This window comes from Pseudomonas retamae, assembly GCF_043496865.1.
Taxonomy (GTDB): domain Bacteria; phylum Pseudomonadota; class Gammaproteobacteria; order Pseudomonadales; family Pseudomonadaceae; genus Aquipseudomonas; species Aquipseudomonas retamae.
Genome location: NZ_JBIEIL010000002.1, coordinates 171,278 through 283,641 on the forward strand (window position 1 = coordinate 171,278; position 112,364 = coordinate 283,641).

Consider the following 112,364-nt stretch of genomic DNA (forward strand, 5'->3'; position numbering starts at 1 on the left):
CGAGGACGGCGCCGGGGCGCCGGAGTTGCTCGCGCGCAAGATCGAACTGGCGCGCCAGATCGCTGCCCGGCGCGACGTGAAACTGTTCATCAATGCGCGGACCGACGTTTACCTCAAAGGTCTGGTCCCGGCCGAAGCGCGTGTCGCCGAAACCTTGCGTCGCGCAGCGCTGTATCAAGCCGCCGGTGCTGATGGTTTGTTTGCCGCCGGGGTCAGTGCCGTTGATGAAATCGAGGCGATCTGCCAAGGCATCGCACTGCCGGTCAACGTGCTGGGCGTCGCCGGCCTGCCTTCGCCCGTCGAATTGCAAGCGTTGGGTGTGCGGCGTTTGAGCGCTGGCTCCGGTATCGCCGAGTTTCTATACGGCGCGATGGGCGGGCTTGTGAAAAGCTTTCTCGCCCATGGCCAGTTCGATACGCAGGCGCTCAAGGCGGCCACCTATGGCGAAGTCAACGGCCTGCTGAAATAACGTGGCGGATGATTACCAAGCGGCAAGCGATTTTCTCGCCGCACTCGATGCCGACTGGCAGCGCCATATCGCCGCCATCGGCCCGTGCCTGCATCGCCCGCATCCGGCGCGTGATCCGTACGAGTCGCTGGTGCGGGCGATCGCTTATCAGCAACTGCACGCCAAGGCCGGCGACGCGATTCTTGGGCGTTTGCTGGGGTTGTTTGCCGGGCAGACGTTTCCGCGGCCGGAGCAACTTCTCGCCACCGACGTCGAGCGCCTGCGCGGCTGCGGGTTTTCCGCGAGCAAGATCGCCACGATTCAGGGCATCGCTCAGGCGACGCTCGATGGCGTGGTGCCGGATTACGCCACAGCGCTGGCGATGGACGATGAGGCGCTGATCGAGCGACTCGTCAGCTTGCGCGGGGTCGGACGCTGGACGGTGGAGATGTTGTTGATCTACAGCCTGGAGCGCATGGATATTTTGCCGGCGGATGACTTTGGTGTGCGCGAGGGTTATCGGCGGTTGAAGGGGCTGGAGGTGCAGCCGACGCGCAGGCAGATGGTCGAGATCGGGTTGGCGTGGCGGCCTTATCGGACGGTGGCGGCCTGGTATTTGTGGCGGGTGCCGAAACCGCTGCCCTCACCCTAGCCCTCTCCCGGAGGTAGAGGGGACTGATTGGGGGATATTGGCGTAATGCGCCGACTTGAACGGTTAGCGCTGAATCCATAATCGCCAAGCCACTGGAAGTTGACTCCATCCTGGCCGCACCTCGGCAGAGCCATAATCGACTCGGTGTCTCAGGCCGATGCACAGCGCAAAACCCCGCGGTCGGCCCCCTCTCCCTCTGGGAGAGGGCTGGGCGGGCGGCGTTCCGATGAGGGTATGGGCCCAACGCGGTTTGAATGCTTGTACCCCTTTGTATCCAGCCCCCGCCCAGACACACCCAACCAACAATTCCCCACCCCAACGACACACCGCCGATACACCTCACCGTTCAAATGCACCGGTCGATTTCACTCTGATAAACCACCGGAGCCCAGCATGAGCAAAACACTCTCCAACACCGTCCAGCACCTGCACCTGAATCTCGATCGCGCCGGCGCGTGGCTGGCGCCGTTGACCTTGCGCCTGTTCATCGCCTGGGAATTCTTCGAATCCGGGCTGGAGAAATTCAACGGGCAGAACTGGTTCGAAGACATACAGGAGCGCTTCCCCTTCCCCTTCGACCGACTGCCGGCCACGCTGAACTGGGAGCTGTCGATGTGGGCCGAGCTGATCTGCGCCGTGGCGATCCTGATCGGTTTCGGCACGCGCTTTTCGGCGCTGGTATTGATGGTGGTGACGGTGGTCGCCACAGCCGCTGTACATTGGCCCGCCGACTGGTCGTCGCTCAGCGAACTGGCGCAGGGTTATGCGATCACCAACAAAGGCTTCGGCAACTTCAAGCTGCCGGCGATTTACCTGGCGGCGTTGGTGCCGCTGCTGTTCGCCGGGGCCGGCAAGTTGAGTGTCGATGCCTGGCTGGCGCGTTCTTCACAGCCATAGACACAGATTTTTTTTATGGGTGAAACTCGAACACGAAAAGTACTATCGCACTAGCTTGGCAATGAGGAGCGCTAAAAGCATAAAAGATAATCGACAGCTAGATGGCATTTTGATAGCTTTCCACCTAGCGTAATGCCACTCACTGAAAACTCGACGTATCAATTAGAGGGAAAAAATTGGAACGCAAGGTCAATGGAATCGGAGAGTTGATAGCTGCAATTCGCGAAGTTAAGGCGACCTGCAATGGCGAAATTTGGTATCGAGGCCAAGCTAAAGCAGAGTGGTCTTTGCTTCCAGGGATTCTTCGACAGCAAAGAGCAATATCAGAAACCACTCTCCTTAGCCGCTTCAAGCAGAGTGCGGCCATGCTGACAGAGTCGCGACCAACCTCTTCATTTGATTGGATTTTTTTAATGCAACACTACGGTGTTCCGACGCGATTACTAGACTGGTCGGAAAACCCTTTAGTGGCACTATACTTCGCGGTTTGCAACTCTCACCTTCACACAGAAGATGATGCTGCGGTTTGGCTACTTCTACCGAGCGAACTGAATAAGAACGCAAACATTGTAGATAAAAGCGAAGGTGACTATATCCCGTCGTTTGACGATGATGAAGTCTCAGGCTATTCAACCGAAAGTGTAAGACAATCGCAGAGGTTACAGCTTTTTCCAATCGCGACCATTGCAACAAGAAACAATGCACGCATTCAAGCGCAAATGGGCACATTCACAATCCATCACAACAAATCAATTCCGATTGAAACGGTCGGCGACGGAACGCATATTCGAAAATTTATCATCCCCAAAGAGTCTCGAGACACGATTCTTTCCGAACTTTCATTGTTAGGGGTGAACAAATTTTCCTTATTTCCAGAAATGGAAAGCATAGGCAATATTTTAAAGGAGATGATGAGATGAGCTTTGTTGAAACTTCTGCACTGAAGAATGCGACCATTATGCTTCTTCACGCTGAACGCGACGAAATCAATCTAAATCCAGATTACCAACGGATGGGGGGGGTATGGACCATTGCCAAAAAGCGCCTCTTAATTGACTCGATCATAAATGACTATGACATTCCCAAATTATATTTTCATGTGTTAAGTCAAGAAGAATACAGAAAAAACGGTCATAGGTACGCAGTAATAGATGGCAGGCAGCGTCTGGAAACAATATGGTCATTTATGGATGGACAGTTCACCCTTTCAACTGAGTTCGATTATCAGAGAGATCCTAATATCAGCCTAGCGGGACTCAGCTATGAAGACATTGCGAAGCAGTATCCGAAAATTCGGATAAAATTTGACTCTTTCGTACTTCCCGTTGTAACAGTTGAAACCGCCGAGGATGACCTAGACCTCATAGAGGATATGTTTTCCAGACTGAATGAAGCAGTTCCGCTCAATGCTGCAGAAAAAAGAAATGCTCTAGGCGGCGAATTAGTAAGCGCAATAAACCAAATATCGGGACATGAATACTTTAAAAATAACGTTAAATTTAATAATTCACGATATAAACATCGAGAGGTCGCAGCGCGATTCTTGTTATTAGAGGAATCATTAACAAACGGCAAAGCATTGATCGATACTAAGAGAGAGTACCTAGATGCCATCGCGCGCCGCTACCACGACGGCCCGACGGATCAGGTCCGAAAACTTCAAAACAATGTCACAAAAACTCTAAAACAGATGGCTTTAGAGTTTACATTCAAAGACGACCTATTAAGCGCGCAGGGAATTCAAACGGTTTATTATTTGATTTTTCGAACCGCCTTGAAAAACGGGGAATTATCTTTCGTCACCAGATCATCTCTTATAAACTTCAGAAAAGCTTTAGCCGAAAATAGAAACAGGGCAGCAAATGACTATGAAGACGCCTCTTTTGAATTACTGGAATTTGATCGCTTAAGCCAACAAGGAACAAACGACGCAAGCGGACTTAAAGAGCGCTACTCAACCTTATGCAACTATCTTGGAATCACATTAGACCCGATTGTCGTCAGGACTAATGAGTCTCTAAATTCATAGGTTCTATATACATAGTTTGGGCTGAAAGCAGCCCAAGCTATTAGATACTCACTTGCAACGAATTCATTCAAGCCTCAATGCGCGCGATCCAACCCGGCCAGTAACGCGCTGTCGCGGCTGTAGATGTCCGGCGCGTAGCGCAGCTGGCCGTTGCCGTCGACTTGCGCGGTCCAGTAGGTCATCAGGATCGGCACCGGCGCCGACAAGCGAAATTCGTGGGTGGTGCCGGTCGCCAGCAGGGTTTCGGTGCGGGCCTTCTCCGCCGGGGTGAGCAGCAGGTCGCGCAGTTGCATCGGATGTTCGACGCGTACGCAACCGGAGCTGAAGGCGCGCGGGCCTTTGTCGAACAGCGCCTTGCTCGGCGTGTCGTGCAGGTACACCGAAAACGGGTTGGGGAAACGGATGACCATTTGCCCCAACGGATTGCGCGGTCCGGCGTCCTGGCGCAGGAGGATGTTGCCGGGGTTTTCCCAGTCGATGTCCGCTGCCGCCAAAGGCAGGCCGTTGGCGTCGAGCACTTGCAGGTTGTGACGGCTGAGGAAGGTCTGGTCCTTGCGGATTTCCGGCAGTTTGTCTTCCTTCCAGATGGTCGGCGGCACGGTCCAGGTCGGGTTCAGGGTCAAGCGGGTTACGCGCGATTTCAGCAGCGGCGTCTGCCGGTCGGCGCGGCCGACCTGGGTGCGCGTCTGCCACACGGGCGCGCCGCCCTGATACAGCGTCAGTTCGGCGGCGGCGACGTTGATCAGTAGCGTATTGGGCTCCATGTCCTGAGACATCCAGCGGAAACGTTCGAGATTGACCCGCAACTGTTCGCGGCGCGTCAATGGGCTGATGTTCAGTTCGGCAATCGTTCCCGGCCCGACCACCCCGTCGGCCTGTAACGAATGGTTGGCCTGAAAACTCTTCACCGCATCGACCAGTGCGCCTTCATAAGCATTACCGGACATGCCGACGGCGTGGCTCAGATAGCCTTCGCTGTAGAGCCGCTGAGCCAGTTCCGGCACGCGCTTGTCCTCCATCGCCGGGCGCAACAGCGGCCCGCTGCCGACCGGCTGCCATTGCGGCAGGGCCTGCAGGCGTTGCGCGGCGTAGAGCTGACGCAAGTCCTGATATTGCGCCAGGCGCGGCCGTGCCAGATCGAACGCTGCAGGGATGTCGTGCAGACCGGGAACGGCGATCGCCAATAATTCCGCCTGACGGTCACGTGGAGTGTCGTCGGCATGCCACAGCGGTTCGAAGTGCGATTGCAGCAGGCGCCCGAAATGCAGGTCTTGCAACGCTTGCAGGTAGTAACGGCTGATCTCGATATCGGCGCACAACTCGCCGTCCTGCGGTGCCATGGTCGCGACCGGGTAGCGCGCCGGATTGAGCCCATCGTCGGCCAACAAGCGCAGCTGCGCCTGCAACGCCGGCAAACGTGCGGATTCGCTGGTCCACACCGGCAGCCAGTCCTGCTGTTGGTAGAAGGCTTGCAACTGGCTCAGCGCCGCGCCATCAAGTCGCGTCATAATCGCCGGGCAGGACTGGCGCAAATTGATCAATACCGCCTGTAGCGGGCTTTGCGGTTCGACCGGCATTTCGGCCGCTGGCACCGGCAGGGTCGGCAACGGCGGCAGCGCCTCCTCGGCGCAAGCGACAAACGGCGCAGCGAGCAAACAAATGCTCAAGTAGCATGCGTACTTTTTGAACAACTGCTTTACTCCAATCCATGGCCGTCTCGATGACGGTCAACCTTACATCAGGTGCGCTGAACAGTCAGGCTTGATCATCGAGCCTGCAGGTATCGACTGGACGTCAGGAACCAAAGTGCCCGATAAGTAGCAAGTGAGGACACTTCATCAATGTTGACGTTTCTGCGCCGACTTTTGCTGAGCACCGCGACCCTTGTCGCTGTGACCAGCCCCGCTTTCGCCGCCGGCAAGCCATCGCCGGTTCTGTTTACCAGCCTCGCGCACGCCGCGCCAGAACTCAATCCCCAAGCGCTGAAAGGTGCGCTGAGCGCCATGCAGTGCGCGGTCAGCAACGGTGCGAAACCGTCGCGGCATCTGGCGATCATCGACTACTCGCAACCGTCGACCGAACGCCGGTTGTGGATCTTCGACCTGAGCAAAAAGAAGCTGGTGCTGCGCGACCTCGTTGCCCACGGCTCCAACTCCGGGGAAAACTTCGCCACCCAGTTCTCCAATCGCGAAGGCAGTTTCCAGTCCAGTCTCGGTCTGTTCCGCACCCAGGAAAGTTACAGCGGCACCCACGGCTACTCGTTGCGCATGGACGGTCTGGAGCCGGGCTTCAATGACATGGCGCGCGACCGGGCGATCGTCATTCATGCCGCCGATTACGTGAACCCGCTGTGGAGCAAGCGTCAGGGCCGCATCGGCCGCAGCCAGGGCTGCCCGGCCGTGCGCCCGCAGATCGCCAAACAAGTGATCGATCGCTTGAAGAACGGCCAGTTCATGTTCTCCTGGTACCCCGATCAGCGCTGGCTGAAATCCTCGCCGTACCTCAACTGCCAGCCGCAGCAGATTGCGAGTGTTCTCAGTACCCACGCGAGCTGAAAAAAACACCTTCAGCACCAATCCCTGTGGGAGCGAGCCTGCTCGCGAATGCGCAGTGTCAGTCACTAGATATAGTGGCTGTGCCGACGTCTTCGCGAGCAGGCTCGCTCCCACGGGGGTCCGTATCTAGTCAGACAGACTGTCTTCTAACTCCCCGTTTCATTACAACTTTGTCATTCAGTTGTCGGTTTGCCGTGCGGATCGCTCGGTAGCCTGAAGTTGTTCCGGCGCCACTGCCGATCCACTTCACCCACTGAGTGACTGACCATGAAAACCCTCCTGATCGCCTTCACCGCCCTCCTCGCCACCGGCAGCGTGTTTGCTGCCAACATGCCCGACAGCGGCGTGATCCATGACAAAACCGGTTTCTACGTACATCTGGATATCGACAAAGTGCTGTCCAGCACCGATATTTCACAGGCGTGCGGGGTGATTCCGGCGCGCTTGAACTACCTCGACCATCAGGGCCGCGAACATGTGCTGGACTATCAGGTTCAAGGCAGCGGCTGCACCAACGACCATTGAGACTGACCGATGAATATTCTGGTTGTCGAAGACGAACCCAAGGCTGGCAATTACCTGCTCAACGGTTTGCAGGAATTGGGCTACAGCGTCAGCCTGGCCCGCGACGGTGCCGATGGGTTGCACCTGGCGCTGGAGCACAGCTTCGACGTGATCGTGCTGGACGTGATGATGCCGAAAATGGATGGCTGGGAAGTGCTGCGCCGGCTGCGCAAGGAAGCTGACACGCCGGTGTTGTTCCTGACCGCCCGTGATGACATCGCCGACCGCGTCAAAGGCCTTGAGCTCGGCGCCGACGATTACCTGATCAAGCCGTTTTCCTTCGCCGAACTGGTGGCGCGCCTGCGCACCCTGACCCGGCGCGGGCCGATTCATGAAGACGAGCAACTGCAAGTCGCCGATCTACAGATCGACGTGCTCAAGCGCCGCGTGACTCGCGCCGGTACCCGCATCACCCTGACCAACAAGGAGTTCGCCCTGCTGCAACTGTTCGCCAGCCACACCGGGCAAGTGCTCGCGCGTTCGCTGATCGCCTCGCGGGTCTGGGACATGAATTTCGACAGCGACACCAATGTCGTCGACGTCGCCGTGCGGCGCCTGCGCGCGAAGATCGATGACCCGTTCCAGCTCAAGCTGATTCACAGCGTGCGCGGTATCGGCTATCGCTTCGACACCCAGCCATGAGCCGCCCTCGCGCGTATTCGCTGACCCTGCGCCTGGCGCTGTTGTTCGCCCTGCTCGCCTTCGCTTCGCTGGCCGGCCTCGGTGCCGCGCTGTACAACGAGCTGGAGCAGCAACTGATCCGCCGCGACGACACGGCGCTGGTCAGTCGCGTCGATCAACTGCGCAGTTTCCTCAACGACAGCAACACCCTGGAATTGATCAAACACAAACCGGCGCTGTTTCAGAACATGCTCGGCAATCGCGAAGCGTTGTTGACCATCGGCGCGCCCGGCGAGCCGCCGCTGCTGGTGGTCAATCCGGGCAACCTCACCGCGCCGGATTTACCCGCCGTGCCGATCGACCACCCAATGACCCTGCGCGATGTGCAGCATCTGCCGAGCGTCAACGGCGTGCCGTTTTCGGCGGTGGCGGCGACCATTGATTCCGGCGATCTGGGCAATCTGCAAGTTACCACCGGGCGCCTGATGAGCGAGCGCACGGCGATGCTCGAAAGCTACCGTTTGAGCGTTTACGGCCTGGCATCGCTGGCGGCGTTGCTGCTGGCACTGGTCGGTTGCCTGCTGGTGTATCGCGGCCTGCTGCCAGTGCGGCGCCTGGCCCGGCATGCCCACGGCATCGGCGTCGGCAACCTCAACGAACGCCTCGACAGCCACGGCGCGCCGCGCGAAATGCAGCCGATGATCGAAGCGTTCAATGCGATGCTCGACCGGCTCGCTAAAGGCTTTGCGCAATTAAGCCAGGTGTCCACCGACATGGCCCACGAGTTGCGCACGCCGATCAACAATCTGCTTGGCGAAACCCAGGTCGCCCTGCAGCAGCACCGCAGTGTCGAGGCCTATCAGCAATTGCTCGCCTCCAATGTCGAGGAGCTGGAACGCCTGACACGCATGCTCGACAACATGCTGTTTCTGGCCCGCACCGACCCGGCCAGTGCCTTGAGCCAACGCCAGGAACTGGACGCGGCAGAGGAAATGCAGCGCATCGCCGATTACTTCGAGGGGTTGGCGGCGGATGTCGGCATGACCATCGAGGCCCGCGGCGACGGTGTGATCTGGGCCGAACCGATGTTGTTGCGCCGCGCCCTGGCCAACCTCTGCGCGAATGCGATCAAGTATGGCGCTGCGGATTCGTCGCTGCAGGTCGAGGCAATTGCCGAGGCGGATGGCAGTTATCTGCGCGTGCGCAATCAGGGTACGACCATCGCACCGGAGCATCTGGCGCGACTGTTCGAACGCTTCTATCGGGTTGACCAGTCGCGCGAGCGTTCGGCGCAATCCAACGGTTTGGGCCTGTCGATTGTGGCGACGATCATGCAGCTGCATCAGGGACGGTACAGCGTCAGCAGCGAGCATGGCGTGACCTGTTTCGAGCTGTTTTTTCCGGCGCGCCAACCCGCGGAATAACAGTCGCCCCAAATCCCATGTGGGAGCGAGCCTGCTCGCGAAAGCGGTGTGTCAGTCACCTATCCGTCTGCTGATACACCGCTTTCGCGAGCAGGCTCCCTCCCACAGAGACCTCCATAAGACCGGAGGGTGGCGGTGGGCCTAACGCGCATCCCCGCCCGCCGGCTTATAAAACTGAAACTTGCCGATCTGCGCCGTGCGGCGGTATTCGTTGGCCCAGCCCGGATGCACCCTGCGATCGTGGAAATACATGGCGCCGTGGGTGCGATCCTTGAGCTGGCGGTTCAGCGCCTTGCCGGCGATTTCCTTGGCCAGTGCATATTCGGCGTCTTCCTTGACCTGATCGGGTTTGCCGTCGCACCACCAGGAAAACTGGCAGCTTTTGCTTTCCGAGCCCTGTTTGACCACCGCGCACACCGTATCGGGAAAACCGTCGTGGCCGAGACGGTTCATCACCACGCTGGCCACGGCTTCCATTTCCGGGGTGTCCTTGCCTTTGGCTTCCCAATAGATGCTGCGCGCCAGGCAGGTCAGCGGATCGTCCAGCGGCGCCGCGCCGGCCGGGTCAACCGCTTGTGCCTCGGTCGGGGTGATCGCTTCGGATTTCGGCGCCGGGGCGCTGCTGACCTTGTCCGCCGCTTTCTCCTCCAGCACCTGCGCTTTCTCTTCGGCCTTGACCTCGATCGGGGCCTGCCCGGTGGCCCATGCCGCGCCTGCCCAAAGAGTGAATACCAGACAACCCGCCAAGCGTTTCAATCCCATGTCAGTTCTTCCGGCAGCGCCCGTTTCGGGCGGGATGTTTCGTCGGTGAGACGCCCGGTTTTCGGGGTCTGCGCAGAGTGTAGCCGGACAAGCCGGGAGAAACATCCCGGATAAAAAAACCGCCGAATGCCGAAAAAAGACATTGCACCCACCGGGGGCCTTTCGCGCATCATGGGCGCATTCAGCTCCAGGGAGATTTCCATGCGCTTCATGCCATCCGTTTTGCGTCTTGCCGGGTTATCGCTGGGCATTGTCTTCGCTGCCTCGGCAGTTGCTGCCGATGAGTTGCAATTGATCGAGTCGATCAACAGCTACCGCAGCCAGCCGCAGCGTTGCGGGACGCAGGCCTCAAACGAATTGCCGCCATTGTCCGCCGATCCACGCCTGCGCCTGCCGGCCAGCGGCGCGGTCGATTTGCAGCAAGCCATGGCCAGTGCCCGCTACCCGATGGTCAACGTCCAGGCGATCACCCTCAACGGCCCGCGCGACGCGGCGTCGGCGATGCAAGCCATTCAGGAGAGTTTCTGCCAGGTGGTGCTCGACCCGCAGTTCGTCGATATCGGCGTGAACCGCGTCGATCGCGACTGGCGCATCGTGCTCGCTCGGCCGCTGCTTTCGGCCAAGCTCGGCGACGGGCAAAGCGAAGGGCAGAAACTGCTCGCCCAACTCAACACCGCCCGCAGCCAGCCGCGCCAATGCGGCGGCCAGGCTTTCGCCGCTGCCGCACCGCTGGCGTGGAACGCGACGCTGGGCACGGTGGCCCAGGATCACAGCCGCGACATGGCCAACAACAATTACCTCGACCACAAAGACCGCGATGGCCGTACCCCCGGCGACCGCGCCGAACTCGCCGGTTACAGCGGGCAACTGGTCGGCGAAAACATTGCCGCCGGGCAAGATACGGTCGGCAAAGTCGTCGACGGCTGGCTCGCCAGCCCCGGGCACTGCGCCAACCTGATGAACCCGCAATACAAGGAACTCGGCGCGGCTTACGCGACCGATCCGAAAAGCAATGCCGGCATCTACTGGACGGCGATGTTCGGTGCGCAATGATTCCATCATCGACCGGGTCAATCAGCCGGTCAGCCAGAGTGATTGGACGGCGATGGATGCGGACTTTAACCTGCGCAACTGCGCCATTTGGCCGCACCTGATATCCACGAGGCGAAACCATGACAGAGCGTGAATTGATCGATGGTCACAACCGCCGCGTGGATTATTTGCGCCTGTCGGTCACCGATCGCTGCGACTTCCGCTGCGTCTATTGCATGGCCGAAGACATGCAGTTCCTGCCACGTCAGCAGATCCTCACGCTCGAAGAGTTGTTTCAGGTCGCGCAAAGCTTCGTCGCCCTCGGCACACGCAAGATCCGTCTCACCGGTGGCGAACCGCTGATCCGCCCCGGCGTGGTCAAGCTCTGCGAGCAGATCGCCGCCCTGCCCGGCCTGCGCGAGCTGTGCCTGACCACCAACGGCTCGCAACTGGGCAAACTCGCCGCGCCGCTGTTCGACGCCGGGGTCAAGCGCCTGAACATCAGCCTCGACAGCCTCGACGCGCAGCGCTTCAAGGAACTGACCCGCACCGGTGATCTGGCCCAGGTGATCGAAGGTATCGACGCCGCACGCAAGGCCGGTTTCACCCGCACCAAACTCAATTGCGTGGTGATGCAGGGGCGCAACGATCATGAGATCAACGACCTGGTGAGCTTCGCCATCGAGCGGCAGCTCGACATTTCCTTCATCGAAGAAATGCCGCTGGGCACCATCAGCGAACACAGCCGCGCCGAGTCGTTTTTCTCCAGCGCCCAGGTGCGCGAGAAAATCGCCGAACGCTATACGCTGATCGACTCCGCCGAATCGACCCAAGGCCCGTCGCGCTACTGGCGCCTGGCCGAAGCACCGGAGATTCGCCTGGGCTTCATCTCCCCGCACAGCCACAACTTCTGCGCCACTTGCAACCGCGTACGGCTGACTGTCGAAGGCCGACTGTTGTTGTGTTTGGGTAACGAACATTCGATGGACCTGAAAGCGGTGCTGCGCGCCCATCCGGGGCAACCGCAACGCCTTGAGAAAGCCATCATCGAGGCGATGAAACTGAAACCGTATCGGCACAATTTTGAAGTCAACGATGATGTGCAGGTGGTGCGGTTCATGAACATGACCGGGGGCTGACCCGGCCACCCCCAGCGTGCAATAGGGACCGTTCAATGATCGTCGGGCCGAAACCCGATCAGTTCGGCGCGGGGGTTTTGGGTGGGTCAGACATCGTAGCCCCTCACCCTAGCCCTCTCCCGAGGGAGAGGGAACCGATTGGGGGATGCTTGCGAGCTCTGCCGACGCGATGGTGCTGTAGTGAATCCATAAGCGACACGTTTCGGCACTGGCCCGGGATGCTTGTTCTCATAATCAACACGGTCATTCAGGTCGATGCATACCGCCGGACACCTCGGTCGGCTCCCTCTCCCTTTGGGAGAGGGCTGGGGTGAGGGGCTGCGATCTGACCACCACAGATAAACCAAAACCTGCTTATATACCCGCTCCGCCGAGCCCATCGCAGGAACTGCACTTGAACCCAACCCCCGAAGCCCCGCCGCGCCCCGCCCCCATCACCCTGCAACACGCCTGGCGCTTCTGGCTAAAACTCGGCTGCATCGGCTTCGGCGGGCCGGCCGGGCAGATCGCGATCATGCATCAGGAGCTGGTCGAGCGACGCCGCTGGATTTCCGAAAAGCGTTTCCTCCACGCACTCAATTACTGCATGTTGCTGCCCGGCCCCGAAGCCCAGCAACTGGCGACCTATATCGGCTGGCTGCTGCATCGCTCCTGGGGCGGGGTGATTGCCGGTGTGCTATTTGTGCTGCCGTCACTGTTCATCCTGATTGCACTGTCGTGGGTCTACATCGCCTTCGGCGACCTGCCCGCCGTGGCCGGTGTGTTTTACGGAATCAAACCGGCGGTGACGGCAATCGTCCTGCATGCCGCCCATCGCATCGGCTCGCGTGCGCTGAAAAACACCTGGCTGTGGGCAATCGCCGGGGCGTCGTTCGTGGCGATTTTTGCCTTCGATGCGCCGTTCCCGCTAATCGTGCTCGGCGCGGCGCTGATCGGCTATCTCGGCGGACGTTTCGCCCCGCAGCGTTTCAACGCTGCCAGCCCGCGCAACAGCGGCAAATCCTTCGGCCCGGCGCTGATCGATGACGACACGCCGACACCGGAACACACACGCTTCAGCGTGGCGAAGCTGTGGAAACTGGCGCTGATCGGCGCGGCGCTGTGGTGCCTGCCGATGGCACTGCTGACGACATGGTTCGGCTGGGACGGCACCTTCACGCAGATGGGCTGGTTCTTCACCAAAGCCGCACTGCTGACTTTTGGCGGCGCGTACGCAGTGCTGCCGTACGTTTATCAGGGCGCGGTCGGCCATTACGGCTGGCTGACGCCGACGCAGATGATCGACGGCCTCGCCCTCGGTGAAACCACGCCCGGGCCGCTGATCATGGTGGTGGCGTTTGTCGGCTTCGTCGGCGCTTACGTGCAACCGACGTTCGGCCCCGAGCATGCTTTTGCCGCCGGCGCCCTGGCGGCGACATTGGTGACCTGGTTCACCTTCCTGCCCTCGTTCCTGTTCATCCTCGCCGGCGGGCCGCTGGTGGAATCGACGCACAACGAACTGAAATTCACCGCACCGCTGACCGCCATCACCGCCGCCGTGGTCGGAGTGATCGTCAATCTGGCGTGCTTCTTCGCCTACCACGTGTTCTGGCCGAACGGTTTTGCTGGAGCCGTCGATGTGTTTTCGATCGTTCTGGCGATTGCGGCGGGCGTGGCGCTGTTCGTGTTCAAGCGTGGGGTGATCAGCGTGCTGATCGTTTGCGCCCTCGCCGGGCTGGGCTTTCACCTGATGCGCTGAAGCACAGCCCGATAATCTCCCGTTTACATGCCCGCGGATTCCCCCTTACTATCCGGGCACACCGGTCGGCGGGTCAGCCCGCCACCGACGTTTTCCGCCAACGGAAACACGCGTTATGAGTACGTCACCTCAACAACCACAAGCGTTGTACGTCTCACCCTCGCGCGCCCTCGTCAGGAGCGGCGTATGAATCGTATCGTCAATCTGCCCATGGCCCTGCGCCGCTCCAAGCTGCGTCACTCCGCACGCCCGCCGGATATCGCCCTGCCCGTCTGATCGCGCTGGTTAAAAAACCGCGACAGCCTTCTGTTCCCTGATATCTCTGCCAGGACACCCACGCCTTTTGCCGCGTCGTGTCCGGCCCGATTCTGCGCGCCTGTGCGGCGCCCCCGTGAGTGATTGCCATGAAATTCGCAGCCCTTGAAGACGCACGTCTGTTCCTTGCGCAAAACCCCGATATCGACATGATCGAGCTGTTCATCCTCGACGCCAACGGCGTGCCGCGCGGCAAGTTGTTGCACCGCGAAGAACTGCTCGCCGTGTACGAAAGCGGCCGGCCATTGCCGAGCACCATCCTCGGCCTGACCGTACAGGGGGAAGACGTGGAAAACTCCGGTCTGGTCTGGGACGTCGGCGACATCGACTGCCGCGCCTATCCGCTGGAAGGCAGCCTGGTACGCCTGCCGTGGCGGCAGATTCCAACCGCTGCGGTGCAAGTGAGCATGCACCCGACTGAGGGCCTGCCGGCGAGCATCGCCGACCCGCGACACTTGCTGATCAAGGTCATCGACGCGCTCAAAGCCGAGGGTTTCCACCCGATCATGGCCTGCGAGCTGGAGTTCTATCTGCTCGACGCCAAACGCGATCACAACGGCCGACCGCAACCGGCGCTGGATGCCGACGGTGGTCGACCGCGACACACTCAGGTCTACGGCCTGCGCGAGCTGGAGCAGATCGAACCGTTCCTCGCCGACCTCTACAGCGCCTGCAAACTGCACGGCATTCCGGCGCGCACGGCGATCTCCGAATACGCGCCGGGCCAAGTGGAAATCACCCTCGAACACGGCGATGCACTGGCGGCGATGGATCAGGCCGTACGCTACAAACGTCTGGTCAAAGCGGTGGCGCACAAGCACGGTATGCAGGCGACGTTCATGGCCAAGCCGTTCGACGATCTGGCCGGCACCGGCATGCACATGCATGTCAGCCTCGCCGACGGTGCCGGGCATAATTTGTTCGCTTCAGAGGATCCGGCCGGCACGCCGCTGCTGCGCACCGCGATTGGCGGCATGCTCGCTTCGTTGCTCGATACGCTGCTGCTGTTCTGCCCGAACGCCAATTCCTATCGACGTTTCCAGGCCAACAGCTATGCGCCGCTGGCGCCGACCTGGGGCGTCGACAACCGCACCGTCAGCCTGCGGGTGCCCGGCGGCCCGGCGCACACCCGGCACATCGAACACCGCATCTGCGGCGCCGACGCCAACCCGTATCTGGCGGCGGCGGCGATCCTTGCCGGGATTCATCGCGGCATTCGTGAAGACCTCGATCCGGGTGCGCCGGTCGAGGGCAATGGCTATGCGCAGGCCAAGGAGTTATTGCCGACCGACTGGCTGACCTCGTTGCAGGCGCTGGAAAATTCAGTGTGGGCGCGGGATGCCCTGGGGCAGGAGTTCTTGGGTGTGTATCTGGCGGTAAAACGGGCCGAGTACCGGCAGTTCATGGCCGAGGTGGGTGAGCAGGATTGGCGTTGGTACCTGACCGAGGCCTGAAGCCCCACCACTCAACCCTGTGGGAGCTGGCTTGCCAGCGAAGGGGCCGGCACATCTGGCATAAGCGTTGACTGACACTCCGCTATCGCTGGCAAGCCAGCTCCCACAGGGGATTGCACTCCGACTCCTTAATTTGTGTGGACCCAGACATGACTCAACGCTGCAATTCCTACTACACCGCCACCCTAAATCGCGACACCGATTACCCGACCTTGCAAGGCCGACATTCAGTGGACGTGGTGATCATCGGCGGCGGTTTCACCGGCGTCGCCACCGCGGTCGAACTCGCGGAAAAAGGCCTGAAAGTCGCCATCGTCGAAAGCCACAAGATCGGCTGGGGCGCCACCGGGCGCAACGGCGGACAAGTCACTGGCAGCCTGTCCGGCGATGGCGCGATGCGCAAACAGATGCGCGCAAAACTCGGCGATGACGTCGATGATTTCATCTGGCACCTGCGCTGGCGCGGCCACGAAATCATCCAACAGCGCGTCGAAAAATATGCCATTGAGTGCGACCTCAAACACGGCCATTTGCACGCAGCGTACAAGCCCAGCCACATGACCGGCCTGCGCAGTGACTACGAAGAAGCCGTGCGGCGCGGACTGGGTGATGAGGTCAGCCTGCTCGACCGCCCTCAGGTCCGCGATCTGCTGCAAAGCGAGCTTTATCACGGCGCAATCAAGAACACCCGCAACATGCACCTGCACCCGCTCAACCTGTGCATCGGCGAAGCGCGGGCGGCGGAAAGTCTCGGTGCGTTGATCTTCGAAAACAGCGAAGTGCTGGAGATCATTCACGGTGACAAGCCGGGCGTGCGCACCGCTCACGGGCAGATCGACGCCAATCAGGTGATGCTCGCTGGCGACGTTTACCACAAGCTCGAACCGGGCCAACTCAAGGGCAAGATTTTCCCGGCCATGGGCGGCATCGTCACCACCGCACCGCTGGGCGAACTGGCGCGGCAGATCAACCCGCAAGACCTCGCCGTGTATGACTGCCGTTTTGTCCTCGATTACTACCGCCTGACGGCTGACGGTCGCTTGCTGTTCGGCGGCGGCGCCAACTACAGCGGTAAGGATTCACGCGACATCGCCGCCGAACTGCGCCCGTGCATCGAGCAGACATTCCCGGCGCTGAAGGGCGTGCAGATCGACTATCAGTGGAGCTGCGCGATGGGCATCGTCATCAACCGCATTCCGCAACTGGGCAAGCTTTCGGACAACGTCTGGTATTGCCAGGGCTACTCCGGCCACGGCATAGCCACCACGCACATCATGGGCGAGATCATGAGCCGGGCGATCACCGGGCAGCTGGAACAGTTCGACACCTTCGCCGCCTGCCAGCACATCCGCGTGCCGATGGGCGATTTGCTCGGCAACCCGTTGCTGGCGGCGGGGATGTGGTATTACCAGATGCTTGAAAAGTTGCGCTGACCGCACTGACCCTATCGCGAGCAGGCTCGCTCCCACAGGATTGATGAACGACACACAACCACTGTGGGAGCGAGCCTGCTCGCGAAGAGGCCCTAAAATCCAATCAATCTGGAAGCTGCTCGACCACAATCCCCAACCGCCGATAATCCTCGACACTCCCCGACGCCACATGCCGCTCGGTGATCAACATGTGCAACCGCGTACACGGCGCCACCACAAACGGTTCCACCGCGCCAAGCTTGTCCGCCGAGGTCACCGCAATCACCCGCGCCGCGCCATCGAGCATCGCTTGCTTGACCGGTACCTCATCGAAATGCAACGAGGTGATCCCCACCTCCGGGTGAATCGCACACACACCGGTTATCGCCAGATCGGCCTTGATCCCGCCCAACAGACGCAGCGCCTCATGCCCACCCGCCGCCATCGTCCGGGGGTTCAACTGCCCACCGGCGAGAATCACTTTCACGCCGCTGTATTCGGACAAGGCGATCGCCGTCATCGGTGAAGCGGTGACCGCCGTGATGCTGATATCGCTGCGCATCGAGCGCGCCACCTGCAACGTGGTTGAGCCGGAATCGAACAGCACGATCTGCCCGTTCTCGATCTGCTGCGCCGCCAGTTGCGCCAGGCGAACTTTGATCTCATCGGTTTCATCGAGTCGGGTGAAGTAATCCTTGCCCGAGTCCTTCGGCCGCGGCAATGCCCCGCCGTGCACGCGCTGCACCAGCCCGGCGTTGTCCAGTTCGGCGAGATCGCGGCGGATGGTGTCTTCGGACACGGCAAAGTGCTGGCTCAGCTCGGACGCCATGACTTTACCGTCGCGTTCAAGCAGCAAGAGGATTTTCTGCCGGCGCAGCGAGGGCAATTCGGCGATGGAGTGGTCATGCATGGTTGTGCCTGTTTGTGCTTGTAGTTGCAGGTTTGTTGAAGGCTAGCGAATGCTTCGGGCAAATACAAACGCAGCGGCCATCAATTGTTTCGATCATTGGAATCAACAAGGCGAATTTTTTCTTTGCCGTGCGCCTGTTCACAATGGGCTCACTCTCAAAACGGCTCAGGATGAACACCCCATGAATCTCAACTTCGCCTTCGCGTGCATGATCGTCGTGTCGTTTGCGGTTGCGCTGGTCCACGCCTGATCAGATCTCAGACGGACGCCAGCAGATGCTCGCGCAGCCACTTGTGCGCCGGATCGCGGTGCGAGCGTTCGCCCCAGAACATCGCCATCTCATAACCCGGCACTGCCAGCGGCGCGTCGACTACCTGCAAGGCCGGATTGCCGCGCACCAACCGTGACGGCAACATCGCCACCAGATCGGTGCTGACCAACACCGACATCGCCATCAGAAAATGCGGCACCGACAACACCACGTTGCGCCTCAGGCCGACATCGGCCAACGCCCGGTCGGTCACCCCGAAAAAGCCCCCACCCTCCCTCGACACCAATACGTGTTCCAGCGCGCAGAACCGTTCACGCGTGGGTGCTGTTTGCAAGTGCGGATGGCCGATGCGCCCGGCGAGCACATAGCGTTCCTGAAACAGCGGTCGCCGATGCAGCTCCGGCGGCGCGTCCTCGCTGATGTGCAGCGCCAGATCGAACACGCCCTGCTCAGCCTCTTTGACCAATTGCTGCGGGTGCAGATCGATCACCGCCAGCCGCGTGCCCGGCGCCTGTTCGCGCAAGCCGCTCAGCGCTGGCAGCACCACGGTCGATTCGCCGTAATCGGTCGCGGCGATTTTCCAGCTGTGCGTCGCCTGCGCCGGGTCGAAGGCACTGGCCGGCGCTACCGCCCGCTCCAACGCCTCCAGCGCTTCACGTAATGGCTCGCGCAACTCGTCGGCCCGCGCCGTTGGGCGCATGCCTCGCGGGCCGGGCAGTAACAACGGATCACCGAAAATGTCGCGCAACTTGGCCAGATGCACGCTCACCGACGGCTGCGACAGATTCAGCCGCTGCGCCGCGCGGGTGACGTTGTGCTCGGCCAGCAGCACATCCAGGGTCAGCAACAGATTGATATCCAGCCGTCTCAAATTATTCATAGCTATACCAGACATATCAGACATTCATTTCCAATATACCGGGCAAGCGCCGATCCTGCAGCCATCAACCAACGGAGCTTCTCGCCATGAATGTATTACTGGTTTACGCCCACCCCGAATCGACGTCCCTCAACGGTTCGCTCAAGGACTTCACCGTCCAGCGCCTGCAAGCCGCCGGCCACAGCGTGCAAGTCTCCGACCTCTACGCGATGAACTGGAAACCCACCCTCGACGCCGACGACGCACCGCAGCGCGACCCGTCGCAACCGTTCCACGCGTCTCTCGATTCAAAACGCGCCTACGCCGACGGCACCCAGGCCGCCGACATCGCCCGCGAACAGGAAAAGCTGCAATGGGCCGATGCGCTGATCTTGCAATTCCCGCTGTGGTGGTTCACCATGCCAGCGATCCTCAAAGGCTGGGTTGACCGTGTCTATGCCTACGGCTTTGCCTACAGCGTTGGCGAACATTCCGACAGCCGCTGGGGCGAGCGTTACGGCGAAGGCAAAATGAAAGGCAAACGCGCGATGCTGATGGTCACCACCGGCGGCTGGGAATCGCACTACAGCCCACGAGGGATCAACGGGCCGATGGATGATCTGCTGTTTCCGATCCAGCACGGGATCTTGTACTACCCCGGCTTTGAAGTGGTGCCACCGTTTGTGGTGTATCGCACCAGCCGGATGGATGAAACGAGGTATGCCGAGACCTCTGATGAACTGGGGACACGGCTGGATGAGTTGTGGAGTGCCAGGCCGATCGGGTTTCGGCAGCAGAATGCGGGGGAGTATGAGATTCCGGCGTTGACGTTGAAGGAAGATGTTGCTCCGGATAGCGAAGGCTTCGCCGCACATATCCGCTAACGCCGCATTGCCCTCACCCCAGCCCTCTCCCGGAGGGAGAGGGAGCCGACCGCGTAGGAAGTTCGAGCGACGGCGACCTGATATCTCGAGCCGAACTCAAATATCGAACAGCACCGAGATCGGCTCCCTTCCCCCTCGCCCCCTTGGGGGAGAGGGCTGGGGTGAGGGGGATGGATTTAACTGACACGCCGCAACAGATTGGCATCAGCTCGAGTCAGGCTTCCTCCCTCACCCGCCGCACCTGCACCCACAACGCCGGCGCAAAATGCAGCAACACCATCCGGCTCAAATGATGCGTCAGGATAAACACCACGTTCAGCCCGCCACCAAACGCGACAATCGCAATCGTCTCGATCGCGCCCGGCATGTAAGCGAGCCATAACGACAGCGGATCGTTGCCCAGCCACCGCGCCGCGACTTCGGCGAACACCGCAGCGACCATGATCATCAAGCCAACCGAGACCAGCGCTGTGCGCCCATGTCGGGCCAGTTCGGCGAAGCCGAGGCCCTGAAACCTTGAGCCGATGCGCACGCCAAGAATCAGCGCGGCCAGGTTCAGGCTCCAGTCCGGCATGTGAAAACCTTGCAGCCATCCTGATTTCACAAACACCGCCGTGATGATGATCGCCGTGAGCATGAACGGCGCCGGCACGCCGATCATCAACAGCAAGCGGCCGAGCAGTACGCTCAGCGCGATGACAGCACACGCGGTCAGCGCCATGCCTGTTGTCAACGGATCACCATCGGCAACCGCGATGGCGGCCTGGCCGGGAATCAGCAGACTCACCAATACGGTGATCAGCAGCAAGCGCATCAGGTGGACGATGATCACCTTGCTCGAGGCCTTTTCCGACTCCAGCAGATCGAACACCGCCGCGAGTGCGCCGGGATAAACCGCCAGCAGCGCATCGGTGCGATTCCAGCCGGCGCCGCGCGTCAGCCACCATCCGGCCAGTGCGATCTGCACCGTGAGGCAGATCAGTAATACACCGAGGCTGGGCAACAGGGCCGAGGCCGTCGCGCTGTCCCAGGCTTCGAACATCAGCCCGGTGGCGATCCCCAACGTGACCTGGATGTAGCCCAGTCCATAAGGCGTCGCCGGGGCGATGCCGGTTTTACTGGCGAACACTGCGGTGACGATAATCGAGCCCAGCAGCAAGCCATGGGGCACGCCTTCGAACTGCAACAACGCGCCGAAACCGGCCGCAATCAACAAGCAAATAACTGATTTCATAGTCGCCTTCCTGGCTATCAACTGACGCACCTCCGATCCATTGTGGGAGCGAGCCTGCTCGCGAAAGCGGTGTGCCAGTCACTGATGAATAACCGGTCTGACGCCTTCGCGAGCAGCCTCGCTCCCACAGGGGATATCGAATCCTTCACATACGCAACCGCGCAATCGCCCGCCGATACTTCTCGATCCGCTCCAAATCCTCCCAACCCGGTGAGGCGATCCGCGAGATATCGCTGTTCTCCTCCAGATCCGCCAGTTTCACCGCCCGGCCGATCGGGTTCTGCACGGCGCGGTCGACGAAATCCTCGTAGGACTCGCCAGGCACTTTGGTCACGGATTCGATAGCGCTTAATACGTCTTCGCTGAAGCCTTCCTTGCGCAAATCATCCAGGCTGACGCCGCAGTCCTCGACCACATCGTGCAGCACGGCGACGATGCGTTCTTCCAGCGTGGTCATGCGCAACATGACTTTCAGTGGATGCAGAATGTACGGCGCGCCGCCCTTGTCGACTTGCCCGGCGTGGGCCGTGGCGGCGATGGCGATAGCGCGTTCGAGGGTTTGCGTCATAAGAATCTCCGAAGGTCAGATGCCGTAGCGGCCGCCGACGTGGATATTGCGTTTGAGCCAGAGGCCGAGGGCTTTCCAGCGCCCGACCGGCTGCGCGGATGCTGCGTGACGCTGAAGAATCAATGCCACCAGCGTCGCTTGATCGGCGTGCGGGTTGGCGTCGATCAACTCGGCCACCCAGGCGCAATCGGCTTTGCTCAAGTGGTCGCGCCAGTCGCCGCACCACGCGTCGAGTTCATCCAGCGCAAGAAACCGTGCCCCGCCATGCTCCATGTGCCCGCCGCCCATCGACTGCTCGAAGCAGAACGGCGTCTCGGGTTTTGCGGGGTCGATATGGAAAAGATAGATATCGTGAAACGGTTGCTGCGAAGCGGGGGCGATGTTGCGGCGGCCGATTTCAATCATGGCGACGGTCCAATCCTTGGGCGCTGAATGTTTCTGATTGTTGCGCAGTGTACGCGAAGATCACCCGTCGCGAACCCGATGGAACCCTGCACGCCTTCGCCACCTCGAAAGCAGACAAGCGCCCAATCACCGATCAGACGCGGCGCCATTGGAGAGGAACTGCCGATGAAAACCCGATTGCTGTTGCTGATCGCCACATTTGCCATCATCCCCACCTGCGTCATGGCCGAGGGCTGCGACGTGCAGACCCGCTCTTCGAGCGCCGCAGTGCCCGCCGTGGAAACCCATAGCTGCTATGAATACGAAGGCGTGCCGGTGGATTCGATCAACTGGTCATGCAGCAACGAGAGCAAAGACACGCTGAATGCGACCAAGAAAAAAGTCCAACGCTGCGAGGACCACTACCAGGCCACCTGCACCGCCCGCCTCACCCAGGAATCCCTGGCCAACCCGCACTCCACCAGCAAAGACAAAAGCGCCCAACCGCTCAATCTGCCGGACAACGCGCAAATCACCACCTATTACTACGGCGGTGAGCATCTGGAGCAGGCGAAGATCGACTGTGAAAACAGCGGGGGCAACTGGAAGGCGAAGTAGCGTTCAGTCATCCAGGATTTGCCCATAAAAAAGCCCGGCTATATGCCGGGCTTGCTGCATTCGATACATGCTTAACCTTCGCCGGCACCGCTGCTGGTGCCGCTGTCGTTCGATTGTTTCGAACCACTGGGCTTGCCGCCCGAGGGCGTCGAGCCATCGTTATTGGTGGTATTGCCCTGCGTGCCTTTTGGCACCGTGGCACCGTTGGAATGAATGTCTTCCGGCGCGCTCGGGTTGGTCTGGCTATTGCCGTCGTTGGCGGTCGGCGCCGGGGTATCGTTGGCGGCCGTTGCGTAGAGGGAGGTGGCGGATAACAGAGTGGCGAGGGTCAGTGCTGCGAATCTGGATTTAAACATGTCGGCTATTCCTTTGCGGAGTTGTTCATGCATTCGAAGCAGCAATGCTGCGAAAATGCGGTTCGGCTGACGGGTGGTCGTGGATTAGCCTAAATTTTTCATCCGGGGCAAATATCCGCTATTGAAAACCTATACCTGCGCTAACAATCCAGATGGACGGTCAATAATTCTCTAAACCGCCGCATTGATAGATCACCCGAAATCTGCGATAAGCGATAGTGGCACTTCGCCAAAAAAACATGGAAAGTTTCTAATGAAAATAAGAAAGTTAACGATTAAAAATTTTCGCGGTATAGGTTTGGCCGAGATAGATATCGAAGACTTTACAACATTTATCGGCCCCAACAATATCGGAAAGTCTACAATCTTACATGCTTTGAACATTCTCCTTGACAATAAAAAACCGACAGTTGACGATTGGCCAAACAAAAAACCATCCACAGACATAATGGAAATTATATGTGAATTTCGAGATCTTGAGGAATGGGAAAAGAAAAAACCAGCCATTTCGAAATTATTGGATAAAGACAATCTCATCATAAAAATGTCCGCAAGCTGGAATGAAACGCTGGAATCTCTATCGTCGGAATATAGCGTCTACTGCACCATAGAGAGTCTGCCGTGGACAAATTTCACGGAAGCAAAAAGGATTAGTGAAGCTAAAGCATGCTTAGATATATTACAAATTACAACAGCAGCAGAGTTTGGAGCGAAAACTCTGGAATTCGAAGCGATGTTTAAAGATAAGCATCCAGAGTTAGTCAATACAATTACAGACTGGCACCTGAAAAAATTTCCAAACTCTTTACAACAAGCAGTACCACATGTCATGTACGTACCAGCGTGCTTCAAAATTGAAGACGACATGAAATCTACCGCAAACACTCCTTTCTCTTTTTTATTTTCCAATAAGCTCTTTCCAATCGTGAAGGATGATCCGACCTACAAAGAATACATAAAAAAAGCTGACTTCCTACAAAAAAAATTAAAAGGCCAAGCTGAAGACGGGGTTATTATCGATGGACTTAGCCAAGCACTGGAACAAGTTAGCGCGACATTAAACCAGGTTTTAGATTTCGATTCAAAAGTTAGGCTAGCGATCGGGGAAATTGATATAGAGCCGCTTTTCATGAAGGCAGCGACATTTCTCATTGATGAAGAGTTTGAATCGAGCTTGCAGTATCAAGGTAGTGGAGTTCAAAGAGCTCTTGCTTTCGCAATGTTAGAAAGCAATGCGGGGCACGCCTCGGTTGTCGAGGGCGGTGAGCGCTCTGTGGTCGTTTTGTATGAAGAGCCAGAGCTTTACATTCACCCTCATTTAATGAGAAGACTTAAGTCAGCGTTAGTCAGCAAAACTGATTCGCCTAAATGGCAAGTCATCTGTTCTACGCATTCGCCTTTCCTTATTTCGCTTGCTGACAAACCCGAATCTTTGAAACTTGTCAGAAAAAACCAAGAAAACCAAAGAATCATTCACCAACTCGCAGCTAATATATTCGAAATTGGAACAGAATATGATGAGCGTTCCTTACTGCGCGCCACGTTAGATTTTCACCCCACTGTATGCGAAAGCCTGTTCGCTAAAAGAGTAATTCTAGTAGAGGGTGATACCGAAGTCGCGGTGTTTTCAATGGCAAGCGAACTCATTGAAAAATTTGATCTAAACTCAAGTTTCGCAAAGGACATTACCGTAATTTCAGCCGGTGGAAAATGGACGATTCCTGCCATCGGAAAAGTTTTGAATACTTTAGGTATTAGCTACCGTGTACTTCACGATGAAGACAGGCATGGCTTGACTGATGCAGAACTTGAGGAGAAATCGGCAATCCATCCGTATAAAGCAAACGCAAAAATTGCAAGCATAGCAAAGTCAGAGAACACACTTGTGATATCCGACACCTTTGAACATGTTTTGTGGGATTCATCCGCTCAAGAGATTGCAAGCTCTAAAGACAAACCATACAACTCTTGGAAAAGAGTGCGCGATTATTTAGACGGAAAAATATCATTGACCGAAGCGAGCGAAAAAAGACTTAAGGAAATCATTCAATTTGGATTTTGCAACTAACTTCTATTGTTTCTAACCGACTGGGCTTGCATCGCCGGATGCAAGCCCAGCCAACTCAAGAATTATCCTCAAAAATTCGCCGGCGTATTCGCACTAATAATCTCAGCCTCATCCGCACCAATATTGCGAAACTTGTGCGGCAACGTCGTCGGAAAGTAATACCCATCCCCCGCACTCAACACACTCACCTGCCCATCCACCGTCAATTCCACGGTGCCACGCGTCACCAGCCCGCACTCCTCGCCTTCAGCGTGCACGATCGGCTCGTCGCCGGAGCTGGCGCCGGGGGCGTATTGTTCGCGCAGCAGGCGCATCTGGCGGCTGGGGACGGAGGCGCCGATCAGCAGCAGGCGCAGGCCGTGGCGGCCGAGGTCGGGTTGTTCGTTGGCGCGGAACACGTATTGGTGTTCGCGCGGCGGCTGGTCGAAGGTGAAGAAGTCGGCCAGGGACATCGGTATGCCTTCGAGCAGCTTTTTCAGCGAGCTGACGGAAGGACTGACACGATTCTGTTCGATCAGCGAGATGGTGGCATTGGTCACGCCGCTACGCCGGGCCAGCTCGCGCTGGGAGAGTTTGTAGCTTTCGCGTACTAGTTTGAGTCGAGAACCCGTATCCATGACAGCCTTATGTGAGAACGACTTAAGGGCGATGGGGGTGGGTGGCGGGTGACGCGCAAGTCGCGCGGATCACGTTGCTCCCGTGTCCCGGAACCGTGAAAGGCGGCTATTAAATCACGTTTGCTGGTGTTGCTCAGCAGGTTCGATGGATGGTTGGGCAAAAGTCGTTTTTGCCTTGGCAATCCGGTCACTGTGGGAGCGAGCCTGCTCGCGAAAGCGGAGTGTCTGGCGACATCGATGTCGCCTGATAATGCTTCTTCGCGAGCAGGCTCGCTCCCACAGTTGGATCTCTTTTGTGTCAGTTAGCTTGGTAGCCGCTGTCAGGCCGCTATCGCTGGCAAGCCAGCTCCCACAGGGGACATCAGTGCTTTTGCGTAAGTGAAAAACCGGCGGGGTTTGGGGCCGCCGCCGGGGAGGTAACTTAGACGCCGAAGCGGTCGCGCAGCGAGTAGTAGACGGCGCCCAGGGCGGTCAGCGGTGCGGAGAAGGTGCGGCCGCCGAGCATCGGCATGTGTGGCAGCGAGGCGAAGGCGTCGAAGCGTTCGGCGTCGCCGCGGATCATTTCCGAGATCAGTTTGCCGGCCAGGTGCGAGCAAGTGACGCCGTGGCCGCTGTAGCCTTGCATGTAGTAGGCGTTTTTCTCGATGCGGCCGAATTGCGGCATGCGCGACATGGTCAGCAGGAAGTTGCCGGTCCAGCGGTAATCGATTTTCACGTCCTTGAGCTGCGGGAAGGTCTTGAGGATCTTCGGGCGGATCAGTTGTTCGATGTCGTCCGGTTCGCGTGCGCCGTAGACCACGCCGCCGCCGTAAAGCAGACGGTTGTCGGCAGTGAGGCGGTAGTAATCAAGCAGATAATTGCAGTCTTCGACGCAGTAGTTGTGGGTGATCAGGCTGCGCGCCTGCTGCTCGGTCAACGGCTCGGTGACGACGATCTGCGAGCCGCACGGCATGCTTTTCGCGGTCACGCGGTTGTCGAGGCCTTGCGGCAGATAGGCGTTGCCGGCAATCAGCAGGTACTTGGCGCGGACCTGGCCTTTGGCGGTGCGCACGATGTTTGGCTCGCCGTACTTGATTTCCACCGCGGCGGACTGCTCGTAGATCTTGCCGCCCAAACGCACGATCGCCGCCGCTTCTCCGAGCGCCAGGTTCAGCGGGTGAATGTGCCCGCCCTGCATGTCCAGCAGTCCGCCGACATAGGCGTCGGAGCCGACTTCGCGACGAATGTCAGCGGCGTCGAGCATCTTCAGATGGCGGTTGCCGTAACGCTCCCAACTGCGCTTTTGCTCCGCCAGGCCGCTGAGCTGCTTTTTGTTCAGCGCCGCAAAAATACCGCCCGGGCGGTAATCGCATTGGATGTCGTATTCCTTGATGCGCGAACGGATGATATCCGCGCCTTCGAAGATCATGCTGCCGAGGATTTCCGCAGTCTTGTCACCGTAGCGCGCTTCGATCACATCGACGTCGCGGCTGTAGGAGTTGACCAATTGCCCGCCGTTGCGACCGCTGGCGCCGTAGCCGACTTTCGCCGCTTCGAGCACGGTCACTTTGTAGCCCGCTTCAGTCAGGAACAGTGCCGAGGACAAGCCGGTATAACCGGCGCCGATGATGCAGACGTCGCACTCGACCGACTCTTCGAGGGTCGGGAAGTCGATGACTTCGTTGCGGGTGGCGGCGTAGTAGCTGTTGACGTGTTGCTGTTTCATAAATTTCTCCGATGGCCGCCAGACGCTGGCGACCGCCGCTGTAAAAGAATTAGAGCTTGATCCAGGTTGCTTTCAGCTCGGTGTACTTGTCGAACGCGTGCAGCGATTTGTCGCGACCGTTGCCCGATTGCTTGAAGCCACCAAACGGTGCAGTCATGTCGCCGCCGTCGTACTGGTTGACCCAGACGCTGCCGGCACGCAGGCCACGGGCGAAGGTGTGCGCCTTGCTGAGGTTGCTGGTCCAGACGCCGGCGGCGAGGCCGAAGATGCTGTCGTTGGCGATCTGCAGCGCTTCTTCGGCGCTGTCGAAAGTGATCAGCGACAGCACCGGGCCAAAGATCTCTTCCTGGGCGATGGTCATCGCGTTGGTCACGCCGTCGAAGATCGCCGGTTGCACATAGAGGCCGCCGGTTTCTTCGAGGGTGCGCTGGCCGCCGGCGATCAGCTCGGCGCCCTGCTCGCGACCGATGCTGATGTAGCGCAGCACGTTGTCGAGTTGACGCTGATCGACCACGGCGCCAACGGTGGTCGCCGGATCGAGGGCATGCCCCGGTTTCCACGCTTGCAACGCTTCCACCAACAGCGGGATGAACTGCTCGCGGATCGAACGCTCGACCAGCAGGCGCGAACCGGCCGTGCAGACTTCGCCCTGGTTGAAGGCGATGGCGCTGGCCGCCGCCTCTGCTGCCGCGCGCAAGTCCGGTGCGTCGGCGAACACCACGTTCGGGCTCTTGCCGCCGGCTTCGAGCCAGACGCGTTTCATGTTGCTTTGCCCGGCGTAAATCATCAGTTGCTTGGCGATCGCCGTGGAGCCGGTGAAGGCCAGCACGTCGACATCCATGTGCAGCGCCAGCGCCTTGCCGACGGTGTGGCCAAAGCCCGGCAAAACGTTGAACACGCCTTTCGGGATGCCGGCATCCAGCGCCAACTGGGCGATGCGGATCGCCGTCAGTGGGGATTTTTCCGACGGTTTGAGAATGAACGAGTTACCCGCCGCCAGTGCCGGGGCGAATTTCCAGCTGGCCATGATCAGCGGGAAATTCCACGGCACGATGGCCGCGACCACACCGGATGGCTCGCGGGTGACCAGGCCGAGCTGGTCGTGCGGGGTGGCGGCGACTTCGTCGTAGATCTTGTCAATCGCCTCGGCGCTCCAGCGGATCGCGTTGGCGGCCGCCGGGATGTCAATGCTCATCGAATCGCTGATCGGTTTGCCCATGTCGAGGGTTTCCAGCAGCGCCAGTTCTTCCTGGTGTTGCAGGATCAGATCGGCGAAGCGGATCAGGATGCGTTTGCGCTCGGCCGGGGCTTTTTTCGCCCACACCCCGGAATTGAAAGACTGGCGCGCGACCTCGACGGCGAGGTTGGCGTCGGCTTCATCGGTGCTGGCGACCGCGGCGAGAAAACGCCCGTCGACCGGGCTCAGGCATTCGAAGGTTTCGCCGCTGATCGCCGGGCGGTATTCACCGTTGATGAAGGCGCGGGCTTCGAGGGTCAGGGACTGGAAGCGTTGTTCCCAGTCGTTGCGGGTTTTGGTCATTGTTTTGGCTCGACGAGGGGGGATTGGATGACGAGCGAATACCCGTCAATCAGAATCTGATAACCCGATCCCCTGTGGGAGCGAGCCTGCTCGCGAAAGCGTCGTGTCAGCCAACATTACTTTGAATGACACACCGCATTCGCGAGCAGGCTCGCTCCCACAATGGTTCGGTGCTGGTCTGCAGTCAGACCGTATGCAGATACCAGTTGTACTCAAGATCAGAAATCGAGTTCTCGAACTCGGCCAGTTCGCTTTCCTTGCACGCGACAAACACGTCGATGTACATCGGGTCGATGTAACGGGCCATGACTTCACTGTCGTCCAGCTCGCGCAGTGCGTCACGCAAGTTGTTCGGCAGGCTCTGTTCGTTCTGCTCGTAGCTGTTGCCTTCAACCGGAGCGCCCGGTTCGATCTGGTTGGTCAGGCCGTGGTGAATACCGGCCAGCACCGAGGCCATCAGCAGGTACGGGTTGGCATCGGCGCCGGCGACGCGGTGCTCGATGCGCACGGCGTCGGCTGAACCGGTCGGCACGCGTACGGCGACGGTGCGGTTGTCGATGCCCCAGCTCGGCGAGTTCGGCACATAGAACTGTGCGCCGAAGCGGCGGTACGAATTGACGTTCGGGCAAAGGAAAGCCATTTGCGCCGGCAGGGTCTCGAGCACACCGCCGATCGCGTGACGCAGTGCGGCGTTCTGCTCGGGATCCTCGCTGGCGAAGATGTTGTTACCTTCTTTATCCAGAATCGAAATGTGTACATGCAGACCGTTGCCCGCCTGGCCCGGATACGGCTTGGCCATGAAGGTGGTGTCCATCTCATGGTCGTAGGCGATGTTCTTCACCAGACGCTTGAGCAGCACCGCGTAATCGCAGGCCTTGATCGGGTCGGAGACGTGATGCAGGTTGACTTCGAACTGCGCCGGGGCGCTTTCCTTGACGATGGCGTCAGCCGGGATGCCCTGCTCTTTCGCACCTTCAAGAATGTCTTGCAGGCAATCGACGTATTCGTCGAGGTCGTCGATCAGGTAGACCTGTGTCGACACCGGACGCTTGCCGGAGACCGGCGAACGTGGCGACTGCGGACGGCCGTTCACGTTGTCCTGGTCGATCAGATAGAACTCCAGCTCAAACGCCGCGCAAATGGTCAGGCCCATGTCGTCGAACTTGCGCACGACATTGGCCAGCACTTCACGCGGGTCGGCGAAGAACGGCTGGCCTTCGATCTCGTGCATGGTCATCAGCAGTTGTGCGGTCGGGCGCTTTTGCCACGGCTCGATGCTCAAGGTACCGGGAATCGGGTAGCAGATGCGGTCAGCGTCGCCGATGTCCAGACCCAGACCGGTGCTTTCCACCGTGGAGCCGTTGATGTCCAGCGCGAAAAGCGAGGCCGGCAGGTTGATGCCTTTTTCGTACACCTTATGAAGACTGGTGCGTTCGATGCGCTTACCGCGCACCACACCGTTCATATCCGCAATCAGAAGGTCGACGTACAAAACCTCAGGATATTTCTTAAGGAATGCGTTGGCTTCGTTGAGTTGAACGGTACGCAGAGGGACCGACATGATGCACCTATTTAGCTGTTAATTATTATGTTCACTACCCTGTCACGCAGCCAGTCAATCCGAAAGGCAAAGTGAAGTCAATAGCGAACACAGCGCCCTGTAGCCTTTATTTTTCGGGCTTTTTTTAACACTCTCGCGGCAAAGCAGGCGCCAGAGCAGCGCAAACGTTCCCGATTGGATGAACGGCGTTTAGAATTTTTTACATGGCAGTTGTTAATTAAAATCAACGACGCTAAGCTCCGGAAAAGCTCGTTCAAGTGTCAGACTTCGAGGTGAATAAAAATGGCATTCAAGCCATTGATCGGCGTTACTGCGTGCGTCAAACAGATTGGCCTGCACCCCTATCACATCAGCGGCGACAAATACGTTCGCGCTGTCAGCGTTGGCGCTGAAGGGTTGCCGGTGGTCATTCCTTCCCTTGGCAGCCTGACGGAAATCGACGACCTGCTCGGTCAGCTCGACGGTCTGCTGCTGACCGGCTCGCCCTCGAACGTGGAACCCTTCCACTATCAAGGCCCGGCCAGCGCCCCCGGTACGGATCACGATCCGGCGCGGGACGCCACCACCCTTCCTCTATTACGTGCAGCCATCGCCGCGGGCGTTCCGGTGCTGGGCATTTGCCGTGGCTTTCAGGAAATGAACGTGGCGTTCGGCGGCAGCCTGCATCAGAAGGTGCATGAACTGCCGGGCATGCTCGATCACCGCGAAGCCGATAGCCCGGATGTGGCCGTGCAATACGCACCGGCCCACGCGGTGACTGTGCTTGCGGGTGGCGTGTTTGAAGCGCTGGAGCTGCCGGGTGAGTTTCAGGTCAACTCGATTCACAGCCAGGGCATCGACCGCCTCGCGCCCGGCCTGCGCGCCGAAGCCGTGGCGCCGGATGGCTTGATCGAGGCGATCTCGGTCGAGCACAGCCCGACCTTCGCCCTCGGCGTGCAATGGCACCCGGAATGGCAAGTGCTGGACAACCCGAACTACCTGAAGATTTTCCAGGCGTTCGGCGCGGCCTGCCGACAACGGGCGGCGCGACGCAACCAGCGCTGACAATCCTCAGGTACACATAACGATTTACTGCCCCCATGGCGGTCGGGAGCGCTTGCGCGCATTCGGCAGCCGTGTACAGCAACACCCGTGATAACAACAAGTACGACCCAGGCAGCCAGGACGGCGGCGCCGAACAAGCCGGATCAGTCCGGGCAATGCCGGTCAGGTCAACGCATGCCCCCTGTGGGAGCGAGCCTGCTCGCGAAAGCGGTGTTTCAGCAAACAATGGTGTCGATTGACACGCCGCATTCGCGAGCAGGCTCGCTCCCACAGGTTCTGCGCCAGCTGACAGACATCCCGGGCAGCTCCGCAATCCACTTAAGCCCGGCCACATTGGCCAGGCAAACGAAACCTGTTGGGAGTTTCACATGGCAAACGCCTCCAGCACTTACAGGAAGGCACTTGAAGGTCATCAGCAACCGAAAAAGGTGCTGGTGAAAGTCGATCGTGTCACCAAGAAGTTCGATGAAACCGTGGCCGTGGACGATGTGTCCCTGGAGATCCATCAGGGCGAAATCTTCGCGCTGCTGGGGGGCTCGGGTTCGGGCAAATCGACCCTGTTGCGCATGCTCGCCGGTTTCGAACGCCCGACCGAGGGGCGGATTCTGCTCGATGGCGTGGACATCACCGACATGCCGCCGTACGAGCGGCCGATCAACATGATGTTCCAGTCCTACGCGCTGTTCCCCCACATGACCGTCGCGCAGAACATCGCCTTCGGCCTCAAGCAGGACCGTTTGCCCGCCAGCGAAATCGATGCCCGCGCCGAAGAAATGCTGCGCCTTGTACACATGACCCAATACGCCAAGCGCCGCCCGCACCAGTTGTCCGGCGGCCAGCGCCAGCGCGTCGCCCTCGCCCGCTCGCTGGCCAAACGGCCGAAGCTGCTGTTGCTTGACGAGCCGATGGGTGCGCTGGACAAAAAACTGCGTTCACAAATGCAGCTGGAACTGGTCGAGATCATCGAGCGCGTCGGCGTGACCTGCGTCATGGTCACCCACGATCAGGAAGAAGCCATGACCATGGCCCAGCGCATCGCGATCATGCACCTGGGCTGGATCGCGCAAATCGGCAGCCCGGTTGATATCTATGAAGCGCCGGTCAGCCGCATGGTCTGCGAATTCATCGGCAACGTGAACGCCTTCGACGGCACCGTGGTGGAGGACCTCGAAGGCCACGCGATCATTCACAGCCCGGATCTGCAGCAGAAGATCTACGTCGGTCACGGCGTCAGCACATCGGTGCAGGACAAGTCGATCACCTACGCGATTCGCCCGGAAAAAATGCTCGTCAGCAGCACTCAACCAGAGGGCCGCTACAACTGGTCTGAAGGCAAGGTGCATGACATCGCCTACCTCGGCGGCCACTCGGTGTTCTACGTCGAATTGCCCGGCGGCAAGATCGTCCAGTCGTTCATGGCCAACGCCGAACGCCGGGGCGCGCGGCCGACCTGGGACGACAAGGTCTACGTCTGGTGGGAAGACGACAGCGGCGTGGTACTGCGCTCATGAGAACCTTCAATCAGCAATTCCTGCGCCTGGTGCCCAGCGGGCGAAAACTGGTGATCGGCATTCCGTTCATCTGGCTATTCCTGTTCTTCATGCTGCCGTTCTTTCTGGTGATGAAGATCAGCTTCTCGGAAGCGGCGCTGGCGATCCCGCCGTACTCGGAGATCTACACCTACGCCGAACAGAAATTCCAGCTGCTGTTGAACATCGGCAACTACACCCTGCTCGGCGAAGACGATCTGTACCTGTCGGCCTACCTCGGTTCGCTGAAGGTCGCCGCTTTGAGCACCGTGATGTGTCTGCTGATCGGTTTCCCGATGGCTTATGCGATCACCAAAACCGGCAAGGAAACGCAGAACGTCCTGCTGCTGTTGATCATGATGCCGACCTGGACGGCGATTCTGATACGCGTATACGCGTGGATGGGCATTCTCAGCAACAACGGTTTGCTCAACGCGTTTCTGATGTGGACCGGGCTGACCGATCACCCGATCGAGATCCTCAACACCAACACCGCGGTGTATATCGGTGTGGTGTACGCGTATCTGCCGTTCATGGTGCTGCCGCTGTACGCCAACCTGGTCAAGCACGACAACAGCCTGCTGGAAGCTGCGCAGGATCTGGGTTCGAGCAACTTCAACAACTTCTGGAAAATTACCGTGCCGCTGGCCAAGAACGGAATCATTGCCGGCTGCATGCTGGTGTTCATTCCGGTGGTCGGCGAGTTCGTGATTCCGGAACTGCTGGGTGGCCCGGAGACCCTGATGATCGGGCGCGTGCTGTGGCAAGAGTTCTTCAATAACCGCGACTGGCCGGTGGCGTCTGCGCTGGCGGTGGTGATGCTGTTGATCCTGATTGTGCCGATTCTGCTGTTCAACCGCAGCCAGGCCAAAGAGATGGAGGCACGGGGATGAAACGCTTCAATTTTTCGAAGTTCATGCTGATCTTCGGCCTGATGTTCATTTATCTGCCGATGCTGATTCTGGTGATCTACTCGTTCAACGCCTCGAAACTGGTGACGGTGTGGGGTGGCTGGTCGGTGAAATGGTACGTCGGCCTGCTCGACAACACGCAACTGATGGGCTCGGTGCTGCGCTCGCTGGAAATCGCCTGCTACACCGCGATCGCTGCGGTCGCGCTGGGCACCCTCGCCGCCTTCGTTCTGACACGAGTCACGCGCTTCAAGGGCCGCACGCTGTTTGGCGGTCTGGTCACCGCGCCGTTGGTAATGCCGGAAGTGATCACCGGTCTGTCGCTGTTGCTGCTGTTCGTGGCGATGGCGCAACTGATCGGCTGGCCGCAGGAGCGTGGCATCGTCACGATCTGGATCGCCCACACCACGTTTTGTGCAGCCTATGTGGCGGTGGTAGTCTCCGCGCGCCTTCGCGAGCTGGACCTGTCGATCGAAGAGGCGGCGATGGATTTGGGCGCGAAGCCGTTCAAGGTGTTTTTCCTGATCACCATCCCGATGATTGCACCGTCGCTGGCGGCGGGCGGGATGATGTCGTTTGCCTTGTCGCTGGATGACCTGGTGTTGGCGAGCTTCGTCTCCGGGCCTGGCTCTACAACCCTGCCGATGGAAGTGTTTTCGGCGGTGCGTCTGGGCGTGAAACCCGAGATCAACGCCGTGGCCAGCCTGATTCTGCTGGCGGTGTCGCTGGTGACGTTCCTGGTCTGGTACTTCGGTCGCAAGGCAGAAGCCAACCGCAAAAAAGCGATTCAGGAAGCGATGGATCAGACGGCCAGCGAAGCATGGCAGCCGCAACGTGCGGCAACTGCCTGATCCCGCATCACTCGCGAGTTTGCGCAAATGTTGTCAGCCCCTCGGTCAGTTCCCTCTCCCCCAGGGAGAGGGTCAGGGTGAGGGGCCTTTGCTTGAAGTGAATAAAAAGAATGGAGTTGTACCGATGAAAATGTTTGGCAGGACTCTGCTGACACTGTCCTTGATGGGCGCAATGGTCATGGGCGCCCAGGCCAACGATAAGGTGCTGCGGGTTTACAACTGGTCCGATTACATCGCGCCGGACACGGTGAAGAAATTCGAAGACGAAACCGGTATCCGCGTGACCTACGACGTCTTCGACAGCAACGAAACCCTTGAGGCACGTTTGCTGGCGGGCAAATCCGGTTACGACCTGGTGGTGCCGTCGAACAGTTTTCTGGCCAAGCAGATCAAGGCCGGCGTGTATCAGCCGCTGGACAAATCGAAGCTGCCGAACTGGAAGAACCTCAACCCGGTGCTGCTGAAAAACGCCTCCGCCAGCGATCCGGACAACGCCCACGCGTTCCCGTACATGTGGGGCTCGATCGGCATAGGCTTCAATCCGGCCAAGGTCAAGGAAGTGCTCGGTGCCGACGCCCCGACCAACTCCTGGGACTTGCTGTTCAAACCCGAGAACGCGGAAAAGCTCAAGGCTTGCGGCATCAGTTTCCTCGATTCGCCGACTGAGATGATCCCGGCTGCCCTGCACTATCTGGGCTACCCGGTAAACGACAGGGACACCGCGCACATCAAGGAAGCCGAGGCGCTGTTCATGAAAATCCGCCCGAACGTGGCGTATTTCCATTCCTCGAAATACATCTCCGACCTGGCCAACGGCAACATCTGCGTGGCGGTCGGTTACTCCGGTGACGTCCTGCAGGCTAAAGCCCGTGCGGTGGAATCAGGCAACAACGTGGTGATCGATTACAGCATTCCCAAGGAAGGCGCCGGCAGCTTCTACGACATGGTCGCCATCCCGCGCGACGCGGCGAACGTCGAGAATGCTTACCTGTTCATGGATTTTTTGATGCGCCCGGAAATCATCGCCGAGATCACCAACAGCAACGGCTACAGCAACGCCAACGCCGCGGCAACGCCACTGGTGGACGAAGCGATCCGCAACGACCCCGGTTCGTATCCGTCACAAGCGGTGATGGCGACGCTGTATGCCGTACCGGATCAACCGATCGCCACCCAGCGGATCATGACGCGCGGCTGGACCCGGGTGAAACTCGGCAAGTGAGCCCAGCGCAGATCCAAATGTGGGAGCGAGCCTGCTCGCGAAAGCGGTGTGTCAGGCGATGAAAATCGCTGAATCAGCCGACGCCTTCGCGAGCAGGCTCGCTCCCACAGGGACTTTGGTGCGATTGATTGCTCCCACGCAGAGCATGGGAACGATCTGCCTAACCTTTTCCGTTCATGCAGCGCCTTACCACCGCTGCCCCTGCTCTGAACGGCCTCACCTGGCTTCCTCGGTTCAGGTGACTTCAGGCGCCCTCGGGCGCCTTTTTTTGTGCCGTCAGATCAGCGGCCAGTCCTGAATGATCCGATAGCGGCCCTTGTGCGATTCAAACAGGGCGAAGCGTTCGGCGCGCAGGAAGAATTCCGGTGGTGTGCCGGCCTCCGGCTCCGACGCGCGAAATTCGCGGGCAAGGGTCAGGTGCGGGCGAAACTCACGCGGCGTCTCCTCAAAACCGAACGGCAACATGGCCTGCTCCAGCGCGTAGACCAAACGCAACAACGCCGGCGGCGCCTGCTCCGGCGCCAGCGACAAGACCCCGGCGCGGTGCCACACCTGCAGGCGATCCAGAGCAATCCTTAACGCCGCGCCCGGCGTGCGCACTTGGGCGGCGGCTTCGCAGACTGGCTGAATCTGCGCCAACGGCACGGCACCGAGGAACAGCAGGGTCAGATGAAAATTATCCGCCGGCACCGGTTTGCCGGTGCGCAGGCGCAATTCACTGCGCCACTGCGCGATTGCCTTGCGCTGCGCCGGCGGGCAGTCCAACGCGAAAAACAGCCGCTTGAACGGCTCATCCCTGCGCACTTCATCGATCATGGCCCCGGTCTCCTTCTCACTGTCAGCCGTCGATTTTACACAGTCTGTTCTGACGACCGGGGACAGGCGGCTATAGTTCAAGGATCGCTATCAACCGGAGGCAGCCATGCGCGAGATCCTCAGCAAAGAACCGTGGTGGGCCCGGCCACCGCAACCCGGGCAAGACGAAAGCCAGCTGGAATGGGGCTGGCTGGTGCATTACAGCGAGGGCGAACCGCGTTTCGAATTCGTCCACGAACGCCCGACGAACGAACAGATCCGCCAGCGCAAAGGCTGCCGCATCGCCCCGTCACCCGAGTGAATACAGCCAGTCAACGCTAACCCTGTGGGAGCGAGCCTGCTCGCGAATGCGGTGGGTCAATCAACAAGGATTTTTCTGATCGGGCGCCTTCGCGAGCAGGCTCGCTCCCACAAGGGTTCTGCAGGCACTCAGGATTCGAGGAGGTTCTTGAACCCGCCAAAAATCATCCGCTGACCATCAAAACCCATCGGGTTGACGTCCGGCTGCATGCGCGGGTCTTCCATCATTTTCGCCATGCCGGCATCGCGAGTGGCCTTGTCCGGCCAGATCAGCCAGCCGGACGATACGGTCTCGCCGTCCTTGAGTTTTACCGCCATCGGAAACGAGGTGAGCTTGCCTTCCGGAACGTCATCGCCCCAACACTGCATCACCTCCGTGGCGCCGTATTCCTTGAACAGCCGCGCGGCGATCTCGCAGTGTTTTTTGTATTGCTCGTGATTGGCGTTCGGTACCGGCGCCACGAAAATATCGATGTAAGCCATGATCATTCTCCTTGCACGTTGGGTTCGATCTGCTGACTGGTCGATTGCGGCGGTTGCCATTCGACACGATTCACGCCCAGCCCGACCGGCGGCTCATCAACGCCACCCAGATGGCCCTCGACCTGCCCGGTCATGTGCAGCGTGCCGGCCATGACCCCGGTGGTCGGGCTTTGCACCAGTTTCAGCCAGGCCTTGTCGAAAGTTCCGCCCAGGCTGCTGCGGATCAGCGCTTCGCTGTCGGGACGATCGTTGGCCTGGATGATCGCGCGAATCCCCGCCACGCCCACCGAGATCAAACCTCCCGCGAGCTTCCCGGCTGCTGCAGCAACAGCACTGGCGGCGCCGCGCGGGGCCATCTCCGCCTCCATGCGCTGGCTCGCGCGTTTGGCCACTGGCGCCATCGCCGCCTCGGTCGAGGCGATGCCTTTGGCGCCGCCGTCGGTGTGGATCTTGTCGATCAGCGCGGCATACGCCGGCAAGGTATTCAGAGGCTCAGTGCTGATGACCTGAAACAACGACGCATCGCGCGCCGGCGGCGGACCGAGGGCGATGGCCGGGACTTTCTGCAAACGCCCGTTGAGTTGCGCCAACGGCACCCCGTGGCGCTGGGCGATCAACGGCATCTGCTGCGCCATCAACTGCGTATAGAAGGCGGTGGCCTGAGCGAGAATGGCATCCGGATCGATCTCCACCGCCACCGGCGCCAGCACCCTTTCCTGATATTGCTCAAGCAGGTACGCCGCCAGTCGCCTGGCCGAGGCGTCCTGCTCGCCGCCAGCATTGATCGTGTACCAGCTGACTTTCATCGACAGCCATTCCTGGGTCCAGTAGCTGCTGAACCACGGAATGAAATTTTCTTCAGTTTGCTGATAGACCCGAGTGCGCCAATGTTCCATCGAGCCACGGGCGAACAGCTTGACCTGCGCGGTGGCCTGCTGCGAGGCGCTGACGATTTCCCGGTCGATCTGTTGCCAGGTGACCGGCGATACCACCACCGCGCGCGGCGCAATCACCGGCGGCCGCGCCGAAGTGGCGCAGCCGGTCAGGACGAGCAGTGCGGCGATTAGCAGCGCACGCGGATTCACGGTGCTGGTTCCTTGGATGAACGGGGGCGGATTTGAGTATAGGTGGGTCAGTCAAAGGTGAGTTGGATGTTCCGGCGCTTTCGCGAGCAGGCTCGCTCCCACAAAGGTGAAATGCATTTCAAATGTGGGAGCGAGCCTGCTCGCGAAGAGGCCATCAGCAACACCTGCGCCCCCCAACCATCACCGCCATCGATATTCACCATCGCCACGATTGCCTTCCGCCAACCGCCTATGAAAGGCACGATCAAGCCATCCGAAACACAACGAGGAGTTCACAGCATGATTCACACCCAAGTCACCCTCTCCGTGAGTTTCCCGGTGTTCGGCAGCAACTATTACGCCCAGCAGGTTGTGTCGCACAAGGCCCGCGCGCTGGTGTTCAACGAGGCATTCGAGGATCTGCTGATGCCCGCTGCCAGCAATCACTTCAGCAATGAAGTGGTCGGCTTCAACGATCAGTTCCGTTTTCTGAGCGACATTCTCGCCACCCATTTGCTGGACATCGAGGCCGCCGTGCCTGCGCGATCCAGCGTCCGGGCGAGCGCTCACTTTTAATCCGTGAAATAACCTGTCTGCGTGACAGAGACCCATGAAAAAGCCCACTGGCCGCTTCGGCTCAGTGGGCTTTTTTGCCATCGCCCGTTCAGGCGGTCAGCGCTTCCAGCATTCGGCGAAGCGCGAGCAGACCTCGTATTTCGCGTCCATGGCGGACATTCGATCAAGGTGATGATCGATGGCTTCGGCCATCACGCGGTTCGACGCCTGGAAATAGAACATCAGCATGGATTTTTCCTCGCCAACCGGCGCCGCGTTGCCGCGTTTGCCACCCTTTTCATCCACGTTGGCCCACTCGGTCAGACGCTTGTCATCGATGCTGCGCAGACGCTGGCGATATTCGTCCTTGGTGCGCTGCATCGCCTGGTCTTTGGTGGTCGCGCTTTCCTTGTCGAATTCGATCAGATTCTGGCGATACAGTGCCCAGTAATCGTCCGGCAAGGTAAAGCCCAGTTTGGCCTTGCGGTCGTTGATCAGCGAATCGAGTTTTTCCGTTGAAAAGCTGGCTTGCGGCGCTTTGTTCGCGTCCGGCTTCATGAATACGAAAAGACTGCCTTCGATGATGCGGTCGATCAGAACTGTGCGTTGTGGCGTATCGGGCAGCAGTTCCGGCGGTTTTGGAAAGATCGGATTGCGCCCCACGCACGCAGCCAGTGCCGAGCTATCCAGTGGCATCATGGTGCGCACGTCTTTACCGTCGACCCGCTGCAGATGACGCAACGAAGTGATGCACTGCGTCTTGGTGACATTGAGCGTCACTTCGTATTCGTTGCCAGGCTTGGGCGTAAAGGAAAACCCCGAGCCACAGGTGGCGTAACCGACCTGCGTGTTGACCCGCAGGTAAGCCGGCTGCTCGGGTTTGATCTTGAATTCAAGGTAATCGCGCGCTTTTTCCGGCGGCGCCACCAGCATTCCAGCGCGGCGCTTGCTGTCGCCAATGAGCACGTTGTTGAGCATGCCGGTGGTCAAGCCGTCGCAGTGCCCGGCATCGAAATAGTCGATCGTGGCATTGTCGGTATTGGCCACGAACCTTACCTTGGCAGCGTCAGGATCAGTCGCATCCTGATAAGTGCCGTTAACGTTGCAACCGACCAGCAGCGCGCAGGACAGCACTGTGCCAGCCACGGATAAGGCCAGGCGCAGCGGAGAAACAATGGACATGATCTTCCTTGGCAGAGTAAAAAAACGCGAATGCTACTGAAATGCCATCACTGCGTCCATCCCTCTCCTGCAGATCACCAAAGCCCATCCCTGGGACTTTGGATCAATCAGTCGTCGTCCCTGTCACGGTAGTAGCGGCGCCCGTCGCGACGGTCGTCATCGCGGTCATCCCAGCGCCGGTCGTGGTCGTAATAGCGCCCATGATCGCGGTCGTAGTGCCGGCCATGGCGGTGGTCATCATCAAAATCCGCCACGCAGCCACCGAGCAAAACGGCGGCGGTCACGGTCAGCAGGATCGTTGTCGCTTGCTTCATTCAAAACTTCCCTAAAACCAAGGTCTTGACGACGGAGTCGGCCACGCTGCCTACGCTTTCGGAACGCGGTGCGCGCAGCCGCAGATACGACCGGGCAAAACGCGGTTGATTCACTGGCCAGCATCGACCGTTGGTCGCCTCGTTCGTCATCGCCGAACAGCGGCGAAACGCCACCTATACTGCTTGCAACCAACCCCCACGCAATGGATCTGCGCCCTCAATAACAACAAGCAGAGGTGGACCATGGTCTGGCAGCAAGTGTATGACCCGTTTGGCAATCCAGTGATTTCCACGCTGATGGCCGCCGTGCCGGTGGTGGTGATGCTCGCCGCGCTGGCGTTTTTCCACGTCAAGGCGCATCTGGCCGCGCTGCTGGCGCTGGCCTCGGCCTTGCTGATATCGATTTTCGCCTTCGACATGCCGGCGGGCATGGCCGGTTCGGCGGCGTTGTTCGGCGCGGCGAACGGCCTGCTGCCGATCGGCTGGATCGTGCTCAACATCATCTTTCTGCATCGCCTGACCACCGAGAACGGCTCGTTCAAAGTGCTGCAGGACTCGCTCGCACGGATCACCGACGACCGCCGTTTGCAGTTGCTGCTGATCGCCTTTTGCTTCGGTGCCTTCTTCGAAGGCGCGGCCGGTTTCGGCACACCGGTGGCGGTGACCGGGGCAATTCTGATCGGCCTGGGGTTTTCGCCGTTGGCGGCGTCGGGGCTGGCGCTGATCGCCAACACCGCGCCGGTGGCGTTCGGCGCCCTGGGCACGCCGATCATCACCTTGGCGAAAGTCACCGGGCTGGATGAAATGGAATTGTCGATGATGGTCGGTCGACAGTTGCCGTTCTTCTCGGTGCTGGTGCCGTTCTGGCTGATCTGGGCCTTCGCCGGCTGGCGCAAGATGCTCGAAGTGTGGCCGGCGATTCTGGTGGCTGGCGTCAGCTTCGCCATTCCGCAATTTCTCGTGTCGAACTACCACGGGCCGATGCTGGTGGACGTCATCGCTGCGCTGATTTCCATGGCGTGCCTGACGCTGTTTCTGAAGGTGTGGAAACCGGCGACCATTCACACCTCGGCGGCACTCTCGGGGCGCGTCGACAACTCCAAAGTCGATGAAGAAAAAGTCACCGCCAGCGCCGCGTTCAGCGATCAGGCGCGGCCGGCGGTGATGCGTGCGTGGATGCCGTGGATCATCCTCACGGTGTTCGTGTTTGCCTGGGGCACCCAGGGCTTCAAGAACATGTTCGACACGCGCCCGGCGATGGATCCGGTGACGCAGTCGGCCAGGCTCGATGCGCAAGGCAAACCGCTGCGCGAAGCCAACCCGATTTTCGCCCCGGCGGTGACCTTCACCAGCCTGCATTTGCAGATCGAAAAAGTGCCGCCCGTGGTGGCTGCGCCGAAAGCTGAAGAAGCGGTGTACAAATTCACCTGGCTCACCGCGACCGGCAGCGGGATTCTGTTGGCGGCGATCGTCGGCGGGCTGTTGATGGGCTATTCGATCCCGCAGTTGATCAAGCAATACCTGCGCACGCTGTGGGTGGTGCGGTTTTCGCTGATCACCATTGCGGCGATGCTGGCGCTGGGGTTCCTCACGCGCTACTCGGGGCTCGACGCGACCATGGGCCTGGCGTTTGCGGCGACGGGGATTTTCTATCCGATGTTCGGCACGCTGCTCGGCTGGCTCGGCGTGGCGCTGACCGGCTCGGACACGGCGTCGAACGTGCTGTTCGGCGGCTTGCAACGGGTCACCTCGGAACAGCTCGGCATCAGTCCGGTGCTGATGGCGGCGGCGAACAGCTCGGGTGGGGTGATGGGCAAAATGGTCGACGCGCAATCGATCGTGGTCGCCTCCACCGCCACCCGCTGGTACGGGCATGAGGGCGAGATCCTGCGCTACGTGTTCTTCCACTCGATCGTACTGGCGATCCTGGTCGGCGGGCTGGTGACGTTGCAGGCGTATGTGGCGCCGTTTACCTCGATGGTGGTGGGCGCACATTAACCCGTTACATCATTTTTCCCTGTGGGAGCGAGCCTGCTCGCGATAGCGTGCGGTCAGCCAATGAAGATATTGGCTCTGCCGACCCCTTCGCGAGCAGGCTCGCTCCCACAGGGATTCGAGTTGGCCTGACGATTGATGAACGGCGCGCATAACGCTTGGCGCGAAATCCGACAAAACCTTTTCCCCTCCCCTGCGGTCACTCCTTTTACGAGACCGGTACGCATGCCGGCGCGCCCGACAGGGCCATCTGTGATCCCTGCCGCCTGATGAGAGACAAGGAATCGAACCATGACGATTTCCCGACGCAGTTTTTTGATCCTCGGCGCTGTGACTGCGACCGCGTTTGCGATGCCCCCGTTTATCAGCCTCAAGGCCTATGCGGCCAATCTGGAGCAACCCGCCATGAGCAAAGTGACCCTCAACGTCAACGGCCAACCGCGCGAGTTGAACGTCGATACCCGTACCACCCTGCTCGACGCCCTGCGTGAGCACCTGCAGCTGACCGGCACCAAGAAAGGCTGCGACCACGGCCAGTGCGGCGCCTGCACGGTGATCACCGATGGCCGGCGGATCAATTCCTGCCTGAGCCTGGCGGTGATGCATGACGGCAGCGAGGTCACCACCATCGAAGGCCTCGGCATGCCCGACACGCTGCACCCGATGCAAGCGGCGTTCATCAAACATGACGGTTATCAGTGCGGCTACTGCACGCCGGGGCAGATCTGCTCGGCGGTGGCGGTGCTCAAGGAAATCCGCGACGGCATCCCCAGCCACGTCAGCCCGAGCCTGACCGAACCGCCGCAGCTGATCGCCGCCGAATTGCAGGAACGCATGAGCGGCAACATCTGCCGTTGCGGCGCCTACTCGAACATCATCGAAGCCATCACTGAAGTCGCGGAGGAATCGGCATGAGAGCGTTCAATTACAGCCGCGCCGACTCGCCTGCCGCGGCGGCCGCGCAAGCCGCTCAGGTCGAAGGCGCCCGGTTCATCGCTGGCGGCACCAACCTGCTCGATCTGATGAAGCTCGACATCGAAACCCCGCCGCATCTGATCGATATCAATCATTTGGGCCTTGATCAGATCGAAGCCACGCCCGAGGGCGGTCTGCGCATCGGCGCGCTGGTACGCAACACTGATCTGGCCGCCGATGCGCGGGTGCGCAAAGACTACGCCCTGCTGTCGCGCGCCTTGCTCGCCGGCGCTTCGGGGCAACTGCGCAACATGGCCACCACCGCCGGCAATTTGCTGCAACGCACCCGCTGCCCGTACTTCTACGACACCCATCAGGCCTGCAACAAACGCAACCCCGGCAGCGGCTGCGCAGCCATTGGCGGAGTCACCCGACAGCTCGGCATCATTGGCGTCAGCAAGGCGTGCATTGCCACCCATCCGAGTGACATGGCCATCGCCATGCGCGCCCTCGATGCGCAGATCGAGACGGTGAAACCCGACGGCAGCACACGCAGCATCGCCATGGCCGATTTCCATCAGTTGCCCGGTGACACGCCGCACATCGAAACCAGCCTCACGCCCGGCGAGTTCATCACCGCCGTGACCCTGCCGCCACCAGTAGGCGGCACGCACATTTATCACAAGGTGCGCGATCGCTCCTCCTACGCGTTTGCGCTGGTCTCGGTCGGCTTGATCTTGCAAAAGGACGGCAGCGGCCGCGTGGCGGTCGGTGGCATCGCGCCGAAACCGTGGCGCGTCGAAGCCGCCGAAGCGCTGCTGCCGCAGGGTGCCAAAGCCGTCAGCCAGCGCCTGCTCGAAGGCGCGACACCGACCGACGACAACCAATTCAAACTGACCCTGGTCGAGCGCACGCTCGGCGCGGTGTTGGCGCAAGCGAGGGAAACGGCATGAAATTCGACACGCCCGCCACCACCAATCCGATCGACCAGTTGAAAGTGGTCGGCCAACCCACCCCACGCGTTGAAGGCCGGTTGAAAACCTGCGGTCAAGCGACCTACGCCTACGAGCAACATGAAGCGGCAGCCAACCAGGCGTACGGTTTCATGGTCGATGCCGGCATTGCCAAGGGCCGGATCAAAGCCATTCACCTCGACGAGGCAAAAGCTGCGCCCGGTGTGCTGGCGATCGTCACTGGCGCGAATGCCGGCAAGCTCGACAAGGGCCAATACAACGCCGCGCACCTGCTCGCCCATCCCGAGGTGCAGCATTATCAGCAAGCGGTTGCGCTCGTGGTGGCCGAGACCTTCGAACAGGCGCGCGCGGCGGCGCAGTTGGTCAAGGTCGACTACGAAACCAGCGACGGCAAGTTCGATCTGGCCAGCGTGCGCGATTTGGGCGTCGAGCCGAAAGACGAATTGCCCGACGTCAATCACGGCGATTTCGACAAGGCCTTCGCCGCTGCGCCGGTGCAGTTTGACCGCACCTACACCACGCCCGACCAGTCCCACGCGATGATGGAACCGCATTCGACTCTGGCGGCATGGGACGGCGATCATCTGACCTTGTGGACCTCCAACCAGATGGTCGCCTGGACGGTCGGCGACGTGGCCAAAACCCTCGGTCTGCCAGCAGAAAACGTGCGCGTGGTTTCGCCTTACATCGGCGGTGGCTTCGGCGGCAAATTGTTCGTGCGCGCCGACGCGATCCTCGCCGCCCTAGGCGCGCGCATGGCCGGGCGGCCAGTGAAGGTCGCCCTCGCCCGCCCGCAAATGGCCAACAACACCACCCATCGCCCGGCGACCATCCAGCGCATTCGCATGGGCGCCACGGCGGAAGGCAAGCTCACCGCTATCGCCCACGAAGGCTGGTCGGGCAACCTCGCCGACGGCAAGGTCGAACTCGCCGCGCAGCCGAGCCAATTACTCTATGCCGCAGAAAACCGTCGGGTCAGCATGCGCCTCGCGCCGCTGGATCTGCCCGAGGGCAATTCTATGCGCGCACCGGGTGAAGCACCCGGGTTGATGGTGCTGGAAATCGCTATGGATGAAATGGCCGAACAGTTGAACATGGACCCGATCCAGTTCCGTATTGTCAATGACACCCAGGTCGACCCGGTCAAAACCGAGCGGCCGTTTTCCCAGCGTCAACTGGTCAAATGCCTGGAGCTTGGCGCACAGAAGTTCGGCTGGGATGAGCGTCAAGCCAAGCCCGGCACGCGCCGCGAAGGCCGCTGGCTGATCGGCATGGGCGTGGCGGCGGCGTTTCGCAACAACCTGCTGGTCAAGTCCGGCGCGCGGGTACGGCTGGAGCGCGACGGCACGGTCACGGTAGAAACCGACATGACCGACATCGGCACCGGCAGCTACACGATCATTGCGCAGACCGCTGCAGAAATGCTTGGCGTCGGCCTCGACGATGTGACCGTGCGTCTGGGCGATTCGAACTTCCCGGTATCGTCCGGCTCGGGCGGCCAGTTCGGCGGCAACTGCTCGACCGCCGGCGTATATGCCGCGTGCGTGAAACTGCGTGAGGCGGTGGCCGGCAAACTCGGCATGGCGGCAGACCAGGCCGAATTCATCGACGGCCAGGTGCGTGCCGGTGGCAAAAGCCTGCCGTTGCGCAATGCCGCAGAAGGCGACGCATTGGTCGGCGAGGACAGCATTGAATTCGGCGATCTGGCCGAGAAGTATCAGCAGTCGACTTTCGGCGCGCATTTCGTCGAAGTTGCAGTCGATGCCGCCACCGGCGAAGTCCGCGTGCGGCGCATGCTCGCGGTGTGCGCGGCGGGTCGGATTCTCAACCCGACCTCGGCGCGCAGCCAGGTGATCGGTGCGATGACCATGGGCGTTGGTGCGGCGTTGATGGAAGAACTGGCGGTGGATACCCGACTGGGCTTTTTCGTCAATCATGACCTGGCCGGATACGAAGTGCCGGTGCATGCCGACATTCCCCATCAGGAGGTGATTTTCCTCGATGAAACCGACCCGATTTCCTCGCCCATGAAGGCCAAAGGCGTCGGTGAACTGGGGATTTGCGGGGTCAGTGCAGCGGTGGCCAATGCGATCTATAACGCCACTGGCGCGCGGGTGCGGGAGTATCCGATTACCCTGGACAAGATGCTGTCATCGTTGCCGGAGATGATCTGAGGCCCTGAAAAGCCCCTCACCCTAACCCTCTCCCAAAGGGAGAGGGGACTGTTTGGGGGATGTTCGAGGGTTGCGCTGATTTGGGCGTGCTGCTGTGAATCCATAATCGATATGGTTTTTCAGGTCGATGCAAGACGTGAGACACCTCGGTCGGCTCCCTCTCCCTCCGGGAGAGGGCTGGGGTGAGGGTCAGGGTTCACTCGGTCTGCGGAGACTGCTTAGCCCCATCTGTCCCGTCCACTTCCCAACTGTCACCTGCCCTATTCGAGTCGACGCCCGACGGCGGCGATTGCGTTGTGGCGGGTGGCGCTGCGCTATCGCCGTTGAGCGCATTATCTTTATAACAACCGACGGTCCGCCACTGAACTTTCGCTAACTCCACGGCTTGCGTTTCCGAAGCTGCAGTCACCGCCGCTTGTTGGCCGTGCTCTTGCCCAAGGCAGATGTACTGCGCCATTTCTGCCCACGCTTCACGGGACATTGCCAGCAGGCAGACAGCGACACTCCCGGTCAACGTCTGGCGGACGCTGCTCATGGCTGCGCTCCTTGTCAGAACCTTTGGCCACCATCATTGATCACGGAAGCGAATCTTCCCACTGTCAGACCTGACAGTCCTTTAGACGCTTTGGCAATAACGCGCCGCTGCGGCTACCCCAGCAACACTATCAACTGATGCCGTTGCGCATCGGTCAGCATCGGCCCGAACCCGGCCCTGGCATTATCCGCCATGTAGCGCGGATTGCTGGTGCCCGGAATCACGCATGTCACCGCCGAATGCGAGAGCAGAAATTTCAACGCCAGTTGCGGCCAACTGTTGACCTGCACATCCGAAACCCAACCCGGCAGCGGCTTGCCCTTGAGCCGCGCGAGCAACCCACCACCACCGAATGGCCGATTGCAAATCACCGCGACCCCACGTTCGCGGCACAGCGGCAGGATGCGCTTCTCGACGCCGCGATCGTCGAGGGCGTAGTTGATTTGCAGAAAATCCACAGATTCAGTCTTCAGCACCGCTTCAACTTCGTCGTAAGCCGAGGGCGTGTAGTGGGTGATGCCGATGTAGCGAATGCGCCCCTGCTCCTTCCATTCACGTAAGGTCGGCAGGTGGGTTTGCCAGTCGAGCAGGTTGTGGATCTGCATCAGGTCGATGCGCTCGGTTTGCAACAGGCTGAATGACTGCTCCATTTGCGCGATGCCTTCCTCGCGCCCACGCGTCCAGACTTTGGTGGCCAGAAATGCCGGCGAACGTGGCTGGTGGATCGACAGCAGTTCACCGGTGGTCTGCTCGGCGCGGCCATACATTGGCGAACTGTCGATGAGGGTGCCGCCCTTTTCGAACAATCGATCGAGTACCGCCGGCAACTGCCGATAAACCGCATCGCCAGGGACCACGTCGAAACCGCGATAGGTGCCCAGGCCGACGATCGGCAGCGCCTCGGTGCTGGAGGGGATGGCGCGGGTCTGCATGGTCTGGCCTCCGGGCGTCGCGGACATCGTGCGGCTGGCCAACGCCCGATCAAGGCTCAAGACCGCCGAAACCCCGGCTGCCAGCGTGAGCAGGCGGCGTCGGGAATAACCCTCAGTGTGGCTCATGCTGGCTCCCCTGCTGCATGGATCTGTTGCCGGTTGTGTGGCGAGCGGCCGAGTGTTGCGGTGGACTACACTGCGACGGCCAACCTTCACTCACGATTAAAAATAGCCGAATGTCCCGAACCTTGATGTCACTCGTCGCATTGCTCGTCGCTGTGTACCTGGTGCTGTGTGCGGCGCTGTTCGTGTTTCAGCGTTCGCTGATCTATTTCCCGCAGCCCAATATTGTTGCCAGCCCTGACTCGCTGATGACCTTGTCGATGCCCGACGCGAAGGTTTCGGTGCTTACCCGCGCTCATAACGGTGCGCGAGCGCTGCTGTATTTCGGCGGCAATGCCGAGGACGTCTCGCGCAATCTGCCGGAGTTTGCCGAGGCTTTTCCTGACTACGCGCTGTACCTGCTCAATTACCGTGGTTTCGGCAACAGTGACGGCTCGGCGTCCGAAGCGGCGATTGCCGAGGATGCGCTGGCGCTGTTCGATCAGGTTTACGCCAGTCATCCGCAGATCGTCGTGATCGGGCGCAGTCTCGGCTCGGGTGTCGCCGTGCGCCTGGCCAGCCAGCGGCCGGTGCAGCAGTTGATTCTGGTGACGCCTTACAACAGCCTCGAAGAAATCGCGGTGCGCCAATACCCGTGGGTGCCGGTCAAGTGGTTGCTCAAGGATCGCTTCGAGTCGGGCAAATATGCCGCGCATATCCGTGTGCCGACGTTGCTGCTGGCGGCCAGTGATGATGAGGTGATTCCGCGTGCCAGCACCCAGCGCCTGCTCGAAAATTTCCCTGCGGGCGTGGCGGCGCTTCGGGTGGTTCCGGAGTCTGGGCATAACTCGATTGCCGCGCGGGAAGAGTATTTGCAGTGGATGGAGGAAGTGTTGAATCAGTGATAGTCGAGTCGTTCTCAAGAGCCCCTTCGCGAGCAGGCTCGCTCCCACTTTTGAAATGCACTCCCCAGTGGAAGTGTTGGTTGTTTTCAAATGCGCCATCGCGAGCAGGCTCGCTCCTACATTGAAATGCGTTCCCCTGTGGGAGCGAGCCTGCTCGCGAAGGGGCCATCACGGGCGATATCACTCCGCCTGAAGTAGCCCTTTGTCGCCCCGCTCCAAAACCGCCACCCATCGCTTGAACCAAGTCGCGAATCGCCAGTCCTACCCGCGCCGCATTCCGCGGTTCACTCGATTTTTTGCGCTGTCCCCCTTTAGAGCCGCCCGCCCCATGCGCCACGCCGTTCGTTCGTCTCGCTTCGTTTCGTTGTGTCTGCTGATTCTTTCTGCGCTATATGTCGAAACCGCCCAAGCCGGCGCGGAGCGGCAACTGGTGGCCGCGATCAATGATTATCGTGCCCACCCGCAACGTTGCGAGCGGCGCCCGGCGCAGCGTCTGGCACCGTTGCGGCTGAACGCGAACCTGGCCCTGCCGATCGGTTATGGCTATGGCGGCGGCCTGCGTCAGGCGCTGAAGTCCTCGGGCTACGCCGCCACCGCGGTGCGCAGTATTCGAGTGGTCGGTGCCGAGGACGCCGAAGAAGCCTTCGACCAGTTGCTCGACGAGCACTGCTCCGCGCTGCTCGATGCGACGTATGCCGACATCGGCGTCAGCCGCTCGCGCAATCAATGGCAAGTGGTGCTGGCGCGACCGGTGCTCGACAACCGCGTCGGTGACAACCGCAGCGTCGGCAAGGCATTGCTCGCTGAAGTCAACGCCGCCCGCGCCCGCCCACGCATGTGCGGCCGTCAACGCTTCGCCGCCGCACGGCCCCTGAGCTGGAACGCGGCATTGGGCGCCGCCGCGCAGGGCCATAGCAAAGCCATGGCCTACGGCAACTACTTCGCCCACCGCGACCCGGACGGCGAACAGCCAGCCGACCGTGCCCGCGCCGCCGGTTATCGCGGTCGGCAAATCGGCGAAAACATCGCCGCCGGCCAAAGCTCACCGGGCAAGGCCATGGCCGGATGGCTGGCCAGCCCCGGGCATTGCGCCAACCTGATGAACCCGATGTACACCCAGGTCGGCGCTGGCTTTGCCAGTGAAGCGCGCAGCGCTGAAGGGGTGTACTGGACGATGATGTTTGGTGCGCCTTGACGGGTGCGCTTGAGGTTTTGCGCTGAACTGACTGGCCTCATCGCGAGCAGGCTCACTGCTATACGATTTGCGGGGGCCACCTGACTCAGGCACGCCGAAGATCCCTGTGGGAGCCAGCCTGCTGGCGATGGCGTCAGGTCAGCCAAATCATCTGTGGCTGACACACCGCTATCGCGAGCAGGCTCGCTCCCACAGGATTTGGAAGCATCGGCTTTTGTGTCAGGCCGCGCGCTGTCCGGCGGCCACCATCGCCGATGCCGCCAGCATCGCCCGCAGCAGCACTGCACACCCCGCCGCCAGATCGTCCGGCGCGGCGTTTTCGATTTCGTTGTGGCTGATGCCGCCTTCGCACGGGACGAAGATCATCCCGGCCGGGCCGAGTTCGGCGAGGAAAATCGCGTCGTGGCCGGCGCCGCTGACGATGTCCATGTGCGACAGGCCCAGCCCTTGCGCCGCGCCGCGTACCGCTTCGACGCAGCCTTTTTCGAAGTACAGCGGCGGGAAGTCGGCAGTCGGTGTCAGTTCATAAGTGAGGCCGTGGGCCTGGCAAGTGGCTTCGATGACTTGCTTGACCTCAGCGATCATCGAATCCAGACGCGCCGGTTGCAGATGACGAAAATCCAGGGTCATGCGCACTTCGCCGGGAATCACGTTGCGCGAACCGGGATAGGCTTGCAGGCAACCGACCGTGCCGCAGGCGTGCGGCTGATGGCCGAGGGCGGCGCGGTTGACGGCACCGACGATCACTGCAGCGCCAACCAGTGCGTCTTTACGCAGGTGCATCGGCGTCGGGCCGGCGTGGGCTTCGACGCCGCGCAGTTTCAGGTCGAACCACTTCTGCCCCAGCGCGCCGAGGACCACGCCGATGGTTTTCTTTTCGTCTTCAAGAATCGGCCCTTGCTCGATATGCGCTTCGAAATAGGCGCCGACCGGGTGTCCGCTGACTTTGCGCGAACCGGCGTAGCCGATGGCGTTGAGCGCTTCACCGACCGTGACCCCGTCGGCGTCGACTTTGGCCAGGGTTTCGGCGAGGGTGAACTTTTCCGCGAACACCCCCGAGCCCATCATGCACGGGGCGAAGCGCGAGCCTTCTTCGTTGGTCCAGACCACCACTTCCAGCGGCGCTTCGGTTTCCACGTTGAGGTCGTTCAAGGTACGCAGGACTTCGACGCCGGCGAGCACGCCGAAGCAGCCGTCGAACTTGCCGCCGGTGGGTTGCGTATCGATGTGGCTGCCGGTCATCACCGGTGGCAGCTCGGGGTTACGCCCCGGACGGCGGGCGAAAATATTGCCGACGGCGTCCACCGTGACGCTGCATCCGGCCTCCTTGCACCATTGCACAAACAAGTCGCGGGCCTGGCGGTCGAGGTCGGTCAGGGCCAGCCGACAGACACCGCCCTTGACCGTGGCGCCGAGTTTGGCGAGCTCCATGAGCGAGGCCCACAGGCGATCGCGGTTGATGTGCTGATGGGTCGATTGCAGAACGTCGACGGCTGCGTTCATGGGGATCTCCTCAGTGTTGATACCGATAGGGACGCAGAGCGTCCCGGGCTGCATTCCCACGCAGAGCGTGGGAACGATCAAACGCATTGCAAATGTGGGAGCGAGCCTGCTCGCGAAAGGGCCATCCCTCACACCGCTGTTTTCACGGCTGAAGGCTGCGCGCGCATCACGCACAACCCGTAATAGATCAAACCACCCAGCGCCGAGCCGGTGAACCAGCCGTAGCTGTAGAACCAGCTGAACGCATCGCTGCCCAGCGACAGCAAGGTCAGCAGCACCGGCACGCCGAAGGCGATGAACCCGGCGCCGTTCCATGCCGGATACACGTCGTCGCGGTACAGGCCGGCCAGGTCCAGTTGCTGTTTCTTGATCAGGAAATAGTCCACCACCATGATCCCCGCAATCGGTCCGAGCAGGCTCGAATAGCCCAGCAGCCAGTTGGAATACACGCTTTCCAGGCTGACATCGGAAACGATCAGACCGAGCTTCTTCAGCAACTCATGGGCCATCAGCGCCAGCCCGACCAGACCGGTCAGCACCACCGCTTTGGTGCGGTTGATCACCTTCGGCGCGATGTTCTGAAAGTCGTTGGTGGGCGAGACGATGTTGGCCGCGGTGTTGGTCGACAGCGTCGCAATGATGATCAGCGCCATGGCCACCGCCACCCACACCGGGCTCTGGATGTGGCCGATCAGGGTGACCGGATCCGACACGGTCACGCCGACCAGTTTCACCGATGCCGCGGTCATCACCACGCCGAGCGCGGCGAACAGAAACATGGTCAATGGCAGACCGATGATCTGCCCCAGAATCTGGTCTTTCTGGCTCTTGGCGTAGCGACTGAAGTCAGGAATGTTCAGTGACAGCGTGGCCCAGAAACCGACCATCGCCGTCAGCCCGGCGGCGAAGTAACCGACCACGCTGGCGCCTTCCGGACGCTTGGCCGGGATCGCCATCAGTTCGCTCATCGACACATTGGGCATCGCCCACACCAGCAGGCCAATACCGACCGCCACCAGCAGCGGCGCGGACAGGGTTTCCAGCCACTTGATCGACTCGGCGCCGCGAATCACCACCCACAGGTTCAGCGCCCAGAACACCATGAAACCGATCACCTCACCGGTGCCGCCCAAGGATTTCCAACCCTCGAACACCGAGCCCAGAAACAGGTGGATCGCCAGCCCGCCGAACATCGTCTGGATACCGAACCAGCCACACGCGACCAGCGCGCGAATCAGACACGGTACGTTGGAGCCGAGAATGCCGAACGACGAGCGCAGCAGCACCGGAAACGGGATGCCGTACTTGGTCCCGGGGAATGCGTTCAGCGTCAGCGGAATCAGCACAATGATGTTGGCAAACAGAATCGCCAGCAGCGCTTCACCGACCGTCAGGCCGAAATAGGCGGTGAGTACGCCGCCCAGCGTATAGGTCGGCACGCAGATCGACATGCCGACCCACAGCGCGGTGATGTGCCATTTGTTCCAACTGCGTTCGTGCACCTTGGTCGGCGCCATGTCGTGGTTGTAACGGGGACTGTCGAGGACGTCGCTGCCGGCTTCGAGCTCGAACAAGCCGTCGCGCTCGCTCACTTGCGATCTGATCTGTTGCATGGCCGCTCCACTGTTCTTCTGATTATTTTTGCTCATCAGGCGGCTGGCACACGCAGGTGCGAGCCGGACGATGGCCGGAGGAACTGACAACTTTCATGCACCGGCCATGGTGTCAGCGGCGGCATCAATAAACGTGCCGGGTGTTCCGCTTAGCGCCAGGGCCGAGCTTCAAACGCTTCGCAACTTTCTGATATTCATCAGTTTTAATTATTCTTTTGAGTCCCAGTGGAAAACTTGTCTGAACGCTCAGGCTAAACGCTTGGCAAGTTGCTCGAACTGTCAGGACTCAATCTGGTGCACTGCACTTTTTTTCCTTGTGAGCGAACCGCTGCAGCTCAACTTCAAGCGGCTGATTTCACATAGGAAATCTTGCTCATATTTCCATCCTGTCAAGTGCGTCAAAATGGTGAACGGCCTCACCATTTTGGTGAATCATGTTTTTTATCGTTATTTTTCAGCGAGTTAAAACGATTCTAAGCTTATAAAAAATATTCTTGCTCATTTATAAAATCGCGACTAGTTTCTATTCCTGACAGCCATGACAGGAATAAACCCTGCTGTGCTGAAGACCTATAAAACATCTAGAACCGACACCAGTCGGTCATGCCTGCGAGGAACTCGGAATGTCTCTGTTGATCCGTGGCGCCACCGTTGTTACCCATGATGAAAGTTATCGCGCCGACGTCTATTGCGCTGACGGCGTGATCAAAGCCATCGGTGCCAACCTGGATATTCCGGCCGGCGCTGAAGTGCTCGACGGCAGCGGCCAATACCTGATGCCCGGCGGCATCGATCCGCACACGCACATGCAACTACCGTTCATGGGCACCGTGGCCAGTGAAGACTTCTACAGCGGCACGGCGGCGGGTCTGGCCGGCGGCACCACGTCGATCATCGACTTCGTGATTCCCAACCCGCAGCAGTCATTGATGGAGGCGTTTCATCAGTGGCGCGGCTGGGCGCAGAAGTCCGCTTCCGACTACGGCTTCCACGTCGCGATCACCTGGTGGAGCGAGCAGGTCCGCGAAGAAATGGCCGAGCTGGTCAGCCACCACGGGATCAACAGCTTCAAGCATTTCATGGCCTACAAGAACGCAATCATGGCCGCCGACGACACGCTGGTGGCGAGTTTCGAGCGCTGCCTGGAACTCGGCGCGGTGCCGACCGTGCATGCGGAAAACGGCGAACTGGTCTATCACCTGCAACGCAAGCTGATGGCCCAAGGCATTACCGGGCCGGAAGCGCATCCGTTGTCGCGACCTTCGCAGGTCGAAGGTGAAGCCGCGAGCCGGGCGATCCGCATTGCCGAAACCATCGGCACGCCGTTGTACCTGGTACACGTCTCGACCAAGGAAGCTCTGGACGAAATCACCTATGCCCGCAGCAAGGGCCAGCCGGTTTACGGCGAGGTGCTGGCCGGGCATCTGCTGCTCGACGACAGCGTCTATCAACACCCGGACTGGCAGACCGCTGCCGGCTACGTGATGAGCCCGCCGTTCCGCCCGCGCGGGCATCAAGAAGCGCTGTGGCATGGCTTGCAGGCCGGCAACCTGCACACCACCGCCACCGATCACTGCTGTTTCTGCGCTGAGCAAAAAGCTGCCGGGCGCGATGACTTCAGCAAGATTCCCAACGGCACGGCCGGCATCGAAGATCGCATGGCGGTGCTCTGGGATGAAGGCGTCAACAGTGGCCGTTTGTCGATGCAGGATTTCGTCGCCCTCACCTCCACCAATACCGCGAAAATCTTCAATCTCTATCCGCGCAAAGGCGCGATCCGCGTCGGCGCCGATGCCGATCTGGTGCTGTGGGACCCGCAAGGCACGCGGACGATTTCTGCCAAGACCCACCATCAGCAGGTGGACTTCAACATCTTCGAAGGCAAGACCGTGCGCGGCGTGCCCAGCCATACCGTCAGCCAGGGCCGGCTGGTCTGGGCCGACGGCGACCTGCGCGCCGAACGCGGCGCCGGGCGCTACATCGAACGGCCGGCGTACCCGGCGGTGTTTGATTTGTTGAGCAAGCGGGCTGAACAACATCGCCCGACTGCGGTCAAGCGCTGATCCCCCGACCTGATCGTTCCCACGCTCGGCGTGGGAATGCAGCCGGGGACGCTCTGCGTCCCATTGGAACGCGGAGCGTCCCTAGAGGCATTCCCACGCGGAGCGTGGGAACGATCAACCACTGCCCGACAGAGGCAGAAAAACCTCAAATAACCGTGAGGCACACCACCGTGATCGACTCCCTGAACCACCTCCCCCACCCGCACGAAAGCGCGGCTGCCCTCGCCGGGCATTTCACCGATCTGGCGCCGCCGCTCAACGCCCGGCAGGCGCACCTGGAAGCTTCGCGCTGCCTGTATTGCTACGACGCGCCGTGCGTCAATGCGTGCCCGAGCGAGATCGATATTCCCTCGTTCATCCGCAATATCCATCAGGACAACGTGCCCGGCGCGGCGCAGAAAATCCTCTCGGCGAACATTCTTGGCGGCAGTTGTGCGCGGGTCTGTCCGACCGAGATCCTTTGCCAGCAAGCCTGCGTGCGCAACAACGCTCAGGAATGCGCACCCGTGCTGATCGGCCTGCTGCAACGCTACGCCGTCGACAACGCACACTTCACCGAGCACCCGTTCCAGCGCGCGGCCAGCAGCGGCAAGCGCATCGCCGTGGTCGGTGCCGGGCCGGCCGGTCTGTCGTGTGCGCATCGCAGCGCGATGCACGGCCATGACGTGGTGATTTTCGAAGCGCGAGACAAGGCTGGCGGCCTCAACGAATACGGCATCGCCAAGTACAAACTGGTCGACGATTACGCGCAGAAGGAGCTGGATTTTCTCCTGCAGATCGGCGGCATCGAAATCCGCCACGGGCAGAAACTCGGCGACAACCTGACCCTCAGCGAACTGCATCAACAGTTCGACGCGGTGTTCCTCGGCCTCGGCCTCAACGCCAGCAAGCAGCTCGGCCTGGCCCACGAAGACGCGCCCGGTCTGCTCGCCGCCACCGACTACATTCGCGAACTGCGCCAGGCCGATGACCTCACGCAACTGCCGCTGGCCGAGCGCTGCATCGTCCTCGGCGCCGGCAACACGGCAATCGACATGGCCGTGCAAATGGCCCGCCTCGGCGCGCGGGATGTGAATCTGGTGTATCGCCGCGGCGCCGCTGACATGGGCGCGACCCTGCACGAACAGGATATCGCCAAGGCCAATCAGGTGCGTTTGCTGACCTGGGCGCAACCAGAAGAAGTGCTGCTCGACGCTCAGGGCCATGTGCGCGGCATGCGTTTCGCCCGCACCGATCTGGTCGACGGTCGCCTGCAAACCACCGGCGAAACCTTTGAATTGGCCGCTGACGCGATCTTCAAAGCCATCGGCCAGAGCTTCGACGGCGGCGCCCTCGCCGACCCGCTGGCGCGTGAACTCAAGCGTCAGGGCGAGCGCATTCAAGTGGATGAAAACCTGCGCACCAGCATCCCCGGTGTGTACGCCGGCGGTGACTGCACCAGCCTCGATCAGGACCTTACCGTGCAAGCCGTGCAGCACGGCAAACTCGCCGCCGAGGCGATCAACGCGCAATTGATGCTCAACGTGGAGGCTGCGTAAATGGCCGATCTCTCGATAGTCTTCGCCGGCATCAAAGCCCCGAATCCGTTCTGGCTGGCCTCCGCGCCGCCCACCGACAAGGCCTACAACGTGGTCCGCGCCTTCGAGGCCGGTTGGGGTGGCGTGGTCTGGAAAACCCTCGGCGAAGACCCGGCGGCGGTGAACGTTTCCTCACGTTATTCGGCGCACTACGGCAATAACCGGGAAGTGCTGGGCATCAACAACATCGAGCTGATCACCGACCGCTCGCTGGAAATCAACCTGCGCGAAATCACCCAGGTGAAAAAGGCTTGGCCGGACCGTGCGCTGATCGTCTCGCTGATGGTGCCGTGCGTGGAAGAATCGTGGAAACACATCCTGCCGCTGGTCGAGGCAACCGGCGCTGACGGCATTGAGCTGAACTTCGGCTGCCCCCACGGCATGCCCGAGCGCGGCATGGGCGCGGCGGTCGGGCAGGTGCCGGAGTACGTCGAGCAGGTGACGCGCTGGTGCAAAACCTATTGCTCGCTGCCGGTAATCGTCAAACTGACGCCGAACATCACCGACATCCGCGTCGCCGCCCGCGCCGCACATCGCGGCGGCGCCGATGCGGTGTCGCTGATCAATACGATCAACTCGATCACCAGCGTCGACCTCGAACACATGGTCGCCCTGCCGACGGTCGGCAGCAAAAGCACCCACGGCGGCTATTGCGGCTCGGCGGTCAAACCGATCGCACTGAACATGGTCGCCGAAATCGCCCGCGATCCACAGACCCAGGGCTTGCCGATCTGCGGGATCGGCGGCATCGGCAGCTGGCGCGATGCGGCGGAATTCATGGCGCTGGGCAGTGGCGCGGTGCAGGTGTGTACCGCGGCGATGCTCCATGGTTTCCGCATTGTCGAAGAGATGAAGGACGGCCTGTCGCGCTGGATGGACAGTCAGGGTTACGCCAACATCAGTGAGTTTTCCGGGCGCGCGGTGGGCAATACCACCGACTGGAAATACCTCGATATCAACTACCAGGTGATTGCGAAGATTGATCAGGAGGCGTGCATTGGTTGCGGGCGGTGTCACATCGCTTGCGAAGACACCTCGCACCAGGCGATCGGCAGTTTGAAACAGGCGGACGGCACGCATAAATACGAGGTGATCGACGACGAATGTGTGGGCTGCAATTTGTGCCAGATCACCTGCCCGGTGGCGGACTGCATCGAGATGGTGCCGATGGAAACGGGCAAGCCGTTTCTCGACTGGAATCATGATCCGCGCAATCCGTATCACGTAAGTGCCTGAACCACCGCCACTGATCGTTCCCACGCTCTGCGTGGGAATGCCTCTTGGGACGCTCCGCGTTCCAATGGGACGCAGAGCGTCCCGGGCTGCATTCCCACGCAGAGCGTGGGAACGATCATGTAGGAGCTGCCGCAGGCTGCGATCTTTTGACTTAGGGCTCCAACCCGATCCCGCGCAAGATCACACTCGTCACCGTCTGCACCGCCCGCTCGAACTGCATGTCCGACAGCGGCTGGTGCTCGTTCAGGATATTCACTTGATGATCGAAGTCGGCATAGTGCTGGGTCGAGGCCCAGATCATGTACAGCAGGCTCGACGGCTCCACCGGCAGAATCCGCTTGTCCTCGACCCACTGGCGAATCTTGGCTTCCTTCATTTTCGCCCAGTCATACAGGCTCGCATCCAGCGCCTCGCCGAGGGTCGGCGCGCCATGAATGATTTCGTTGGCCCAGACTTTCGAGCCGTACGGGCGGCTGCGCGAGTGGTTCATCTTGGCGCGGATGTAGCTGCTGAGCACAACGCGCGGATCATCGAACATCTCAAAGCACAGCGCGTCCTGCTTCCACACTTCGAGCAGGTCGAACAGCACCGCGCTGTAAAGCTCGCTCTTGGTTGAAAAGTAGTAATGCAGGTTGGAACGCGGCAGTTGCACCTCGGCGGCGATGTCGGCCATGGCGGTGCTGCCGAAGCCTTTTTCGGCGAAGACTTTTTCCGCCGCCAGCAGAATTTTTTCGACGTTGCTACGGCGAATTTCGATCTTGTGATTGCCCATGTGGGCTCCCTGACGACAGCGTTGACCAAGACTAGCATTCGCTTGCAACGGATGGAAAACCCAGGCTCCCACAGGCTCAATGTGGTTGTGTGTCGCCCGCCGCGGTATCGATGCTGACCACCACCGACATCCCCGGCCGCAACCGCTCCTCTTCCTGCTGATCCGGATCGATGGTGATCCGCACCGGCACGCGCTGGGCGATCTTGACGAAGTTGCCGGTGGCGTTGTCGGCCTGCAGCAAGGCGAACTCCGAACCGGTACCCGGCGAAATATGCTGCACGTGCCCGGTGAATTTGCGGTGGTTCAACGCATCAACGGTGAAGCGCACCGGTTGCCCGACGCGCACGTTGTCCATCTGGGTTTCCTTCATGTTGGCGATCACCCATTTCTGATCCGGCACCAGCGCCATCAACTGTGCCCCGGAGTTGACGTAGGCACCGAGGCGCACGCCGATCTGCCCGAGCTGACCGTCGCGCGGGGCGACGATGCGCGTGTTCGACAGGTCGATCCGCGCCAGTTGCACCGCCGCTTCCGCGCTGGCCACGGCGGCTTCCAGCGAGCCACGATTGACGATCACCGTTTGCAGGTCCTGGCGGGCGATTTCCAGATTCGCTTTGGCTTGCGCCACGGACGCGGTGCTTTGCGCATTGGCGGCAAGGGTCACGTCGAATTCGCGCTTGGACACCGAGCCGTCGCTGACCAGATCCTTGTTGCGACGCAGATCCGCCTCGCTCTTGCGCAGTTGCGCTTCACTGTCGGCGAGCACCGCCTGGCGCAGCTTGATTGTCGCCTCGGCGCTGTTGCGTTGCTGTACCACGTTGGCCAGTGCCGCGCGCTGCACCGCCAGTTGCGCCAGCGCTTGATCGAGGCGCTGCTGGTAGATCCGGTCATCCAGACGCACCAGCAGGTCGCCGGCCTTCACGTATTGAAAATCCTGCACCGGCACTTCGAACACATAGCCGCTGAGCTGTGGCCCGATGATCGTCACCTGCCCGCGAATCAAGGCGTTCTCGGTGGTTTCGACGGCGCTGCTGAACGGCGGCAATTGCCAGGCGTACAACACGATCAGCACGCCGACGATGGCAATCGCGGCAAAGCCCAGTGACGAAATGATGCGTACGCGCAACGAGCGTGGCGCGGTGTTTGGCGATGACGGCGGCGTCTGCCCTTCAGGCGTGGCGGCGATGGCATTGGTGGTTGTGGTGGTGGGTTCGGTCATGAAGAAGTGGCACCGCTTGATGGTACGGAAGGCGTCGGCTCGATGGCTTTGGTGGTGCTCATCAGCCACAACGCGCGAATCGAAAGCCAGATCATGGTCAATACCGCAATGACCGCGATCAGCATGAAGACATCGTTATAGGCCAGCACGTTCGCTTCGCGAGTCGCCGCATTGGCGAGGCTGCGGATGCCGACCAGGTTGCGCAGACCGGGGTCGGCGAAAAACCCGCCGTAGGCCGCACCGCCACTTTGCACGCGCGCCGCCACCAGCGGATCGGACATCACCAGTTGCTCGACGATGTGGCTGGAATGGTATTTCTCGCGCACGATCTGAAAGGTCCCGAGCAACGCAGCGCCGAGCAGCCCGCCGAGGTTGTTGCAGATCCCGAACAGCACGGAAAAACTCACCAGATTGCGCGGATTGGTCAGCACGTTGCGCGTACCGAAGACCATGGTCGGGCCGAGAAAAAACGTACTGCCGAATGCCAGCAGGAACTGACTGAAATACATGTTTTGCGGGCGCGTGATGTTGCTGGAAAAACTGTCCATCACCGACCCCGTGGCCATCAGCGCCAGGGAGATGATCAGCGGCATCAGCAAGTGTTTCGGGTCGATGGTCAATGCGCTGGTCGCCAGCCCGGCGATGCTGCCGATCAACATCACCACGTACAGACTATGCAGTTGCTCATAGCCCATGTTGAGGTTCTGCATGAACCCGACTGCGCCGGTGGATTGTTCTGAGGTGACCATGCGAATCAGGGTCACCGCCAGCGCCAGGCGGATCATCGTTCCGCTGCCCAGCCAGCGCGTCATCAGCAGCGGGTTGCTGCGGTTGTGCTCGATGGCCAGGCCCATGATGATCAGCGCGATCGACGCCGCCAGTGCGACGCCGATCCAGTCGGCTTCCAGCCACCAGTCGATGCGCCCCAGTGACAGCACCGCACAAAGCAAACCGACGCCGGTGGCGAGAATGGCGAAGGTCAGGAAGTCGAGTTTCTCAAAAGTCTTGAAGCGGTCACCCGGCGGCAACTTGAGCAGCAATACGCAGCCCAGCGACAGCAGCGCCATGCCCAGTTCGAACAGGTACAAGCCGCGCCATTCGGCAATCTGCAACAGGTCTTCGGAGAACAGCCGCGCCAGTGGCAGCGCCAGTTGCGAGGTGCCGAGGCCAAGCACCAGTGCCTTCAGCCGCCACTTCGCCGGGAACGCCTGAACCATGTAATACAGGCCCAGCGAACTCAGCGCCGCGCCGACCATGCCGTGCGCCGCTCGCACGGCGATGGCCGAATTCAGATCGTTGACGAACAGATGCCCAAAGGTCACCAGTGCATACAGCACCAGAAACACCTCGGTGAACGCACGCAAGCCGAACTGCTGACGAAACTTCACCAGCAGCAGGTTCATCGACACGTTGGTCATCACGAAGGCCGCCGGCAACCAGGCCATTTCCGCCGTGGTCGCCCCCAGCGAGCCTTGCAGATAAATCAGGTTGGCAACCACCAGCGAATTGCCCAAACCGCCGGTCACCGCCACCAGTACACCGACGAGCGCATAGGCCAGGCGCTTGCGATTGGAGTGTAACGGTGTCGAGGGCGAACCAGGCAGACTGGGCTTCTCGTGTGGCTGCCATTGGCGCGGGGCGTATTTATCCATCGAAAGGCCTTGTGCGGAGGATGGGGGAAGTTTGCCGCAATTCGCTCGGCAAAACACTTTTCCCCCTATGGGAGCGAGCCTGCTCGCGAAAGCGGTGTATCAGTCGACAACCATGTCGAACGTAAGTGTGCATTCGCGAGCAGGCTCGCTCCCACAAGGTTCTGCGTCGGGATGGGGAGTCATCGTATAACTTGCTGTTGACAATCCCCGAAAATATGGGAAATATCCGCATCGATGTTGTACGACGACGTATGACAAATAATAAAAACAACAAGCGAATCTGGGAGCGTCACAGTGAGCACACTCGCCCGCAATTCCGTCCGCCCTTCACCTGTTTCCAATTTCAAACCGCGTTCGACCCTGAGCCTGATTGGCTGCAGCAGTCTGGTCCTCGCCCTGCCGATGAGCGCCCAGGCCGAAGGTTTCCTCGAGGACAGCAAAGCCACGCTGAACCTGCGCAACGCCTACTTCAACCGCAACTTCGTCAACCCGGCCAACCCGCAGGGCAAGGCTGAAGAGTGGACGCAGAGCTTCATCCTCGATGCCAAATCCGGTTTCACCCAGGGCACCGTCGGCTTCGGCCTCGATGTGCTCGGGTTGTACTCGCAAAAGCTCGATGGCGGCAAAGGCACCGGCGGCACGCAACTGCTGCCGATCCACGATGACGGGCGCCCGGCGGACAACTTCGGTCGCCTCGGTGTCGCGCTCAAGGCCAAGGTGTCGAAGACCGAATTGAAAGTCGGTGAGTGGATGCCAGTGTTGCCGATCCTGCGCTCCGACGACGGTCGTTCGCTGCCGCAAACCTTCCGCGGTGGCCAGATTACGTCCACCGAGATCAACGGCCTGACCGTTTACGGCGGCCAGTTCCGTGGCAACAGCCCGCGCAACGATGCGAGCATGGAAGACATGTCGATGAACGGCCGCGGCGCGTTCACTTCCGATCGCTTTAACTTCGGCGGCGGCGAATACACCTTCAATGAAAAGCGCACCATGGTCGGCGTGTGGTATGCCGAGCTGACTGACATCTACCAGCAGCAGTATTTCAACCTCAGCCACAGCCAGCCGCTCGGCGACTGGACCCTGGGCGCCAACCTCGGTTTCTTCACCGGCAAGGAAGACGGCAGCGCTCAGGCCGGCGACCTCGACAACAAGACCGCGTTTGCCATGCTCTCGGCCAAATACGGCGGCAACACCTTCTACGTCGGCCTGCAGAAACTCACCGGTGACGATGCCTGGATGCGGGTCAACGGCACCAGCGGCGGGACCCTGGCCAACGACAGTTACAACGCCAGTTATGACAACGCCAAGGAACGCTCCTGGCAGTTGCGCCACGACTACAACTTCGTCGCCCTCGGCATTCCCGGCCTGACCCTGATGAACCGCTACATCAGCGGTGACAACGTGCACACCGCCAGCACCAACGACGGCAAGGAATGGGGCCGCGAATCGGAACTGGCCTACACCGTGCAGAGCGGCCCGCTGAAAAGCCTCAACGTGAAATGGCGCAACGCGACCATCCGCCGCGACTTCAGCACCAACGAGTTCGACGAGAACCGGATCTTCATCAGCTATCCGATTTCGTTGTTGTAACGGTTGGCGCGTTCACGCACCTCCTCTGTGGGAGCGAGCCTGCTCGCGAAAGCGCCAGATCAGTCGACTTGATGTGACTGACACACCGCCTTCGCGAGCAGGCTCGCTCCCACAAGGGGATTGCATTGCAAGGCGAGTATCAGGGGTTGAGGAAATGATTCGGCCCTTCCGTCATCTACACCAAAAGTCGCGTTGACAAGTTCCCGGAACCCTACCGATACTTCAGCGCAGTCATACGACAACCTACAACAAACCTAATAACAATGTGTTCAGGGATTGCCATGACGTCTACCTCTACTCCGCGCGCTCCATTCAATCGCCTGCTGCTGACCGGCGCTGCCGGTGGCCTGGGCAAAGTCCTGCGCGAACGCCTGCGTCCTTACGCCAATGTGCTGCGTTTGTCCGACATCGCCGCCCTCGCCCCGGCCGTCGATGATCACGAAGAAGTCGTGCTCTGCGATCTGGCCGACAAACAGGCCGTGCATCAACTGGTCGATGGGGTCGACGCGATCCTGCATTTCGGCGGTGTCTCGGTCGAGCGCCCGTTCGAAGAAATCCTCGGCGCCAACATCAGCGGCGTGTTTCACATCTACGAAGCGGCACGCAAGCATGGTGTGAAGCGGGTGATTTTTGCCAGCTCCAACCACGTCATCGGCTTCTACAAGCAAGACGAAAAACTCGACGCCAGCTCCCCGCGCCGCCCTGACGGCTACTACGGTCTGTCCAAGTCCTACGGCGAAGACATGGCCAGTTTCTACTTCGATCGTTACGGCATCGAAACCGTCAGCATCCGCATCGGCTCTTCGTTCCCGGAACCGCAGAACCGCCGGATGATGCACACCTGGCTGAGCTTCGACGACCTCACGCAACTGATCGAACGTTCGCTGTACACACCGAACGTCGGTCACACCGTGGTCTATGGCATGTCCGACAACAAAGACGTGTGGTGGGACAACCGCTACGCCAGCCACCTCGGTTATAAAGCCAAGGACAGCTCGGAAGTGTTCCGCGACAAGGTCGAAGCACAACCGATGCCGGCGGCTGACGACCCGGCGCGAATCTACCAGGGTGGCGCCTTTGTGGCGGCCGGCCCGTTCGGCGACTGATCCCTGCGACCACGACACGAGGTAATCAGTATGCAAGCCGAATTGATCGTCGACGCACGCAACGCTGTGGGCGAAAGCCCGGTCTGGGTCGCCGAGGAAAACGCCCTGTACTGGGTCGACATTCCCAACGGCGGGCTGCAACGCTGGAGCGCCGACAGCGGTCACGTGGCGTCGTGGAAAGCGCCAGAAATGCTCGCCTGCATCAGCCGCCACCGCAGTGGCGGCTGGGTTGCCGGCATGGAAAGCGGTTTCTTTCGCCTGCACCCGCACAGCGACGGCAGCCTCGACAGCGAATTGCTCGCCAGCGTCGAACACAGCCGCGCCGACATGCGCCTCAACGATGGTCGCTGCGACCGTCAAGGGCGTTTCTGGGCCGGCAGCATGGTGCTGAACATGGGCCTGAATGCGCCTGAAGGTCGGCTCTATCGTTACGGCGCCGGGCAGTCTGGCGTGATCGAAGCGCAACTCGACGGCTTCATCGTGCCCAACGGCCTCGGCTTCAGCCCGGACGGCAAGATCATGTACCTGTCGGATTCGCACCCCGACGTGCAACTGATCTGGGCGTTCGACTACGACACCGAGACCGGCACACCGTCGAACCGCCGGGTGTTTGTCGACATGAACCACTTCCCCGGCCGTCCCGATGGCGCCGCCGTGGATGGCGAAGGTTGCTACTGGATCTGCGCCAACGATGCCGGCCTGATTCACCGTTTCGCCCCGGACGGTCGTCTGGATTTCTCACTGGAAGTGCCGGTGAAGAAACCGACCATGTGTGCCTTCGGCGGCAGCGACATGAGCACCCTGTTTGTCGCCTCGATTCGCCCCGGCGACGACCACGACTCGCAATCCCTGGCCGGTGGCGTGTTCGCCCTGAAACCCGGCGTCAAAGGACTCGCCGAACCACAGTTCAACGATTTGCTTTAAACCCTCTGCTGCACCGCTGCGCCTTGAACACAAAAATAACAAGACTGGAGACTCACCCCCATGAACTTCAAACGCACCTTGCTCGCCGCTGCACTCCCGCTGATCTTCACCTTTGCCGGTGCCGCCCAGGCGGAGATGAAACTGAAATTCGCCGACATTCACCCCGCCGGTTACCCAACCGTGGTGGCTGAAAAATCCATGGGCGATACCCTGACCAAGGAAACCAACGGCGAGCTGACTTTCCAATATTTCCCGGGCGGTGTGCTGGGTTCGGAAAAGGAAGTCATCGAGCAGATGCAGGTCGGCGCGGTCCAGCTGTCGCGCGTCAGCCTGGGGATCGTCGGCCCGGTGGTGCCGGACGTGAACGTGTTCAACATGCCGTTCATCTTCCGCGATCAACAGCATATGCGTAACGTCATCGATGGCCCGGTGGGCGACGAGATCCTCGACAAGATCACCAACTCTGAATTCGGCCTGGTGGCCCTGGCCTGGATGGACGGCGGCACGCGCAACATCTACACCAAAAAACCGGTGCGCAAGCTCGAAGACCTCAAGGGCATGAAAATCCGCGTGCAAGGCAACCCGATGTTCATCGACATGATGAACGCCATGGGCGGCAACGGCATCGCCATGGACACCGGCGAGATCTTCAGCGCCCTGCAGACCGGGGTGATCGACGGCGCGGAAAACAACCCGCCGACCCTGCTCGAACACAACCACTTCCAGAATGCCAAGTTCTACAGCCTGACCGGTCACCTGATCCTGCCAGAGCCGATCGTGATGTCGAAAATCACCTGGGAAAAACTCACCCCGGATCAGCAGACCCTGGTCAAGAAAGCTGCCAAGGCTGCCCAGGCTGAAGAACGCGTGCTGTGGGACAAGAAGTCCGCTGCCAGCGAAGAAAAACTCAAGGCCGCCGGCGTCGAGTTCATCACCGTCGACAAGAAACCCTTCTACGACGCCACCGCTCCGGTACGCGAGAAGTACGGCGCGAAATACGCTGACCTGATCAAGAAAATCGAAGCCGTTCAGTAACGCCCCCGCTCCGTACTCATGAAAAAAGGCCCGGCGCGCCTGCTGTTCGAGGCGCGCCCGGTTACGGTGGAACCCGATGAAGAATCTGCTGCTGCGTATCAACGACAAGATCTACATGACGTGCATCTGGGTCGCCGGCCTGTCTGTCCTGGCAATCTCCCTGATGATCCCCTGGGGCGTATTCGCCCGCTATGTACTCGGCACCGGCTCCAGCTGGCCGGAGCCCACGGCGATCCTGCTGATGATGGTGTTCACCTTTATCGGCGCCGCCGCCAGTTACCGCGCCGGTGCGCACATGGCCGTGGCCATGCTCACCGACCGCATGCCGCCGCAGCTGAAATCCGCCGCGGCGATTTTCTCCCAACTGCTGATGGCAGCGATCTGCATCTTCATGACCATTTGGGGCGCCAAGCTGTGCATGTCGACCTGGAACCAGTTCATGGCCGCCCTGCCCGACCTGCGGGTTGGCGTGACCTATCTGCCGATTCCGCTGGGTGGCTTGCTGACACTGATTTTCGTGCTGGAAAAACTCTTGCTCGGTGACCAGAGCAAACGTCGGGTCGTGCAGTTCGACCTGGTTGAAGAAAGTGAAGGTACCGCTTAATGGACGCTCTGATTCTGCTGGGCAGTTTTATCGTATTGATCCTGGTCGGCATGCCGGTCGCCTATGCGTTGGGCGCTGCGGCGCTGATCGGTGCGTGGTGGATCGACATTCCGTTCCAGGCGGTGATGATCCAGGTCGCCTCGGGGGTGAACAAGTTCTCCCTGCTGGCGATTCCGTTCTTCGTCCTCGCCGGTGCGATCATGGCCGAGGGCGGCATGTCGCGCCGCCTGGTGGCGTGTGCCGGGGTGCTGGTGGGTTTCGTGCGCGGTGGCCTGTCGCTGGTCAACATCGTCGCCTCGACCTTCTTCGGCGCGATCTCCGGCTCCTCCGTAGCGGATACCGCCTCGGTGGGTTCGGTGCTGATTCCGGAAATGGAACGCAAGGGCTATCCACGGGAATTCTCCACCGCCGTGACCGTCAGCGGTTCGGTGCAGGCCCTGCTGACCCCGCCAAGCCATAACTCGGTGCTCTACTCGCTGGCCGCCGGCGGTACGGTGTCGATTGCCTCGCTGTTCATGGCCGGCATCGTCCCGGGCCTGATGATGAGCGCCTGCCTGATGGTGCTGTGCCTGATCTTCGCGAAAAAGCGCAACTACCCCAAGGGTGAAGTGATCCCGATGCGCCAGGCGTTGAAAATCGTCGGCGAAGCGCTGTGGGGCATGATGGCCATGGTGATCATTCTCGGCGGTATCCTCTCGGGGATTTTCACCGCCACCGAATCGGCGGCCATCGCTGTGCTGTGGTCGTTCTTCGTGACCATGTTCATCTACCGCGACTACAAGTGGAGCGAACTGCCGAAACTGATGCACCGCACCGTGCGGACGATTTCCATCGTAATGATCCTGATCGGTTTCGCCGCCAGCTTCGGCTACGTCATGACCCTGATGCAGATTCCGGCGAAGATCACCACGCTGTTCCTGACCCTGTCGGACAACCGCTACGTGATCCTGATGTGCATCAACGTCATGCTGCTGTTGCTCGGCACGGTGATGGACATGGCGCCGCTGATCCTGATCCTCACGCCGATCCTGATGCCGGTGATTCTGGGTATCGGTGTCGACCCGGTGCAGTTCGGCATGATCATGCTGGTCAACCTGGGAATCGGATTGATAACGCCGCCCGTGGGAGCCGTGCTGTTCGTCGGCTCGGCGATCGGCAAAGTCAGCATCGAAAGTACCGTAAAAGCACTGCTGCCGTTCTACGCCGTGCTGTTCATGGTGCTGCTGCTGGTGACCTACGTGCCAGCCATCTCCCTGTGGCTGCCGCATCTGGTGTTGTAACTCGCTGAGTCATCGCAGCCCGGGCCGGGCTGCGATGGTTTCACCTCAGGCCCGCAGCAACATGTACCCCGCCACCACGACACATACACTGGCAAACCCGACCTGCAAGGCCCGCGCCGGCACCCGCGCACAAAGTTTGCGGCCGATGATCATGCCGACCACGCTGGCGATAATGAACGCCGCGCCCTGGCTGTCGATGCGCACCCCGGCATGAAACGCGCCGACCACACCGATCGCCGAAATCAGGCTGATCACCATCAACGACGTGGCGACAATGCCGCGCATCTGCACGTCGGTCAGTTGCTTGAACGCCGGCACAATCAGAAAACCGCCACCGACCCCGAGCAAGCCTGAGACCACGCCCGTGACTGCGCCCAACGCCGCCAGGGTCGCGGTGCATTTGGCGGTCCAGTCGAAGCGCCCAGTCTGCTCGTTGAGCATGCAGTTTTTCTGGCCCCAACTGGCGTGGCCGTGATCGCTCGGCCCCGCTTGTTGGCGCTCTTTTCTGAACATGCGCCAGGCGACCATGACCATCAGCAGGCTGAACAGGATCATCAGCACCTTTTCCGGCAACTGATGCGCGAAATAGATCCCCAGCGGCGAAAACACCGCGCCCAGTGCTGCGATCAGCATCGCCGCGCGATAGCGCACCAAGCCGTGGCGCAAGCCATCGATAGCGCCGACTGCCGCCGCGCTGCCCACCGCAAACAACGCCACCGGCGCCGCTTGCGTCATGCTCCAGCCGAGGCCGAGCACCAGCGCCGGCACCGCGAGAATCCCGCCACCCGCGCCGGTCAAACCCAGCACCAGGCCCATCACCACGCCAAACACACTTGCCAGCCACATAAGGTTTTCTCAGTCGACTCTGGACAGGCGGGTCAGCCATTCGCGGCCCTTGAGCATGCCGTTCCAGTAGAACCACGGCAGCAGCGTCGCCTTGAGCCACCACGCCGAGCGGCGCGCAACGGTCGGGTCCAGGGCAAAGGTCGGCAGCAATTTCCCGCCATAGCCGAACTCGGCCAGAATCACCTTGCCCTTCTCCACCGTCAGCGGGCAGGAACCATAGCCGTCGTACTTCAGCGGCAGCGCTTGCTGCTGGCGTGCGGCCAAGAGATTTTGCGCAACAACTACAACTTGCTTACGCACCGCCGCAGCGGTTTTCGCGTTGCTGGTGCCGCAGATATCACCCAAGGCAAACACCTCGGGAAAGCGCGGATGTTGCAGGCGGTGCGGGTCGACTTCGCACCAGCCGGCGGCGTCGGCCAGCGGACTGTGCGCGATGAAATCCGGCGAAACCTGCGGTGGCACGACATGCAGCAAGTCGAAGGTTTTCGCCACGCGGCTGACGTTGCCCTCGGCATCCTTGACCTCGAACCACGCGGTTTGCGCCGGGCCGTCAACTTTCACCAGATTGGAATTGAAGGCCAGTTGCGCGTTGTATTTTTCGATGTATTTCATCAACGGCGGCACAAAGGTCGCCACACCGAACAACGCCGCGCCCGCGAGGTTGAATTCCACCTCGATACTGTTCAGCACCGCGTTTTTGCGCCAGTGATCGCAGGACAGGTACAAGGCTTTTTGCGGTGCGCCGGCGCACTTGATCGGCATCGCCGGCTGGGTGAACAGCGCTCGGCCATCGCGCAGTTTCTGCACCTGATCCCAGGTGTATTGCGCGTGCTGATAGCTGTAATTGGAAGTCACCCCGTGCTGGCCGAGACTGTCCTGCAGGCCTTCGATTTTCTCCCAGGCCAGGCGCAGGCCCGGGCAGACGATCAGATTCTGATAGCTGACCGTGCGCTGATCGTTGAGGGTGAGTTGACGTTGGTCGGGGTCGATGGCGGTGACCGCCGCTTGCACCCACCGCGCTTGCCGGGGCATGACTTTGGACATTGGCCTGGCGCTGTCCTTGACATCGAAGGCGCCGCCGCCGACCAGTGTCCAGGCCGGCTGATAGTAATGGTGAGTGCTCGGTTCGATCACGGTGATGTTCAGCGCCGAATCACGCTTGAGCAGGCTGGCAACGACCGCAATACCGGCCGAACCGCCACCGATGACCACGATATCGGCACTGATGGATGGGCCCCAGTGTTGATCGTTCATTGCTTGTTCCTTTTGTTGCACGCAAGGATTTTTTTGGCTCACCACAACAACCAATGTGGGAGCGAGCCTGCTCGCGAAAGCGATAGGTCAGCCAACACATTCGTTGACTGACACACCGCTATCGCGAGCAGGCTCGCTCCCACAGGGGAATAGCGTGATGGCTGGCATTTATTGATGGCCCAAAGTTTTGAGCACCGCCCCGCAATAAAGCCCGGACAGGGTCTTCATCACCTGGATCACTTCGTGACTGGCGAGGCCGTAAAAGATGTACTTGCCTTCTCGGCGGGTGGCGACGAGCCCTTCGTCACGCAGGATGCCCAATTGCTGGGACAGCGTCGGCTGGCGTACGCCGGTCATGGTTTCGAGTTCGCCGACGTTGCGTTCGCCCTGGGTCAGTTGACAGAGGATCAGCAGGCGATCCTCATTGGCCAGAGCCTTGAGCAGCGCGCAGGCCTTGGAGGCCGAGGCGCGCAGTTGGGCGACTTCACATTCGGTCAGACTGGATTGCATTTGCACGAGGCCTTGAAGGTCACTTAAGCTGCGAACATTATGTTTTTAGATAAAGTGTTGCAACCCATTTTCCTCGTTCAGGTTGGTGTCCATGCCCGCGCAGATTGAAGCTTTCCTCGACCCCGCCTCTTCGACCTACAGCTATGTGGTCTACGAAGCGGATGGCGGCCAGTGCGCAATCGTCGACCCGGTGCTCGATTACGACGGCGCCGCCGGTCGCACCGGCACCGTGCAGGCGGACAGGATCATTGCGTTTGTCGAGGCGCATCAATTGCAAGTGCAATGGCTGCTGGAAACCCACGCCCACGCCGATCACCTCTCCGCTGCGCCGTATCTGCGGCAGAAGCTGGGTGGGAAAATCGCCATCGGTGCTTCGATCAGCCATGTGCAGAACGTGTTCAAGACGCTGTTCAATCTGGAGCCGGAATTCTCGGTCGACGGCTCGCAGTTCGACCATCTGTTCGCGCCGAACGAGTCATTCCACATCGGCAATCTCAAAGCCACCGCCCTGCATGTGCCCGGCCACACCCCGGCCGACATGGCCTATCTGATCGACGGCGAACAGATTCTGGTCGGCGACACGTTGTTCATGCCGGATGTCGGCACGGCGCGCTGCGACTTCCCCGGTGGCAACGCCCATCAGCTGTTCGCTTCGATTCAGAAACTGCTGGCCTTCCCCGCCAGCGTGAAGCTTTACGTCTGCCACGACTACCCGCCCGAAGGCCGCCAATCACATTGCCAGACCACGGTCGGCGAGCAGCGTAAAAGCAATATCCATGTGCATGACGGCATCGACGAAGCGACGTTTGTCGAAATGCGCACCCGACGCGATGCCGGCCTGGGTATGCCGACGCTGTTGTTGCCGGCCATTCAGGTGAACGTGCGGGCGGGGCATCTACCGGCGGCGGAAGACAATGGCGTGGTGTACCTGAAGATTCCGCTCAACAAACTCTGACCCCTGGTCAGGCCCCCAAAGCTGATCGTTCCCACGCTCTGCGTGGGAATGCCGCCAGGGACGCTCCGCGTTCCGCCTCAGGAAGTGACGCAGAGCGTCACGGGATGCATTCCCACGCGGAGCGTGGGCACGATCGGCCTCGGCAGGCCGGGTCGGGCTGGGTCGGGTCGGGTCGGGTCGGGTAGATCAGATCACGTTATGCGCCCAGGGTCAGGCCGTTGGCAGGCAACGGCAACGCCGTCTTATAGCGCACCTGCTTCAGGGCGAAACTCGAGCGGATGTTCGCCACCCCCGGCACCTTGGTCAGAAAATCCATCATGAAGCGCTCAAGCGATTGAATCGTCGGCACCAGCACCCGGATCAGATAGTCCGGGTCGCCGGCCATCAGGTAGCACTCCATCACTTCCGGACGATCCGAGATCGCCTCCTCGAAATGCTGCAGCGCCTCCTCAACCTGTTTTTCCAGGCTGACGTGGATAAACACGTTCACATGCAGCCCCAGCAGGTCGGCATCCAGTAGCGTCACCTGCTCGCGGATCAGCCCCAGTTCTTCCATGGCCTTGACCCGGTTGAAGCACGGCGTCGGCGATAGATTCACCGAACGGGCGAGGTCGGCGTTGGTGATGCGCGCGTTCTCCTGAAGGCTGTTGAGAATGCCGATGTCGGTACGGTCCAGTTTGCGCATGAGACAAAACCACCTGTTTTTTATGTTTATGCAGAATTTCTATCTGCAAATCACCTCCGGCGCAATGAAACACAGATAAATATTCTTCTTGGCCGCGCCTATGATTGTTGTAGGACAAGATTTCTTCTACCGAGGAATGACTGCCAGCTCACTACAAGAAATTCACAAGATCGAGCGTAGAAGCCATGACCCAAGCGTATGAACCGCTGCGTCTGCACGTCCCTGAACCCTCGGGCCGCCCAGGCTGCAAAACCGATTTCTCCTACCTGCATCTGACCGACGCAGGCACGGTGCGCAAACCTCCCATCGATGTAGAACCTGCCGACACCGCCGACCTCGCGCGCGGCCTGATTCGCGTGCTCGACGATCAGGGCAACGCCCTCGGTCCGTGGGCCGAAAACGTGCCGGTCGAAATCCTGCGCAAAGGCATGCGCGCGATGCTCAAGACGCGCATTTACGACAACCGCATGGTCGTTGCCCAGCGGCAGAAAAAAATGTCGTTCTACATGCAGAGCCTTGGCGAAGAAGCCATCGGCAGCGCCCAGGCATTGGCGCTGAACATCGATGACATGTGCTTCCCGACCTATCGCCAGCAAAGCATTCTGATGGCCCGCGACGTGCCGCTGGTCGACCTGATCTGCCAACTGTTGTCCAACGAGCGCGATCCGCTCAAGGGCCGTCAGTTGCCGATCATGTACTCGGTCAAGGACGCCGGCTTCTTTACGATTTCCGGCAACCTCGCCACCCAGTTCATTCAGGGCGTGGGCTGGGGCATGGCCTCGGCGATCAAGGGCGATACGAAAATCGCCTCGGCGTGGATTGGCGATGGCGCCACCGCCGAATCGGACTTCCACACTGCCCTCACCTTCGCCCACGTCTACCGTGCGCCGGTGATCCTCAATGTGGTCAACAACCAGTGGGCGATCTCGACCTTCCAGGCGATCGCCGGTGGTGAAGCGACCACCTTCGCCGGACGCGGCGTCGGTTGCGGCATCGCCTCGCTGCGGGTCGATGGCAACGACTTCTACGCGGTCTACGCCGCCTCTGCCTGGGCTGCCGAACGCGCCCGGCGCAACCTCGGCCCGACCATGATCGAATGGGTCACCTACCGCGCCGGCCCACACTCGACCTCTGATGATCCATCCAAATACCGCCCGGCCGATGACTGGAGCCACTTCCCGCTCGGCGATCCGATCGCGCGTCTGAAGCAGCACCTGATCAAGGTCGGTCACTGGTCGGACGAAGAGCACGCTGCCGTCAGCGCCGAACTCGAAGCCGAAGTGATTGCTGCGCAGAAACAAGCCGAACAGTACGGCACCCTCGCCGGCGGCCAGATCCCAAGCGCCGCGACCATGTTCGAAGACGTCTACAAAGAGATGCCGGAGCACTTGAAGCGCCAGCGTCAGCAGCTGGGGATCTGAGATGAACGATCACAACAACAATATTCAGCTGGAAACCGCCATGACCACGACCACCATGACCATGATCCAGGCCCTGCGCTCGGCCATGGATGTGATGCTTGAGCGTGATGACAACGTTGTCGTGTTCGGTCAGGACGTCGGCTACTTCGGCGGCGTGTTCCGCTGCACCGAAGGCCTGCAGAGCAAGTACGGCACCTCGCGGGTGTTCGACGCACCGATCTCCGAAAGCGGCATCGTCGGCGTGGCCGTAGGCATGGGCGCTTACGGTCTGCGTCCGGTCGCTGAGATCCAGTTCGCCGACTACGTCTATCCGGCTTCCGATCAGATCATTTCCGAAGCGGCGCGCCTGCGTTACCGCTCGGCCGGCGAGTTCACCGCACCGATGACCCTGCGCATGCCGTGCGGCGGCGGCATTTATGGCGGCCAGACCCACAGCCAGAGCATTGAAGCGATGTTCACTCAGGTCTGTGGTCTGCGCACGGTGATGCCGTCCAACCCGTACGACGCCAAAGGCCTGCTGATCGCCTCCATCGAAAACGATGATCCGGTGATCTTTCTCGAGCCGAAACGCCTGTACAACGGCCCGTTCGACGGCCACCACGACCGCCCGGTAACCCCTTGGTCGAAACACCCCCAAGCCCAAGTGCCGGACGGTTATTACACCGTGCCGCTGGACGTCGCCGCGATCACCCGTCCAGGCAAGGACGTGACCGTGCTGACCTACGGCACCACCGTCTACGTGTCACAAGTGGCGGCCGAAGAATCCGGCGTGGATGCCGAAGTCATCGACCTGCGCAGCCTGTGGCCGCTGGACCTGGACACCATCGTCAAATCGGTGAAGAAAACCGGCCGTTGTGTGGTGGTTCACGAAGCCACCCGCACCTGCGGTTTCGGCGCCGAACTGGTCTCGCTGGTGCAAGAGCATTGCTTCCATCACCTGGAAGCGCCGATCGAACGCGTCACCGGTTGGGACACCCCCTACCCGCACGCGCAGGAGTGGGCGTATTTCCCAGGGCCGTCCCGAGTAGGCGCGGCGTTGAAACGGGTCATGGAGGTCTGAATGGGCACGCACGTTATCAAGATGCCGGACATTGGCGAAGGCATCGCAGAAGTGGAACTGTCGCAATGGCACGTCAAGGTCGGCGATCTGGTGGTTGAAGATCAGGTACTGGCGGACGTGATGACCGACAAGGCGATGGTCGATATTCCGTCGCCGGTGCATGGCAAGGTGATTGCGCTCGGTGGTCAGCCGGGGGAAGTGATGGCGGTCGGCAGTGTGCTGATCAGCATTGAAGTGGAAGGCGCTGGCAACCTTAAAGAGTCCGCCGCTCCGGTTGTGACCAAAGAGCCTGCGGCGCCGACAGTTGAAACCGTCGTTGAGAGTAAACCTGCCGCAGCCGCGCCACGCCCTGCTCCTGTTTGCCAAGGCCCGATGGTGGCTCGCGAAGCAGACGAACGCCCGCTCGCCTCGCCAGCCGTACGTAAACATGCGCTGGATCTGGGTATTCAATTGCGCCTGGTGCGCGGCAGCGGCCCGGCCGGTCGCGTGCTTCACGAAGACCTTGAAGCCTATCTCGCGCAAGGTCAGTCGAACGCCTCGGCGCCCGCTGCCGCTGCTTATGCCCAGCGCAACGACGAAGAACAGATTCAAGTGATCGGCATGCGCCGCAAAATCGCCCAGCGCATGCAGGACGCCACGCAGCGTGCCGCGCATTTCAGTTATGTCGAGGAAATCGATGTCACCGCCATCGAAGAATTGCGCGCGCACCTCAACGAAAAGCACGGTGCCAGCCGTGGCAAGTTGACCTTGTTGCCGTTCCTCGTGCGTGCACTGGTCGTGGCCCTGCGCGACTTTCCGCAGATGAACGCCCGTTACGACGACGAAGCGCAAGTCATCACCCGCCTCGGCGCGGTGCATGTCGGCGTCGCCACGCAAAGCGATGTCGGCCTGATGGTGCCGGTGGTGCGTCACGCCGAAGCGCGCAGCCTGTGGGACAGCGCTGCGGAGATTTCGCGCCTGGCCAGTGCCGCGCGCAACGGCAAGGCCAGCCGCGACGAGTTGTCCGGTTCGACCATCACCTTGACCAGCCTCGGTGCGCTGGGCGGCATCGTCAGCACGCCGGTGCTGAACCTGCCGGAAGTGGCGATCGTCGGCGTGAACAAAATCGTTGAACGACCGATGGTCGTCAAAGGCCAGGTGGTGATCCGCAAGATGATGAACCTGTCCAGCTCGTTCGATCACCGCGTGGTCGATGGCATGGACGCGGCGCTCTTCATCCAGGCCATTCGCGGCCTGATCGAACAACCCACCACTTTGTTTGTGGAGTAAGGCGCCCATGCAATCTTTAAACACCACGCTGCTGATCATCGGCGGCGGCCCCGGCGGCTACGTCACGGCGATTCGCGCTGGGCAACTGGGCATTCCAACGATACTGGTCGAAGGCCAGTCGCTGGGCGGCACCTGCCTGAACATTGGCTGCATTCCGTCGAAGGCGCTGATCCACGTCGCCGAACAGTTTCACCAGACGCAACATCACAGTCAGCATTCGGCGCTGGGCATCAGCGTTTCCGCACCGACGCTGGACATCAGCAAGAGCGTCGAGTGGAAGGACGGCATCGTTGATCGCCTGACCACCGGCGTTGCCGCGCTGCTGAAGAAGCACAAGGTTCAAGTCATTAACGGCTGGGCGAAAATCATCGACGGCAAAACCGTTGAGGTGGGCGATACGCGCATCCATTGCGAACATCTGGTGCTGGCTACCGGGTCGACCAGCGTCAACCTGCCGATCCTGCCGATTGGCGGGCCGGTCATTTCCTCCACCGAAGCGCTGACGCCCAAGTCGGTGCCCAAACGCCTGATCGTGGTCGGCGGCGGTTATATCGGCCTGGAACTGGGGATCGCCTATCGCAAACTCGGGGCCGAGGTCAGCGTGGTCGAGGCGCAGGATCGCATCCTGCCCGCCTACGACGCGGAACTGACGCAACCGGTGCACGAGGCGCTCAAGCAACTGGGCGTGAAGCTGTACCTCAAGCACAGCGTGTCGGGTTTCGACGGCACGTTGCAGGTGCGCGATCCTGAGGGCGAAACCCTGAACCTGGAAACCGATCAGGTGCTGGTTGCTGTGGGGCGCAAACCGAACACCCAGGGCTTCAACCTTGAAGCGTTGAATCTGGACATGAACGGTTCGGCAATCAAGATCGACAGCCGGTGCCAGACCAGCATGCGCAACGTCTACGCCATTGGCGACCTCAGCGGCGAACCGATGCTCGCGCACCGCGCGATGGCACAGGGCGAAATGGTTGCCGAGCTGATCAGCGGCAAGACCCGCGAATTCAACCCGACCGCGATCGCCGCCGTGTGCTTCACCGACCCGGAACTGGTGGTGGTCGGCAAGACGCCCGATGAAGCCAAGGCCGCGGGACTGGACTGCATCGTTTCCAGCTTCCCGTTCGCCGCCAATGGCCGGGCGATGACCCTGGAATCGAAAAGCGGCTTCGTCCGTGTGGTCGCCCGTCGCGACAATCATCTGATTGTCGGCTGGCAAGCGGTGGGCGTCGGCGTGTCGGAGCTGTCGACGGCATTTGCGCAAAGCCTGGAAATGGGCGCGCGCCTGGAAGACATCGGCGGCACCATCCACGCCCACCCGACGCTGGGTGAAGCGGTGCAGGAAGCGGCGTTGCGTGCGTTGGGGCATGCGCTGCATCTGTAGACAGTGGCGGCCCCTTCGCGAGCAGGCTCGCTCCCACATTTGAATTGCGTTTCACCTGTGGGAGCGAGCCTGCTCGCGAATTCTTGAGTGCGACGGGATTTATCTGCCTGTGATCCGATAGTCCGGGCTGCGAAACCGCTCAAGAATGAAGTATTGTTGTGCCCATCCAAAAAACGTCAGAAGCCTTGAACCGTTTCGGCGGTTGTTCAGTGATAGAGGGTGTCATGGGTAACGAGAGCATCAATTGGGACAAGCTGGGTTTTGATTACATCAAGACCGACAAACGCTATCTGTCGTACTTTCGCGATGGCGAGTGGGACAAAGGCACCCTGACCGAAGACAACGTGCTGCACATCAGCGAAGGCTCGACGGCTCTTCACTATGGCCAGCAATGCTTCGAAGGCATGAAGGCCTATCGTTGCAAGGACGGTTCGATCAACCTGTTCCGCCCGGACCAGAACGCCCTGCGCATGCAGCGCAGCTGCGCACGGTTGCTGATGCCGACCGTGGACACCGAGCAGTTCATCGAAGCCTGTAAAGCCGTGGTTCGCGCCAACGAGCGCTTCATCCCGCCTTACGGCACCGGTGGCGCGCTGTACCTGCGTCCGTTCGTGATCGGCGTCGGTGACAACATCGGCGTGCGTACCGCGCCCGAGTTCATTTTCTCGATCTTCTGCATCCCGGTCGGCGCCTACTTCAAGGGCGGCCTGACCCCGCACAACTTCCAGATCTCCAGCTACGACCGCGCCGCCCCGCAAGGCACCGGCGCCGCCAAGGTCGGTGGCAACTACGCGGCCAGCCTGATGCCGGGCTCGAAAGCCAAGAAAGCCAACTTCGCCGACGCGATCTACCTCGACCCGATGACCCACACCAAAATCGAAGAAGTCGGCTCGGCCAACTTCTTCGGGATCACCCACGACAACAAGTTCGTCACGCCGAACTCGCCGTCGGTGCTGCCAGGCATCACCCGCCTGTCGCTGATCGAACTGGCGAAATCGCGTCTGGGCCTGGAAGTGGTCGAAGGCGATGTGCTGATCGACAAACTGGCGGACTTCAAGGAAGCCGGCGCTTGCGGAACCGCTGCCGTGATCACCCCGATTGGCGGCATCAGCTACAACGACCATCTGCATGTGTTCCACAGCGAAACCGAAGTTGGCCCGGTGACGCAGCAGCTCTACAAAGAGCTGACCGGCGTGCAGACCGGGGACATCGAAGCGCCAGCGGGCTGGATCGTCAAGGTTTGATTTGACGGTTGCTGATGTTAAAAAAGCCCTCCGCCGAGTGATTGGTGGGGGGCTTTTTTGATTGTGGTTGTTGGTTTTTTTCGTGTAAGGCTGGAGATCTTTTCCCCCTCACCCCAGCCCTCTCCCCCAGGGGGGCGAGGGGAAAGGGAGCCGATCGTTGGGCTTTTCAAAACCTGAGTTCGACTCGATAGTTCAGGTCGATGAATCAAGTCCGAGCACCTCCGTCAGTCCCCTCTCCCTCTGGGAGAGGGTTAGGGTGAGGGTTTGCTCCTGGCTTTTTTAGCGCAATCCGCTTACCCGACCGCTCCGCAATCCCGCTCGCCTGCCCATCCCCCTGCTTGCCCATCCGCGCCTGCGTAATCAGCCCGGGAATCAATTCCCCCTCCGGCAGGTTCTTCCAGAACCGCACCGGCAGATGCCCTTGCATGACCTTCGGATTCAACCGTGCCGGGTTGAAGATATGGCTGTAATAGGTCAGCCACAGATCACCATGGGGATCGTCAACGTTCTGCGCCAGTTGCTGCCATTCCACCGGGCATTGCCGTTGATGAATCAGTTGCTCGCCATCGTAATAAACCCCGTCCCGCGGCGTGGCGATCAGCCAGCGATGGCGGCCCATGCGCCCGATAAAATGCGTGCTGGCGCTGTGCAGGATGTCGTGCGCCGGTTCATGCCACGCGACGTATTCGGGTCCGGCGCTGCCTTTGGGCCGTTCGATGAAGCGCACGAACGCATGCAGGTGATGGGCTTCACGGTTCACCTGTTTGATCCGCCGCTGCAACTCGCTGCCAAGTTTGTCGCCGGCCATCATCGCGGTACGGTCGCCGTGGCTGACGCGCCACAACACTTCGTACAGCAAACTCCAGCGCTGATCACCGCGATAGCGCGAGGCTTGTTCCAGGGTATCGAGCAACGCGCGGGGAATGCGCGCCTGAAACGGCCCCTGCCCTTCAGGCACCGGGTCGTCATTGGCAAACAGATCACCCACGCCTTGCGAGGCCCAACTGACCAGGCTCGGGTCGATTTCGTGGCTGAGCAGCCAACGCGCCTGTTGCCGCCAGTTGTCGAACAGGTCGTCGCAATCGAGATTGATCATCCCCACAACCCCATCTGTTGTGGCTGCGGTCGGTCGCGCAGTTGCTGATAGAGCATGTGGCTGGTGACTTCGGCCTGCTGCGGGTGGTAGTCGCTGGTGATGATGAACGGCTTGGCCTTGGCCAGTACGCAACGCATGCGCGCGACGTCTTCGTAGCGGATGCGTCGCTGTCGGCGCAACTCGACCAAACGTTCAGTGGTGCGCAGGCCGATGCCGGGAATGCGTGCAATCAACGAGGCCTCGGCGCGGTTCAGATCCAGCGGAAACACTTCACGATTCTGCAGCGCCCAGGCCAGTTTCGGGTCGATGTCGAGGGCCAGATTGCCCGGCCCCTTGAGCAATTCGTCCGCGCTGTAGCCATAACTGCGCAACAGAAAGTCGGCCTGATACAAACGGTGCTCGCGCATCAGCGGCGGCGCGGCCAATGGCACGCTCTTCGGGCTGTCCGGAATAGGACTGAACGCCGAGTAGTAAACCCGGCGCAGACGGAAGTTGCCATACAAGGATTGAGCGCTGTGGAGGATGGTGCTGTCGTCGGTGTCATCGGCACCGACAATCAACTGCGTGCTCTGCCCGGCCGGGGCGAACTTCGGCGCGCGTGGCTCGTTGAGCACGGTCTGCACGCCAGTGTAGATGGTTTTCATCGCCTGCTTGATCGAACCAATGTCCTTCTCCGGCGCCAGGGTTTGCAGGCTGGCATCGGTGGGCAGTTCGATGTTGACGCTCAGGCGATCGGCGTAACGCCCGGCCTCCTCGATCAGCGCCGGATCGGCCTCGGGAATGGTCTTGAGGTGGATGTAGCCGCGAAACTCATGTTCCTCACGGAGCAGCTTCGCCACCCGGACCAGTTGCTCCATGGTGTAGTCCGCCGAGCGAATGATGCCGGAGCTGAGGAACAGCCCGCTGACACAGTTGCGCCGGTAGAAATCCATGGTCAGCGCCACGACTTCCTCGGGGGTAAAACGCGCGCGCGGCACATCGCTGGAGCGGCGGTTGACGCAGTATTGGCAATCGTAAAGACAGAAATTGGTCAGCAGGATCTTCAGCAGCGACACGCAACGCCCGTCCGGCGTGTAGCTGTGGCAGATGCCCATGCCATCAGTCGAGCCCAACCCGCTCTTGCCCTCGGAGCTGCGCTTGGGCGCACCACTGCTCGCGCACGACGCGTCGTACTTGGCGGCGTCGGCGAGAATGCTCAGCTTGTCGATGATTTGCATGGGCGCGGGCTCTTTACTGTGTGCATATACAGTATAGGCTCGACCGCTTTGACACAAGGTGACGGATAACCCCCTCGTCGGGTGGTGTTGCCTAGGCTCGCGTGTATTGCGGGACCTGATCGTTCCCACGCTCTGCGTGGGAATGCAGCCACGGACGCTCCGCGTCCGCTGTGACGCAGAGCGTCACGGGAGGTGTTACCACGCAGAGCGTGGGAACGATCAGTCTGTCAAAGATCAAACCACCCACTGCGAAATCAGCCAGCCATTCGCCCCGCTGATCACCACGAACAACCCCCACGCCAACACCTGCGTCGGCCAGCGATTCACAAACGGCCCCATGAGTTGCTTGTCATTGGTCATGCGAATCAGCGGATACAGGGCAAACGGCAGTTGCAGACTCAACACCACCTGACTCAACACCAGTAACTTGCCGATGGCGTTGTCGCCCAGCAGCCACACGCCAATAAATGCCGGGATCAACGCCAACCCACGGGTGATCAACCGCCGCTGCCAGCACGGTATCCGCAGGTTCAGATAGCCCTCCATGATCACTTGCCCGGCGATGGTGCCGGTGAAGGTCGAACTCTGCCCCGACGCCAGCAACGCCACGCCGAACAACACGCTGGCCAATGCCCCGCCTACCAGCGGATCGAGCAAGTGATAGGCGTCCTGAATGTCCACCACCTCGGTATGCCCGGACTGGTGAAACGCGGCAGCGGCGAGGATCAGGATCGCCGCGTTGACCAGCAGCGCCAGCGCCAGTGAACCGATGGTGTCGATGCGCGCCAGTTTTACCGCATCCTGCTTGCTCGCCAGGTCCTTGCCGATCATCCGCGTCTGCACGATTGAGGTGTGCAGATACAGGTTATGCGGCATCACCGTGGCGCCGAGAATACCGATGGCCAGGTACAGCGGTGCGGCATCGCTGATCGCCGCCAGCGAGGGTTTGAAACCTTGGGCGACGTCCGGCCAGTAGGGCTTGATCAACAGCAATTCGACGAAAAAACACACGCCGATGGTCGCGACCAACACCAGCATGATCGCTTCCAGTCGACGGAAGCCACGATTCTGCAAGGCCAGCACCAGCAGCGTATCGAACGCGGTCAGGGCAATCCCGAATGTCAGCGAACAGCCGAGCAACAAGTGAAACGCCAGGGCGCAGCCGAGCACTTCGGCAAGGTCGGTGGCAATGATCGAGATTTCCGCCAACACCCACTGCAAGCGCGCGGTTGGCGTGCTGTAGCGCTGGCGCGACAGTTGCGCCAGATCGCGTCCGGTGGCGATGCCCAGCCGCGAGCACAGGCACTGAACGACCATCCCCGCCAGACTCGCCAGTAACACCACGAACAACAGGCTGTAACCAAATCGCGAGCCGGCCTCGATCGCCGTCGCCCAGTTGCCGGGGTCCATGTAGCCGATCGACACCAGCAAACCGGGGCCGGCGAAACGCAATACACGTTTAAAGAACGATGCAGAAGGATCGACCGCGACACTGCCGGCCACTTCCGGCGGGCAAAACGGCGCGGTGGCGATTTTGGGCAAGCTGAATTTCAAGCACACATCCAGAAACAAGTCGAAAGGACGCAGCTTAGACGTTTCGCCCGGTGCGGTGAAAGGTCAAGGTTGGCGGGTGCCCAACAATTGCTCGCGCAGATCGGGATTGCGCGTGCGTGGGTCAAGCCAGATATCGAAAAACGCCCGGGCGAACTGCGGATCGTCAATCTCGTGCTGCAAGCGCTGGCCGACAAAAAAACGCGCGCCCTGCCCCGGCAGATACACCCCGGTGATCCGTGTGCCGGCCTGCACATCGACGAATGATTGCTCCATCTGTGCCTGCCAACCGGCCAATTGCGCCGTACTCACCTGATTGCCGGAAAGGCGTTTGATCTCGTCGACACTGGCCTGCACCAGATCATCGCGGGAGATTTTGCGGCGGTAAATCAGCTCCAGCGCAAATGGCTGATCGTTCGCCAGCGGGCGCGCCGCACTCCACAGCCGTGCATCGTAGACGTCGAAACCGAACACGCTGAATTCGCCGCTGCCGATGATCTGTGCCCCCGGCACCGCGTCCTGCCAATTGGCCCAGGTCGGCGTCAGCAACAGCGCCCACAGGCCGATGCCGCAGCAGCCGCGAAGCATTTTCGAGGATTTGTTCATCGCACATCGCTTCCGGCCGCCCCTGATAGTCAAAGCATAGCCGTAATTGCATTCGGATTTTTGTATACAAAATTTGCAAACATAGGCAGCAATCGCGTTTCCACGGTGCTAACGTGGCTTACCTGCATCCGATGGAGACACCTGCGTGCTGATCCTCAAACTGCTGCTGATTCCGGCCTTCCTCTTGCTGATCTCGCTGGCGGGCAAACGCTGGGGGCCGAGCGTGGCCGGATGGCTGTCGGGGTTGCCGGTGGTGGTCGGGCCGATTCTGTTTTTCCTCGCCATCGAACAGGGGCCGGAGTTTGCCGCGCAATCGGCGGTCGCAGCCCTATCGGCGATGTTTGCGATGATCGCCTTCTGCATCACCTACGCGCAGGTGGCGCAACGGGCGAACTGGCCGTGGGCACTCGCGGCCTCGCTGGCCGTCTGGAGCGTACTGGCGCTGCTGTTGTCGCTGGTGCCGCCCTCGTTGCCGTTCTCGCTGACGGTGGCGGCGATTGCGCTGCTGGCCTCGCCTTATCTGTTTCCGGTGGTGCAACCGGTGCTGAACGGTCCGGCGCCGAAGTCCGACCGACTGATCTGGCGCATGCTCGCCGGTGCCGCGCTGACGTTGGCGGTGACGATGCTGGCCAGCACCGTCGGCGAGCGCTGGAGCGGTTTGCTCGCGGTGTTCCCGGTCCTCGGCAGCGTGATGGCGGTGTTTTCGCAACAGACGCGCGGCCCGGCTTTCACCGCTGCGCTGTTGCGGGCGACGGCGACCGGCATGTATTCATTCTCGGCATTCTGCCTGGTCTCGGCGCTGACCTTGCCGAGCCTCGGCCTGAAGGGCTTCATCGTCGGTGTCGCGGTGTCGGTGGCCATGCTCGGAGTGACCAGAAAGCTGCTGGCCCGGCCAGTGGCCAGCGCGCCGGCGCATTAACCGCTCGGGCGAATCGGGCTGGAACGTGCGCCCTGCTCCGTGGGATCATCGCCCGCCTCGCGCGACCATCCCACGGAGATTCACATGTCATTGTTGAGCAAAAAAGCTGCCGTCCTGCTGCTGTCGGCGATTGCTGCTTTGGGCGCGATCAACGCGCAAGCGGCCAAGGAAAAAGCCACCAGCGAAAAAGTCTCGCTGCTCGACGGCAAGTTCAGCTTCGTCCTGCCCAAAGGCTTCGTCGCCGACCCGCTGCCGCCAAGCCCGAGCGGCGCCAAGGGCACGATGTACACCAACCAGGCGACGAAAACCGTAGTCATCGCAGCGGAAAACCAGATTCCGCAGGGGCAGAACGTCAAGGACAACGACGGGCCGTTTCTCGACGGTGCGGTGTCCAGCTTCATTGAAGACCAGCGCAAAGCCCTGCCGGATTTCAACAAGCTCAGCGAAAAAAGCCTGACCCGCAAGGGTACCGGCCTCGGCTTGCGCCAGGTCGACAGCACCGCCACTCAGGGCGGCGGCCAGACCCTCAACACCACGTTGATGGCCGGCTCCGGGACGAAAATGGCGCTGGTGCAGGTGATTTCCCGCGCCAGCGACAAGAAAGGTCACGACGCGCTGATCAAGACCCTCCTCAAGGATTGAGCTGCTGCAGCCAGCCGTTCAGGTCGCGCAATTCCGCCGCCGTGATGCTGTGGCCGATGCCGGGATAGGCATGAAACTGCGGTTTGTACCCGAGCTTTTGCAGTTGCGCGTTGGCTTCGGTGCCGAGGCGGTAAGGCACCGGGTCATCGGCGGTGCCGTGGCCGATGAAGATGTGTACCGGCAGCGGGGATTGATCGGCTTTCAATTCGCTTTTCAACACCGGCAGCAAACGTCCGCTCAACGCCGCAAACCCGCCGATGACCACTTGCGGCCGCAGCCCCACTTCGTAACTCATCATCGCGCCCTGGCTGAAGCCGATCAGGTACACCTTGTCCGGGGTCGTGTGATATTTGCCCGTGGCTTGAGTAATGAAATCGCGCAGTTTCTGACCGCTGACCTTCAGATCATCGGTCTCGCCGTTGTAGGCACCTTCGCCCTTTTTGCGAAACCACTGGTAACGTCCTTCACCGAGCTCCATCGGCGCCCGCACCGACAGGTAGTTGTACTGCGCCGGAAGCTGAAATTTCATGCCGATCAGATCGGCTTCGTTACTGCCGTACCCGTGCAGGAAAATCACCAGCGGCCGCGGCTCGGCACCGGGGTGGACCAGTTCGAGGTATTTGAGCGGCAGATCCGATTGCAGCGTGGTTTGCGCGTGTACGGCGGTAGAGGCCAGCAGGGCCAGCAGAGCGAATATTTTCAACATGCAGCGTTCCTTCACAGAGTGTCGGGTTCGGGGGGAGCCTAACATTCTGAGCCGGGTAACCAAATGCTCTGGAGTTGCTGATGGCCACTTCGCGAGCAGGCTCGCTCCCACAGGAGAACGCATTCAAACTGTGGGAGCGAGCCTGCTCGCGAAGAGGCCGGTGAACCCGGTGCAAAACTGTCAGTCGTTGGTTAGCTTGCCAGTCCGATACGGCACCCGTCCCGCCACTTTCGCCTGCCAGATCCCCGGTTCGGTATAGCGCCCGCGATCCAGCGCAAACAGCACGCCGCTGGTGCCGGCGCGCACGGTGCTGACGCGGTCCTGCAACGGGTCGACCACTTCAAACAAGGCGTCGCCCTTCTCCACCCATTCGCCGGCATTACGCAGGAAACTCACCACGCCATGGTGCGGTGCAAACAGGTACTCGGTGCCTTCGAACGGCAGGCCTTCGCAGCATTCGCTCGGCACCGCCGGCCATTCGCCGCTGATGAAACCCTGCTCGGCGAGAAAGCCGAGGATCGCCTCGCAATTGGCCTGCGCCTGATCGACCCGCGTGTCGCCCATGCTGCCCAGCTCCAGCGTAGTCGCCAGATTCGCTGCCGGAATCGCCGCCTGCGGAAACGCCCGCGCCAGGCGCAACCACGGCGTCGAGCAGGATTCATCGAACGAGCTGCCGCCGGAATCTTCACACAACAACGCCACACCGGCCTTCAAGCGCGCCGCCAACGACTGCCATTGCGGCCAGTGTTGCGGCAGTGCGTAGAGGTGAATCGCCGCATCGAAATCGCAATGCAGATCGAGGGTGATATCGGCGTCGCAGGCATGGCGCAACAACAACCGATGCAGCGCCTCCAGTTGCGAGGCCGGCGCCGGCAGCGCCTCGAATACCTCGCCCATCGCCTTGCGGATCAGCGCCACGTTAGCCTCGGCATCCGTGCCCAACTGCTCGCCGACCAGCGCCGCGACCGGTGCGCTGAGTTCGACGAACGCGCGGTTGAAATTCTTGCCGCTGCCCAGCTCAAAACGGCCCATGTGCGCGCCTTGCACATGCTGATCGAGGCCGATCGGGTTGGCCACCGGCACCAGTTCGATCACGCCTTGCAAACGGCCTTGTTGCTCAAGTTGGTTAAGACGTTGCTTGAGTTCCCACGCCGTGCGCATGCCCGGCAATTCATCGGCGTGCAGGCTGGCCTGGATGTACACCTTGCGGGTACCCGCGCCATAGCGAAACACGCTCAGAGAACGCTCACTGCCCAAGTGGCTCCAGGGCAGAATGTGGTCGATGCGTTGCATGGGGAAACTCCTGAATAGCGAGGTTACGCAAATCCTTTGTAGGAGCGAGCCTGCTCGCGAAGGCGTTGGGTCAGACAATCGATATGTCGAATGTTAAACCGCTTTCGCGAGCAGGCTCGCTCCCACAGGGATTTCGATCAATTAAAAAATGCATAAAAAAAGTGGCCTCCGCGCAAACGGGGCCACTTTTTTCACGGCGTATTAATGGCCGTACACGTCAAAGTCGAAGTACTTGTCCTGGACTTTCTTGTACTCGCCATTGGCGCGGATTTCGGTGATGGCTTTGTTGAACTGCTCGGCCAGCGCGGTATCGCCCTTGCGCACCGCGATGCCGGCGCCGCCGCCGAAGTATTTGGCGTCTTCGTAGGTCGGGCCGACGAATTCAAAACCCTTGCCGGCGTCGGTTTTCAGGAAACCGTCGCTGAGGTTGACCGAGTCGGCCAGCATCGCGTCGATACGACCGGACACCATGTCGAGGTTGGCTTCCTGTTGCGAGCCGTAGCGCACCAGTTCGATCCCGGCCGGAACCAGCACTTCGGTGGCGTAGCGGTCGTGGGTACTGGCACGCAGCACGCCGACTTTCTTGCCCTTGAGTTCGGTCAGCGGGTCTTTCACGCCCGAGCCTTCCTTCATCACGAAGCGCGCCGGGGTGTGGTAGTACTTGATGGTGAAATCGACGTTCTTCTTGCGATCATCGGTGATGGTCATCGACGACAGGATCGCGTCAATCTTCTTCACTTTCAGCGCCGGAATCAGGCCATCGAACTCCTGCTCGACCCAGGTGCACTGGACTTTCATCTGCGCGCACAGGGCATCGCCGATATCGACGTCGAAACCGGTGAGCTTGCCGTCAGGGGTTTTCATCGAGAATGGCGGGTAACCGGCTTCAATACCGATGCGGATCGGCTTGGCGTCGGCGGCCACGGCGGTCAGGGACAACATCGACAGTGCCAGGGCACCGAACATCACTAGCTTGTTCATTTATAACTCCTGTGTGCGGAGGCTTTTATTGGCAGCTTCAAGTCAGCGTTCGGTCAAGCCTTGGAACGGCAAAAACCGACGTGGCCGGCAGTCTATGGCGGCGCGCACAGGGCAAATTGTGTTTAAGCGACAAATACTTATGTAACTTCGGCGCAGCGCTTGACCGAGGTCAAAGGCTGCGCCGTCGTGGTGCAAAGGCTGTAGGACAAGCGCCGTTTTCGCTCAGATTTTTCTATAAATCCCTCAGCATTCGCAGGCGATCGGCGCCTTGACCAGTTGCGCCACGCTCAGCGCAAACCCTTCGTCGAGCCAACCGCTGACACCGCCGATCATCTCCTTGACCGGGTAGCCGAGCGCCGCCAGTTTCACTGCGGCCTTGTTCGCGCCGTTGCAATGCGGGCCGGCGCAATAGACCACGAACAGCGTACTCTTCGGATAGCTCGCCAGCTCGGTCGCAGTGAGCAAGCGCGTCGGGATATTGATCGCGCCCGGCACATACCCGCGCTCGAATGCCAGCGGCCCGCGCACGTCGACCAGGACAAAGTCGACGTCGCCGGCCTCGTAGCTGCTGTACACGTCGGAACAATCGGTTTCGAAGGTCAGACGATTGCTGAAGTGCATCAGGGCAATCGCCGAGGGGGCGGCAGGAATGTCGCGAACCAGGCTGGTCATGGGTGTGGCTCCTTGCTTCTGTTCAGGGGTGAACAGACTTTATCGCCGGCCCGCTTGCCGCTACAGTGGCGGACAAGACACCTACCGGGAATTTTCCGCCAAATGCCGACTTTCTCCAATCTGGTCGCGATTCTGGCCTACGACGGCCTCTGCACATTCGAGTTCGGCATTGCCGTGGAGATCTTCGGCCTCGCCCGGCCGGAGTTCGACTTCCCGTGGTATGCGCACGCAATTGCCGCGGTCGATCAGGGGCCAATGCGCGCCACGGGCGGCATTCAGGTATTGGCCGACGGCGGTCTGGAAATATTGGCCGAGGCACGCACCATCATCATTCCCGGCTGGCGCGACCGTAACGCGGCGGTACCCGAAGCACTGCTCGACGCCCTGCGCCTGGCCCACGCCCGCGGCGCGCGATTGTTGTCGATCTGTTCTGGCGTCTTCGTGCTGGCAGCCACTGGTTTGCTCGACGGCCACCGCGCCACCACGCACTGGCGCTACACCGACGAACTGGCGCAACGCTTCCCGGCCATCGCAGTCGACCCGGACGTGCTCTATGTCGACGCCGGCCAACTGATCACCTCGGCCGGCAGCGCCGCCGGCATCGACGCCTGCCTGCACCTGGTCGCCCGCGACTTCGGCACCCAGGTCGCCAACAGCGTCGCACGACGACTGGTGATGTCGCCACAACGCACCGGCGGCCAAGCGCAATTCATCCCGACCCCGGTCAGCGCCACGCCGCGCAACGACCTGTCACGAGTCATGCAGTGGGCCCGCGAGCGCCTGCATCAACCGCTGGAAGTGCGCGATCTGGCCAGTGAAGCGGCGATGAGTGAACGCACGTTTTTGCGGCGGTTTACCGAGGCTAGTGGGCAATCGCCCAAGGCATGGTTGCAGCACGAGCGGCTGGCCCGGGCGCGGGAGTTGCTGGAGAGCACGGATCAGCAGACCGAGCAGATTGCCGAGCGCTGCGGGTATCGCTCGGTGGAGAGTTTTCGGGTGGCGTTTCGCGGGGTGGTGGGGGTGCCGCCTTCGGTTTATCGGGAGCGGTTTGGTCGGGGTGTGACGGTTTAGCTGACTCGCTCCAAAAGTCTTCAGGGCGAGTCGGCGATTCTCAAATCGAACGCTGACTGACCCGCGCCATCAACTGCTCGGCGCTTTCCTTGCGTTCGGAATAGCGGTCGACCAGATGCGTCTGGTGTTCACGCAGCAGCACGGTGAACTTCACCAGTTCTTCCATCACGTCGACCACGCGGTCGTAGAACGGCGAGGGTTTCATTCGTCCCGCATCGTCGAATTCCATGTAGGCCTTGGGCACCGAGGACTGGTTGGGGATGGTGAACATGCGCATCCAGCGGCCGAGCACGCGCAATTGATTGACCACGTTGAACGACTGCGAACCGCCGCACACCTGCATCACCGCGAGGGTTTTGCCTTGGGTCGGGCGCACGGCGCCGAGTTCCAGCGGGATCCAGTCGATCTGCGCCTTGAACACGGCGGACATCGCACCGTGGCGTTCCGGTGAGCACCAGACCTGGCCTTGCGACCACAGCACCAGTTCGCGCAGCTCCTGCACTTTCGGATGGTCGACCGGAGCGTCGTCGGGCAGCGGCAGACCGGACGGGTTGAAAATGCGCGTTTCGGCACCGAAGTGCTCAAGCAGGCGCGCCGCCTCTTCGACCAGCAAACGGCTGAAGGAACGTTCGCGGGTCGAGCCGTAGAGCAGCAGGATGCGCGGTTTGTGCGCATCCGGTGTCGCGAGTTTGGCGGCATCAAATAGCGAGGCATCAAGGTTGGGCAGGTGGTCTGACATGGGTCTTCCTTAAAGCGTACCGATCCGATCGAGCTCGTCTTGCAGCTGATCGCGACTGAGTTGAGCAAACGGCAAATCGAGGAATGCCTGGCAGCGTTGTCCGATTCGCATCAGCGTGGCGTGGAAGGCAGCGTCGATGCTGGCTTCGTCAGCGCTGAGGTCGGAAGGATCTTCGAGGCCCCAATGACTTTTCAGCGCCGGGCCGAAGTACACCGGACACGGTTCGCCTGCGGCGTTGCCGCACACCGTGATAACCACATCCGGCGGGTTGCCGGCGAACGCATCGTTGCCTTTGCTGTGCAAACCGTCGATGGCGATTCCGGACTTTTGCAGCGTCTGCAGACTGCGCGGCAATACCTGCCCCTTGGGGAAACTGCCGGCACTTACGGCTTCGAAATTTGCTGGCGCGAGGTGATTGAACATCGCTTCAGAAAGAATGCTGCGGCAGCTGTTGGCCGTGCACATGAACAGGACTCGCATGGTTTTTTGCTCCATCAGCAACACGCGGCTTCACGAACCGGACGCCCGTGCATGTTCTGCAAGCGGGCGGCGTTGTCCTGCAGCCAGGCGGTGTTGGCTTCGGACGTCATTTGCAGGATTTGCGCGATCCACGTCGGCAGATCCGGATTGAGGCGGTAATAGACCCACTGGCCTTGGCGCCGATCGAGCAGCAGGCCGTTGCTGCGCAATTGCGCGAGGTGGCGGCTGATCTTCGGTTGGCTGTCGTTGAGCGCGCACATCAGCTCGCACACGCACAGTTCACCCTGCGCGGCGATCAACAGCATGGCGCGGACACGGGTTTCATCGGCGAGGCTTTTGAAGACTTCGGTAGGAGTGAGCATGGGGGTGGGCACGGGATATACGGGAAATCGAATATACGGATATCCATATATTTCGCAACCTGAAATGCTGCCCCTTGTAGGCCTTCGCCTGCTCGCGATAGCGGTCTTTCACTCAACATCATTAATGACTGACACACCGCTATCGCGAGCAGGCGAAGGCCTACAGGGGGATTTCTGTGGACCGGCTAACCGAGCAGCAACCCCTGCTCCGCCTCGCACAACCCCACCACATAATCCCACACCACACGCAAGCGCACCGACTTGTGCAGCTCGCGCCTGGTGCTGATCCAGTAACTGCGCTCGATGCTCTCATCCGGCAGCAATGGCACCAGCTCTGGATCGGAAGCGGCCATGTAACACGGCAAAACCGCAATGCCCAGTCCGGAGCGCGCGGCTTCCTGCTGGGCGATGACGCTGGTGCTGTGAAACACCACGCGCGGGCTACGGCAAAAGCTGTTGAGGAACATCAATTCCTGACTGAACAGCAGATCATCGACATAGCCGATCCACGCGTGCCGCCCCAGATCTTCGCGACTGTGCAGTGGCGGCGCTTTTTCCAGATAGGACTGACTGGCATACAGCGCCAATCGATAGTCGGTGAGTTTACGGGTGACCAGCATGTCCGCCGCCGGGCGTTCGAGGTGGATGCTGATTTCCGCCTCGCGGTTAAGGATGCTGACAAAACGCGGCACCGCGACCAGTTCCACCTCCAGCCCCGGATAGCGTTCGAACAGGCCGATCATGCGGCAGGCGAGAAACCTGACGCCGAGGCCTTCGGTCACGCCGACGCGGATCTTGCCCAGCGGCGCGCTGGACTGGGTGATTTCTTCCTGGGCCAGCAGCGCAACGTTCTCCATCGCTTCGGCATGTTTGAGCAGCGCCTCGCCGGCCGGGGTCATTTCGTACCCTTGAGCGTGCTGGACGAACAGCGCGGTGCCGAGGCTCTTTTCGATGGCTTCGATGTGGCGGGCGACGGTGGCATGGGTGGTGTTGAGCCGGCGGGCGGCGGTGAGCAGGCGGCCGCTGCGTTGCAGTTCGAGAAAAAACCGCAGGTCGTTCCAGTCGAACATGGCGTGTCCTTGTCAGCTAAGGTCAATGCGAGCTGTTTGAAAACGCACAGCGGCTGCGCAAAAACTAACATTCTTTTAACGAAAGCTAACAACTAGAGTGTCCGACAATAAAAACAAAAAGCGAGGTCAGGGAATGCAGATGTCCCTCGATGAATACGACTACATCGTGGTCGGCGCCGGCCCGGCCGGCTGTGTGCTGGCCAATCGATTGTCAGCGGACCCGCAGCGTCGCGTGCTGTTGCTCGAAGCCGGCGGGCGCGACAACTATGCGTGGATTCACATCCCGGTCGGTTACCTGTTCTGCATCGGTAACCCGCGCACCGACTGGTGCTTCAAAACCGAACAACAGACCGGCCTCAACGGCCGCGCGCTGAGCTATCCGCGCGGCAAAGTGCTGGGCGGTTGTTCCTCAATCAACGGCATGATCTACATGCGCGGTCAGGTCAGCGACTACGACGGCTGGGCGACCGAGGGCAATCCCGGCTGGGCATGGAATGACGTTTTGCCATTATTCAAACAGAGCGAAAACCACTTTGCCGGCAGCGCTGATTTTCACGGTGCCCAAGGCGAATGGCGGGTCGAGCAGCAGCGCTTGTCGTGGCCGATTCTCGATGCCTTTCGCAGCGCGGCCGAGCAGAGCGGCATTGCCAGCGTCAGCGACTTCAACCAGGGCGACAACGAGGGCTGCGGCTACTTTCAGGTCAACCAGAAAGCCGGGGTGCGCTGGAATGCCGCCAAGGCGTTTTTGAAACCCGTGCGCAACCGGGCGAATCTGACCGTGCTGACCGGGGTCGAGGTCGACCGCGTGCTACTGGAGGATGGCCGCGCCTCGAAAGTCAGTGCGCGACATGAAGGCCAGATCAAACAGTTCAAGGCGCGCAAGGAGATTATCCTGTGCGCTGGGTCGGTCGGTTCGCCGAGCATTCTGCAGCGCTCCGGGATCGGACCTCGACCACTGCTCGAACGCGTGGGCATCGGCGTGATTCATGAACTACCGGGCGTCGGCGGCAATCTGCAGGATCACCTGCAACTGCGGCTGATCTATCAACTGGAAAATGCGCGAACGCTGAACCAGATCGCCGGCAGCGTCTGGGGCAAGATGGGCATGGGCCTGCGTTATCTGTACGACCGTAGCGGGCCGTTGTCGATGGCACCGAGTCAGTTGGGCGCGTTTGCGCGCTCGGGGCCGGAGCAGACGTCGGCGAATCTCGAATATCACGTCCAGCCACTGTCGCTGGAGCGTTTTGGCGAGCCGTTGCACAGTTTCCCGGCGTTCACTGCCTCGGTGTGCGATCTGCGTCCGCAAAGTCGCGGGCGCATCGAAATCCGTTCAGCCGACCCGCAGCAGGCGCCGCTGATCAACCCCAACTATCTGAGCCATCCTGAAGATCTGCGGGTGGCCGCGGATGCCATTCGGTTAACCCGACGCATCGTCCGCGCGCCTGCCCTGCGCGGGTTCAAACCCGTCGAGTATCTGCCGGGCGACAGCCTGCAAACCGAGGAGCAACTGCACGAAGCCGCGGCGAAAATCGGCACGACGATTTTCCACCCGGTCGGCACCTGCCGCATGGGCAACGACGGCGATGCGGTGGTCGATGCGCAACTGCGCGTGCACGGCGTGCCGGGTCTGCGCGTGGCCGATGCGTCGATCATGCCGCGGATCATCTCCGGCAACACCTGTTCGCCTACGCTGATGATTGGTGAGAAGGCTGCGCAGCTGATTCTGTCCAAATCTACGGATATCTCCCTTGTGGGAGCGAGCCTGCTCGCGAATGCGGTAGCTCACTCAGCCTAGCAGTTGACTGACACAGCGCTTTCGCAAGCAGGCTCGCTCCCACGGGGTTTTGCATCACCTTTAAGGCATCACGCAACACCGGGACACGCAACACCAGTGGAACAACAAAAACAATCACTGTGAGGGATATCGACATGTCAGAACACGCTCAGCCGCTGGACGCTGCGAGTAGCGCCGAGACCAGCAATGCCACGCAAAAAGTGATCTTTGCCTCGTCACTCGGGACGGTGTTCGAGTGGTATGACTTCTTTCTCTACGGCGCGCTTGCGGCGGTGATCAGCAAGCAGTTTTTCGCCGGGGTCAACGACACCACAGCGTTCATTTTTGCCCTGATGGCGTTCGCCGCCGGATTCATCGTGCGGCCGTTCGGCGCGCTGGTGTTCGGTCGGCTGGGCGACATGATCGGGCGTAAATACACCTTTCTGGCAACGATCATTCTGATGGGCGTGGCGACGTTCTGCGTCGGTCTGCTGCCGACCTACGCGAGCATCGGCATTGCCGCGCCGATCATTCTGGTAGTACTGCGTATGCTTCAGGGCCTGGCGCTCGGCGGCGAATACGGCGGCGCGGCGACTTACGTGGCCGAGCATGCGCCGATTGGCAAGCGCGGTTTCCACACCAGTTGGATTCAGTCCACCGCGACCCTCGGCCTGTTGCTGTCGCTGCTGGTGGTGCTCGGTTGCCGGTATTTCACCGGCGACCAGTTTGAAGTCTGGGGCTGGCGCATTCCGTTTCTGCTGTCGATCGTGCTGCTGGGGATTTCGACGTGGATTCGCCTGAGCCTGCACGAGTCGCCGGCCTACCTGAAAATGAAGGAGGAAGGCAAAACCTCAAAAGCGCCGATCCGCGAATCCTTCGGTAAGTGGGAAAACCTCAAAGTGGTGTTGATCGCCCTGTTCAGCATCAATGCCGGGCAAGCGGTGACGTTTTATGCGGCGCAATTCTACGTGCTGTTCTTCCTCACCCAGTTCCTGAAAATGGACCCGGCGGTGGCCAACAGCCTGCTGATTGTCAGCGTGGTCATCGGCGCGCCATTCTTCATATTCTTTGGCTGGCTGTCGGACAAGGTCGGGCGCAAACCGGTGTTGATGCTGGGCTTGCTGCTGGCGACCGCGCTGTACTTTCCGATCTTCAAATCCCTCGCTCACTACGCCAACCCGGCGATCGACCTGGCCAGCCGTCAGGCGCCGATCACCGTGACGGCGGATCCGGCGACCTGTACCTTCCAGTTCGATCCGGTCGGCAAAGCCAAATTCGACAGCCCGTGCGACAAGGTCAAGACCTTCCTGGTCAAACAAGGCTTGCCCTATTCCAGCGTCGCCGCTCCGGCGGGCAGCGGCGTGCAGGTGAGCGTCGGCGACGTCAAACTTGATGGCTTCGATGAAGCCGCCCTGCGCGGCGCGATCACCCTTGCCGGCTACCCGCAACAGGCCGACATGCAGCAGATCAACAAGCCAATGATTGTTGCGCTGATCGTGGCGCTGATCATCATCTCGGCGATGTGCTACGGGCCACTGGCGGCGCTGATGGTCGAGCTGTTCCCGACGCGCATCCGCTACACCTCGATGTCGCTGCCTTACCACATCGGCAACGGCTGGTTCGGCGGTTTCCTGCCGACGGTGTCGTTTGCTCTGGTGGTGTACACCGGCGATATCTTTTACGGGCTGTGGTACCCGGTGTTGATTACTGGAGTCAGCCTGGTGGTAGGCATGATTTGCCTGCGTGAGACGAAGAACATCGACCTCGACAAGAATTGAAACCGCTGCCGGCGAGCGCGTTCGCGCTCGCCGTTTCTTCGCTCAGGCATCCGCCTTGATCACCTCGAATTTGACCTGATCCGGATAGAACGCCACGTAATCGCGGATCGGCGCCACCGAGACTTTCGGGTTCTCGTACGTCCACACCGCATTCGCCTGCTCATGCCCCGGCACCTGCAAACTGAAGTAACTGGCATCGCCCTTGTACGGGCAATAGCTGGTGTGATCGGTGCGGGCGAAATATTTCTCGTCGATGTCTTCGCGCGGCAGGTAATACACCGGCGGGTAATTGGCTTCTTTGAGGACCAGCACGTGGGAAGATGCGGCCACCTGGATGCCGTGGAATTTCACTACCAGGCAGCCGGCGAGCTGTTCGAGATTGATCACGGGGCTGGGGCTTTTCATTGAGTTCTCCTGAGTACGACAAAGAGACGGTTCAGGTATAGCTGATGGCGGCTGATCGGGTCGGGATTGCAGCCGAACGGCGAACTCCCTCGCCCCCCCCGATCAGTCCCTTCTCTCTGGGAGAGGGTAAGGCCCGGTAACTTTTACATGTATATCCATACAGATAAAAGTTGCCCCCACCGCCAAGTCCGGCCATTCTGTGCACCTGTTCCGACGCTGATCGACGATGGTGGCTATGCGGCTGTATCTCTGTGAAAAACCTTCTCAGGCCAAAGACATTGCGGCCGTACTCGGCGCCCGGCGTCGGGGCGACGGCTGCTGGCTGGGAACGGACGTCACGGTGACCTGGTGCATCGGCCATCTGCTCGAAACCGCGCCGCCGGATGCCTACGACGCGCGCTACAAACGCTGGGTGCTGGCGGACCTGCCGATCATTCCGGACAAATGGAAAATGACCGTCAAGCCGCGCACCGCCAGCCAGTTCAAAGCGGTGAAACGCCTGCTCGGCGAGGCCAGCGAGCTGATCATCGCCACCGACGCCGACCGTGAGGGTGAGATGATCGCCCGGGAACTGGTCGAGCATTGTCGCTATCGCGGGCCGATTCGCCGTTTGTGGCTGTCGGCACTGGACGAGGCCTCGATCCGCAAGGCGCTCGCCGCACTCAAGCCGGGCGCAGAGACCTTCAGCCTGTATCACTCGGCACTGGGCCGTTCACGGGCGGACTGGCTGATCGGCATGAACATGAGCCGGCTGTTCACCCTGCTCGGCCGCCAGTCGGGCTATCAAGGCGTGCTGCCGGTAGGCCGGGTGCAAACGCCGACCTTGCGGCTGGTGGTGGATCGCGACCGCAGCATCGCCGATTTCGTGCCTGTGCCGTTCTGGGCGATCGATGTCGATCTGCTGCACAACGGCACGCGGTTTACCGCGCAGTGGCGCGCGCCGACGGATGCCTGTGACGAGCAGGAGCGCTGCCTGAATCAGGCGCTGGCCCAACAAGCAGCGGCGGCGATCGGCAGTGCGCCAAGCGCGCGGGTAGTTAAACTGAAAACCGAGCGCATGCGCGAAGTGGCGCCCCTGCCCTTCGATCTCGGCACCTTGCAGGAAGTCTGCTCGAAGAAACTCGGCCTCGGCGCGCAGGAAACCCTCGACATCGCCCAGGCGCTGTACGAAACCTACAAAGTCATCACTTACCCGCGCAGCGATTGCGGTTACCTGCCGCTGAGCCAGCACAGCGAAGCGCCGGGCATTCTTGCGGCATTGCGTCAGGCCGATCCGGGTCTCGAAGCGCTACGAGGCTATCTCGAGCCACAGCGTCGGTCACGCGCCTGGAACGACGCCAAGGTCAGCGCTCACCATGGCATCATCCCCACCGCTGCAGCGAAAAACCTCGAGCGCCTGACCGGCAAGCATCGCGCGGTGTACACGCTGATTCGCGCACGCTATCTGGCGCAGTTTCTGCCCAACCACGAATACGATCGCACCCAGGCCGATTTCGACTGCGCAGGCCAGGCACTGCGCGCAATTGGCAAGCAGATCATCGAACCGGGCTGGAAACGCGCGTTGCCCGAGGCACTGGCGCCGGCCAAGGGCCGCGAGGCTGCCGCGCCGCAGACCTTGCCGACACTCAGCCAGGGCGCCGAATGCGCCGTCGCCGAGGTCAAGCTCAAGGACCTGTGGACGCAACCACCCAAGCCCTACACCGAAGGCGATCTGATCAAGGCGATGAAAAACGTCGCCAGACTGGTGGAAGATCCACTGCTCAAACAGAAACTCAAGGACACCACCGGGATCGGCACCGAAGCCACCCGCGCCTCGATCATTCAGGGGTTGATCGATCGCGGTTATCTGGTGAAGAACGGCAAGGCGCTCGCCGCCACGCCGGCCGCGTTCAGCCTGATCGATGCGGTTCCGCGGGCGATTGCCGACCCCGGCACCACGGCGATCTGGGAGCAGGCGCTGGACATGGTGCAGAGCGGTGAGATGAGTCTGGAAGAGTTCGTTACCAAACAAGCGGCGTGGATGAGCAAGCAAGTCACTCGTTGTTCCGGCCTGAGCCTGACCATCAGCGGCCCGCCACCCGCCGGTAAAGCGGCGGCGCCGTGGAAAAAGAAACGCAAATCGACCGCCAGCAAAACCACCACCGCACGCAAACGCACGGCCCGCCCGGCGACCCGCTAAGCCCCTCACGTTCCCTGATTTCCTCCGCATCGTGGATCTTTGCTCATTCCAAAAGCGCTTTGTCCGACAATATGTAGTGCTTGAAAATAATCACTACAAAACCGTTGACGGCATCGTTTTGCTTTTGCATGATGAAGACGTTCCCCGATCGGGAACGCTGGTAACACGCTTGAGCAAACTCGTCTGACCGCCGAGTTGTTTTTTCCGGATACACGCTGCCCACAAGGCAGATTGAAGAAGCTGACCTGGCCTGAACGTCCAGTACAAGGACGAGAAGCGCTGGCGAAAACTCTCAAGATGCTTGTGATCGACGCTGAAAAGGTCGGCAAGGCGCCTCCCCGGTTTTCGCTGCTTCTCCTCGTTGTGACGCTATTGCGTAGCAGTTATTCAACACGACTACATGCAACAGATGCACGACCCCGTACTCAACACGGGCGAGCGCTGACGTCCTGGTTTCGGTGCCAGGGATCAACTAACCGATGGGCTACCTGTATTAGCGAATCAACTTTGAAAGATCACCAGACTGGTCAAGGGGCAATATCATGAATCTGAACAATCAACCTACTGTCGAAGAACTGGCTCGTATGTTCGCTGCGCAAAAAGACAGCCACGACAGCCACATTCTCTGGATCAGCAAGTCGGGTCAGGTGCATATCGACTGCCTGTCGCCCCATGCCGGTGAAGAAGAATTCGACCGTAATAACCAGCAACTGGCGGCCCGCCTGAAGATGTACCGGCGCGGCCACGGTTATGTCGGCAAGAAGGCAGCGGCCGACAGGGACTTTATTGGCAATGTTCTGCAGACGCTGAAACAGGCGTGGGATTCGCTGCAGAACAATAATGAAGTTCGGGTGATTGATCGGTTGTATTGAGTTAGTAATTAAATAATCGAAGGCCTGCTTCCTTAAAGGAAGCAGGCCTTTTTTGTTCGCTTGCATTGATTTGGCGTGATTGAAATTGTAGCCCCTCACCCCAACCCTCTCCCGAGGGAGAGGGAGCCGATCTATGATGGATTTGAAATTCGCGTTCGGCTCAGGACTTTCAGGTCGACGTATCTGCCCAAACACCTCGGTCAGTCCCCTCTCCCCCGGGGAGAGGGTCAGGGTGCGGGGCTTTTCAGGCCCAGCACCAACTCGACAAACGCCAGCGCCGCCGCACTGTGATAATTATTGCGCCGCCGCAAAATCGCCGCTCCGCGCTGCGGCGCTTGGGCTTCGACACGCAACCGGCGCAACGCCCGGTCCTCTGTCGCGATCGCCTGCGGCAACATCGTCGCCATCGGCGAACAGCGCACCACTTCGAGCAACGTGCTCACCGAATTCACCTCGATGTGCACTTTCGGCGTGATTCCCTGCTGTCGAAAGTACTCGTCCACTGACAACCGCGTAATGAACTCAGGCGCCAGCAAGGCGAAGTCCAACTGAGCGATATCCTCTACCCGTAACCGCGAGTCGCTGGCATACAACGGATGTTCACGCCCGACCATGATCGCCAACGTTTCGGTAAACGCCGGAATGCACTCGATGTCCGCGCTGCGCACCGGCGTAAAGGCAATGGCTATGTCCAGCGAGTCGTCCGCCAGACCGGCCTCGATGTCGTCCATCGACAATTCGAAAATCTGCAAATGAATCCCTGGAAATCGCGCCGCAAAATCCCGCACCAGCGGCCCGACCAGGTAGGCCATGAACGTCGGCGTCATGGCCAGACGCAACGTCCCGCGCGACAGATCCTTCACGTCATGCAAGGCGCGCTTGCCCGCCTCCAGCTCCACCAGCACCCGCCGCGCACATTCGATGTACGCCTCGCCGGCATCGGTAGGTTTCACCGTGCGTGAGGTGCGATCGAAGAGTGTGACGCCAAGGGCTTCCTCCAACTGACGAATCTGCTGCGACAGCGTCGGCTGCGACACATGCAGCGCCTCGGCGGCGCGGGTGAAGCCGCCGTGATCGGCAACGGCCAGCAGGTAACGCAAATGTCGCAAGAGCATGGGGATAAACATCCATAGGCAGGACCAATGCTTAGCATTGTATATCGGTCTTGGACGCTATGGACCAATCGGCAGAAGATCCATCCCACACAGCAAGCCACCCCCCGAAAGGAACGACACCATGCAACAGTCCCACGCTTACAACGACACCAGTCTGGCCCTGACCACCCGCATCCTCGACGCCAAGGCGCGCAAGGACCTGTCGTGGCAGGATCTGGCCGATGACACCGGCCTGAGCCTGGCCTACGTCACCGCCGCCCTGCTCGGCCAGCACCCATTGCCGGAAAGCGCCGCGAAAGTCGTCGGCGACAAGCTGGAGCTGAGCGTTGCAGACGTCGCGGCGATGCAGATCATCCCGCTGCGCGGCAGCCTCAACGGCGTACCAACGGACCCGACCATCTACCGCTTCCACGAGATGATCCAGATCTACGGCACCACCCTCAAGGCGCTGGTCCACGAGCAGTTCGGCGACGGCATCATCAGCGCGATCAACTTCAAGCTCGACATCAAGAAGGTCGAAGACCCTGAAGGCGGCTCGCGCGCCGTGGTCACGCTCGACGGCAAGTTCCTGCCGCTGCGTCCGTTCTGATAGCCCGGCCCGCATTCCGATGCGGGCCATCCCCCGAAGCGTTACCTGTCACCACCTGAGCCTGGAGGCTGCCCCATGCAAAAAATTCTGTTGACCCTGGCCCTGCTCGGCGGCCTCTGCGCCCAGGCATCTGCCACTGACGAGGTCGTCGCCTACCACTACGGCATGCACCTGGACATCGCCAAAGTGCTGAACATCACCCCGGTCGCCGATGTGTGCGGCGTGGTGCCGGTCGAGATGAGTTATCTGGACAGCAGCGGCAACAAACACATTCTGCAATACAGCGAATTCGGCAGCGGTTGCTCGAACTGAGAGGACTACACCATGAAAAACCTGATTGATGGCTTTTTGAAGTTCCAGAACGAAGCCTTTCCGCAACGCAGCGAACTGTTCCGTCACCTGGCCACCACGCAGCAGCCCGGCACGTTGTTCATCACCTGTTCCGACAGCCGCGTGGTGCCGGAACTGCTGACCCAGCAAGAGCCCGGCGAGCTGTTCGTGATCCGCAACGCGGGCAACATTGTGCCGTCTTACAGCCCGCATCCGGGCGGGGTCTCAGCGACCGTGGAATATGCGGTGGCCGTACTCGGCGTGACTGATATCGTGATTTGCGGCCATTCGGACTGTGGCGCGATGACTGCGATCGCTCAGTGCAAATGCATGGATCATCTTCCCGCGGTCAGCGGCTGGCTGCAACATGCCGAATCGGCGAAAGTGGTCAATGAAGCGCGAGCGCACGCCAACGATGCGGCGAAGTTGAGTTCGATGGTGCGCGAGAACGTGATCGCGCAACTGGCGAATATCCAGACCCACCCGAGCGTGCGACTGGCTCAGGAAAAAGGCCTGTTGAACCTGCATGGCTGGGTGTACGACATCGAAACCGGCTCGATCGACGCGCTGTCCTCAGACCGCCGCACCTTTGTAGCGCTGGTCGAACAACCGGCGACCTGCGCGGTGCATGCGCAGGCTAATCACGCAGCATGACTGATCGTTCCCACGCTCTGCGTGGGAATGCCTCCGGGGACGCTCTGCGTCCAGTGACCCGGAGCGTCACGGGCTGCGTTACCACGCGGAGCGTGGGAACGGTCAACGTGCAGGGATCAGCGTTTTACCGTTCGATCAACGCGCAGGTGTCAGCGTTTTACTGTGAGATCAACCTGCGTCATGCGGCTACGCACGGTAAACACGCCATCGCCGGAAAGAATCGCACTGCGCGCAAACAAGCGCCCGCTCTCCCAGTTGGAAAGGCCCAGCTCCGGCTTGTTCAGCGCGTACTGCCCGTCGACCCAGCGGGTGATGCCATTGCCCACGAACGGTGCGTTGACCGCGTTGTAGAAACGCTCGTGAACGGCGGCATCCTCGCTGATCAATGACACGGTAAATTGCGGGCTGTAGCGGTTGAACAAGGCAATCGCCTGGTCTAGATCATCGACAATCATCAGGCTGACTTCCGGGGTTTCCTCCCACTCCCACTCGCGGCCCAACTGCGATTCCGCCAGTGGTTCGGCCAGTGCTTCAGTCTGGTAGCCCTCGGCGCGGTAAACCTCGACCGTTGCGTCCTGCCATTCACTCGGCAAGCAACTTTCGCTGCCTTCGACGACGTGCAGTTTGCAACCCTGGCCCCGCGCGGTGCCGGCCTGCTTCAAGGCATCGAGGAACAACGGCACCAGCTCAGCGGCGCGGTCACGCTGGATCAGGCAAACGTTGAGGGTGTTGCAGACTTTGCGGTCCAGCGAATTGCGCACCACAGCCGCAAAACGCTCGGCATCCGCCGCGTCATCAGCGATTAGCCACGCGCCACCGGTGCCGTGCAGGCTGACCGCAGTGCCGGCCTGCTGAGCAATGCTGCCCAGTTGACTGACCGCACGCCCCGAACCCCGCGCCACCGCCAGCGACAAGCGGCGGTCGGCAAACATTGCCCAACCGGCGGCGTGATTGACACTCTCCACCAGCGACACCGCGCCGGCCGGCAGACCCGCCGCCGCCAGCGCCGGGTTCAAGGCATGGGTGACGATGGCTTGCGCGGTGCCCAGCGCATCGCTGCCAATACGCAGCACCGCGGTGTTGCCGGTGCGCAAGACGCCAGCGGCATCGGCGAACACGTTCGGTCGTCCTTCGAAGACAAACGCGACAATGCCCAGCGGCGCCACCACTTGCTCGACCTTCCAGCCGTCGTGTTCGACGCTGCTGATGACTTTGCCACGAGTCGCTGCGGCGTCGCGCCAGGCACGCAGGCCGGCGATCATGTCGCGGCGCATGCGTTCGTCGGCGAGCAAACGGGTGGTCGAGCGGCCACGAGCCTTGGCGCGTTCGATGTCGGCGCGGTTGGCGGTTTCGATGTGGGCCCAGCATTGCGGGTCTTCCAGGCGCTGGGCAAACAGGTCGAAAAACCCGCTGATCGCCTCGTCGCTCACCGCCGACAACGCAGTGAATGCCGCAGCCGCGCGCTCGATCGCAACCGAGGCTGCTTGCTGATCCGCCACGGGAATCAGCAGCAACTCGCCACTGACCTGCTCGACCAGCAGGTGATCACCGGGCTGAAAGCGCGTGGCCAGTTCGGGGCTGACCACGGTGACGCGGTTACCAGCGAAAGGGATCGGCGTGCCAGCGACTAGACGTTCGAGCGCAAGAGACATGAAGCGGATTCACCATGCAGGGGGCGGCCGGAAAATGTATAGAACACAATCCGCCAAAGCAACTCTGCCCCCCTGTGGGAGCGAGCCTGCTCGCGAAAGCGTCCGGTCAGGCAACATCGATGCTGAATGTACCGGCCTCTTCGCGAGCAGGCTCGCTCCCACAGGGGAATTGCAAATATCTTCAGAACACCGACCAGCCAATCCGTGAGCTGAGCAATTCCAGCGCCGCCATCCCCGCCAGCGAATTGCCGGCGGCGTTGAGTTCCGGCGACCACACGCAAACCGTGAACTGCCCCGGCACCACCGCGACGATCCCGCCACCGACGCCGCTTTTGCCCGGCAAACCGACGCGATAAGCGAAGTTGCCGGCCTCGTCATACAGCCCGCTGGTGGCCATGATCGAGTTGACCTGCTGGGTCTGCCGAGGCGTGAGGATGCGCTCGCCGCTGTGTTTGCAGAAACCGTCATTGGCCAGGAAGCAAAAGGCGCGGGCCAGATCGATGCAGTTCATGCGCAAGGCACAGTGGCTGAAATAACTGCGCAGCACCGCTTCGACATCGTTGTGGAAATTGCCGAATGACTGCATCAGGTACGCCATCGCAGCATTGCGCGCACGGTGCTGGTATTCGGAATCGGCGACTTTGCCGTCGATCATGATCTGCGGATTGCCCGACAGACGACGGACGAAATCGCGCATCGACAAGGTCGGCGCGGCGAAGCGTGACTGATTGATGTCGCAGATCACCAGCGCACCGGCATTGATGAATGGATTGCGTGGCCGGCCGCGTTCGAACTCCAGCTGCACCAGCGAGTTGAACGGCTGCCCGGAAGGCTCGTGACCGAGGCGTTCCCAGATCGCTTCGCCGGAATGATCGATCGCCTGCACCAGGCTGAACACCTTGGAAATACTTTGCACCGAGAACGGCGTTTCGGCATCGCCAGCGCAATACATTTCGCCGTCATTACTGTATACGGCAATGCCCAGTTGATTGGCCGGCACGGTGCCGAGGGCGGGGATGTAATCAGCCACTTTGCCCTGCCCGATCAACGGGCGGACAGCGTCAAGGATCTCGTTCAACAGCGCTTGCATGCCGGGTCTCGAAGTCTCGCCCCAAGGGATCGCGGGGACACTGGGGCTAGACGCTGCGCGCAGGCGAGGCATCACACCGCGCGCAATGTTCTAGGCTTGTGCAGACATTCATCATCAGGAGAAGGCCATGCACCTCGAAGGCTCCTGCCATTGCGGCGAGGTCACGTTCAGCCTCGACAGCACCCACCCCTACCCTTATCAACGCTGCTATTGCTCGATCTGTCGCAAGACCCAGGGCGGCGGCGGTTATGCGATCAACCTTGGCGGCGACGCGAACAGCCTCAAGGTGCGCGGGCGCAAACACATCAGCGTCTACCACGCGAAGATGAAAAACGAAGGCGATCAACGCGCCCATCGCAGCAGCGCCGAACGGCATTTCTGCTCACTGTGCGGCAGCGGCTTGTGGCTGTTCAGCCCGGAATGGCCAGAGCTGATCCATCCGTTTGCCTCGGCTATCGATACCGCACTGCCAGTGCCGCCGGAGCACACGCATTTGATGCTTGGGTCGAAAGCGTCGTGGGTTGAAGTCGAGGCCAAAGCCAAAGATCAGCAATTTGACGAATACCCCGAAGAGTCGATCGCCCAGTGGCATGAGCGCCTCGGTCTGCCCCGCTGAACCGTGCCCCCTGTAGGAGTGAGCCTGCTCGCGATAGCGGTGGATCAGTCAGCATTGGTGTGTCTGACCCAACGCTATCGCGAGCAGGCTCATTCCTACAGGGGGTGTATTGCAGACAGGAGGCTGACCGCTTCAATCCAGATGCGCCCAGGTCATCCGAAACAACGCCCCACCCCACGCCGAATCCCCAACCTCAACCTGCCCGCCATGGGACTGCGACACCCGCCGCACCAACGCCAGGCCCAAACCGAAACCACCGGTGCGCCGGTCCCGGCTGGCGTCCAGGCGCGAGAACGGCTCAAAAATCTTCTCCCGACCCTCGATCGGCACGCCCGGCCCGTCATCGCTGACCCGCACTTCATACATGTCACCGCTGCGCACCAACGTTACTTCAACGCGCTCCTCGGCATACCGGATGGCATTGCGCAGCAGGTTGATCACCGCGCGCGCCATGAAGCGCGGCTCGATGCGCACGCTGTCGACCCGGCAATCACCGATCAGCAACTCGATACCGGCCGCTTCGGCCTCCAGCGCAACGCTGCCGACCACACTGTCGAGCCAATTGGCTGCCTGGATATTTTCCCGTTTGATCACCGTGGCACCGTGCTCGAGGCTGGCGTAGGTCAGCAACTCGGAAACCATTTCTTCGAGCTCGCCGAGGTCGGCGTACATGTCGGCGATCAGTTCGCGATTCTGGCTGGCGTCCGGTTGTTGCCTGAGCTGATCAAGTTCGAACGACAGCCGCGCAATCGGCGTGCGCAGCTCGTGGGACACGGCATTGGTCAATTCACGCTGGTTGGCAATCAGGCCTTCGATGCGCGCCGCCATCAGGTTGAAGTGCTCAGCCAGATCACGGATGTTCGAGCGCCTGGACAACTGGATACGCACCGACAGATCGTTTGCGCCAAAACGCTCGGCGGCCATGCGCAGCTTTTCCAGATCACGCCAGTGCGGGCGTACCCAGAAAAACAGCACGATGCCAATCAGCACCGCGAGCATGCCGTAGGCGGCACTGATGTAGAACGGCATCAGGCTTGGCTCCGGCGGCAGCTTGATACTGAGCAATTGCGAGCCGCCGTCGATGTTGCTGATGAACTGCGTGTAGTCGTCGCGGATCACCAGCAGATTCTGCGCCAGCTCGGCTTTTTCCTGCGCCGTCAGCGCCAGTTGCGCGGCCTCGACCAGGCTGAGCGAAAGCCCATAATGCTTGCGTAAGCTGTCGAGTTTCTGCTCACGCTGCGCCCCCTGCGTGCCGCGCAAATGATCGACCAGCGACCACGCCTGCCCACGCACCGCTTCGCGGTTGTATGCCTGCATCTGATTGTCGAGCAACGCGTTGAACGTATGTTCGACGGTCTGCAACGCCGCCACCAGGCCGAGGGTCATGACCAGAAACAAACCGAGAAACAAGCGCAGCATTTACAGCTCCCACGCGAACGGATTGAACAGATATCCTTTGCCCCACACGGTCTTGATGCACACCGGTTCGCGCGAGTTGTCCTTGAGCTTGTTGCGTAATTTGCTGATGTACACGTCGACGCTGCGGTTGAGGCCATCGAAGGCAATCCCGCGCATGCGATTGAGAATGTCATCGCGCGAGAGAATCTTGCCCGCCGCGCTGGCCAGCAACCACAGCAGTTCGAATTCCATGGTGGTCAACTCGATGAGCTCGCCGTTCAGCCGGACCTCACGGCAACTGCGGTCGATGCTCAACACACCGAACTCGAGAAAGCTCACTACGCTGTTGTCCGGCACCTGCCGCCGCTGCAATGCCCGCAGCCGCGCGAGCAGCACTGGCGGCTTGATCGGTTTGATCAGGTAATCGTCGGCGCCGGATTCGAGACCGAGAATATGGTCGAGGTCATCTTCCTTGGCAGTCAGCATCACGATCGGCGTGTCCGACACGCTGCGGATCTCGCGGCACACCTGCAGCCCGCTCTGCCCCGGCAGCATCAGGTCGAGCACCAGCACCTTGGGCTTGAATTCAAGAAAAGCCGCCACGGCCAGATCGCCACGATGCACCACACGGACTTCGTAGCCATGTTGTTCGAGGAAGTGCGCGATCAGCGCCGCCAGACGCTCATCGTCTTCCACCAGCAGGACTTTGCCAAACCCCAGGTTATCCATAACGCCCATCTGACCCTTGTCGAAAGTGGCCGGCATTATGGCGGCAATCGGCGCGCAAGCGATTGGCGCAGGCAGCAAAAACCGGCCGCAGGGGCCGGTTTTCGCAGATGTTTCATGTTTTTAAGAGTTTTTAACAAACGGCGGCGGGCACGCCGCTGTGGAAGCGGAATTCTTCGTCTGGCGACTCGATCAATTCCTGCTCGGCGGCGCGGACTTTTTCAATCACCTGGGCGACGTCTTTCGCCTCGCCGTATTGATAGGCCAGTTTCAGATAACCCTGAAAATGCCGCGCCTCGCTTTTCAGCAGGCCGAAGTAAAACTTGCCGAGTTCTTCGTCGAGATGCGGCACCAGCGCCTCGAAGCGTTCGCAACTGCGCGCTTCGATAAACGCTCCGACCACCAGCGTATCGACCAGTTTGACTGGCTCATGGCTGCGCACCACTTTGCGCAAACCCGAGGCGTAACGGCCGGCGTGCAGCTGACGCAGCTCGATCTTGCGACGCTTCATGATGCGCATCACTTGCTCGTGGTGCACCAGCTCTTCCCGGGCCAGACGCGACATCATGTTGATCAAGTCGACGTGGAAGTGATACTTGGCAATCAGGCTCAGAGCGGTGCTGGCGGCCTTGAACTCGCAGTTCTTGTGGTCGATCAGCAAGGTGTCCTGATCAGCCAGGGCGGCCTGAACCCAGGCGTCGGGGGTGCGGCAGCCAAGGAATTCGTGGATTTCGGGAAGGATCATGGGGCTCACGGCAAAAGGTCTACGAGCGAAGGGCGCCGATTATACCGGCCTGCCCGCAGACCACCAGCGGCTGGCGTTGATATGCATCAAGTCGCAGACAATCGCGCAGCAACTATAGTTGTGCAACGCCGTGCCTTTTCTTTGCTGGAGACTCCGCTCATGCAAGCCATTCGCAGCATTCTGGTGGTCATCGAACCCGAACACGCGGAAAGCCTGGCGCTCAAACGCGCCAAGCTGATCGCCGGTGTGACCCAGGCCCATCTGCACCTGCTGGTATGCGACAAGAAGCATGACCACGCCGGCCTGCTCAGCGTGCTCAAGGCTGCGCTGTTGGCCGAAGGCTACAGCGTGACCACCGAACAGGCATGGAACGAGAGCCTGCACGAAACCATCATCGATGTGCAGCAGGCCGAGGGCTGCGGGCTGGTGATCAAACAGCACTTCCCCGACAGCCCGTTGAAAAAAGCCCTGCTGACCCCGGCGGACTGGAAACTGCTGCGCCACTGCCCTACCCCGGTGCTGCTGGTGAAAACCACGGGTTCATGGAAAGACCGGGTAATTCTGGCGGCGATCGACGTCGGCAATGCCGATGGCGAACATCGGCATCTGCACACCACGATCATTGATCACGGCTACGACATTGCCAGCCTGGCCAAGGCGCAGCTGCATGTGATCACCGCGCATCCGTCGCCGATGCTCTCGGCGGCCGACCCGACCTTTCAGCTCAAATCGACGATAGAAGCCAGATATCGCGAACAGTGCCGGGCGTTTCAGGCCGAATTCGATGTTGATGACGAGCATTTACACATTGAAGAAGGACCGGCGGACGTATTGATCCCGTTCATGGCGCACAAGCTGCAGGCGGCAGTGACCGTGATTGGCACCGTGGCGCGCAGCGGCTTGTCAGGCGCATTGATCGGCAACACCGCCGAAGCAGTGCTTGATGCGCTGGAAAGCGACGTGCTGGTGCTCAAGCCGCAGGAGGTTGAAGATCATCTGGTGGAGCTGGCGGTGAAACATTAAGGATGGCGGTGCCTGGATTGGCGCCGTCGCGAGCAGGCTCGCTCCCACAATTGAAATGCATTCCAGCAGTTGAAATGCATTCCCCTGTGGGAGCGAGCCTGCTCGCGAAGTTTTTGATGTTCAGGCGCCGAAGGCGTCTCTAAGGAACCCCGGGGCGATGTAGCGCTGATAATGCGCTTCCGACAGCAGGAAGAATTCCCGATCAATGGCATCGCGCAGTTCCGGCAGGTTCCAGTCGCGAAACTCCGGCAGCAAGACCATCCCATACGCTTCGAGATTAACGATCACCCGCGCGCCACGGGCAATCAACTGATAGGCCCAGCAATATTCCGACTGATGCGGCACGAAGCGGATCTTGCGCTGTTCCAGCTGTTCACGCAGGCGCGCCGGGTCGAATATCTCGACCTTGCTCGCCATCACTTGTGACAGCAATTGTTCCAGACGCAGCCACACGGCGCGCTTCTGCTCTTCGTTGTAACCGTTCCAGTGAATCACTTCGTGATGGAAACGCTTGCAGCCACGGCAGACCAAGTCACCGTAAACAGTGGAGCAGAGGCCGACGCAGGGAGTCTTGATGGTCTGATTGGGCATAAGGTAGGCAAAACACTGAAACGCGGAACAGACCGGCATGTTAGCCCTTTGTCGGCCATTGATCACCCCTCGGAGCTCAGGGTCAAAACCGCGCCGGGACTTCGCTGCCACCGCGTCGATTGCCACGAAAGTCCAATAGAGCGCGACTTACCTTTAAATTTTTTTTGCCGTAGAATCAGCCAGCCTTTTAAGGCGCCAATGTCCGTTAGAAGCTGTTTTCAAAGCGTCACGAGCACAGTCGTTCCTTCAGAGCGGTGTTGGCGAAGGGTTTTTCCAGCGGGGAAAAGCCCAACGCCAACCCTCATCAGCTCCCCGTTCTGCAGGCGTAAAACTTTGAAAGCAGCTTCTGTAAGGAATGCTCGGTAATTCTGGCTAAGCGGCCCACAACGCCACGCAGCGCATGAGTACGAGCATTTCGCGACGAGCGTCCCGGACACCCATTTGGGACCACTGATGAGGGTAATAACTGTGCTTGAAGCCTACCGCAAACATATCGAAGAGCGTGCAGCCCTGGGTATCGTTCCCCAGCCGCTTAACGCCGAACAAACAGCAGGCCTGATCGAGCTGCTGAAGAACCCTCCGGCTGGCGAAGAAGCTTTCCTCGTTGACCTGATCACCAACCGCGTACCGCCTGGAGTGGACGAAGCCGCCTACGTCAAGGCCGGCTTCCTGTCTGCACTGGCCAAGGGCGAAGCCACCTCCCCTCTGCTGGACAAGAAACGCGCTGTAGAACTGCTCGGCACCATGCAGGGCGGCTACAACATCGTCACTCTGGTTGAACTGCTGGACGACGCCGAGCTGGCGCCAGTCGCCGCCGAAGAACTCAAGCACACACTGCTGATGTTCGACGCCTTCCACGATGTGGCTGAAAAAGCCAAGAACGGCAACGTTCACGCCAAGGCCGTGCTGCAATCCTGGGCTGACGGCGAGTGGTTCAAGAAGCGCCCGGTGCTGGCCGACAAGATCAGCCTGCGCGTATTCAAGGTCACCGGCGAAACCAACACCGACGACCTTTCCCCGGCGCCAGACGCCTGGTCGCGTCCTGACATCCCGCTGCACGCCCTGGCCATGCTGAAAATGGCCCGTGACGGCATCGTTCCGGACGAGCAAGGCAAAACCGGCCCGATGAAGCAGATCGAAGAAATGCGCGGCCAGGGCTTCCCGATCGCCTACGTCGGTGACGTGGTCGGTACCGGTTCTTCGCGTAAATCGGCCACCAACTCGGTGCTGTGGTTCTTCGGCGACGACATCCCGTACGTGCCGAACAAGCGCGCTGGCGGTTTCTGCTTCGGCAGCAAGATCGCTCCGATCTTCTACAACACCATGGAAGATGCCGGCGCCCTGCCGATCGAGTTCGACGTGTCGAACATGAACATGGGCGATGTGATCGACCTGTACCCGCACGCTGGCAAAGTCTGCAAGCACGGTAGCGACGAAGTCATCACCACCTTCGAAATGAAAACCCCGGTGCTGCTGGACGAAGTCCGTGCCGGCGGTCGTATCCCGTTGATCATCGGCCGTGGCCTGACCGAGAAGGCTCGCGCCGAACTGGGTCTGCCAGCATTCGATCTGTTCAAGAAGCCTGAAGCTCCGGCTGAAAGCACCAAGGGTTTCACCCTGGCGCAGAAAATGGTCGGCAAGGCCTGCGGTCTGGCGGAAGGCCAGGGCGTTCGTCCTGGCACCTACTGCGAACCGAAGATGACCACCGTGGGCTCTCAGGACACCACAGGTCCAATGACCCGTGACGAACTGAAAGACCTGGCGTGCCTGGGCTTCTCCGCTGATCTGGTGATGCAGTCGTTCTGCCACACCGCGGCCTATCCAAAGCCGATCGACGTGACCACCCACCACACCCTGCCTGACTTCATCATGACCCGCGGTGGCGTTTCCCTGCGTCCGGGCGACGGCATCATCCACTCGTGGCTGAACCGCATGCTGCTGCCGGATACCGTTGGTACCGGTGGTGACTCGCACACCCGTTTCCCGATGGGCATCTCGTTCCCGGCCG

General features: G+C 60.6%; 108 protein-coding genes (2 of these 108 running past the window's edge). 58 read left to right on the top strand and 50 right to left on the bottom strand.

The features are described from left to right. From ACGSLL_RS03865 to ACGSLL_RS03885, 5 genes are all read left to right on the top strand, one after another. On the top strand, positions 1-469 hold the 3' portion of the coding sequence (locus tag ACGSLL_RS03865; RefSeq protein WP_394503355.1) for an isocitrate lyase/PEP mutase family protein. It extends 329 nt beyond the left edge of the window; 469 of the gene's 798 nt are visible here — the last part of the coding sequence; its start codon lies beyond the left edge, outside the window; the stop codon is at positions 467-469. A 1-nt stretch (position 470) separates the two neighbouring features. Next, positions 471-1,100, top strand: coding sequence for a DNA-3-methyladenine glycosylase family protein (locus tag ACGSLL_RS03870; RefSeq protein WP_394503357.1), 630 nt, complete (start codon positions 471-473; stop codon positions 1,098-1,100). Positions 1,101-1,493: 393 nt separating this feature from the next. Beyond that, the gene (locus ACGSLL_RS03875; RefSeq protein ID WP_394503359.1) at positions 1,494-1,997 is read left to right on the top strand and encodes an HvfX family Cu-binding RiPP maturation protein; all 504 of its coding nucleotides are present in this window, start codon (positions 1,494-1,496) and stop codon (positions 1,995-1,997) included. A gap of 176 nt (positions 1,998-2,173) precedes the next feature. Then, positions 2,174-2,917, top strand: a complete 744-nt coding sequence (locus ACGSLL_RS03880; RefSeq protein WP_394503361.1) for an FRG domain-containing protein — start codon at positions 2,174-2,176, stop codon at positions 2,915-2,917. Then, positions 2,914-4,026 (top strand): DUF262 domain-containing protein, encoded by a 1,113-nt coding sequence (locus tag ACGSLL_RS03885; RefSeq protein WP_394503363.1) that lies wholly within the window; start codon positions 2,914-2,916, stop codon positions 4,024-4,026. The genes ACGSLL_RS03880 and ACGSLL_RS03885 overlap by 4 nt, the downstream gene beginning before the upstream one ends. 74 nt (positions 4,027-4,100) lie before the next feature. Here ACGSLL_RS03885 and ACGSLL_RS03890 read toward each other — a convergent pair whose 3' ends face one another. Further along, positions 4,101-5,717, bottom strand: a complete 1,617-nt coding sequence (locus ACGSLL_RS03890) for a L,D-transpeptidase family protein (RefSeq protein WP_394503365.1) — start codon at positions 5,715-5,717, stop codon at positions 4,101-4,103. 150 nt (positions 5,718-5,867) lie between these two features. Here ACGSLL_RS03890 and ACGSLL_RS03895 point away from each other — a divergent pair, with 150 nt between their 5' ends. The 4 genes from ACGSLL_RS03895 (at position 5,868) to ACGSLL_RS03910 (ending at position 9,190) form a co-directional block, all read left to right on the top strand. Further along, positions 5,868-6,581, top strand: a complete 714-nt coding sequence (locus ACGSLL_RS03895) for a murein L,D-transpeptidase catalytic domain family protein (RefSeq protein WP_208940757.1) — start codon at positions 5,868-5,870, stop codon at positions 6,579-6,581. 267 nt (positions 6,582-6,848) lie between these two features. Next, positions 6,849-7,106: a DUF2790 domain-containing protein gene (locus ACGSLL_RS03900; protein ID WP_258448819.1), complete on the top strand. Its 258-nt coding sequence runs from the start codon at positions 6,849-6,851 to the stop codon at positions 7,104-7,106. Positions 7,107-7,115: 9 nt separating this feature from the next. Beyond that, positions 7,116-7,787, top strand: a complete 672-nt coding sequence (locus ACGSLL_RS03905) for a heavy metal response regulator transcription factor (RefSeq protein WP_090282879.1) — start codon at positions 7,116-7,118, stop codon at positions 7,785-7,787. After that, a complete protein-coding gene (locus ACGSLL_RS03910) occupies positions 7,784-9,190 on the top strand; it encodes a heavy metal sensor histidine kinase (RefSeq protein ID WP_394503369.1) in 1,407 nt (468 codons plus the stop codon). The genes ACGSLL_RS03905 and ACGSLL_RS03910 overlap by 4 nt, the downstream gene beginning before the upstream one ends. A 141-nt stretch (positions 9,191-9,331) precedes the next feature. On the opposite strand, the gene ACGSLL_RS03915 is transcribed toward ACGSLL_RS03910, so the two are convergent. Then, positions 9,332-9,952: a cell wall hydrolase gene (locus tag ACGSLL_RS03915; protein WP_394503371.1), complete on the bottom strand. Its 621-nt coding sequence runs from the start codon at positions 9,950-9,952 to the stop codon at positions 9,332-9,334. After that, a complete protein-coding gene (locus ACGSLL_RS03920) occupies positions 9,943-10,155 on the bottom strand; it encodes a hypothetical protein (protein WP_394503373.1) in 213 nt (70 codons plus the stop codon). Before ACGSLL_RS03920 ends, ACGSLL_RS03915 begins: the two co-directional genes overlap by 10 nt. Here ACGSLL_RS03920 and ACGSLL_RS03925 point away from each other — a divergent pair. From ACGSLL_RS03925 to ACGSLL_RS03945, 5 genes are all read left to right on the top strand, one after another. Then, positions 10,154-11,005 (top strand): CAP domain-containing protein, encoded by an 852-nt coding sequence (locus tag ACGSLL_RS03925; protein WP_394503375.1) that lies wholly within the window; start codon positions 10,154-10,156, stop codon positions 11,003-11,005. The two genes, ACGSLL_RS03920 and ACGSLL_RS03925, sit on opposite strands and share 2 nt — an antisense overlap. A gap of 119 nt (positions 11,006-11,124) precedes the next feature. Then, positions 11,125-12,123 carry a GTP 3',8-cyclase MoaA gene (gene moaA, locus ACGSLL_RS03930; protein WP_394503377.1) on the top strand — a complete coding sequence of 333 codons (999 nt, stop codon included), beginning with the start codon at positions 11,125-11,127 and terminating at the stop codon, positions 12,121-12,123. A 394-nt stretch (positions 12,124-12,517) separates the two neighbouring features. Further along, positions 12,518-13,861, top strand: a complete 1,344-nt coding sequence (gene chrA / locus ACGSLL_RS03935) for a chromate efflux transporter (protein ID WP_394503379.1) — start codon at positions 12,518-12,520, stop codon at positions 13,859-13,861. Between the two features lie 404 nt (positions 13,862-14,265). Continuing rightward, positions 14,266-15,630 carry a glutamine synthetase family protein gene (locus ACGSLL_RS03940; RefSeq protein ID WP_394503381.1) on the top strand — a complete coding sequence of 455 codons (1,365 nt, stop codon included), beginning with the start codon at positions 14,266-14,268 and terminating at the stop codon, positions 15,628-15,630. A 149-nt stretch (positions 15,631-15,779) separates the two neighbouring features. Next, the gene (locus tag ACGSLL_RS03945; RefSeq protein WP_394503383.1) at positions 15,780-17,063 is read left to right on the top strand and encodes an NAD(P)/FAD-dependent oxidoreductase; all 1,284 of its coding nucleotides are present in this window, start codon (positions 15,780-15,782) and stop codon (positions 17,061-17,063) included. 103 nt (positions 17,064-17,166) lie between these two features. Here the strand turns inward: ACGSLL_RS03945 and ACGSLL_RS03950 are convergent, their stop codons facing one another. Genes ACGSLL_RS03950 through ACGSLL_RS03960 form a run of 3 tightly spaced genes read right to left on the bottom strand, consistent with a single transcriptional unit; the run spans position 17,167 to position 19,103 of the window. Then, positions 17,167-17,952, bottom strand: coding sequence for a DeoR/GlpR family DNA-binding transcription regulator (locus ACGSLL_RS03950; protein ID WP_394503385.1), 786 nt, complete (start codon positions 17,950-17,952; stop codon positions 17,167-17,169). Then, positions 17,945-18,196: a hypothetical protein gene (locus ACGSLL_RS03955; protein ID WP_394503387.1), complete on the bottom strand. Its 252-nt coding sequence runs from the start codon at positions 18,194-18,196 to the stop codon at positions 17,945-17,947. Before ACGSLL_RS03955 ends, ACGSLL_RS03950 begins: the two co-directional genes overlap by 8 nt. 13 nt (positions 18,197-18,209) lie before the next feature. Next, entirely contained in the window at positions 18,210-19,103 is an 894-nt protein-coding gene (locus ACGSLL_RS03960) for a LysR family transcriptional regulator (protein WP_394503389.1), read from the bottom strand. An 86-nt stretch (positions 19,104-19,189) separates the two neighbouring features. Between ACGSLL_RS03960 and ACGSLL_RS03965 the strand changes: the two genes are divergently transcribed. Next, complete coding sequence (locus ACGSLL_RS03965) at positions 19,190-19,966, top strand: NAD(P)H-dependent oxidoreductase (protein WP_394503391.1); 777 nt, start codon at positions 19,190-19,192, stop codon at positions 19,964-19,966. 214 nt (positions 19,967-20,180) lie between these two features. On the opposite strand, the gene ACGSLL_RS03970 is transcribed toward ACGSLL_RS03965, so the two are convergent. The 3 genes from ACGSLL_RS03970 to ACGSLL_RS03980 all read right to left on the bottom strand — a co-directional run bounded on the left by ACGSLL_RS03970 (position 20,181) and on the right by ACGSLL_RS03980 (position 22,173). Further along, the gene (locus tag ACGSLL_RS03970; RefSeq protein ID WP_394503394.1) at positions 20,181-21,200 is read right to left on the bottom strand and encodes an AbrB family transcriptional regulator; all 1,020 of its coding nucleotides are present in this window, start codon (positions 21,198-21,200) and stop codon (positions 20,181-20,183) included. A gap of 145 nt (positions 21,201-21,345) precedes the next feature. After that, positions 21,346-21,768, bottom strand: coding sequence for an HD domain-containing protein (locus tag ACGSLL_RS03975; RefSeq protein ID WP_394503396.1), 423 nt, complete (start codon positions 21,766-21,768; stop codon positions 21,346-21,348). 15 nt (positions 21,769-21,783) lie between these two features. Continuing rightward, entirely contained in the window at positions 21,784-22,173 is a 390-nt protein-coding gene (locus tag ACGSLL_RS03980) for a hypothetical protein (protein ID WP_394503398.1), read from the bottom strand. A gap of 165 nt (positions 22,174-22,338) precedes the next feature. Between ACGSLL_RS03980 and ACGSLL_RS03985 the strand changes: the two genes are divergently transcribed. Then, on the top strand, positions 22,339-22,770 hold the full coding sequence (locus ACGSLL_RS03985) for a hypothetical protein (protein WP_394503400.1): 432 nt from the start codon (positions 22,339-22,341) through the stop codon (positions 22,768-22,770). A gap of 71 nt (positions 22,771-22,841) precedes the next feature. On the opposite strand, the gene ACGSLL_RS03990 is transcribed toward ACGSLL_RS03985, so the two are convergent. Next, positions 22,842-23,126 carry a hypothetical protein gene (locus tag ACGSLL_RS03990; RefSeq protein WP_394503402.1) on the bottom strand — a complete coding sequence of 95 codons (285 nt, stop codon included), beginning with the start codon at positions 23,124-23,126 and terminating at the stop codon, positions 22,842-22,844. A gap of 253 nt (positions 23,127-23,379) precedes the next feature. Here ACGSLL_RS03990 and ACGSLL_RS03995 point away from each other — a divergent pair, with 253 nt between their 5' ends. After that, complete coding sequence (locus ACGSLL_RS03995) at positions 23,380-25,194, top strand: ATP-dependent nuclease (RefSeq protein WP_394503404.1); 1,815 nt, start codon at positions 23,380-23,382, stop codon at positions 25,192-25,194. A 68-nt stretch (positions 25,195-25,262) separates the two neighbouring features. On the opposite strand, the gene ACGSLL_RS04000 is transcribed toward ACGSLL_RS03995, so the two are convergent. The 4 genes from ACGSLL_RS04000 to ACGSLL_RS04015 form a co-directional block, all read right to left on the bottom strand. Further along, positions 25,263-25,811: a cupin domain-containing protein gene (locus ACGSLL_RS04000; protein WP_093102357.1), complete on the bottom strand. Its 549-nt coding sequence runs from the start codon at positions 25,809-25,811 to the stop codon at positions 25,263-25,265. 421 nt (positions 25,812-26,232) lie between these two features. After that, complete coding sequence (locus ACGSLL_RS04005; protein ID WP_394503407.1) at positions 26,233-27,516, bottom strand: NAD(P)/FAD-dependent oxidoreductase; 1,284 nt, start codon at positions 27,514-27,516, stop codon at positions 26,233-26,235. A gap of 49 nt (positions 27,517-27,565) precedes the next feature. Further along, a complete protein-coding gene (locus tag ACGSLL_RS04010; RefSeq protein ID WP_394503409.1) occupies positions 27,566-29,056 on the bottom strand; it encodes an aldehyde dehydrogenase in 1,491 nt (496 codons plus the stop codon). Between the two features lie 184 nt (positions 29,057-29,240). Then, positions 29,241-30,617 (bottom strand): glutamine synthetase family protein, encoded by a 1,377-nt coding sequence (locus tag ACGSLL_RS04015; RefSeq protein ID WP_039763287.1) that lies wholly within the window; start codon positions 30,615-30,617, stop codon positions 29,241-29,243. Between the two features lie 282 nt (positions 30,618-30,899). Here ACGSLL_RS04015 and ACGSLL_RS04020 point away from each other — a divergent pair, with 282 nt between their 5' ends. The 5 genes from ACGSLL_RS04020 (at position 30,900) to ACGSLL_RS04040 (ending at position 36,174) form a co-directional block, all read left to right on the top strand. Beyond that, complete coding sequence (locus ACGSLL_RS04020; RefSeq protein ID WP_093102366.1) at positions 30,900-31,661, top strand: gamma-glutamyl-gamma-aminobutyrate hydrolase family protein; 762 nt, start codon at positions 30,900-30,902, stop codon at positions 31,659-31,661. 368 nt (positions 31,662-32,029) lie between these two features. Continuing rightward, on the top strand, positions 32,030-33,172 hold the full coding sequence (locus ACGSLL_RS04025) for an ABC transporter ATP-binding protein (protein WP_394503411.1): 1,143 nt from the start codon (positions 32,030-32,032) through the stop codon (positions 33,170-33,172). Positions 33,173-33,201: 29 nt separating this feature from the next. Beyond that, positions 33,202-34,083, top strand: coding sequence for an ABC transporter permease subunit (locus tag ACGSLL_RS04030; protein ID WP_394503803.1), 882 nt, complete (start codon positions 33,202-33,204; stop codon positions 34,081-34,083). After that, positions 34,080-34,952 carry an ABC transporter permease subunit gene (locus ACGSLL_RS04035; RefSeq protein WP_394503413.1) on the top strand — a complete coding sequence of 291 codons (873 nt, stop codon included), beginning with the start codon at positions 34,080-34,082 and terminating at the stop codon, positions 34,950-34,952. The genes ACGSLL_RS04030 and ACGSLL_RS04035 overlap by 4 nt, the downstream gene beginning before the upstream one ends. A gap of 124 nt (positions 34,953-35,076) precedes the next feature. Next, on the top strand, positions 35,077-36,174 hold the full coding sequence (locus ACGSLL_RS04040; RefSeq protein ID WP_394503415.1) for a polyamine ABC transporter substrate-binding protein: 1,098 nt from the start codon (positions 35,077-35,079) through the stop codon (positions 36,172-36,174). Positions 36,175-36,450: 276 nt separating this feature from the next. Here ACGSLL_RS04040 and thpR read toward each other — a convergent pair whose 3' ends face one another. Beyond that, positions 36,451-36,990: an RNA 2',3'-cyclic phosphodiesterase gene (gene thpR / locus ACGSLL_RS04045; RefSeq protein WP_394503417.1), complete on the bottom strand. Its 540-nt coding sequence runs from the start codon at positions 36,988-36,990 to the stop codon at positions 36,451-36,453. Positions 36,991-37,096: 106 nt separating this feature from the next. Between thpR and ACGSLL_RS04050 the strand changes: the two genes are divergently transcribed. Beyond that, the gene (locus tag ACGSLL_RS04050) at positions 37,097-37,291 is read left to right on the top strand and encodes a hypothetical protein (RefSeq protein WP_394503419.1); all 195 of its coding nucleotides are present in this window, start codon (positions 37,097-37,099) and stop codon (positions 37,289-37,291) included. 128 nt (positions 37,292-37,419) lie between these two features. Here the strand turns inward: ACGSLL_RS04050 and ACGSLL_RS04055 are convergent, their stop codons facing one another. Both ACGSLL_RS04055 and ACGSLL_RS04060 read right to left on the bottom strand, forming a co-directional pair. Next, complete coding sequence (locus ACGSLL_RS04055) at positions 37,420-37,773, bottom strand: DUF1428 domain-containing protein (RefSeq protein ID WP_258448799.1); 354 nt, start codon at positions 37,771-37,773, stop codon at positions 37,420-37,422. 2 nt (positions 37,774-37,775) lie between these two features. Then, on the bottom strand, positions 37,776-38,858 hold the full coding sequence (locus tag ACGSLL_RS04060; RefSeq protein ID WP_394503422.1) for a hypothetical protein: 1,083 nt from the start codon (positions 38,856-38,858) through the stop codon (positions 37,776-37,778). Positions 38,859-39,137: 279 nt separating this feature from the next. Here ACGSLL_RS04060 and ACGSLL_RS04065 point away from each other — a divergent pair, with 279 nt between their 5' ends. Further along, the gene (locus ACGSLL_RS04065; RefSeq protein WP_394503424.1) at positions 39,138-39,413 is read left to right on the top strand and encodes a hypothetical protein; all 276 of its coding nucleotides are present in this window, start codon (positions 39,138-39,140) and stop codon (positions 39,411-39,413) included. A 96-nt stretch (positions 39,414-39,509) separates the two neighbouring features. Here ACGSLL_RS04065 and ACGSLL_RS04070 read toward each other — a convergent pair whose 3' ends face one another. Together ACGSLL_RS04070 and ACGSLL_RS04075 are read right to left on the bottom strand one after the other, a co-directional pair. After that, a complete protein-coding gene (locus tag ACGSLL_RS04070; RefSeq protein ID WP_394503426.1) occupies positions 39,510-40,574 on the bottom strand; it encodes a hypothetical protein in 1,065 nt (354 codons plus the stop codon). Between the two features lie 107 nt (positions 40,575-40,681). Then, on the bottom strand, positions 40,682-40,888 hold the full coding sequence (locus ACGSLL_RS04075; protein WP_093102387.1) for a hypothetical protein: 207 nt from the start codon (positions 40,886-40,888) through the stop codon (positions 40,682-40,684). Positions 40,889-41,131: 243 nt separating this feature from the next. Between ACGSLL_RS04075 and ACGSLL_RS04080 the strand changes: the two genes are divergently transcribed. The 4 genes from ACGSLL_RS04080 (at position 41,132) to paoC (ending at position 46,946) form a co-directional block, all read left to right on the top strand. After that, complete coding sequence (locus ACGSLL_RS04080; protein WP_394503428.1) at positions 41,132-42,886, top strand: L-lactate permease; 1,755 nt, start codon at positions 41,132-41,134, stop codon at positions 42,884-42,886. 288 nt (positions 42,887-43,174) lie between these two features. Then, a complete protein-coding gene (gene paoA / locus ACGSLL_RS04085) occupies positions 43,175-43,798 on the top strand; it encodes an aldehyde dehydrogenase iron-sulfur subunit PaoA (RefSeq protein WP_394503430.1) in 624 nt (207 codons plus the stop codon). Further along, entirely contained in the window at positions 43,795-44,751 is a 957-nt protein-coding gene (locus ACGSLL_RS04090; protein ID WP_394503432.1) for an FAD binding domain-containing protein, read from the top strand. The genes paoA and ACGSLL_RS04090 overlap by 4 nt, the downstream gene beginning before the upstream one ends. Beyond that, a complete protein-coding gene (gene paoC / locus ACGSLL_RS04095) occupies positions 44,748-46,946 on the top strand; it encodes an aldehyde oxidoreductase molybdenum-binding subunit PaoC (RefSeq protein ID WP_394503434.1) in 2,199 nt (732 codons plus the stop codon). Before ACGSLL_RS04090 ends, paoC begins: the two co-directional genes overlap by 4 nt. 196 nt (positions 46,947-47,142) lie before the next feature. Here the strand turns inward: paoC and ACGSLL_RS04100 are convergent, their stop codons facing one another. Continuing rightward, positions 47,143-47,481: a hypothetical protein gene (locus ACGSLL_RS04100; RefSeq protein ID WP_394503436.1), complete on the bottom strand. Its 339-nt coding sequence runs from the start codon at positions 47,479-47,481 to the stop codon at positions 47,143-47,145. A 113-nt stretch (positions 47,482-47,594) separates the two neighbouring features. Further along, positions 47,595-48,413 (bottom strand): aldo/keto reductase, encoded by an 819-nt coding sequence (locus ACGSLL_RS04105; RefSeq protein ID WP_394503805.1) that lies wholly within the window; start codon positions 48,411-48,413, stop codon positions 47,595-47,597. A gap of 236 nt (positions 48,414-48,649) precedes the next feature. On the opposite strand from ACGSLL_RS04105, the gene ACGSLL_RS04110 reads away from it, so the two are divergent. Both ACGSLL_RS04110 and ACGSLL_RS04115 read left to right on the top strand, forming a co-directional pair. Beyond that, positions 48,650-49,420: an alpha/beta hydrolase gene (locus ACGSLL_RS04110; RefSeq protein WP_394503438.1), complete on the top strand. Its 771-nt coding sequence runs from the start codon at positions 48,650-48,652 to the stop codon at positions 49,418-49,420. Between the two features lie 328 nt (positions 49,421-49,748). Then, positions 49,749-50,615: a CAP domain-containing protein gene (locus tag ACGSLL_RS04115; protein WP_394503440.1), complete on the top strand. Its 867-nt coding sequence runs from the start codon at positions 49,749-49,751 to the stop codon at positions 50,613-50,615. 219 nt (positions 50,616-50,834) lie between these two features. Here ACGSLL_RS04115 and ACGSLL_RS04120 read toward each other — a convergent pair whose 3' ends face one another. Both ACGSLL_RS04120 and ACGSLL_RS04125 read right to left on the bottom strand, forming a co-directional pair. Then, a complete protein-coding gene (locus tag ACGSLL_RS04120) occupies positions 50,835-52,118 on the bottom strand; it encodes a Zn-dependent hydrolase (RefSeq protein WP_394503442.1) in 1,284 nt (427 codons plus the stop codon). Positions 52,119-52,246: 128 nt separating this feature from the next. Beyond that, positions 52,247-53,731, bottom strand: a complete 1,485-nt coding sequence (locus ACGSLL_RS04125) for an NCS1 family nucleobase:cation symporter-1 (protein WP_394503444.1) — start codon at positions 53,729-53,731, stop codon at positions 52,247-52,249. A gap of 623 nt (positions 53,732-54,354) precedes the next feature. Between ACGSLL_RS04125 and hydA the strand changes: the two genes are divergently transcribed. The 3 genes from hydA to preA all read left to right on the top strand — a co-directional run bounded on the left by hydA (position 54,355) and on the right by preA (position 58,607). After that, positions 54,355-55,794, top strand: a complete 1,440-nt coding sequence (gene hydA, locus ACGSLL_RS04130; RefSeq protein ID WP_394503446.1) for a dihydropyrimidinase — start codon at positions 54,355-54,357, stop codon at positions 55,792-55,794. Positions 55,795-55,964: 170 nt separating this feature from the next. Continuing rightward, positions 55,965-57,332 carry an NAD(P)-dependent oxidoreductase gene (locus ACGSLL_RS04135; RefSeq protein ID WP_394503448.1) on the top strand — a complete coding sequence of 456 codons (1,368 nt, stop codon included), beginning with the start codon at positions 55,965-55,967 and terminating at the stop codon, positions 57,330-57,332. Then, positions 57,333-58,607: an NAD-dependent dihydropyrimidine dehydrogenase subunit PreA gene (gene preA, locus ACGSLL_RS04140; RefSeq protein WP_394503450.1), complete on the top strand. Its 1,275-nt coding sequence runs from the start codon at positions 57,333-57,335 to the stop codon at positions 58,605-58,607. It begins immediately after the preceding gene. Between the two features lie 151 nt (positions 58,608-58,758). On the opposite strand, the gene ACGSLL_RS04145 is transcribed toward preA, so the two are convergent. The 3 genes from ACGSLL_RS04145 to ACGSLL_RS04155 form a co-directional block, all read right to left on the bottom strand. Further along, positions 58,759-59,379, bottom strand: a complete 621-nt coding sequence (locus ACGSLL_RS04145) for a TetR/AcrR family transcriptional regulator (RefSeq protein ID WP_090282838.1) — start codon at positions 59,377-59,379, stop codon at positions 58,759-58,761. Between the two features lie 76 nt (positions 59,380-59,455). Then, positions 59,456-60,598, bottom strand: coding sequence for an HlyD family secretion protein (locus tag ACGSLL_RS04150; RefSeq protein ID WP_394503453.1), 1,143 nt, complete (start codon positions 60,596-60,598; stop codon positions 59,456-59,458). Then, positions 60,595-62,250: an MFS transporter gene (locus tag ACGSLL_RS04155; RefSeq protein WP_394503455.1), complete on the bottom strand. Its 1,656-nt coding sequence runs from the start codon at positions 62,248-62,250 to the stop codon at positions 60,595-60,597. The genes ACGSLL_RS04150 and ACGSLL_RS04155 overlap by 4 nt, the downstream gene beginning before the upstream one ends. Positions 62,251-62,544: 294 nt before the next feature. Between ACGSLL_RS04155 and ACGSLL_RS04160 the strand changes: the two genes are divergently transcribed. The 6 genes from ACGSLL_RS04160 (at position 62,545) to ACGSLL_RS04185 (ending at position 68,789) form a co-directional block, all read left to right on the top strand. Next, positions 62,545-63,840 carry an OprD family porin gene (locus ACGSLL_RS04160; protein WP_394503457.1) on the top strand — a complete coding sequence of 432 codons (1,296 nt, stop codon included), beginning with the start codon at positions 62,545-62,547 and terminating at the stop codon, positions 63,838-63,840. 281 nt (positions 63,841-64,121) lie between these two features. Then, positions 64,122-64,946, top strand: coding sequence for an NAD-dependent epimerase/dehydratase family protein (locus ACGSLL_RS04165; RefSeq protein ID WP_394503459.1), 825 nt, complete (start codon positions 64,122-64,124; stop codon positions 64,944-64,946). Between the two features lie 30 nt (positions 64,947-64,976). Next, positions 64,977-65,870 carry an SMP-30/gluconolactonase/LRE family protein gene (locus ACGSLL_RS04170; protein WP_394503461.1) on the top strand — a complete coding sequence of 298 codons (894 nt, stop codon included), beginning with the start codon at positions 64,977-64,979 and terminating at the stop codon, positions 65,868-65,870. Between the two features lie 60 nt (positions 65,871-65,930). Then, on the top strand, positions 65,931-66,905 hold the full coding sequence (locus tag ACGSLL_RS04175) for a TRAP transporter substrate-binding protein (RefSeq protein WP_394503463.1): 975 nt from the start codon (positions 65,931-65,933) through the stop codon (positions 66,903-66,905). A 76-nt stretch (positions 66,906-66,981) separates the two neighbouring features. After that, positions 66,982-67,509, top strand: coding sequence for a TRAP transporter small permease (locus tag ACGSLL_RS04180; RefSeq protein WP_093102445.1), 528 nt, complete (start codon positions 66,982-66,984; stop codon positions 67,507-67,509). Continuing rightward, entirely contained in the window at positions 67,509-68,789 is a 1,281-nt protein-coding gene (locus ACGSLL_RS04185) for a TRAP transporter large permease (RefSeq protein ID WP_394503466.1), read from the top strand. Before ACGSLL_RS04180 ends, ACGSLL_RS04185 begins: the two co-directional genes overlap by 1 nt. A gap of 45 nt (positions 68,790-68,834) precedes the next feature. Here ACGSLL_RS04185 and ACGSLL_RS04190 read toward each other — a convergent pair whose 3' ends face one another. The 3 genes from ACGSLL_RS04190 to ACGSLL_RS04200 form a co-directional block, all read right to left on the bottom strand. Then, positions 68,835-69,635 (bottom strand): sulfite exporter TauE/SafE family protein, encoded by an 801-nt coding sequence (locus tag ACGSLL_RS04190; protein WP_394503468.1) that lies wholly within the window; start codon positions 69,633-69,635, stop codon positions 68,835-68,837. A gap of 9 nt (positions 69,636-69,644) precedes the next feature. Further along, positions 69,645-70,889 (bottom strand): NAD(P)/FAD-dependent oxidoreductase, encoded by a 1,245-nt coding sequence (locus tag ACGSLL_RS04195; protein ID WP_394503470.1) that lies wholly within the window; start codon positions 70,887-70,889, stop codon positions 69,645-69,647. A gap of 168 nt (positions 70,890-71,057) precedes the next feature. After that, the gene (locus ACGSLL_RS04200; protein ID WP_093102455.1) at positions 71,058-71,399 is read right to left on the bottom strand and encodes an ArsR/SmtB family transcription factor; all 342 of its coding nucleotides are present in this window, start codon (positions 71,397-71,399) and stop codon (positions 71,058-71,060) included. Positions 71,400-71,490: 91 nt separating this feature from the next. Between ACGSLL_RS04200 and ACGSLL_RS04205 the strand changes: the two genes are divergently transcribed. Then, on the top strand, positions 71,491-72,354 hold the full coding sequence (locus ACGSLL_RS04205; RefSeq protein WP_394503473.1) for an MBL fold metallo-hydrolase: 864 nt from the start codon (positions 71,491-71,493) through the stop codon (positions 72,352-72,354). 196 nt (positions 72,355-72,550) lie between these two features. On the opposite strand, the gene bkdR is transcribed toward ACGSLL_RS04205, so the two are convergent. Then, positions 72,551-73,039 (bottom strand): Bkd operon transcriptional regulator BkdR, encoded by a 489-nt coding sequence (bkdR, locus tag ACGSLL_RS04210; protein WP_025111414.1) that lies wholly within the window; start codon positions 73,037-73,039, stop codon positions 72,551-72,553. Positions 73,040-73,224: 185 nt separating this feature from the next. Here bkdR and ACGSLL_RS04215 point away from each other — a divergent pair, with 185 nt between their 5' ends. From ACGSLL_RS04215 to ACGSLL_RS04235, 5 genes are all read left to right on the top strand, one after another. After that, a complete protein-coding gene (locus ACGSLL_RS04215; RefSeq protein ID WP_208940703.1) occupies positions 73,225-74,460 on the top strand; it encodes a 3-methyl-2-oxobutanoate dehydrogenase (2-methylpropanoyl-transferring) subunit alpha in 1,236 nt (411 codons plus the stop codon). 1 nt (position 74,461) lies between these two features. Further along, a complete protein-coding gene (locus ACGSLL_RS04220) occupies positions 74,462-75,520 on the top strand; it encodes an alpha-ketoacid dehydrogenase subunit beta (protein WP_394503476.1) in 1,059 nt (352 codons plus the stop codon). After that, entirely contained in the window at positions 75,521-76,789 is a 1,269-nt protein-coding gene (locus ACGSLL_RS04225; protein WP_394503478.1) for a dihydrolipoamide acetyltransferase family protein, read from the top strand. 7 nt (positions 76,790-76,796) lie between these two features. Next, complete coding sequence (lpdA, locus tag ACGSLL_RS04230; RefSeq protein ID WP_394503480.1) at positions 76,797-78,170, top strand: dihydrolipoyl dehydrogenase; 1,374 nt, start codon at positions 76,797-76,799, stop codon at positions 78,168-78,170. A 224-nt stretch (positions 78,171-78,394) separates the two neighbouring features. After that, positions 78,395-79,414 carry a branched-chain amino acid aminotransferase gene (locus ACGSLL_RS04235; RefSeq protein ID WP_039762213.1) on the top strand — a complete coding sequence of 340 codons (1,020 nt, stop codon included), beginning with the start codon at positions 78,395-78,397 and terminating at the stop codon, positions 79,412-79,414. A 205-nt stretch (positions 79,415-79,619) separates the two neighbouring features. Here the strand turns inward: ACGSLL_RS04235 and ACGSLL_RS04240 are convergent, their stop codons facing one another. The 4 genes from ACGSLL_RS04240 to ACGSLL_RS04255 all read right to left on the bottom strand — a co-directional run bounded on the left by ACGSLL_RS04240 (position 79,620) and on the right by ACGSLL_RS04255 (position 83,884). Next, positions 79,620-80,510, bottom strand: a complete 891-nt coding sequence (locus tag ACGSLL_RS04240; protein ID WP_394503483.1) for a TIGR03915 family putative DNA repair protein — start codon at positions 80,508-80,510, stop codon at positions 79,620-79,622. Further along, the gene (locus ACGSLL_RS04245) at positions 80,507-81,727 is read right to left on the bottom strand and encodes a putative DNA modification/repair radical SAM protein (protein ID WP_394503485.1); all 1,221 of its coding nucleotides are present in this window, start codon (positions 81,725-81,727) and stop codon (positions 80,507-80,509) included. Before ACGSLL_RS04245 ends, ACGSLL_RS04240 begins: the two co-directional genes overlap by 4 nt. A 234-nt stretch (positions 81,728-81,961) precedes the next feature. Further along, positions 81,962-83,281, bottom strand: a complete 1,320-nt coding sequence (locus tag ACGSLL_RS04250; protein ID WP_394503487.1) for an Nramp family divalent metal transporter — start codon at positions 83,279-83,281, stop codon at positions 81,962-81,964. A gap of 63 nt (positions 83,282-83,344) precedes the next feature. Then, complete coding sequence (locus ACGSLL_RS04255) at positions 83,345-83,884, bottom strand: chalcone isomerase family protein (RefSeq protein WP_394503489.1); 540 nt, start codon at positions 83,882-83,884, stop codon at positions 83,345-83,347. 145 nt (positions 83,885-84,029) lie between these two features. Here ACGSLL_RS04255 and ACGSLL_RS04260 point away from each other — a divergent pair, with 145 nt between their 5' ends. Continuing rightward, complete coding sequence (locus ACGSLL_RS04260) at positions 84,030-84,803, top strand: hypothetical protein (protein ID WP_394503491.1); 774 nt, start codon at positions 84,030-84,032, stop codon at positions 84,801-84,803. Between the two features lie 84 nt (positions 84,804-84,887). Next, positions 84,888-85,445: a DcrB/PsbP domain-containing protein gene (locus ACGSLL_RS04265; protein ID WP_394503493.1), complete on the top strand. Its 558-nt coding sequence runs from the start codon at positions 84,888-84,890 to the stop codon at positions 85,443-85,445. Here ACGSLL_RS04265 and ACGSLL_RS04270 read toward each other — a convergent pair. From ACGSLL_RS04270 to ACGSLL_RS04285, 4 genes are all read right to left on the bottom strand, one after another. Continuing rightward, a complete protein-coding gene (locus ACGSLL_RS04270) occupies positions 85,435-86,151 on the bottom strand; it encodes an alpha/beta hydrolase (RefSeq protein WP_394503495.1) in 717 nt (238 codons plus the stop codon). The two genes, ACGSLL_RS04265 and ACGSLL_RS04270, sit on opposite strands and share 11 nt — an antisense overlap. Positions 86,152-86,331: 180 nt before the next feature. Beyond that, positions 86,332-87,444 carry a succinylglutamate desuccinylase/aspartoacylase family protein gene (locus ACGSLL_RS04275; protein ID WP_394503497.1) on the bottom strand — a complete coding sequence of 371 codons (1,113 nt, stop codon included), beginning with the start codon at positions 87,442-87,444 and terminating at the stop codon, positions 86,332-86,334. 201 nt (positions 87,445-87,645) lie between these two features. After that, positions 87,646-88,425, bottom strand: coding sequence for an ABC transporter substrate-binding protein (locus ACGSLL_RS04280; RefSeq protein ID WP_394503499.1), 780 nt, complete (start codon positions 88,423-88,425; stop codon positions 87,646-87,648). A 243-nt stretch (positions 88,426-88,668) separates the two neighbouring features. Further along, complete coding sequence (locus ACGSLL_RS04285) at positions 88,669-89,097, bottom strand: rhodanese-like domain-containing protein (protein ID WP_394503501.1); 429 nt, start codon at positions 89,095-89,097, stop codon at positions 88,669-88,671. Between the two features lie 102 nt (positions 89,098-89,199). On the opposite strand from ACGSLL_RS04285, the gene ftrA reads away from it, so the two are divergent. Further along, positions 89,200-90,168, top strand: coding sequence for a transcriptional regulator FtrA (gene ftrA, locus ACGSLL_RS04290; RefSeq protein ID WP_394503503.1), 969 nt, complete (start codon positions 89,200-89,202; stop codon positions 90,166-90,168). Positions 90,169-90,208: 40 nt separating this feature from the next. Here the strand turns inward: ftrA and arsH are convergent, their stop codons facing one another. The 4 genes from arsH to ACGSLL_RS04310 form a co-directional block, all read right to left on the bottom strand. Then, a complete protein-coding gene (arsH, locus tag ACGSLL_RS04295) occupies positions 90,209-90,907 on the bottom strand; it encodes an arsenical resistance protein ArsH (RefSeq protein ID WP_394503505.1) in 699 nt (232 codons plus the stop codon). Positions 90,908-90,916: 9 nt separating this feature from the next. Beyond that, on the bottom strand, positions 90,917-91,387 hold the full coding sequence (locus ACGSLL_RS04300) for an arsenate reductase ArsC (protein ID WP_394503507.1): 471 nt from the start codon (positions 91,385-91,387) through the stop codon (positions 90,917-90,919). Between the two features lie 14 nt (positions 91,388-91,401). Continuing rightward, positions 91,402-91,749 (bottom strand): metalloregulator ArsR/SmtB family transcription factor, encoded by a 348-nt coding sequence (locus ACGSLL_RS04305; RefSeq protein WP_394503509.1) that lies wholly within the window; start codon positions 91,747-91,749, stop codon positions 91,402-91,404. Between the two features lie 185 nt (positions 91,750-91,934). Further along, positions 91,935-92,819, bottom strand: a complete 885-nt coding sequence (locus tag ACGSLL_RS04310; protein ID WP_394503511.1) for a LysR family transcriptional regulator — start codon at positions 92,817-92,819, stop codon at positions 91,935-91,937. A gap of 133 nt (positions 92,820-92,952) precedes the next feature. Here ACGSLL_RS04310 and ACGSLL_RS04315 point away from each other — a divergent pair, with 133 nt between their 5' ends. Further along, positions 92,953-94,614, top strand: a complete 1,662-nt coding sequence (locus ACGSLL_RS04315; RefSeq protein ID WP_394503513.1) for a GMC family oxidoreductase — start codon at positions 92,953-92,955, stop codon at positions 94,612-94,614. A gap of 134 nt (positions 94,615-94,748) precedes the next feature. Then, entirely contained in the window at positions 94,749-96,371 is a 1,623-nt protein-coding gene (locus ACGSLL_RS04320; protein ID WP_093102491.1) for an MFS transporter, read from the top strand. A gap of 42 nt (positions 96,372-96,413) precedes the next feature. On the opposite strand, the gene ACGSLL_RS04325 is transcribed toward ACGSLL_RS04320, so the two are convergent. After that, positions 96,414-96,776 carry a DUF427 domain-containing protein gene (locus ACGSLL_RS04325; RefSeq protein ID WP_394503516.1) on the bottom strand — a complete coding sequence of 121 codons (363 nt, stop codon included), beginning with the start codon at positions 96,774-96,776 and terminating at the stop codon, positions 96,414-96,416. A 235-nt stretch (positions 96,777-97,011) separates the two neighbouring features. Between ACGSLL_RS04325 and ACGSLL_RS04330 the strand changes: the two genes are divergently transcribed. Continuing rightward, positions 97,012-98,955 carry a DNA topoisomerase III gene (locus ACGSLL_RS04330; protein WP_394503518.1) on the top strand — a complete coding sequence of 648 codons (1,944 nt, stop codon included), beginning with the start codon at positions 97,012-97,014 and terminating at the stop codon, positions 98,953-98,955. 542 nt (positions 98,956-99,497) lie between these two features. Beyond that, on the top strand, positions 99,498-99,827 hold the full coding sequence (locus ACGSLL_RS04335; RefSeq protein ID WP_394503520.1) for a hypothetical protein: 330 nt from the start codon (positions 99,498-99,500) through the stop codon (positions 99,825-99,827). Positions 99,828-100,054: 227 nt separating this feature from the next. Here the strand turns inward: ACGSLL_RS04335 and cynR are convergent, their stop codons facing one another. Next, positions 100,055-100,942 carry a transcriptional regulator CynR gene (gene cynR / locus ACGSLL_RS04340; RefSeq protein ID WP_394503522.1) on the bottom strand — a complete coding sequence of 296 codons (888 nt, stop codon included), beginning with the start codon at positions 100,940-100,942 and terminating at the stop codon, positions 100,055-100,057. Positions 100,943-101,063: 121 nt separating this feature from the next. Between cynR and cynS the strand changes: the two genes are divergently transcribed. From cynS to ACGSLL_RS04355, 3 genes are all read left to right on the top strand, one after another. Next, entirely contained in the window at positions 101,064-101,531 is a 468-nt protein-coding gene (gene cynS, locus ACGSLL_RS04345) for a cyanase (protein ID WP_394503524.1), read from the top strand. A gap of 75 nt (positions 101,532-101,606) precedes the next feature. After that, a complete protein-coding gene (locus ACGSLL_RS04350) occupies positions 101,607-101,843 on the top strand; it encodes a DUF2790 domain-containing protein (RefSeq protein ID WP_394503526.1) in 237 nt (78 codons plus the stop codon). A gap of 12 nt (positions 101,844-101,855) precedes the next feature. Beyond that, entirely contained in the window at positions 101,856-102,515 is a 660-nt protein-coding gene (locus ACGSLL_RS04355) for a carbonic anhydrase (protein WP_394503528.1), read from the top strand. Positions 102,516-102,664: 149 nt separating this feature from the next. Here ACGSLL_RS04355 and ACGSLL_RS04360 read toward each other — a convergent pair whose 3' ends face one another. Then, complete coding sequence (locus ACGSLL_RS04360; RefSeq protein ID WP_394503530.1) at positions 102,665-104,167, bottom strand: aldehyde dehydrogenase family protein; 1,503 nt, start codon at positions 104,165-104,167, stop codon at positions 102,665-102,667. Positions 104,168-104,348: 181 nt separating this feature from the next. Further along, on the bottom strand, positions 104,349-105,257 hold the full coding sequence (glsB, locus tag ACGSLL_RS04365) for a glutaminase B (protein WP_394503532.1): 909 nt from the start codon (positions 105,255-105,257) through the stop codon (positions 104,349-104,351). A 127-nt stretch (positions 105,258-105,384) separates the two neighbouring features. Between glsB and ACGSLL_RS04370 the strand changes: the two genes are divergently transcribed. Beyond that, on the top strand, positions 105,385-105,873 hold the full coding sequence (locus ACGSLL_RS04370) for a GFA family protein (protein ID WP_394503534.1): 489 nt from the start codon (positions 105,385-105,387) through the stop codon (positions 105,871-105,873). A gap of 132 nt (positions 105,874-106,005) precedes the next feature. Here ACGSLL_RS04370 and ACGSLL_RS04375 read toward each other — a convergent pair whose 3' ends face one another. From ACGSLL_RS04375 to ACGSLL_RS04385, 3 genes are all read right to left on the bottom strand, one after another. Further along, positions 106,006-107,292: an ATP-binding protein gene (locus tag ACGSLL_RS04375; protein ID WP_394503536.1), complete on the bottom strand. Its 1,287-nt coding sequence runs from the start codon at positions 107,290-107,292 to the stop codon at positions 106,006-106,008. Then, complete coding sequence (locus tag ACGSLL_RS04380; RefSeq protein WP_394503807.1) at positions 107,293-108,000, bottom strand: response regulator; 708 nt, start codon at positions 107,998-108,000, stop codon at positions 107,293-107,295. 130 nt (positions 108,001-108,130) lie between these two features. Next, positions 108,131-108,742, bottom strand: coding sequence for a MiaE family protein (locus ACGSLL_RS04385; RefSeq protein WP_394503538.1), 612 nt, complete (start codon positions 108,740-108,742; stop codon positions 108,131-108,133). Between the two features lie 159 nt (positions 108,743-108,901). On the opposite strand from ACGSLL_RS04385, the gene ACGSLL_RS04390 reads away from it, so the two are divergent. Then, complete coding sequence (locus ACGSLL_RS04390; protein ID WP_394503540.1) at positions 108,902-109,765, top strand: universal stress protein; 864 nt, start codon at positions 108,902-108,904, stop codon at positions 109,763-109,765. Positions 109,766-109,885: 120 nt separating this feature from the next. Here ACGSLL_RS04390 and ACGSLL_RS04395 read toward each other — a convergent pair whose 3' ends face one another. Then, the gene (locus ACGSLL_RS04395; RefSeq protein ID WP_208937850.1) at positions 109,886-110,356 is read right to left on the bottom strand and encodes a DUF1289 domain-containing protein; all 471 of its coding nucleotides are present in this window, start codon (positions 110,354-110,356) and stop codon (positions 109,886-109,888) included. A 468-nt stretch (positions 110,357-110,824) separates the two neighbouring features. Here ACGSLL_RS04395 and acnB point away from each other — a divergent pair, with 468 nt between their 5' ends. Beyond that, positions 110,825-112,364, top strand: partial view of a bifunctional aconitate hydratase 2/2-methylisocitrate dehydratase gene (gene acnB, locus ACGSLL_RS04400; protein ID WP_394503810.1) — the 5' portion only. 1,070 nt of this gene lie beyond the right edge of the window; 1,540 of the gene's 2,610 nt are visible here — the first part of the coding sequence; it begins with the start codon at positions 110,825-110,827; its stop codon lies off the right edge, out of view.

What these genes read in the sequence shown, in the direction of transcription:
- ACGSLL_RS03875 (WP_394503359.1), top strand. Translation starts at nt 1,494, where the DNA reads ATGAGCAAAACACTCTCCAACACCGTCCAGCACCTGCACCTGAATCTC.
- ACGSLL_RS03885 (WP_394503363.1), top strand. Translation starts at nt 2,914, where the DNA reads ATGAGCTTTGTTGAAACTTCTGCACTGAAGAATGCGACCATTATGCTT.
- ACGSLL_RS03895 (WP_208940757.1), top strand. Translation starts at nt 5,868, where the DNA reads ATGTTGACGTTTCTGCGCCGACTTTTGCTGAGCACCGCGACCCTTGTC.
- ACGSLL_RS03900 (WP_258448819.1), top strand. Translation starts at nt 6,849, where the DNA reads ATGAAAACCCTCCTGATCGCCTTCACCGCCCTCCTCGCCACCGGCAGC.
- ACGSLL_RS03905 (WP_090282879.1), top strand. Translation starts at nt 7,116, where the DNA reads ATGAATATTCTGGTTGTCGAAGACGAACCCAAGGCTGGCAATTACCTG.
- ACGSLL_RS03910 (WP_394503369.1), top strand. Translation starts at nt 7,784, where the DNA reads ATGAGCCGCCCTCGCGCGTATTCGCTGACCCTGCGCCTGGCGCTGTTG.
- ACGSLL_RS03915 (WP_394503371.1), bottom strand. Translation starts at nt 9,952, where the DNA reads ATGGGATTGAAACGCTTGGCGGGTTGTCTGGTATTCACTCTTTGGGCA.
- ACGSLL_RS03925 (WP_394503375.1), top strand. Translation starts at nt 10,154, where the DNA reads ATGCGCTTCATGCCATCCGTTTTGCGTCTTGCCGGGTTATCGCTGGGC.
- ACGSLL_RS03920 (WP_394503373.1), bottom strand. Translation starts at nt 10,155, where the DNA reads ATGGAAATCTCCCTGGAGCTGAATGCGCCCATGATGCGCGAAAGGCCC.
- moaA (WP_394503377.1), top strand. Translation starts at nt 11,125, where the DNA reads ATGACAGAGCGTGAATTGATCGATGGTCACAACCGCCGCGTGGATTAT.
- ACGSLL_RS03940 (WP_394503381.1), top strand. Translation starts at nt 14,266, where the DNA reads ATGAAATTCGCAGCCCTTGAAGACGCACGTCTGTTCCTTGCGCAAAAC.
- ACGSLL_RS03945 (WP_394503383.1), top strand. Translation starts at nt 15,780, where the DNA reads ATGACTCAACGCTGCAATTCCTACTACACCGCCACCCTAAATCGCGAC.
- ACGSLL_RS03950 (WP_394503385.1), bottom strand. Translation starts at nt 17,952, where the DNA reads ATGCATGACCACTCCATCGCCGAATTGCCCTCGCTGCGCCGGCAGAAA.
- ACGSLL_RS03960 (WP_394503389.1), bottom strand. Translation starts at nt 19,103, where the DNA reads ATGAATAATTTGAGACGGCTGGATATCAATCTGTTGCTGACCCTGGAT.
- ACGSLL_RS03965 (WP_394503391.1), top strand. Translation starts at nt 19,190, where the DNA reads ATGAATGTATTACTGGTTTACGCCCACCCCGAATCGACGTCCCTCAAC.
- ACGSLL_RS03970 (WP_394503394.1), bottom strand. Translation starts at nt 21,200, where the DNA reads ATGAAATCAGTTATTTGCTTGTTGATTGCGGCCGGTTTCGGCGCGTTG.
- ACGSLL_RS03975 (WP_394503396.1), bottom strand. Translation starts at nt 21,768, where the DNA reads ATGACGCAAACCCTCGAACGCGCTATCGCCATCGCCGCCACGGCCCAC.
- ACGSLL_RS03980 (WP_394503398.1), bottom strand. Translation starts at nt 22,173, where the DNA reads ATGATTGAAATCGGCCGCCGCAACATCGCCCCCGCTTCGCAGCAACCG.
- ACGSLL_RS03985 (WP_394503400.1), top strand. Translation starts at nt 22,339, where the DNA reads ATGAAAACCCGATTGCTGTTGCTGATCGCCACATTTGCCATCATCCCC.
- ACGSLL_RS03990 (WP_394503402.1), bottom strand. Translation starts at nt 23,126, where the DNA reads ATGTTTAAATCCAGATTCGCAGCACTGACCCTCGCCACTCTGTTATCC.
- ACGSLL_RS03995 (WP_394503404.1), top strand. Translation starts at nt 23,380, where the DNA reads ATGAAAATAAGAAAGTTAACGATTAAAAATTTTCGCGGTATAGGTTTG.
- ACGSLL_RS04000 (WP_093102357.1), bottom strand. Translation starts at nt 25,811, where the DNA reads ATGGATACGGGTTCTCGACTCAAACTAGTACGCGAAAGCTACAAACTC.
- ACGSLL_RS04005 (WP_394503407.1), bottom strand. Translation starts at nt 27,516, where the DNA reads ATGAAACAGCAACACGTCAACAGCTACTACGCCGCCACCCGCAACGAA.
- ACGSLL_RS04010 (WP_394503409.1), bottom strand. Translation starts at nt 29,056, where the DNA reads ATGACCAAAACCCGCAACGACTGGGAACAACGCTTCCAGTCCCTGACC.
- ACGSLL_RS04015 (WP_039763287.1), bottom strand. Translation starts at nt 30,617, where the DNA reads ATGTCGGTCCCTCTGCGTACCGTTCAACTCAACGAAGCCAACGCATTC.
- ACGSLL_RS04020 (WP_093102366.1), top strand. Translation starts at nt 30,900, where the DNA reads ATGGCATTCAAGCCATTGATCGGCGTTACTGCGTGCGTCAAACAGATT.
- ACGSLL_RS04025 (WP_394503411.1), top strand. Translation starts at nt 32,030, where the DNA reads ATGGCAAACGCCTCCAGCACTTACAGGAAGGCACTTGAAGGTCATCAG.
- ACGSLL_RS04035 (WP_394503413.1), top strand. Translation starts at nt 34,080, where the DNA reads ATGAAACGCTTCAATTTTTCGAAGTTCATGCTGATCTTCGGCCTGATG.
- ACGSLL_RS04040 (WP_394503415.1), top strand. Translation starts at nt 35,077, where the DNA reads ATGAAAATGTTTGGCAGGACTCTGCTGACACTGTCCTTGATGGGCGCA.
- thpR (WP_394503417.1), bottom strand. Translation starts at nt 36,990, where the DNA reads ATGATCGATGAAGTGCGCAGGGATGAGCCGTTCAAGCGGCTGTTTTTC.
- ACGSLL_RS04050 (WP_394503419.1), top strand. Translation starts at nt 37,097, where the DNA reads ATGCGCGAGATCCTCAGCAAAGAACCGTGGTGGGCCCGGCCACCGCAA.
- ACGSLL_RS04055 (WP_258448799.1), bottom strand. Translation starts at nt 37,773, where the DNA reads ATGGCTTACATCGATATTTTCGTGGCGCCGGTACCGAACGCCAATCAC.
- ACGSLL_RS04065 (WP_394503424.1), top strand. Translation starts at nt 39,138, where the DNA reads ATGATTCACACCCAAGTCACCCTCTCCGTGAGTTTCCCGGTGTTCGGC.
- ACGSLL_RS04070 (WP_394503426.1), bottom strand. Translation starts at nt 40,574, where the DNA reads ATGTCCATTGTTTCTCCGCTGCGCCTGGCCTTATCCGTGGCTGGCACA.
- ACGSLL_RS04075 (WP_093102387.1), bottom strand. Translation starts at nt 40,888, where the DNA reads ATGAAGCAAGCGACAACGATCCTGCTGACCGTGACCGCCGCCGTTTTG.
- ACGSLL_RS04080 (WP_394503428.1), top strand. Translation starts at nt 41,132, where the DNA reads ATGGTCTGGCAGCAAGTGTATGACCCGTTTGGCAATCCAGTGATTTCC.
- paoA (WP_394503430.1), top strand. Translation starts at nt 43,175, where the DNA reads ATGACGATTTCCCGACGCAGTTTTTTGATCCTCGGCGCTGTGACTGCG.
- ACGSLL_RS04090 (WP_394503432.1), top strand. Translation starts at nt 43,795, where the DNA reads ATGAGAGCGTTCAATTACAGCCGCGCCGACTCGCCTGCCGCGGCGGCC.
- paoC (WP_394503434.1), top strand. Translation starts at nt 44,748, where the DNA reads ATGAAATTCGACACGCCCGCCACCACCAATCCGATCGACCAGTTGAAA.
- ACGSLL_RS04100 (WP_394503436.1), bottom strand. Translation starts at nt 47,481, where the DNA reads ATGAGCAGCGTCCGCCAGACGTTGACCGGGAGTGTCGCTGTCTGCCTG.
- ACGSLL_RS04105 (WP_394503805.1), bottom strand. Translation starts at nt 48,413, where the DNA reads ATGCAGACCCGCGCCATCCCCTCCAGCACCGAGGCGCTGCCGATCGTC.
- ACGSLL_RS04110 (WP_394503438.1), top strand. Translation starts at nt 48,650, where the DNA reads ATGTCCCGAACCTTGATGTCACTCGTCGCATTGCTCGTCGCTGTGTAC.
- ACGSLL_RS04115 (WP_394503440.1), top strand. Translation starts at nt 49,749, where the DNA reads ATGCGCCACGCCGTTCGTTCGTCTCGCTTCGTTTCGTTGTGTCTGCTG.
- ACGSLL_RS04120 (WP_394503442.1), bottom strand. Translation starts at nt 52,118, where the DNA reads ATGAACGCAGCCGTCGACGTTCTGCAATCGACCCATCAGCACATCAAC.
- ACGSLL_RS04125 (WP_394503444.1), bottom strand. Translation starts at nt 53,731, where the DNA reads ATGCAACAGATCAGATCGCAAGTGAGCGAGCGCGACGGCTTGTTCGAG.
- hydA (WP_394503446.1), top strand. Translation starts at nt 54,355, where the DNA reads ATGTCTCTGTTGATCCGTGGCGCCACCGTTGTTACCCATGATGAAAGT.
- preA (WP_394503450.1), top strand. Translation starts at nt 57,333, where the DNA reads ATGGCCGATCTCTCGATAGTCTTCGCCGGCATCAAAGCCCCGAATCCG.
- ACGSLL_RS04145 (WP_090282838.1), bottom strand. Translation starts at nt 59,379, where the DNA reads ATGGGCAATCACAAGATCGAAATTCGCCGTAGCAACGTCGAAAAAATT.
- ACGSLL_RS04150 (WP_394503453.1), bottom strand. Translation starts at nt 60,598, where the DNA reads ATGACCGAACCCACCACCACAACCACCAATGCCATCGCCGCCACGCCT.
- ACGSLL_RS04155 (WP_394503455.1), bottom strand. Translation starts at nt 62,250, where the DNA reads ATGGATAAATACGCCCCGCGCCAATGGCAGCCACACGAGAAGCCCAGT.
- ACGSLL_RS04165 (WP_394503459.1), top strand. Translation starts at nt 64,122, where the DNA reads ATGACGTCTACCTCTACTCCGCGCGCTCCATTCAATCGCCTGCTGCTG.
- ACGSLL_RS04170 (WP_394503461.1), top strand. Translation starts at nt 64,977, where the DNA reads ATGCAAGCCGAATTGATCGTCGACGCACGCAACGCTGTGGGCGAAAGC.
- ACGSLL_RS04175 (WP_394503463.1), top strand. Translation starts at nt 65,931, where the DNA reads ATGAACTTCAAACGCACCTTGCTCGCCGCTGCACTCCCGCTGATCTTC.
- ACGSLL_RS04180 (WP_093102445.1), top strand. Translation starts at nt 66,982, where the DNA reads ATGAAGAATCTGCTGCTGCGTATCAACGACAAGATCTACATGACGTGC.
- ACGSLL_RS04185 (WP_394503466.1), top strand. Translation starts at nt 67,509, where the DNA reads ATGGACGCTCTGATTCTGCTGGGCAGTTTTATCGTATTGATCCTGGTC.
- ACGSLL_RS04190 (WP_394503468.1), bottom strand. Translation starts at nt 69,635, where the DNA reads ATGTGGCTGGCAAGTGTGTTTGGCGTGGTGATGGGCCTGGTGCTGGGT.
- ACGSLL_RS04195 (WP_394503470.1), bottom strand. Translation starts at nt 70,889, where the DNA reads ATGAACGATCAACACTGGGGCCCATCCATCAGTGCCGATATCGTGGTC.
- ACGSLL_RS04200 (WP_093102455.1), bottom strand. Translation starts at nt 71,399, where the DNA reads ATGCAATCCAGTCTGACCGAATGTGAAGTCGCCCAACTGCGCGCCTCG.
- ACGSLL_RS04205 (WP_394503473.1), top strand. Translation starts at nt 71,491, where the DNA reads ATGCCCGCGCAGATTGAAGCTTTCCTCGACCCCGCCTCTTCGACCTAC.
- bkdR (WP_025111414.1), bottom strand. Translation starts at nt 73,039, where the DNA reads ATGCGCAAACTGGACCGTACCGACATCGGCATTCTCAACAGCCTTCAG.
- ACGSLL_RS04215 (WP_208940703.1), top strand. Translation starts at nt 73,225, where the DNA reads ATGACCCAAGCGTATGAACCGCTGCGTCTGCACGTCCCTGAACCCTCG.
- ACGSLL_RS04220 (WP_394503476.1), top strand. Translation starts at nt 74,462, where the DNA reads ATGAACGATCACAACAACAATATTCAGCTGGAAACCGCCATGACCACG.
- ACGSLL_RS04225 (WP_394503478.1), top strand. Translation starts at nt 75,521, where the DNA reads ATGGGCACGCACGTTATCAAGATGCCGGACATTGGCGAAGGCATCGCA.
- lpdA (WP_394503480.1), top strand. Translation starts at nt 76,797, where the DNA reads ATGCAATCTTTAAACACCACGCTGCTGATCATCGGCGGCGGCCCCGGC.
- ACGSLL_RS04235 (WP_039762213.1), top strand. Translation starts at nt 78,395, where the DNA reads ATGGGTAACGAGAGCATCAATTGGGACAAGCTGGGTTTTGATTACATC.
- ACGSLL_RS04240 (WP_394503483.1), bottom strand. Translation starts at nt 80,510, where the DNA reads ATGATCAATCTCGATTGCGACGACCTGTTCGACAACTGGCGGCAACAG.
- ACGSLL_RS04245 (WP_394503485.1), bottom strand. Translation starts at nt 81,727, where the DNA reads ATGCAAATCATCGACAAGCTGAGCATTCTCGCCGACGCCGCCAAGTAC.
- ACGSLL_RS04255 (WP_394503489.1), bottom strand. Translation starts at nt 83,884, where the DNA reads ATGAACAAATCCTCGAAAATGCTTCGCGGCTGCTGCGGCATCGGCCTG.
- ACGSLL_RS04265 (WP_394503493.1), top strand. Translation starts at nt 84,888, where the DNA reads ATGTCATTGTTGAGCAAAAAAGCTGCCGTCCTGCTGCTGTCGGCGATT.
- ACGSLL_RS04270 (WP_394503495.1), bottom strand. Translation starts at nt 86,151, where the DNA reads ATGTTGAAAATATTCGCTCTGCTGGCCCTGCTGGCCTCTACCGCCGTA.
- ACGSLL_RS04275 (WP_394503497.1), bottom strand. Translation starts at nt 87,444, where the DNA reads ATGCAACGCATCGACCACATTCTGCCCTGGAGCCACTTGGGCAGTGAG.
- ACGSLL_RS04280 (WP_394503499.1), bottom strand. Translation starts at nt 88,425, where the DNA reads ATGAACAAGCTAGTGATGTTCGGTGCCCTGGCACTGTCGATGTTGTCC.
- ACGSLL_RS04285 (WP_394503501.1), bottom strand. Translation starts at nt 89,097, where the DNA reads ATGACCAGCCTGGTTCGCGACATTCCTGCCGCCCCCTCGGCGATTGCC.
- ftrA (WP_394503503.1), top strand. Translation starts at nt 89,200, where the DNA reads ATGCCGACTTTCTCCAATCTGGTCGCGATTCTGGCCTACGACGGCCTC.
- arsH (WP_394503505.1), bottom strand. Translation starts at nt 90,907, where the DNA reads ATGTCAGACCACCTGCCCAACCTTGATGCCTCGCTATTTGATGCCGCC.
- ACGSLL_RS04300 (WP_394503507.1), bottom strand. Translation starts at nt 91,387, where the DNA reads ATGCGAGTCCTGTTCATGTGCACGGCCAACAGCTGCCGCAGCATTCTT.
- ACGSLL_RS04305 (WP_394503509.1), bottom strand. Translation starts at nt 91,749, where the DNA reads ATGCTCACTCCTACCGAAGTCTTCAAAAGCCTCGCCGATGAAACCCGT.
- ACGSLL_RS04310 (WP_394503511.1), bottom strand. Translation starts at nt 92,819, where the DNA reads ATGTTCGACTGGAACGACCTGCGGTTTTTTCTCGAACTGCAACGCAGC.
- ACGSLL_RS04315 (WP_394503513.1), top strand. Translation starts at nt 92,953, where the DNA reads ATGCAGATGTCCCTCGATGAATACGACTACATCGTGGTCGGCGCCGGC.
- ACGSLL_RS04320 (WP_093102491.1), top strand. Translation starts at nt 94,749, where the DNA reads ATGTCAGAACACGCTCAGCCGCTGGACGCTGCGAGTAGCGCCGAGACC.
- ACGSLL_RS04325 (WP_394503516.1), bottom strand. Translation starts at nt 96,776, where the DNA reads ATGAAAAGCCCCAGCCCCGTGATCAATCTCGAACAGCTCGCCGGCTGC.
- ACGSLL_RS04330 (WP_394503518.1), top strand. Translation starts at nt 97,012, where the DNA reads ATGCGGCTGTATCTCTGTGAAAAACCTTCTCAGGCCAAAGACATTGCG.
- ACGSLL_RS04335 (WP_394503520.1), top strand. Translation starts at nt 99,498, where the DNA reads ATGAATCTGAACAATCAACCTACTGTCGAAGAACTGGCTCGTATGTTC.
- cynR (WP_394503522.1), bottom strand. Translation starts at nt 100,942, where the DNA reads ATGCTCTTGCGACATTTGCGTTACCTGCTGGCCGTTGCCGATCACGGC.
- cynS (WP_394503524.1), top strand. Translation starts at nt 101,064, where the DNA reads ATGCAACAGTCCCACGCTTACAACGACACCAGTCTGGCCCTGACCACC.
- ACGSLL_RS04350 (WP_394503526.1), top strand. Translation starts at nt 101,607, where the DNA reads ATGCAAAAAATTCTGTTGACCCTGGCCCTGCTCGGCGGCCTCTGCGCC.
- ACGSLL_RS04355 (WP_394503528.1), top strand. Translation starts at nt 101,856, where the DNA reads ATGAAAAACCTGATTGATGGCTTTTTGAAGTTCCAGAACGAAGCCTTT.
- ACGSLL_RS04360 (WP_394503530.1), bottom strand. Translation starts at nt 104,167, where the DNA reads ATGTCTCTTGCGCTCGAACGTCTAGTCGCTGGCACGCCGATCCCTTTC.
- glsB (WP_394503532.1), bottom strand. Translation starts at nt 105,257, where the DNA reads ATGCAAGCGCTGTTGAACGAGATCCTTGACGCTGTCCGCCCGTTGATC.
- ACGSLL_RS04370 (WP_394503534.1), top strand. Translation starts at nt 105,385, where the DNA reads ATGCACCTCGAAGGCTCCTGCCATTGCGGCGAGGTCACGTTCAGCCTC.
- ACGSLL_RS04375 (WP_394503536.1), bottom strand. Translation starts at nt 107,292, where the DNA reads ATGCTGCGCTTGTTTCTCGGTTTGTTTCTGGTCATGACCCTCGGCCTG.
- ACGSLL_RS04380 (WP_394503807.1), bottom strand. Translation starts at nt 108,000, where the DNA reads ATGGATAACCTGGGGTTTGGCAAAGTCCTGCTGGTGGAAGACGATGAG.
- ACGSLL_RS04385 (WP_394503538.1), bottom strand. Translation starts at nt 108,742, where the DNA reads ATGATCCTTCCCGAAATCCACGAATTCCTTGGCTGCCGCACCCCCGAC.
- ACGSLL_RS04390 (WP_394503540.1), top strand. Translation starts at nt 108,902, where the DNA reads ATGCAAGCCATTCGCAGCATTCTGGTGGTCATCGAACCCGAACACGCG.
- ACGSLL_RS04395 (WP_208937850.1), bottom strand. Translation starts at nt 110,356, where the DNA reads ATGCCCAATCAGACCATCAAGACTCCCTGCGTCGGCCTCTGCTCCACT.